Genomic DNA, 98,773 nt, shown 5'->3' on the forward strand with positions numbered 1-98,773 from the left:
GGTCACGCGCGCCTTCGAGAACGTCGCCGCGCTTATTCGCGACAGCGAAGAATCGATGAAGGAAGCGCTCCGTACCTTCGGCGGAAGGTAAGCGGGCGCATCGGCAGGAGGCATGATGGAAGGACACATTCCCGAAGGCGGGCGCATGCTGAACGCCCTTGCAGGACTGGTGCGGCGCTATTCCTCGCCGGAATTCTCGGTCACCCATGGCGGCCATGTCCAGACGATCGCGGCCGGCAACTACACGGTCAGCGGCCTGTCGCGGCATGTGCGGCTCGGCGAGTTCGTGGCCCACAAGAGCGCCACCGGCATCCATCTCGGCGAGGTCGTGCGCGTCGAGCAGGAGACGGTGGTCGTCTGCCCGATCGAGCCGGGCGAACCGATCGGCATCCACGACACGGTCATCCGCAAGGGCGCCTTCCGCATCGCGCCGACTGGCTCCTGGTGCGGCCGCACGATCAACGCGCTCGGCGAGCCGATTGACGGCCTCGGCCCGCTCGCCCAGGGCGAGGAGCGCCGGTCCATTTCCAACACCGCCCCGCCCTCGATGACGCGCCGACGCATCGAGGAGGGCTTCAGCACGGGCGTGCGCGCCATCGATATCTTCGCCCCGCTCTGCCTCGGCCAGCGCCTCGGCATCTTCGCCGGCTCCGGTGTCGGCAAGTCGACGCTGCTCTCGATGCTGGCGCGGGCGGATGCCTTCGACAAGGTGGTGATCGCCCTCGTCGGCGAGCGCGGCCGCGAAGTGCGCGAATTCATCGAGGATACGCTGGGCGACAACCTCGCCAAGTCCGTCGCGGTCGTGGCGACCAGCGACGAGAGCCCGATGCTGCGCAAGATGGCGCCGCTGACCGCCGTGACGATTGCCGAGCACTACCGCGACCAGGGCGACAACGTCCTGCTCATCATCGACAGCGTGACGCGTTTCGCCCATGCGATCCGCGAGGTGGCGACCGCGTCGGGTGAGCCGCCGATCGCCCGCGGCTATCCGGCCTCCGTCTTCACCGAACTGCCGCGCCTTCTGGAGCGGGCAGGGCCGGGCGCGGAAGGGGCGGGCACCATCACGGCGATCATCTCGATTCTCGTCGATGGCGACAACCACAACGACCCGATCGCCGATTCGACGCGCGGCATCCTCGACGGCCACATCGTGATGGAGCGCAGCCTTGCGGAAGAGGGGCGCTATCCGCCGATCAACCCGCTCGCCTCGATCTCGCGCCTTGCCCGCAAGGCCTGGACGCCGGATCAGGAAAAACTCGTGTCGCGGCTGAAATCGCTCGTCCACCGCTTCGAGGAAACGCGGGACCTGCGCCTCATCGGCGGCTATCGCCCCGGCGGCGATCCCGACCTCGACATGGCGATCAAGCAGGTGCCGATCATCTATGAGGTTCTGAAACAGACACCAGGCGAGGACCCTGCCGCCGATGCCTTCGCCGATCTTGCGATCGCACTGCGCAATGCGGCCACGCAGGGCGGCGCGCCGGCAACGCGAAGGGGATGACAGTGACGGATTTCGACGCAGACGAGACCATCCAGCCGCTCAGGCGGCCGGAACGGGGACGCTACAGCCTGGGTGACAAGGTGCTTGTCGGCGCCGGCGTGATGCTTGCCGCCGGCGCGGCCTTCTTTCCCTGGTACGTCTTCCTGAACCCGGAAAAATTCTCGGTGCCGACCCTCTGGGAGGGCGCGACCCGCGATCTACCGGAAACGGCGGGCAGGGAGGTGGTGAGCGTTTCGCCCGCCGCCATGGTCGACGACGACAACGAACCGGCGCTCGAAAGCGTCGATCCGGTCGCCACGGCCACCACGTCGGGCCTCGGCGCGGAAAAGAAGCTCGGCGCGCCGGTGGAAACCGGCCTCGACCAGCCGCTGCCGGCCAGTTCCGGCTTCCGCCTGATGCATGTGGCCAATGGCCGGGCGCTGATCGAGGATGCCCGCGGCATGTATATCGTTCGCGTCGGCTCGATCCTGCCTGATAACAGCCGCCTTGCGACCCTCGAACAGCGCGACGGCGCCTGGGTGATCGTCACCTCGAGCGGCACGGTCATCAAGCGCAACTGACGTGCGGCGGGCCTCGGCCCGCCCTCGATTCGGCCCGCCCGCCTTGTGGCGTGCCGCCGGCGGCTCGCTGCCGCATGAGCAGCTTGAGCACTTTATTTCTCCGGGAATTCAGGGACTTGCCGATGCACCGCCATCGGTGCAAGTCTGACGCAAGATTCGCTCCCTAGGTTCGCCGTGAACAAGGATGGAGCTTGTCATGCAACCGATACAACTGTTTGAACTGGCATCGAAGCAGGCCGAATGGCTCTCAATTCGCCAGAGCGTGGTTGCAGGCAACATCGCCAACGCCAACACCCCCGGGTTCAAGGCGAAGGACGTGACCCCCTTCCAGTCCGTGCTCGAAACGACGGGCATGCGCATGGCGGCGACGCAGCGAGGCCATTTCACCGAAACCGAAATGGCAAGCCGCGTCATCGAGACCACACCCACCGAAGAGATCGGCGTGCAGGAATCCGGCAACACGGTCGGCCTTGCCGAGGAACTCATGAAGGAGGGCCAGGTCAAGCGTGAGTTCGACTTGAATGCCGGCCTCGTAAAGGCCTTTCATCGCATGATGCTGATGACAGTCAGAAGGTAAAAAATGGATCCGCTCGTAGCTTCAATGAAAGTCGCGGCCTCGGGACTTGAGGCGCAGTCCACCCGCATTCGCATTGTTTCGGAAAACCTGGCGAACGCCCGCTCGACGGGCGACACGCCCGGCGCGGACCCCTTCCGCCGCAAGACCGTGACCTTCGCCGCCGAACTCGACCGCGCGACCAATGCCTCGCTCGTCGAAGTCGAGCGCCTCGGTGTCGACGAGGGCGAATTCTCGACCGAATACGACCCCGGCAATCCGGCCGCCGACGAGAAGGGCTTCGTCAAGATGCCGAACGTCAACGTGCTGATCGAAATGGCCGACATGCGCGAAGCCAACCGCTCCTATGAAGCCAACCTGCAGAGCATCAAGCAGTCGCGCGACCTGATCAGCGCGACGATCGACCTTCTGAGGGCATCGCAATGATCGAGAGCATCAAGGGCGTAAACGGCCTCTTCTCCAACGGCGCCCTCACCGGCGTGGAGACCGGCACTTCCAATTCCGTGTCCGCTGCCGCCGCGCAGGGAACCGGCACCCAGATGTCCTTCGCCCAGGTGATGGGCGACATGGCCACCGAGATGGCCAATACGGTCAAGCTGGGTGAAACCAAGTCCTTCGAGGCCATCCAGGGCAAGGCGACGACCCGCGAAGTGGTCGACGCCGTCATGAACGCCGAGCAGACGCTGCAGACCGCCATCGCCATTCGCGACAAGGTCGTCACCGCCTATCTCGAAATCGCCAGAATGCAGATCTGAGGACCGGACATGAAAGCCCTTGCCATCGCCGCCACCGGCATGAACGCGCAGCAGACCAACCTTGAGGTCATCGCGAACAACATCGCGAACATCAACACGACCGGCTTCAAGCGCGCCCGCGCCGAATTCTCGGACCTGCTCTACCAGACCGAGCGCGCCGCCGGCGTGCCGAACCGCGCCAACCAGGCCGTGGTGCCGGAAGGTGCCATCATCGGCCTCGGCGTCAAGACCGCCGCCGTGCGCAACCTGCACCTCCAGGGCGGCCTCGTCTCTACCGGCAATTCCTTCGACATGGCGCTGATCGGCCGCGGCTGGTTCCAGATCGAGGCGGCGGACGGCTCCACGCTCTATACCCGCGCCGGCGCCTTCAACACCAATGCCGAGGGCCAGCTCGTCACGCTCGACGGCTATACCGTCGTCCCCGGCATCAACGTTCCGATCGACGCGACGGAAGTCACCGTCAGCAAGTCCGGCCAGGTCTATGCCACCGTTGGCGGCCAGCAGCAGGAACTCGGCCAGATCACGCTGGCGAACTTCGTCAACGAGGCGGGTCTCGAGCCGCTCGGCGAAAACCTCTACCGCGAGACCGCCGCTTCGGGCCCGGCCAATGTCGGCGCGCCGGACGAAGCGGGCTTTGCCTATATCCAGCAGAACTACCTCGAAGCCTCCAACGTCGATCCGGTCAAGGAAATCACCGACCTGATCTCGGCCCAGCGCGCTTACGAGATGAACTCCAAGATCATCCAGGCTGCGGACGAAATGGCGGCGGTGGTCAGCAAGAACCTGAGATAGCAAACCGGACAAGCGGGGAACATGATGTTTCGCCTGATAGCAGCTCTTCGTACGGGAAAGGTCCTTTCGGCCCTGCGGCGCTTGGCCCTTGCCGCGCCCGCCGTGCTTGTCGGCCTTCTCCTTGCCGATGCGGCGCTCGCCGACGCGCGCACCGCCGTCGTGCCCAAGCGCATCATCTATCCCGGCGAGGAGATAGACGCGGGCTTTCTCGAAGAGGTTGAGGTCACCAACCCGAACATCGTGAAGGGTTATGCCGAGAACATCGCCGCCGTCAGCGGCATGATCTCCAAGCGCACGCTGCTTCCGGGCCGGGTCATCCTCGTCTCCGCGCTGCGCGAGCCCTTCGCCGTTTCCCGCGGCACCACCGTGCAGCTCGTCTTCGACGGTGGCTCGCTCGTGCTGCGCGCCGCCGGGACGCCCTTGCAGGACGCGGCGGTCGGCGACCTCATCAAGGTCCGCAACAAGGATTCGGGCGTGATCGTCTCCGGGACGGTCATGGCGGACGGAACCGTACATGTGGTGGCGAAATGATGCAGTCCCTCCTTGCCCGTCTCGCCGCCTTCGTCGCCTGCCTGCTGCTTGCGGCGGGACCGGCGCTGCCAGCCGCCCGCATCAAGGACGTGGCCTCGCTGCAGGCCGGCCGTGAAAACCAGCTCATCGGCTACGGCCTCGTCGTCGGTCTCCAGGGCACCGGCGACAGCATGCGCTCCTCGCCCTTCACCGAGCAGTCCATGCGCGCGATGCTGCAGAACCTCGGCATCTCGATGGTCGGCACGCAGACACGCGCCAAGAACATCGCCGCCGTGCTCGTCACCGCCAACCTGCCGCCCTTCGCCAGCCCCGGCAGCCGCATCGACATCACGGTCGGCTCGCTCGGCGATGCGACGTCGCTGCGCGGCGGCACGCTCGTCATGACCTCGCTTTCCGGCGCCGACGGCGCCATCTACGCCGTCGCGCAGGGCTCCATCGTCGTCACCGGCGTCAGCGCCGGCGGTGATGCGGCGACCGTGCAGCAGGGCGTGACCACCGCCGGCCGGGTGCCGAACGGCGCGATCATTGAACGCGAACTCCCCTCGCGCTTCAAGGACGCCTCCGATCTCGTCCTGCAATTGCGCAACCCCGATTTCTCGACCGCCGTCGGCATGGCCGACGCGATAAACCGCTATGCGGCTGCCCAGTACGGCGCGCCGATCGCCGAATCGCGCGATTCGCAGTCCGTCTACATCGCCAAGCCGAAGATGGCGGACCTTGCCCGCCTGATGGCCGATATAGAGAACCTCGTCGTGGAGACCGATGCGCCGGCGCGCGTCGTGATCAACGAGCGAACGGGCACGATCGTCATCGGCCAGGACGTGCGCATCTCGCCCGTCGCCGTCAGCTACGGGACGCTGACCGTGCAGGTCAACGAGATGCCCGAGGTGATCCAGCCGGAACCCTTCTCCAGGGGCGTGACGGCCGTCCAGCCGCGCACGGATATCCTCGTGCAGGAAGATGGCGGCAATGTCGCCATGCTCGACGGCTCCAGCCTGCGATCGCTCGTCTCCGGCCTCAACAGCATCGGCGTCAAGCCGGATGGCATCATCTCCATCCTGCAAAGCATCAAGACGGCCGGTGCTCTCCAGGCAGAACTGGTGCTGCAATGATGAACATGACCCTTTCCACGCTTGCCCGCAGGCTCGCCCTTCCGCTCGCCGGCGTCGTCATGCTGGCCATTCCCGGCGCCTTCGCCGAGGAGCGGCCCGTCGTCACGACGACCACGGCGAGCGGCGACGAGGTCCGCGAATTCTGCACCAACATCGCCGATGCCGCGCGCGACCAGCGCTATCTCCTCCAGAAGCAGGAGCTCGAAACCCTGCAGAAGGACGTCGACGAGCGCATCAAGGTGCTGGAAACCCGCCGGGCCGAATACGAGGACTGGCTGAAGCGTCGCAACGAATTCCTGAAGTCCGCGGAAGCCGGCCTCGTCGAGATCTACCGCAAGATGAAGCCGGATGCGGCCGCCGGCCAGCTTGCCGAGCTCGACCCGGAGATCGCGTCCGCCATCGTCATGAAGCTGCCGCCGCGCCAGTCGAGCACCATCCTCGGCGAAATGCCGGCCGACAAGGCCGCCGCGCTCACCCGCATCATCGCCTCGGCGACCGATCCGAACACCTCGAAGGACCCGTCATGAAAAAGACCGCCTCCGCACTTGCCGTCGCGATGGCCTTGTCGGGCTGCGCCAGCCAGGCCGTGAAAGAGATCGGCAAGGCGCCCGCGATGAGTCCGATCGGCAGCGGGCTCAACTATGCCGAGACGCCACAGATGGCGATGTATCCCAAGCAGCCGCGCACGGCGGTTTCCGGCTATTCGATCTGGAGCGACCAGCAGTCGGCGCTCTTCAAGGATTCGCGCGCCTTCAAGGTCGGCGATATCCTCACCGTCAACATCCGCGTCAACGACAAGGCGAGCTTCGACAACAAGACCGACCGGTCCCGCACCAACAAGAGCGGCATGAACCTCGGCTTCGGCGGCTCGGGCAACAATTTCAGCGTCGACACCGAGGCCGACCTCTCCTTCGGTTCCTCGACCAGCACCAAGGGCGACGGCACGACGGAGCGTTCCGAGAAGCTGAACCTGCTCGTCGCGGCGGTCGTCACCGGCGTGATCGAGAACGGCAACCTCCTGATTTCAGGGTCGCAGGAGGTCCGCGTCAATCACGAGCTTCGCATCCTCAATGTCGCCGGCATCGTGCGGCCGCAGGATGTCGACGCCAACAACCAGATATCCTACGAGCGTATCGCGGAAGCGCGCATCTCCTACGGCGGCCGCGGCCGCCTGACCGAAGTGCAGCAGCCGCCATGGGGCCAGCAGGTCGTCGACCTGTTCTCGCCGCTCTGACGACCCCAACCCTGACGATACGGGAAGAAGACCATGGCGGACGAAGAACAGCCCGGCGAAAAGAAGAAGCCGTCGCTTGTGGTGACCATTGCGGCCATCGCCGTCCTGACGCTGCTGGCCGGCGGCGGCGGCTGGGTCGTCGGCAACATGCTCGCCCCTCCGCCCGCCGAAAAACCGGCGGAAGAGGTGGCGAAAGTGGAGCCTGCGGGCGGTCACGGCGGCGGCGAGAAGGCGGATGCGGGCGAAATCCCTCATATCTCCACCGAGGCGAACGGAGTCGTGCTGCTCGACCCGATCACCAGCAACCTTGCCTATCCCTCCGACAATCGCGTGCGCCTCGAAGTCGCGCTGATGTTCAAGGGCGCGCCGGACGTGGTTCTCGCCGAAGAGATCCACCAGGACATCATGGCCTATATGCGCACGGTCTCGCTTCAGCAGATGCAGGGGCCGCGCGGGTTTCAATATCTCCGGGAAGACCTGCAGGAGCGGGTTGACCTCAGGTCCGAAGGGCGCGTAACCAACGTCATGTTCCGCACCTTCGTGATCGAATGATTCGAGCCCTTCTGACCTTCGTCGCCATGATGGCGATGACCGGCGTGGCCTACGCCCAGCAGCAGTTGCAGCTGCCGGGCGATCTCCTCAACGCGCCCGTTGACGGCTCCGTCGCTTCCTGGATCATCCGGACCTTCGGGCTGCTGACGATCCTGTCGGTCGCGCCCGGCATCCTGATCATGGTGACGAGCTTCCCGCGTTTCGTCATCGCCTTCTCGATCCTGCGCTCGGGCATGGGGCTTGCGACCACGCCTTCCAACATGATCCTCGTCTCGCTCGCGCTGTTCATGACCTTCTACGTCATGGCGCCGACCTTTGACCGGGCCTGGCAGAACGGCGTCGAGCCGCTGATCGCCAACCAGATAGACGAGACGGAAGCGGCCAAGCGTATCGCCGAGCCGTTCCGCGAATTCATGGTGGCCAACACGCGCGACAAGGATATCGAGCTTTTCATCTCGCTTGCGGAAGAACGCGGCCAGACGGTGGTCGAGGGCAATGTCGCGGACCTGCGTGTCGTCATCCCGGCCTTCATGATCTCGGAAATCCGCCGCGGCTTCGAGATCGGCTTCCTCGTCGTGCTGCCCTTCCTCGTCATCGACATGATCGTCGCCACCATCACCATGGCCATGGGCATGATGATGCTGCCGCCGACATCGATCTCGCTGCCCTTCAAGATCCTGTTCTTCGTGCTCATCGACGGCTGGAACCTGCTCGTCGGCAGCCTGGTGCGGTCCTTTAGCTAGAGCAATTCCAGCAAAAGTGCGTAGCGGTTTTGCGTCCGGAATTGCGTGGAAGCAAATGAACTGAGCATTTCGCTGTTCGAAGAAAAGCGGAATGCTCCGGACCTTTCACACCCCCTTAACCATCCCGTCTTACCCGCCGTTAACCGTGACTTCCGGTCGGTCGAAAGCGCCCGGCCGATTTAAGAAGTTGGCAAGGAATGGCTGCGACTTTGGGCTCCACACGACGGGTTTGGTCGCCTTCAGTTCTCTGGAGAAACCGAGTTGGCATGATGCCGAACCGCCGTAACCGGTAAGTATTCAGTCCGGTATGTCCCCCATCAGTATTTCGTTCAAAGGGACAACTTGAATGTCGAGCATTCTCACCAACACGTCTGCAATGGCAGCTCTCCAGACGCTGCGTTCCATCAACAGCGACATGGAAACGACGCAGGGACGCATCTCCTCCGGCCAGCGTGTCGGTACGGCTTCCGACAACGCCGCCTACTGGTCGATCGCCACCACCATGCGTTCGGACAACGCCGCCCTTTCCTCCGTCCAGGACGCGATGGGCCTCGGCGCTGCGAAGGTTGATACGGCCTATGCGGGCCTTGAATCGACCATCGACGTCATCAAGGAAATCAAGAACAAGCTCATCACTGCCCAGGAATCGACGGCTGACAAGTCCAAGATTCAGCAGGAAATCAAGCAGCTTCAGGGCCAGCTGAAGTCGATCAGCTCGTCTGCTTCGTTCTCCGGCGAAAACTGGCTGAAGGCTGCCGTCGGCGAGGCTGGTGCGGCCGCTGGCGATCTGGCGACGTCCGCCACCGTAACCAAGCAGGTCGTCGGCTCGTTTACCCGCGATGCTTCCGGCAACGTCAAGGTTCAGTCGATCGACGTCGATTTGAAGTCCAGCAACGTTCTGTTCGACACCACCGGCAACCAGATGGGCATCCTCGACCAGGACGCACTTCGCGCCAACATCGCCAAGGTCGGCGACAGCTACTATGCGGCCGTAGATTCGGGCACCGTCGACAGCACCTACTCTGAAGGCGCAGGCGGCGTTTGGACGGACGCAGCGAACACGGCCTTCTACATCAAGGCCGATGAGAACAAGTGGGTCGAAGTTACCGACGCGACCGGCGCGACGATCACGCCGACGGCGGAAACGACCATCGCCGCCGTGTTTGCGACCGGTACGTCGGTTGCCGAGCTGGACATCTCCGACATGGCTGCTGCCAAGTCTGCCTTCGGCCTGGCTGCCACGGCAAGCGACGAAGACGTCATCGACGTCATGATCTCGCATGTCGACCGCCAGCTGGAAGCCGTCAACAGCGCGGCCGCCGACATGGGCTCCGTTGCCATGCGTCTCGATCTTCAGAACGAGTTCGTCTCCAAGCTCTCCGACTCGATCGAAGCCGGCGTCGGCCGCCTCGTCGATGCGGACATGAACGAAGAGTCCACGCGCCTCAAGGCCCTGCAGACCCAGCAGCAGCTGGCAATCCAGTCGCTGTCGATCGCCAACTCCAACTCGCAGAACATCCTCTCGCTGTTCCGCTAATCGGGAGACGGCGCGAAGGCTGACCGCGCCCATCCCGTAAAAAGAGCCGCGTCCGAAAGGGCGCGGTTTTTTTCGTTTTTCTTTTCCTCTTCAGAATTAATTAACGTTATTGCGGTTTTCTAGCGTCATCGAAACGACGGGTTAACCAAGAAACTTAACCGGTTGGCAGGCATGAGGCTGACCGTCGTTTACCGGGTTCAATCCGGAATGTCCCTTTCCCAGTCAGCCATTCGAGGGGCACTCATATCATGACGAGCATTCTGACCAACAACGCGGCAATGGCCGCCCTCCAGACCCTGCGTTCCATCGGCTCCGGCATGGAAGAGACGCAGGCACGTGTTTCCTCGGGCCTGCGTGTCGGTGAAGCTGCGGACAACGCCGCCTACTGGTCGATCGCGACCACGATGCGTTCGGACAACGGCGCCCTTTCCGCCGTCCAGGACGCCCTCGGTCTCGGCGCCGCGAAGGTCGACACGGCTTATGCAGGCCTTGAGTCGTCCATCGAAGTCGTCAAGGAAATCAAGAACAAGCTGGTCGCCGCGCGTGAAGCCGGTGTCGACCGCACCAAGATCCAGCAGGAAATCGAGCAGCTTCAGGGCCAGCTGAAGTCGATCGCTTCGTCTGCTTCCTTCTCTGGTGAAAACTGGCTGCAGGCCTCCGTCAGCACGCCGAACGCGACTGCCGGCGACGTTGCAGATGCTGCGACCGTCACGAAGCAGGTCGTCGGTTCGTTTACCCGCGATTCCTCCGGCAACGTCAAGGTCCAATCCATCGACGTCGAGCTGACCTCCAGCAACGTCCTGTTCGACACCAGTGGCAACAAGATGGCCATCCTCGATCAGGAAGCGCTCCGGGCGAATGTCGCCAAGGTTGACGGCGTATACTACGATGCGGTGGACTCTTCCGTCGTGGACAGCACCTACGCCGAAAGCGCGAACGGCGTCTGGACGGACGCAGCCAACACCGCCTTCTACATCAAGGCCGACGAGAACAAATGGGTGGAAGTCACCGACGCGACCGGCGCACCGATCACCGCAGGCACGCAGACAGCCATCGCCAGCGTTTTTGCTGATGGCACGTCGGTTACCGAACTCGATATCTCCGATCTCGGCACGGCAAAGACCAACCTTGGTCTGGCTGCCACCGCAAGCGACGAGGAAGTCATCGACCTGCTGATCTCGCATGTCGACCGCCAGCTCGAAGCCGCCACCGGCGCTGCCGCCGACATGGGTTCCGTGGCCATGCGCCTCGACCTCCAGGAAGACTTCGTCAACAAGCTTTCCGACTCCATCGACTCGGGCATCGGCCGTCTTGTCGACGCCGACATGAACGAAGAATCCACCCGCCTCAAGGCCCTGCAGACTCAGCAGCAGCTCGGCATCCAGTCGCTGTCGATCGCCAACTCGGCCTCGGAAAACATCCTCACGCTCTTCCGTTAATCGGAAGGAAGAGGGTAAAGCCTTCCAGTTCTGGAGGCCCCGGTTCTACCGGGGCCTTCGTCGTTTGATCGGTCCGTCAAAGCGGCGGGTTGAGGAAGGTCGACATGGCGGCATTCTCTGCCTTGCGGGCGAGATAGAGCCTTGCGGTGTCGAGCGCCTCGCGGATCGTCACGTCCATGTCGAGGTAGCGGTAGGTGCCGAGCCGCCCGACGAAGGTGACGCCTGCCTCCCGTTCGGCAAGCGCGACATAGTCGGCAAGCTGCGCCTTCTCTTCCACGAGACGGATCGGGTAGTAGGGAATGTCCCCCGGCTCGCAGGCCCGCGAGAATTCGCGGTAGCAAACCGAGTCCTTGTGCTCCTCCCAGGGAGAGAAGTGCTTGTGCTCGGTGATGCGCGTATAGGGCACCGCGACGTCGCCGTAGTTCATCACCGCGCAGCCCTGGTAATCGCCGTCATAGGTGAAGCGCTCGAAATCCAGCGTGCGGTAGCCGAGCCGGCCGAGCTCGTAGTCGAAGTAGCCGTCGAGCGGGCCGGAATAGAAGACGTGGTCGAAACCATCCGCCTCTTCGCGGCGGAAGTCGGTCGCGAGCTTCACGGTGATGTTCGGATGGTCGAGGATGCGCCCGATCATCTCGGTATAGCCGTTTTCCGGCATGCCCTGGTATTTGTGGAAGAAGTAGTTGTCGTCGTAGTTGAAGCGCACCGGCAGCCGCTTCAGGATCGAGGCCGGCAGCTCGGTCGGCGAGCAGCCCCACTGCTTCTGCGTATAGCCCTTGAAGAAGGCCTCGTAGAGGTCGCGCCCGACGAAGCGCAGCGCCTGTTCCTCGAAGGTCTGCGGATCCGCGATGGTCTTGTCCGCCTGCTCCTCGATGAAGGCGCGGGCCTCGTCCGGGCGAAACGTCTTGCCGAAGAACTGGTTGATCGTGTGCAGGTTGACGGGCAGCGAATAAACCTTGCCGCCGCTCGTCGTCTTCACGCGATTCTTGTAGGGCAGGAAGGTCGTGAAGCCGTTCACATAGTCCCAGACTTCCGCGTCATCCGTGTGGAAGATGTGCGGGCCGTAGACATGCACCATCACGCCCGTCGAAGCATCCCGCTCCGTATGGCAATTGCCGCCGATATGTTCGCGCGAATCGACGATCTCGACCTTATGGCCTTGCAGCGCGAGTTCGCGGCCGATGACGGCGCCGGAAAGCCCGGCGCCGACGATGAGAATGCGTTCTTCCGTCATGGCGTCCCGTCCCCGCTCACTGCCCGGCCGGCCAGAGGCGCGCATCGGGCGAAAGCGGTGCGAAATCGTCGAGCGCCGCAAGTTGGGCGCGGTAGCGGGCACGATAGGCCGTGTCGTCCTCGATCTCGATACCGCTGGCGGCAAGCTCGGCGCCGATCTCATAGTATATGTCGAGATTGCGCAGATCCGGCACAGGCGTCTCGCCGCGTTCCGCATCGCCCTGCATCTGCCAGAACAGTTCCTCGAGCCGGCGGGCAAGGCCCGGCATGTCGCGCAGCGCAGAGGTCTCGCGTTGGCGCTGGAGCGATTCGCGCACGGCCGCCAGGCTCTTCGGATCGTGGGCGAACGCGACGGCCTTGCGCACATATTCGTCCGGTCCTGTGCAGATCATTTCCGGAATGCCGGCCGCCGTCACGATGCTGGCGCAGAAGCGCGAGGCGAAGCTCTTGCCGGCAATGGTGAGGACGGGCAGCCCCTGCGTGATGGCGTCGGCCGCGGTGGAATGCGCGCCGTAGGGGAAGGTGTCGAGGAAGAGGTCGGCAAGGCCGATGCGCGCGAGATGGTCGGGGTTCAGCGTCTTGCCGGCGAAGATGAGTCGTTCCGGCGCGATGCCTGCGTCTTCCGCCATCTTGCGCAGGCGGTCGTTGACGCTGTCGTCGCCGACCAGCAGCCAGAGCACGCTTCCCGGCGTCGCGGTCAGGATCGCCAGCCAGCGGGCAAAGCACGGAGCGGTGATCTTCTGCATGCCGTTGAAGCTGGCGAAGACGAAGGCGTCTTCCGGAAGGCCGGCATCGGCGCGGCTGGGCCGCGGGCTCACCGCACGCTTGCGGTCCACCGGCTGGTTGCAGGCGATGCGCAGGACCTTTTCCGTGTAGTAGATCTCGTTTTCCGGCGGCACGATCGTCGCGTCGGCGATCATATACTGGTGGTAGGGGCTGGCCATCGTGCCGGGATAGCCGCAGAAGTTCACGATCACAGGCGCGGGCCGGTAGGCGAAGATCTTCGTGCGGGCATGTTTCGTATAGCCGTTGACATCGACGAGCACGTCGATCTCGTCGGCGGCGATCTGCCGGGCAGCGTCGATGTCGCTGAGCCCGGCAATGTCGCGCCAATGATCGACCGCTTCCTTGATGCGCGCCTGCGTCGGATCGATCGGGGCCGGATCGCCGCAATAATAGGCGAAGATCTCGACATTGGCCTTGTCATGCAGTTCGAGCACTTCGCTGAGCGCGAAGCCGACCGCGTGCTGTCGCAGGTCCGAGGAGACATAGCCGACGCGCAGGCGCTCGCCGCTGCCCGTCTTCTGGCGCACCGGCCTGCGCTCGAAAGCCGCAAGGTCGTCGGGCCGGCCGACGGTCTGCCGGCAGTAGCGATAGGCCTTTGCCATGTGGAACAGCGGATCGTCGGCGTAGCAGGCGATCGTCATGGAGGACATGGCGTCCATGAAGTGGCGCGCCGTCAAGTGCGTGGAGGGCGTGACGACGGGCCACTTGCACTGGCGCATGCGCAGCGAGATCCAGTGCTGGGCGGCCTCGGTGCGCGAGGGCTGCAATTCCATGGCCTGCCAGAGGGCCGCCTCGGCCTCCTCGAGCTGGCCGGTGCCTTCCAGCACGCGGCCGATATGCTGGAGGCTGAGCAGCCGGTTGTTTATCCGGTCCGGCGAGAGCTCTGCCGTCGCATCGACGAAGGTGCGCCATTGCTGCACCGCCTGGCCGATCAGCCCGCAATCCTCCAGCGTCCGGCCGAGATTGATATGCGCCTGCCCGAAGAGCGGGTTCAGCCGCACGGCCGCGCGCAGGGCATGCAGCGTCGCGGCGACGTCGCCTGCCTTGGAGAGCGAGACGGCATAGTTGAAATAGGCAAGATGCAGCAGCGGATTGGCGTCGTTGAAGGCGATCCAGGTCTTGTAGAGTTCGACCGCCGCCGGCGTCTGGCCGGCCGCCGACAGGGTTTCCGCCGTCTGGAACAGGTCCGCGAGCGAGAGCTGCTGGGTGCGGGCGCGAAGCAGGAGGTGGAGAAGCGGCGCGTTCGGATCGGGAACGGTGGAAGGGCTGACAGTCATGGACATCCTGCGGCAAGGGGGCCTGCTGGCCGGGCTGTTGAACGACTCGAGATGAGCTCGTCTGCCTTGCTATCGGAGTTGACTTGCGTCGGGCTGATCGTTTTTTCGGGGGAGGGGTGCTGCCGTGAGCGGGCAAAAAAATAGCGGCGCGGCCTGAAGCCGCGCCGCCGAATGTCTGGTCCCGGTTATCAGACCGAGGTGTAGGCCTTGATGATGGCCTCGACTTGCGAGGTGTTCATCGTGGCGATCTGGTCGGCCGTCAGGGCCCGGACCTGAGTAGAGCTCAGGGCCGCGATGTCCTCGGTGGCAAGGCCTGCGATCGCCTTTGCGCTGATGGCAGCGAGTTCGGCCGTCGTGAAGGTCTTGATCTCGTCGGAGCTCATCGCCTGCAGGGCGGCAGCGCTGAGGGCTGCGATCTGCGAGCTGTTGAGCGCCTCGATCTGGGCGGAGTTCAGGGCTGCGATCTGGTTGGTGGAGAGCGCAGTGATCTGCTTGGAGTCGAGGGCTGCGACCTGGCCGGTGCCCAGAGCCACGACCTGGTTGGTACCGAGGCCGGAGAGCTGCTTGGCGGTCAGGGCCTTGATCTTGTCGGTGCCGAGCGATGCCACCTGGGTGGTGGTCAGCGCGCCGAGCTGTTCGCTGGAGAGCGCGGCGATCTGCTTGGTGGTCAGAGCGGCGAGCTTGTCCGTGGCGAGACCGGCAAGGGCAGCCGTGTCGAGACCGGCAATGGCCTTGTCGTTGATGGCAGCCAGTTCACTGGAGGTGAACAGAGCCAGTTCCGCGGAGTTGAAGGTCTTGAGAACCGGGGCGCCGAGAGCTGCGATCTGTGCGCTGCCGAGCGCTTCCACCTGGGCCGTCGTGAAGGCGGCGGCCTGGCTGCTGGTCAGCGCACCGATCTGCTTGGCGTCGAGGGCTGCGATCTGGTTGGTACCCATCGCCGCGACCTGGCCGGAGCCGAGCGCGGAGAGCTGCTTGGCGTTCAGCGAGGCGATCTTGTCCGTGCCGAGTGCCGCAAGCTGACCGGTGGAGAGCGCGCTGAGCTGTGCACTGGTGAGTGCAGCAACCTGCTTCGTGGTCAGGGCGTTGATGTTGGCCGTCGTGATGCCGGCAAGAGCAGCGCTGTCGAGACCGCTGATCGCCTTGTCGCTGATGGCTGCCAGTTCGCCGGAGGTGAACAGGGCCAGTTCCGCGGAGCTGATCGTCTTGAGCGTCGTGGCACCGAGGGCTGCGACCTGTGCGCTGCCCAGGGCGTCGATCTGGGCGGTGGACAGGGCCGCGGCCTGGTTGCTCGTCAGGGCCGTGACCTGCTTGGCGTCGAGCGCAGCGATCTGGCTGGTGCCGAGGGCTGCGATCTGGCCCGTGCCGAGAGCGGAAACCTGCTTGGCGGTAAGAGCCTTGATCTTGTCGGTGCCGAGCGATGCGACCTGACCGGTGGAGAGCGCATTGAGCTGTGCACTGGAGAGTGCGGCAACCTGCTTCGTGGTCAGGGCGGCGAGCCCGTCCGTGCCGAGGCCGGCAAGGGCAGCCGTTTCAAGGCCGGAGATTGCCTTGTCGCTGATGGCGGCCACTTCACTGGCGGTGAAGAGGGCGATTTCGGCGGAGCTGAAGGTCTTGAGGACCGCCGCGCCGAGAGCCGCGATCTGCGCGCTGCCGAGGGCTTCCACCTGCGACGTCGTGAAGGCCGTCGCCTGGCTGCTGGTCAGAGCGGCGATCTGCTTTGCGTCGAGGGCCGCAATCTGGCCGGTGGCCATGGCAGCGATCTGGCCGGTGCCGAGGCCGGAAATCTGCTTGGCGGTCAGGGCCTTGATCTGGCCGGTGCCGAGAGCCGCAACCTGTCCCGTGGAGAGGGCATTGAGCTGCGTGCTGGAGAGCGCGGCGATCTGCTTGCTGGTCAGGGCCGACAGCTTGTCGGTGCCGAGGCCGGCAAGGGCAGCCGTTTCGAGGCCGGCAATCGCCTTGTCGCTGATGGCGGCCACTTCACCGGAGCTGAACAGGGCAAGTTCCGCAGAGCTGATGGTCTTCAGCGCTGCTACGCCGAGCGCCGCGATCTGCGTGCTGTTCAGGGCTTCGATCTGGGCGGTATTCAGCGCTGCGGCCTGATTGCTCGTCAGGGCCGTGACCTGCTTTGCGTCAAGGGCAGCGATCTGGCTGGTGCCGAGGGCTGCGATCTGGCCGGTGCCGAGCGCGGAAACCTGCTTGGCGGTCAGGGCCTTGATCTGGGCGCTGCCGAGGGCGGCGACCTGGCCGGTGCTGAGAGCGCCGAGCTGCGTGCTGGAAAGAGCCGCGATCTGCTTGCTGGTCAGGGCCGACAGCTTGTCCGTGCCGAGGCCGGCGAGGGCAGCCGTTTCGAGGCCGGCAATCGCCTTGTCGCTGATAGCGGCGATTTCGCCGGAGGTGAACAGGGCCAGCTCTGCAGAGCTGACGGTCTTCAGTACCGCTGCGCCGAGCGCCGCGACCTGCGTGCTGTTCAGCGCCTCGATCTGCGTGGTCGTCAGAGCGGCGGCCTGGGTGCCCGTCAGGGCGGTGACCTGCTTGGCGTCAAGGGCGGCGATCTGGCCGGTGCCGAGGGCTGCGATCTGGCCGGTGCCGAGGGCAGAGACCTGCTTGGCCGTCAGAGCCTTGATCTGGGCGCTGCCGAGGGCGGCGACCTGACCGGTGCTGAGAGCGCCGAGCTGCGTGCTGGAAAGAGCGGCGATCTGCTTGCTGGTCAGGGCGGACAGCTTGTCGGTGCCGAGGCCGGCAAGAGCGGCGGTTTCGAGGCCGGCAATAGCCTTGTCGCTGATGGCAGCCACTTCACCCGACGTGAAGAGGGCGAGCTCGGCGGAGCTGATGGTCTTCATTGCTGCTGAGCCGAGGGCTGCGACCTGTGTGCTGTTCAGGGCGTCGATTTGGGCCGTGTTCAGCGCGGCGGCCTGGGTGCTCGTCAGGGCGGTGACCTGCTTTGCGTCGAGGGCAGCGATCTGGCCGGTGCCGAGGGCGGCAATCTGGCCGGTGCCGAGGGCAGAGACCTGCTTGGCCGTCAGGGCCTTGATCTGGGCGCTGCCGAGGGCTGCGACCTGACCCGTGGAGAGGGCGTTGAGCTGCGTGCTGGAGAGCGCCGCGATCTGCTTGCTGGTCAGGGCCGACAGCTTGTCCGTACCGAGGCCGGCAAGGGCAGCTGTTTCGAGGCTCGCGATCGCCTTGTCGCTGATGGCAGCGACTTCACCCGATGTGAACAGGGCGAGTTCCGCGGAGCTGATGGTCTTCAGTGCTGCTGCGCCGAGGGCCGCGACCTGCGTGCTGTTCAGCGCTTCTACCTGGGCCGTCGTCAGGACAGCGGCCTGGCTGCTGGTGAGAGCCGAAACCTGCTTTGCGTCGAGGGCAGCGATCTGGCCGGTGCCCATGGCAGCGATCTGGCCGGTGCCGAGAGCCGAAACCTGCTTTGCCGTCAGGGCCTTGATCTGGCCGGAGCCGAGCGAAGCGATCTGGCCGGTGCTGAGGGCGCCGAGCTGGGTGGTGGAGAGAGCGGCGATCTGCTTGCTGGTCAGGGCGGACAGCTTGTCCGTGCCGAGGCCGGCAAGAGCGGCGCTGTCGAGGCCGGCAATCGCCTTGTCGCTGATGGCGGCGACTTCGCCCGACGTGAAGAGGGCAAGTTCCGCGGAGTTGATGGTCTTCAGCGCGGCGGCGCCGAGGGCTGCAACCTGCGTGCTGTTCAGCGCTTCGACTTGTGCGGTCGTGAGGGCGGCGGCCTGGCCGCTGGTCAGGGCGGTGACCTGCTTGGCGTCGAGGGCAGCGATCTGACCGGTGCCGAGGGCGGCGATCTGACCGGTGCCGAGGGCCGAAACCTGCTTGGCCGTCAGGGCCTTGATCTGGCCGGTACCGAGGGCGGCGACCTGGCCGGTGCTGAGAGCGCCGAGCTGCGAAGTGGAGAGGGCGGCGATCTGCTTGCTGGTCAGGGCCGACAGCTTGTCGGTGCCGAGGCCGGCGAGGGCAGCCGTGTCGAGGCTCGCGATCGCCTTGTCGCTGATGGCGGCTACTTCATTGGAGGTGAAGAGGGCGAGTTCTGCGGAGCTGATGGTCTTCAGCGCTGCGGCGCCGAGGGCGGCGATCTGCGCGCTGCCCAGGGCTTCGACCTGCGCGGTCGTGAGGGCGGCGGCCTGGCCGCTGGTCAGGGCGGTAACCTGCTTGGCGTCGAGGGCGGCGATCTGGCCGGTGCCGAGCGCGGCGATTTGGCCGGTGCCGAGGGCGGTGACCTGCTTGGCGGTCAGGGCCTTGATCTGGCCGGTGCCGAGCGAAGCGATCTGGCCGGTGCCGAGGGCGCCGAGCTGTGCGGTGGAGAGAGCGGCGATCTGCTTCGTGGTCAGGGCCGCGAGCTTGTCCGTCGAAAGGCTGGCGACCGTGGCGGTGGCTAGGCCGGCAATCGCCTTGTCGCTGATGGCGGCGACTTCAGCCGTGGTGAACAGCGCGATTTCAGCGGAATCGAAGGTCGTGAAGACCTCATAGCCGAGAGCGGCGACCTGCGTGGCGGAAAGCGCCTGGACCTCGCCCGTCGTGAACGTGGCGACCTGGGCGCTGGTGAGCGAGCCCGCCTGCGTCGCGGTGAGGCCGACGATATGGCCGGAGTCCAGTGCTGCGATCTGGCTGGCGTTCAGGCCGCGCAGGGCCGTCGCCGTGATGGCGCTGATCTGGCTGGAATTGAAGGAGACGAAGCTGGTGCTGGTGAAGGCGTTCAGCTGCGAGGCGTTCAGCGCAGCGACCTTGTCGGCGGTGAAGGCCGCGACATCCGCCGTACCGAGCGACTGGATCGCGGCGGTGGAAAGGGTCTTGATCTGGCTGACAGTCAGATTGGAAATGATTGAGGTCATGGACGCGCGCCCTTGTTCTAGCTGATCTGGTCGACGTCGTCTTCGTGCCACCGACCGTGCGGGAAGAGGTTCGATCTTCTCCTCGGGTCTGCAAGCGCATGCGCCAGCCGTATCACCGCTCGGTCGGGCGCCGCTTTGGGCGCTACGGTCCGGACGTCCGGTTGGACGAAAACAATGTCATTTGAAACATGGCTCGAACGAGCCGCGCATCGGAGGGGCATCATGCGTCGAAGCGTAACAGCTTCGATCCCTACGCCATTTGGTCGCAAATGCCTTGCATTGGCAATGCTGTTCCGGGGAGGGTCGCACAGGGCAGAAAATTACCCCAGTACCCCCCTTTTCGACCTGTGCCAGTTCTAAACCGGCAGCTTTTAATTTTGGGTTAACAATCCTCGTAACGGTTGCAGTGTCTTTCTCAAGCCCCGGCGCCTGTTTCAACGCATTTTCCGGGGAGTCGGCCGGCCGGCAACGCGCGTTTGGCGTGTGCCTCTGCGAGGCAGATGTCAGGCCGGTGGAAAAAAATGGGATAGTTGCCTCCATGCCGACGGACTGCGAAATGTGGCCCCGAAAATTTTACACTTTCTTCAGCTTCCTTTCCAAAGTCTTAACGCCGTTAACCATTTGTTAACCATTAATCGTTAACCAATCGTTAAGAACGATGGACTGGCGCCCAGGGCAAACGAGCGGCGCCGGATGCATGAAGCCCTCCGTCGTTACCGGTCCCGCCTTACTCCGGCATGTCCCCGACAATCTCCTTTTCAGGGCAACTGCCAAATGACCAGCATATTGACCAACTCCGCCGCCATGGCGGCGCTGCAGACCCTCCGTTCCATCGACAACGGTCTTGAGACGACCCAGGCGCGCGTTTCCTCGGGCCTGCGGGTCGAGAACGCCTCCGACAACGCCGCCTACTGGTCGATCGCGACCACCATGCGTTCCGACAACCGTGCGATCTCCACCGTGGCCGACGCGCTCGGCCTGGGCGCCGCCAAGGTCGACACCGCCTATGCGGCGCTCGAGAACGTCGTCGAGGTGATGAGCGAGATCAAGGCGAAGCTGGTCGCGGCCCGCGAGCCCGGCGTCGACAAGAACAAGATCAACGACGAAATCACCGAACTGAAGAACCAGCTCATCTCGGCGGCCCAGTCGGCGTCCTTCTCCGGCGAGAACTGGCTTTACAATTCCGGCCCCAACGAGCTCGGCGTCAAATCCGTCGTCGCCTCCTTCGTGCGCAGTGCCAGCGGCAACGTCAAGGTCGCCACGCTCGACTTCGACACCAAGAACTCCGTGCTGATCGATATTTCCGACGCCGAACGCGGCTACCTCACCAAGGCGGTGGATGCCGACGCGCTGATGGATACGCCGACCGGCACAGCGCGCGAATACTACCTCATCGACATGGGGGCAGCGTCCGCAAGCGCAAGGCCGATCGAGATCCTGGACGACCCGAACGATCCGGCCGCCACCACCTATCAGGATCTCGACGACATGATCAGCGTCGTCGACAATATCCTCAAGGACCTGACGAACGCCGCCTCCACGCTCGGCGCCATCACCAAGCGCATCGAGATGCAGGAGAGCTTCGTCGCCAGCCTCGGCGACGTGATCGACAAGGGTATCGGCCGTCTGGTCGACGCCGACATGAACGAGGAATCGACCCGGCTGAAGGCGCTGCAGACCCAGCAGCAGCTCGGCATTCAGTCGCTGTCGATCGCCAATTCGAGCGCCGAGAACATCCTCCAGCTCTTCCGCCAGTAAGGCCAGCGATCCGCCCGGCCGTTGGTCATCGGTCGAGGCGGGCGGTTGGGCCGCGCTATTGCCCTGGCGCGGCCCAACACCCTTCATCTTCATCCTCGCACAAGTTTGAACCCCTAGGTTCGCTGGCACGATCAGGAAGATTGTGCGCCTTTCGCCTCCCGGAAGGCGCGGTGCCCGGGGAGACAGGTCAGCGGTGTTGTCAGGTAAGAGTGTTTTCATGAGCGAACATCGAAGCGGCCCGCGGCTATCCCGCCGGGCCTTGCCTCTGTTCGTTCGAAACGCGCCACGGCCGGAGGGCGCCGCATGAGCACCCATCTCGCCCGCTACCTCAAGGATTTCGGCGCGCCGGCGCGTGTGCAGGCGCCGGTCTTCCAGCCGCCGAGCTTTTCGCACGAAGAGGGAGAGGTCGTCGTCGCCGAGTCTTTCGCGCCGCCGTCGCTGCCCGTTGTGGATGTGGAGGCGGAACGCGCCGAGGCCTTCGCGCAGGGCCGTTCCGAAGCGGAGGCGGAGCTGAACGCCAGGCACGAAGCGGACCTCGCCGCCTTGAAGGAGGCGCACAAGGCCGAGATCGACGCGCTGAAGATACGCTATGAGCGCGATTATGCGGTGACGCTCGCCCACCGGTTTTCCACGCTGACCGGCGAGGTCTCCGACGCTGTCGCCGCGCAGGCCGCTCAGGTTCTGGCGCCGATCATGAGCCAGGTCCTGACGAAAGGGGCGGTCGCCGATCTCGCGCGCATGATTGCCGAGGGCCTCAACGATGGCGACGGCATCACGATTACGGTGAAGGGGCCGTCGAGCCTCTTCGAGGAACTGAAGTCGCACTTCAAGGAGCCCATGCCGGTCTTCCGGCATGTCGAGGTGCAGGATGTCGATCTGACGGTAGAATTCGGTGACGCCGTCCTGGTAACGCGGATGTCGGCCTGGGCTGACACCGTACGCAAGGTGCTTGCATGAGCGAAGGCGAAAATCACCACCACGGCAAGAACGAGATCATCATCGTCAAGCGCCATGGCGATCACGACGGCGACCATCATTCGGCCGCCTGGAAGATCGCCTATGCCGACTTCATGACGGCGATGATGGCGTTCTTCCTTGTCATGTGGCTCGTCAATGCCGCCAACGAGGAGACCAAGGCCTCCGTCGCCTCCTATTTCAACCCGATCAAGCTGACCGACGACAAGCCGGCCGACAAGTCCGTGAAGAAGCCCGCCAACAGCAAGGAAGGCGAAGCGACGCAGGACAAGTCCAAGGAGGAGGGCCAGCAGCAGGCCAGCGGCAACGGCGCGGAAAACGGCAAGGACCAGAGCACGACGGCCGGCGAGGAGACGAAGTATTCGCAGGCCGATTTCTTCGACAATCCCTATTCGGTTCTCTCCGAGATCGCGCAGGAAGTCGGCCAGCAGGCGAATGTCAGCGCCAAGGGCGAGGGCGGTGCGGCCAATTCCGGCCCGGCCACCGGCGCCAATGGTGGCGAGGCCTATCGCGACCCGTTCGACCCCGACTTCTGGACGCAGCAGGTGGAGATTTCTAAGGCTACCGACGCCGGCAGCGAGGCGCAGTCGAAGGGCGGCGAGGCCGGGCAGCAGATGGCGGCCGTCGATACCGACCGGACGGTGGAGGATGCGCTCGCCAAGGCGGATGCAGAAGAAGCGGTGAAGCAGGCGCAAGAGGACAAGGCCGCGGCCGACCAGGCGTCTGCCGACGCCGCCAAGGCCAGGAACGAAGAGCAGGCGGAGACGCTGAAGAAAGAGATCGCGCAGGAGATCGGCACGCTCGGCAAGCTTGCCGAGGGCCTGACGGTGACACCCGCCGAGGGTGGGCTGCTCGTGAGCCTCACCGATCAGCTCGATACGCCCATGTTCAACATCGGCTCGGCTGTGCCGCGGCAGGAAATGGTGCTGGCCATGGAGAAGATCGGCAAGATTCTCGAAGGCCGATCCGGCGCCATTGCCATCCGCGGCCATACGGACGCGCGCCCCTTCGCCGGCGGCAAGAACGACAACTGGCGTCTTTCCCTGGATCGCGCGCAGAGCGCCTACTACATGCTGGTGCGCGGCGGACTGGAGGAAAAGCGCGTAAGCCAGGTGACGGGCTTTGCCGACCGCCGCCTGAAGCTGCCGGACGATCCGATGGCGGATGCCAACCGCCGCATCGAAATCCTCATCCAGGCCGAGGGCGGCTGAGACGATGGGCTTCCTCCGGCGCCTCCTTCTGACGGGTTCGGTCTTGTGCGCGACGCTTGCGGTCGCCGCATCCGTGCGCGCCGAAAATTCTGACGATCTTGCGCCCTACAAGATGATCCGGTCGCTGCAGTTCGTGCAGGATACCGTGGTGCTCGGCGATCACTCCGCGATGGAGATGCAGCGCTTCCTGCTGACCACCATCGACGAGCGGCTGCGCACGGCCGATCCGGCTCTCTTCGACGATCCGCGCAACGTGGACGCGGCGCTCGTCTATGCGATGAGCGGCGGCAATCCCGAGACGCTGGACCTTCTCGTCGAGAAGGACATCGGCGGCCACTTCGATTCCCGCCTGACCGATACCTTGCGCAACTATCTCGGCGGACGCGGCAGCCAGAGCGTGAAGTCGCTGGCGGAAATCTTCCCGGAATACAAGCGCTCGCGCGTCGGCCCCTACCTGGCGCTTGTCTCGGCCAATTCGGTCATCCGCAAGGATCCGAAACTGGCGCTCAGCTATTTCGACTGGGCGCGTCTCGTCGCGCCCGGCACGATCATCGAAGAGGCGGCGCTGCGCCGGTCTCTCTATATTGCCAGCGAATCCGGCTGGATCGACAAGAGCATGGCCTATGCGAACCGCTATGCGCGCCGCTACCTGCGCTCGCCCTATGCAAGCCAGTTCGCCGATCTCTTCGTGAAGCTCGCCGTCGATCATTTCGATGCGCTGAAGGAAGAGGATATCCTCGGAATCCTCTCCTTCATGGACGTTCCCCGCCAGCGCGAGGTCTATCTGCGCATGGCGCGGCTTGCGGCTATCTCGGGCAAGAACAAGCTCGCCACGCTCGCTGCCGAGCGCGCCCAGATTCTGTCGGAGGACGGCGAAGGCATGCCGAAGGTGCTGGCGGACCTCTATTCCGGACTCGCCTCGGTACAGTCAGGCGACGTGGCCGCGGCGATGGATTCGATCGTCGCCATTCCGGACGACAAGCTCTCCGCCAAGGACCGCGCGCTGAAGGCGGCCGCCCGCGCCGTTGCCGAGGAGGTCCTGCGCACGCCGCAGGCTTCCGCGATGCAGGCGACGACGAAGGAAGCCGAGGTGCCGGTCGAAGCCGAGAACGCCTCTCACGAGGGGCTGGGCGAGGCTGAAATGGCGGATCGTGCCATGGACCCGCAGGCTGGCGCCGCGGAAATGCCGGTCGCTGCCGCTGATCCGGAAAAAGAAAAGACATCGCAGCAGGAGCCGCAGGAGAAGGCGGGCATCGATCCGGCATTCGACAGTTTCGTGTCGACCGGCCGGTCCAAGCTCGACGAGATCGACGCACTCTTGAAAGGAGAAGGCAGTTGAGCACCATAGCCAGCGGAGTTTTGGGGCCCCTGCAGGGGCAGGCGCCATCCAAGGGCAAGGCCGGGCATGGTAATGCCGGTACGTCCGAGAAGGGTGACTTCGCCCTCACGATCGCCAGTCTCAACGCCAAGGGCGGGGAGGGCGAACGCAAGGGCGGTCGCGTTTCGATCTCCGGCGGTGCTGAGAGTGAGGAAAAGGCCGAACATGCGAGCGACACGCGGGCATCCGCGGCACATCGCGACCTGCCGAGCCTCGCCGCATCGCTCCGCAAGACCGGTGCGGCAGCCGATGGCGACGGCAGCGCCTCCTTCGACGAAAAACTTGCCTCGCTTGCCGATGCCGCCGAGCGGCCGGACCGCAAGGCTCGTGCCGAGGGACGCGAAAGCGCCAAGGCTGCCGTGCTGAAAGCCGGGACAGACGAACCGGACGCCAAGGGCGAGGCTGCTGCCGACGCGTCGGCGCCAGGCGAAACGGATGTCGGCAATCTGTTGGAACTGCTGGCGGCACCGGTGGTCGTGCCTCACGGAGCGGTCGCCAATGCCGCTGCCGCCCGCGTTGCGGCGTCGGGCGCGGTACAGGATACCAAGGCGCAGGGTGGCCGTGCCTCCGCCAAGGCGGACCTGCCAGGCGACGGGGCGACCGGCATGAAGGCGTCGGATCTGCTCGATGCGGCGGACGCAGGCGACGTGCCGCAATCGGATACCGACAAGCTCTTTCGTCTGGTCCGGGCGGACGGCAAGGGACGCGACCTCGACATGAGCATCAGCGGTGCCGGCGACCGCGCGAGCTTGCGCGATGCCAATCCCATCGGGCCGAAGGGCGAGACGGTGACGGTCGTGGATGCGCGCCGTTATATCGCCCTGGCGCAGACCGGCAACGCCGCCGCGGTGACGAGCGCGATCACGCAGGATCCGGAATGGACGGCCTCGCTCAGCGCCACCGGCGGGCTGACCCATGCAGAAGCCGCGGCGACCGGCAAGGTCGTCAACACGCTGAAGATCCAGATGAACCCGATCGAGCTCGGCCTTGTGACGGCGACGCTGCGTCTTCATGGCGACGACCTCGTCGTCTCGCTGCAGGTGGAGACGGGCGAAGCCTACCGCCAGCTCAGGGACGATCAGGACGCTATCGTGCGGGCGTTGCGCGGCCAGGGCTTCAGCGTCGACCAGATCACCGTACAGCTTGCGCCGGCGGATCGCGGCGCGGGAACCCAGCAGGGCGATGGACAGAGCCAGCAGTCGCAGCAGCAGTTCTCCAACCAGCCGCAGGCGCGTGAGGGCGGCAATGGCCGTGAACAGCGCGGCGGCGAGGGGGCAGGCACATTTGGACGCGAGGGAAGGTCTCATGAGGGCAACACGTCGGACACCGCTTCTGGTCTCTCTGGCAGCCAGTCTGTGCGCTCTGGCGGTGTCTATCTCTGACGCGGCGGCCGCGGTCGGCAGCTGCGAGCGTGAAATCCTCGCGGCTGCGGCAAAGTACGATATTCCCGCCGGCATCCTCTATTCCGTCGGTCTTACCGAGACCGGCCGGAAGGGATCGCTCCAGCCCTATGCCATGAATATCGAGGGCAAGGCCTATTTCGGTGCCAACAGGGACGAGGCGCTTCAGACGTTCGAGGCGGCGCGTGCGCGCGGCGCCAAGCTGATCGACCTCGGCTGCATGCAGATCAACCACCACTTCCACGGCGGCGAGTTCGCCTCGCCCGCCGAGATGTTCGACCCGCGCAAGAACGTCGAATATGCGGCCGCGTTCCTGGCGCGCCTGCACGCCCGGCATGAGACCTGGACGATGGCCGTGGCGCGCTATCATGCCGGCCCGAACAATGACCCGGCGCAGAAGCGCTACGTCTGCCGGGTGATCGCCAACCTTGTGGCGACGGGCTATGGAAGCTGGACGCAGAACGCGAAGCAGTTCTGCCGGTAATTCGACTAAAAGTTGAATTTTCCACCTTCAAAGACCTGTGCCGTAATGTGGCAAGAATGCGCCTCGATTTGGACAGGCAAGACGCGGCGTTAACCTTTGTTAACTTTTCCACCGTAAAATTGTGGCAAAAGATCGAAGCGGCTACTATATGTAGACCAAATCGGCACGCAATTCTTAATCAACTATTAAAAGCAGCCAATTAGTTCCTCTAGTTGCCGGTGATTCGCCCGATTCGTACCACTGCCTGAACGAGGCACCACACTGATTCGGAGGCGGACGAATGATCGTAGTGGTTGATGAGCGCGAGCTCGTTAAAGACGGCTATACTTCTCTTTTTGGTCGCGAGGGCGTGCCCTCGACGGGATTCGATCCCCGCGAATTCGGCGAGTGGGTGAACACCGCGGCCGATTCGGACATCGATGCGGTTGAAGCGTTCCTGATCGGCCAGGGCCAGGTTTCGATGGAACTGCCGCGCGCGATCCGGGATCGCTCGCAGGCGCCGGTGATCGCGGTCAGCGACACCCCCTCGCTCGAAAACACCCTTGCGCTTTTCGACAGCGGCGTCGACGACGTCGTGCGCAAGCCGGTGCATCCCCGTGAAATCCTGGCCCGTGCGGCGGCCATCCGGCGGCGCCTCAAGGCGCTTGCCAACCACACAGATATCGGCCCGATCCGCGTCTTCTCCGACGGTCGCGATCCGGAGATCAACGACGAAGTTTTTCCGCTGCCGCGCCGCGAGCGCCGCATCCTGGAATATTTGGTCGCCAACCGCGGCCGCCGGCTTTCCAAGACCCAGATATTCAACGCGATCTACGGCATTTTCGACGAGGACGTCGAAGAAAACGTCGTTGAAAGCCACATCAGCAAGCTGCGCAAGAAGCTGCGCAAGAAGCTCGGTTTCGACCCGATCGATTCCAAGCGTTTCCTTGGCTACTGCATCGACTGGCAGAGCTGAAATCCGATTGCTGGCTGGCGGGGAGGGGTCCCCGGCAGCCAGCTTCACGCAAGGCCCGTCCCATAGGGTCGTGGTGACGAGACGAACGGGGAAATGACATGAGCCTTTACGGTACGATGAGAACGGGTGTTTCCGGCATGAATGCCCAGGCCAACCGCCTGAGCACGGTCGCCGACAACATCGCCAACGCGAACACGACGGGCTACAAGAAGGCCTCGACCCAGTTCTCCTCGCTGATCCTGCCCACCACCGGCGGCGCCTACAATTCGGGCGGCGTGAACACGGACGTGCGCTATTCCATTTCGGCGCAGGGCACCTTCACCTACACCAATTCCTCGACGGACCTCGCCATCAACGGCAAGGGCTTCTTCATCGTCCAGGGCTCGGACGGCCAGGAATACATGACCCGCGCCGGCGCCTTCACGCCGATGGATGACGGAACGCTGCGCAACTCCGCCGGCTTCACGCTGATGGGCTATCCCTATTCCTCGACCGAGGACCCGACGATCGTCATCAACGGCTTTGCCGGCCTGGAGGAGATCAACCTTGCCTCGGGCGAGCTGAATGTAGAGGCTTCCAACAGCGGCTACCTGCATGTGAACCTGCCGTCGAACGAGGCGCATCCCTACACGAAGTCGACCTCGCTGGTCGCCTATGACAGCCTCGGCAACACCCGCAAGCTCGACTTCAACTATTCGACGACGGCGACGCCGGGCCAGTGGGAACTCAGCGTGACCTACACGGATCCCGATAGCGGCAACATCTACGACATGCTCGACACCCCGCCGAGCGTCGTCGCGTCCGCAGCCGCGGCCACGACCGAGGCGCTGAGCTTCGATACCACCGGCAAGCTCGTCTCGCCGACGGACATCAACACGTCCGGCATGACGATTGGCGGCGGCGTGCTCAATCCGCTGGAGATTTCCATCGGCGGCGCGTCCGGCGGCTCGACGCAGCTTGCGGCTTCCTTCGCGGCCAAGGGCGACATCGACGGCATCGGCCCGAGCGGTGTGACCGGCTACGAGATCAGCGACGACGGCATCGTCTTCCTCAAATACGAGAACGGCGACATGGCGCCGAAGTACCGTATCGCGATGGCGAACGTCCAGAGCCCGGACAACCTCAAGCCGCTCGCCGGCAACGTCTATGCGCAGAGCCCGGATTCGGGCGTGGTGGTCATGGGCTACGCCGGCAACGGCGGCTACGGCACCATCATCTCCGGCGCGCTTGAGGATTCCAACGTCGATATCGCCGAAGAGCTGACGAGCATGATCGAGTCGCAGCGTAACTACACGGCGAACTCGAAGGTCTTCCAGACCGGCTCGGAACTCATGGAAGTTCTCGTCAATCTGAAGAGATAAAGGCGGCGCAAGCCGCGCGTGCATACGAGAGTTAGGTAGACCCGATGTCGCTTTCAGCAGCAATGAAGACTGCTCAGTCCAGCTTCTCCAACGTAGGCCTGCAATCGGCCGTCGCGTCGAAGAACATTGCCAATGCAAGCAACCCGGCCTACGCCCGTCGCGCGGCGATCCTCGCCACGGCGACCTCGGGTGCCACCGTGGTCGAAACGCAGCGTGCCCAGAACGAGGCCCTGCTGAAGCAGAACCTGCTCTCGATCTCGAAGGCTTCCGGCCAGGACACGCTGCTCGCCGGCCTCACGCAGATGAAGATGATGCTCGGCGGCGAGGACTACGAACTCGCCCCCTCCACCTACCTCGCCAAGCTGCGCGACAACCTCCAGACCTTCGCCGACAAGCCGAACGAGGTCTCGCTTGCCGAGACCGTTGTCTCCGATGCCATCGACGTCGCGAACTCGCTGAACAGCACCTCGCTCTCCCTGCAGAAGATGCGCGCCGAGGCGGATGCGGACATCAATACGGGCGTGGTGGAGCTCAACCGCCTGCTCAAGGAATTCCGCGCCTACAACGACAAGGTCAAGCAGAGCACTGCCGCTGGCGCGGTGGACAACGACGCGCTCGACCAGCGCGACAAGCTGCTGACGGAGATTTCCTCCATCGTGGGCGTGACGACGGTCACCCGCACGAACAACGACCTCGCGCTCTATACCAGCGACGGCACAGTGCTGTTCGAGACGGTGGAGCGCAGCGTCACCTTCGCGCCCACGACGACATATACGGCGACGGTCGACGGCAACCAGGTCCTGATCGACGGCGTGCCGGTGCAGGCCGGCGCGGGCGGCAACACCAGCGCCCGCGGTTCGCTCGCCGCGCTCCTACAGCTCCGCGACCACACGGCACCGACCTTCCAGGCCCAGCTCGACGAAATCTCCCGCGGCCTCATCAACATGTTCTCCGAGGACGTGGCGGGTACCAGCCTCGATGGTCTCTTCATGCGCAACGGCGTGGCGGTCGGCGACGATCTCGGCGTCGATGCCGTGGTCCCGGGCCTTGCGACCGTCATCAAGGTGAACCCGGCGGTGATCACCAGCCAGGGCGGCAACGCCATGTTGCTGCGCGACGGCATCAACGCCACCTTCAATATCGACGACAATGCCAGCTTCTCTGAACTGCTGAACAGCTACGCAACCGCCTTCGAGACGCCGGTGACCTTCGATCCGGCCGCGGCGATCGACACGGACGGCACGATCCTCGCCTTCTCGACCGGCTCGGTCGGCTGGCTGGAAGAAATCCGCAGCGCGGCCTCGACGGCGGGCGATGACAAGAATGCGCTGCTCGCCCGCACGCAGGAAGCGCTCCAGAACGTGACCGCCGTCAGCCTCGACGAGGAGCTGGCGCTGCTTCTCGATCTCGAGCAGTCCTACAAGGCGTCGGCGAAACTCGTGGCGGCGGTCGATGAGATGATCACCGCTCTTCTTCAAGCGGCGGGCTAAGTCATGAAGGCTTCTTTCGTTTCCAACGTCTCCCTGCAAAATGCGATGCGGATCACCGTGTCCAAGGCGCAGAAGGAGATGCTGCAGCTCCAGGAGGAGACGGTCACCGGCCGCCATGCGGATGTCGGCGCCGTCCTGGGCGCCAAGACGGCGCGCACGCTCAACCTGCACCGCGACCTCCAGCGCATGGAATCGCTGAAGAGCACGAACGCGCTGACGACCCAGCGGCTTGCGGCCTCGCAGCAGGCGCTCGGGCAGATGTCGACGGCGGCGAACAACGCGATGGAAGTGCTGATCGCGCTCTCCGGCATCACGTCCTCCGACCAGCTTTCGTTGGCGCAGAAGAATATCGGCAATGCCCTATCGACCTTCACGGCTGCGGCCAACACGTCCTTCAGCGGCGAATATCTCTTCGCCGGCATCAATTCCGACGTGATGCCGTTCAAGGACTATTTCCAGGAATCGCCGGCCTCCGACGCCAAGATCGCCTTCGACACAGAGTTTTCGAACTTCATGACGTCGAACGGCTATTCCTCGCCCGAGGAGATCACGCCGGCCGCCATGCAGGACTTCATCGACGGCCTCGAAGCGAATTTCACGGACGACCTCTACTGGGAGGCGAACTGGTCGAACGCCTCGGACGAGAACATGCAGAGCCGCGTCAGCGCCGCCGAGACCGTCCAGAGCTCGACCAATACCAACACGTCGGGCATGCGTTACATGGCGCTCGGCCTCGTGCTGGGCCAGGAACTGCTGGCGCTCGGCATTTCCGAGCAGACGCGCAAGACCGTCAGCGACGCGGCGATCGACTATATGGGCCGGGCGATCTCCGGCGTGGACGGCGAACGCTCGAAGCTCGGTATTTCCGAATCGCGCGTCACGCAGGCCAACGTCTCGCTCGACGCCCAGATCACGATCCTGAACACCAGCATCAAGGATATGGAAGGGATCGACACCTACGAGGCGGCAACGCGCGTGACGACGCTCGAGTCGCAGCTTTCGCTTTCCTACACGCTGACGTCGAGGATCCAGAATCTCAGTCTCTTGAATTACCTCTGATGAACCAGAGGGTACGGACACACATGAAGGATGTCTGAATGTACCAGTTTTCATACGCCGAGATCATGGAGGAAGGCGTTGCCGTCTCGAAGGATCGGGAACGGCAGGTCCTCGAAAGGTCGATTGCGCTTCTGAAGGCGGCAATGGCCCTGGAGGGCGGCTACGGCAAGGAGACGGTGGAAGCCGTGTATTTCACCCGCCGTGTCTGGATCCGTTTCGTCGAAGATCTCGGCAACCCGGAAAACCAGCTCGACGGCGAGCTTCGCGCCAATCTCATCTCGATCGCCATCTGGATCCTCAAGGAGATCGAAAAGATTCGCAAACGCGAATCCACGAACTTCCAGGGCATCATCGACATCACCACCATCATCAAGGATGGCATCCAATGAAAAGTACCCTGCGTATATCGCTGAAGTCCGGTGAGCGCATTTTCGTCAACGGCGCCGTCCTCAGGGTCGACCGCAAGGTGGCGGTCGAATTCCTCAACGACGTGACCTTCCTTCTGGAAAACCACGTCCTGCAGCCGGAGCAGGCGACCACCCCGCTCCGCCAGCTCTATTTCATCGCGCAGATGTCGCTGATCAACCCGGAAGGCGCCGAGCAGTCGATCGCCATGTTCCGCAAGTCGGTCATCATGCTGCTGTCCTGCTTCAAGAACGAGGAAGTGCTGGCCGAACTCAAGCGCGTCGACGCGCTCGTGACGCAAGGCCGCGCCTTTGAAGCACTGAAGGCGATCCGCGGCCTCTACGCGATCGAGGACCGCATCCTCAACAACCAGGAAATGGCGCCGGCCACGATCGAGCAGATCCGCAGGGAGATTGCACCATGGTAAGCACGAACCCCGTCGGCTCTTCGACCTCTGCCGGCTACACGCCCACCGTCACGGGCGCCGATTCGGCCAAGGACACCAAGGATGCGACGCTGAACTACGAGAGCTTCCTGAAGCTGCTCGTGGCGCAGATGAAGAATCAGGATCCGACCGAGCCGATGGACGCGACCCAGCAGATGGCGCAGCTTGCGACCTTCTCGCAGGTCGAGCAGACCATCAAGACCAACAAGAACCTGGAAAGCCTGCTCCAGCGCACATCGCTGCAGGAAGCCAATTCCGTCATCGGCCGCACCGTCACCAGCGAAGACGGCAAGGTTTCTGGCGTCGTCAAGGAAGTGACGCTATACAATGACGGTATCGTCGCGACGCTTGATTCGGGCACGAAGCTCGTCATCGGCCCCGGCGTGAAGGTCAGCGAAACCAAGGCGAGCGAAACCTAGACGTGAATGAGGCAGACGCCCTCGACATAGCGCAGGCAGCCATCTGGACGGTCGTCGTGGCCTCCGGTCCGGCGGTGCTTGTCGCCATGCTGGTGGGCGTCGCCATCGCCTTCGTGCAGGCATTGACGCAGGTGCAGGAAATGACCCTGACCTTCGTGCCGAAAATCCTCGCGATCTTCATCACGATCGCCATCTCCGCGCCCTTCATCGGCTCGCAGATCTCCATCTTCACCAATCTCGTCTTCTCGCGGATAGAAACCGGGTTCTGACCTGCCCGATGCCACCCTCGCGCAAGCTTCGCCCTGTACCTCATGGGGTGAAATGGGCGGCGCGTGTGACGCGCCGCAGCCTCTCATGACGAGACGGGAAGCATTCAGATGGCGCAAGTACCGGCAATCAACCTTCCGAAGGTAAGCCCTCGCGGCCGCGACATCGCGTTCGCCGTGGGCATCCTGACGATCCTGTCGATCCTCTTCCTGCCGATCCCGCCCTTCATGATCGATATCGGGCTGGCTTTCTCCATCGCCTTCTCCGTGCTCATCCTGATGGTCGCGCTGTGGATCCAGCGCCCGCTCGACTTCTCGTCCTTCCCGACCGTCCTGCTGATCGCGACGATGATACGCCTGGCGCTCAACATCGCGACGACGCGCGTCATCCTGTCCCACGGCAACGAGGGTCACGACGCGGCGGGCGGGGTTATCGCGGGCTTCGCCAGCCTCGTCATGTCCGGCGATTTCGTCATCGGTATCATCGTCTTCATGATCCTGATCGTGGTGAACTTCATCGTCATCACCAAGGGCGCGACGCGTATCGCGGAAGTCGGCGCGCGCTTCACCCTCGATGCCATTCCCGGCAAGCAGATGTCGATCGACGCCGACCTCTCGGCCGGCCTCATCGACGAGAAGCAGGCGCAGCTTCGCCGCCGCGAGCTGGAAGAGGAAAGCTCCTTCTTCGGTTCGATGGACGGTGCCTCGAAATTCGTGCGCGGCGACGCCATCGCCGGTCTGCTCATCACCGCCATCAACGTCTTCGGCGGCATCATCATCGGCTATTTCCGCCACGGCATGGAGCTCGGCGAAGCCGCCGACGTCTTCGTCAAGCTGTCGGTCGGCGACGGCCTCGTCTCGCAGATCCCCGCCCTGATCGTCTCGCTCGCCGCCGGCCTCATCGTCTCGCGCGGCGGCACGGCTGGCTCCACCGACCAGGCGGTCATCAACCAGCTCTCCGGCTATCCGCGCGCGCTTCTCGTCGCCGCCGGCCTGATGATCCTGCTCGCAATCATGCCGGGCCTGCCCTTCGTTCCCTTCATGGCGCTCGGCGGCGTCATGGCATTCGGCGGCTGGATCATCCCGCGCCGCATCGAGGAGGAGAACCGCGTCAAGCGCGAGCAGGAGGCCCAGCAGGTCCAGCAGACCCGCGACCAGGAGAAGGATTCGGTCAAGTCGGTGCTGAAGACGGCCGAGATCGAGCTCCTGCTCGGCAAGCAGGTCTCCACGCGCCTGCTCGGCGCGCACCAGGAACTGGCTTTCCGCGTCGGCAAGATGCGCAAGAAGTTCGCCGGCCAGTACGGTTTCGTCGTGCCGGAGATCAAGGTCTCCGACGACATCACCATCCCGGACAAGTCCTACCACATCCGCATCCACGGCACGACGATCGCCTCCAACATCGTGCGCGTCGGCGAGGTGCTCGTCGTCACCGGCGGCGGCCGCAAGCCGAGCGTGCCGGGCGACGATATCCGCGAGCCCGCCTTCGGCATGCCGGCCGTCTCGATCCTCGAAACCTTTGCCGATGACCTGCGCCGCGAAGGCTTCCACCCGATCGACAACGTTTCCGTGGTGCTGACGCACCTGTCGGAAGTCATCCGCAACAACCTGCCGCAGCTTCTGTCCTACAAGGACGTCAAGGTGCTGATCGAGCGCCTTGATCCGGAATACCGCAAGCTGGCCGACGAGATCTGCTCGTCGCACATGTCCTATTCGGGCCTGCAGGCCGTGCTGAAGCTGCTGCTTGCCGAGCGCGTCTCCATCCGCAACCTGCATCTCATCCTCGAAGCGGTGGCCGAACTCGCGCCGCATGTGCGCAAGACCGAGCAGATCGTCGAGCATGTGCGCATCCGCATGGCGCAGCAGATCTGCGGTGACCTCACCGACAACGGTGTGCTGCCGGTGCTTCGCCTCGGCAACAAGTGGGACATGGTCTTCCACCAGGCCCTCAAGCGCGACTCGAAGGGCGAGATCGTCGAGTTCGACATCGATCCGCGCCAGCTCGAAGAGTTTTCCGAGCAGGCGACCCGGGTTATCCGCGAGTTTCTCGACCGCGGCACGCCCTTTGTACTGGTCACGTCGCCCGAATCCCGTTCTTATGTGCGCATGATCATCGAGCGCCTGTTCGCCACATTGCCGGTTCTCTCGCATGTCGAGCTCGCCAAGGGCATCGAGATCAAGATTCTCGGCTCCATTTCATGATAACGGACCCGCAGGGCACGGTGCTGGCGCTGTTCGCCGCCTTCTGCCGTGTCGGCGGGTGTTTCATGCTGCTGCCGGGGTTTTCCTCCGCGCGCCTTTCCATGCAGATCCGCCTGTTCCTCGCGGTGGCGATCTCCATGGCGATCCTGCCGATCCTCTGGGACACGATCTATCCGCGCACCTCCGGTTCGCTCGACGGCTATCTCAAGCTGATCGTCTTCGAAACGCTGACCGGGGCGGTGATCGGCCTCATCGCGCGCTACTATGTGCTCGGCCTGCAATTCGCCGGCACGGTGCTCACCATGATGATGGGCTTCAACGCGCCGCCGACGCCTGACGTCATCGAGGACACGGCCGAAAACCAGCTGACGAACCTTCTGTCCTTCGCCGGCCTGATGGTGCTTTTCATACTGGATTTCCACCACGTCATTCTGCGCGCGCTGGTGGATTCCTACAATGTCATGCCGCTCGGCGCAGGCTTCAACCCGCAGAGCGCGCTGATCACGCTCACCGACACGCTGAGCCAGACCTTCATGATCATGCTCAGGCTCGCCAGCCCCTTCATCCTCTACGGCCTGGTGTTCAACGTCTCCGTCGGCCTCGTCAACAAGCTCGCGCCGCAGATTCCGATCTACTTCGTCTCGCTGCCCTTCATCATCATGGGCGGCATGGTCCTGCTCTATTTCGGCATTTCCTCGATGCTGGAAATCTTCACGGCCGGCTTCCTGCCGGTGTTCCGCGGAGGCTGACATGGCGCAGAACCGCTCGGACAAGCTGAAGCGCCTCGTCACCGTCCAGCGCCACCTGGAGAAGATGGCGGAGATCGACCTTGCCAACACCACCCGCCAGCGGCAGGAGGTTGCGGAGACGATGGATGTGGTCGTCGAGGCGATCAATTCGCTCGATCCGGTGCACCGCAGCTTCTCGCATCACTATTCCGGCCAGTACAGCCGGCTGCAGCAGCAGGAGCAGATGCTGTCCAACGTGCAGCAGATGCACGAGATGCGCGTGGTGCGCGAACGCACCAAGGGCGACCGCATGGAAGACCGCATGAAGGAGGCCCGCAGCGCCGAGGAGCGCGAGGCTGCGGACGATTCGATCTACGACCTCATCGACCAGCACATCGCCTACAAGTCGGGCAACGACTAGGCCCTTCTTTCAAGCCTCTGGAAGAAAACACGTTTTACCGGCCCCTTATCAAGCTTGCGTCAAAGTGGATTTCGGAACCGGGGCCGTCACGGCTTCGTCATCCGCCACCAGCCTCCCGTAAGGTTGAGCAGCGATAGTCGCATCAGGACGATGACGAAGTTTGCCGAAGCGGCCACACGATGGCGCGGGCGGATTGGATGTCCGGAATTCGAGGCCGGCGGACCGCCATGAGGACGGGTCCGGTCGTTGAGGATCACCTGAAAGGCTCTGAGACGTGGCAATTTCTCCCCCCAGCGACCTGGTGCTCGATGTCGTGCGTGCTGCCGACCCGAGCCAGGTTCAGGAAGCGCAAGCCAAGCTGAAGTCGAATCGCGCCGCCTTCGAGGCCAACAGCCTCGCCGAAGCGGGCGCCGGTTTCCAGGCCGCCGTCGGCATCCTCAATCGCGATACCGTTGCCACTCAGGGCGCCGAAGGCGTCAAGGCGGTAGGCGCCAAGGCGATCCCGGAGCATCTGCGCAAATTCGAATCGATGGTGCTGCAGAATTTCGTGAAGTCGATGATGCCGACGGAGAGCGAAGAGCTCTACGGCAAGGGCACGGCGGGCGAGATGTGGCGCGGCATGATGGCCGACCAGCTCGGCGAAGCGCTCGCCAAGGGCGGCGGTATCGGCATTGCCGAGAGCCTTGCCGGAAAGAGCGGCATCACCACCAATCCGAAGGACAAGGACGCTGACCGTGTCGCCGCCGGCATGGTGCAGTCGTTGCAGCGCCAGGCCTTTGCCGACCTGACGCCCGGCATCAAGCAAGACGATAAAAAAGCATAAGCGGAGACCAACAAGATGGAACAGGCTAACAACGAACTGCGGATCCGCACTGTCCTCGGCCGGCTCGAAACGATCATCGATGCCGAGAACGACAATATCGGCAGCGATCCGAATTTCGACCTGCCGACCTCGAACGCCCACAAGAGCCGCTGCCTTTACGAACTGGCGATGCTGAGCCGCGACGTGCGCCCGGAAGAAGTCCCGCCGACCTTCTCGACCCAGCTGGCCCGCGTGCGCGAAAAGCTCGCCACCAACGCCCAGCGCGTCTCGGCCCATCTCGAAGCCGTGCGCGAGGTCGTCAGCATCCTGAAGAACGCCGTGCAGGACCTCGAGGCTGACGGCACCTATTCGCAGGAACAGTTCCGCGTGGGTTACGGTACATGATCAAGCTCATCGGCACCGGCGTCTGGATTCTCGCGATCACGCTTGCCTCGGTCTATTTCTCGCTGACGATGGCCTCGGCCCCCAAGGTCGATACCGCCGCCGCCGAGCGCGAGGCGGCCATGGAATTCGTCAGCGGCTATACGACCACCGTGCCCGTCATCGGGGAGGGCGGCGTCAACGGCTACCTCCTGACCAAGCTCGCCTACAAGGCGAACAAGGAATTGGCGTCCAAGCAGGTCGTGCCGCTGCCGCAGATGATCACCGACGAGCTTTACACCCTGCTCGTCGGCAAGAAGCTGATCGACGTGGAGGCCGCCGGCAGTTTCGACCTGGAGGCCTTCCGCGGCGTCGTGAAGGAGGGGCTGAACCGCCGCTTCGGCGCGGAGGTCATCGCCGAGGTCTATGTCGAGCAGATCGACTACCTCACCACCGCCTCGGTAGAACAGCCGCCGCAAAAGCGCGGCGTGACGCTGCTCAAGGGCGAGGTTCCGGCTGTCGAGCCGACTGACAAAAGCGGCGGGCACTGACACCCGCCTTTCGAGAAGAAATTCCGTCGAGGCCGGCCGCTAGAGCGTGCCGGCCTTTGCCGTTGCGACCATGCCGCGCGCCGGACGCATGCCGGAGAGCTTGTAGCGCAGGATGTGGTAGAGGAAGAGCGGATCGGTGCGGTTGGGTTTGCGCACGAACCGGCTGAGCCATTCATGGCGAGGCCTGCGCGCGGGAAGCGGCGCGCCGTCGTTCTCGTTCGCGAGGGCATCGAACAGGCCGGCGACGCTGAGCACCAGCCGCGCATGGCCGGGCCCGACATGGCGGTCGATCCATTTCTCCTGCGCCGGGCTGCCCATGTCGACGACGAGGATGTCCACATTCGCCATGCGCACGCGCTCCATTACGGTATCGGACTGGGCCGGGTCGAACGCGCCGTCGGCGATCGGCAGGATGTCGTGCCAGGGCGTGTGCCGGCGCAATGCTTCGGCAGCCCGCGTCAACGTCGCCTTCTCGCCGCCGATCAGCGCGATGCGCATCGGTCTGGAAAGGTAGGTCAGCAGCGCGGGAACGAAGGCCGTGCCGCTGAGATTTTCGGGGAAGGGCTTGCCGTGGAACAGCCGGGACGCGATGTCGATGCCCTGGCCGTCCGGTAGCACGATCTGGCGCTCCAGCACGGTACGGTATTCCGCGTCCTGCATCATCCGGTTGCCGTTCTCGGCATTGAGAAAGGCGATGACGCTCTGTCCGAAGGGCATGGTCGCAATCTCTTCGGCAAAGGCGAAGGCGTCGGCCCAGCCGAGATCGCAGACCGGCAGGCCGAGGATATCCCGTTGCGAGGCGACGATGTTGCCCGACACGAAGGCCATGACGCAGTTTCTCCCGTAGAGAATGCCGGCTTGCGGCAGGGTCTCATGGCCCGTCCGCCCGGAATGTTCGGCAATGTCTCTGGGGCCTGGCTTCATGCTGCTCCCGCAAGGCTTGCGTTGTCTCCCTCTAGCAGCCTCCGCTGAAAGGCCGTTTAAGGATTTCCCAAAAAGGCAGCTACGGAAGTTGTCTGTTCGTTAACCATGTGCTTAAATCATTGATATTTATTGTTTTATACCTCAGTCTCGTTGTCCGGCACCCGAAGAATTCTTGCAAGCTCATACTCTCTCTGGGTTGCATGCGTGGTTCCTTCATCGCTCGGCGGGCGCCTTTCACGGATGACAGGAAAGGATGTTTCTGCGGCCCTTCTCCTGCTTGCGGCTTGAAATTATGTGTTTTGGACAGCATAGGGCGTTAAGAGGCCATCCCGCCGAGCAGCCGCCCCACTAGAGTGGGCGCAATTCATTCAGGGAGAGAAATGTGACCACCATTATCGATGGGAAGCAGGTTGCCGCTTCCGTGATTGACGCTGTGAAGTCCGCCGCTGCCGCCCTGGAGAAGGATGCGGGCGTAAAGCCGGGCCTTGCCGTCGTCATCGTCGGCAATGATCCGGCAAGCCATGCCTATGTCTCTTCCAAGAGCCGCATGGCCAAGGAATGCGGCTTCACCTCCATCCAGCACACGTTGCCCGAGGAAACGACGCAGGAAGAGCTTGCCCGCCTCGTCGAGACGCTGAATGCCGACGAGAGCGTCCACGGCATCCTTGTCCAGCTTCCCTTGCCCAAGCACCTGGTTTCCGATCCCATCATCCAGTCGATCCGGCCGGAGAAGGACGTCGACGGCCTGCATGTGGTCAATGCGGGCAAGGTGGCGACGGGTGATCTCGACGGCGGCCTCGTCTCCTGCACGCCGGCCGGCGCCATGGTCTTCGTGCGTCGCACGCACGGCAACGACCTTTCCGGCCTCAACGCCGTCGTCATCGGCCGCTCCAACCTCTTCGGCAAGCCGATGTCCGCGCTGCTGCTTGCCGCCAATGCGACGGTGACGACGGCGCATTCGCGCACCAAGGACCTCGCCGCCGTCTGCCGCAACGCCGATATCCTGGTTGCGGCCGTCGGGCGCGCGGAAATGGTGAAGGCCGACTGGGTGAAGCCCGGCGCCACCGTCATCGACGTCGGCATCAACCGCATCACCACCGCCGAGGGCAAGTCCCGCCTCGTCGGCGACGTCGCCTTCGAGGATTGCGTGAAGGTCGCGGGTGTCATCACGCCTGTTCCGGGCGGTGTCGGCCCGATGACCATCGCCATGCTGATGGCCAACACCGTGATCGCCGCCTATCGCAAGGCCGGCAGGACGCCGCCGAAGTTCTGAGGACCAGCCGGCATTCAGGGCGCCCCGCGGGGCGCCTTTTCATTTCCGCGTCGGGGCGGGTCCGGTCGAGGCGCGCACGATGAGGTCGGTCTTCCACAGTTCCTGCTGCGGCAGGGTCTCCAGGTCGAGGATGTTGGCGATGAGCCGCCGGGCGATGCGCTGGCCGGCGGCGCGCAGCGACGAGCGCGTCGTTGTCAGCGGCACCATGAAATTCTCCGGCTTCAGCATCGGCAGCACGTCGTCATGGGCGATCAGCGAGACATCCGTGCCGAGCTTCAGCCCTGCCTGGTTGATCGCCCGCACGGCGCCGAGCGCCAGAACCGTGCTGGAACACAGGACGGCCGTCGGCGGCGTATCGAGTTGCAGGAAGCGCTCCATGGCGCGGAAGCCATGCTCGTCCGTCATCTGCGAGTGCTGCACGCACTCCGCCCGCAGCAGGAGGCCCTGCTCGGCAAGCGCCCGCACGGTGCCCTTCTCGCGACGGATCGCGAAGGCGAGGTGGTCCGGGCCGTTGATCAGGGCGAAGTGCCGGTGCCCGAGCTGCGTCAGCAGGCGCGCGGCATCGTAGAAGGCGCCGGTATTGTCGATGTCGAGGAAGGGATAATCGGTCGCGACGCCGATCGAGCGCCCATGCACGATAAAGGGCGTCTTCAACGATTTCAGCATGGCGATGCGCGGATCCTTCTCGCGCATATAGGCAAGAAACATCGCGTCCACATTGCCGCTCGCCACGAGCCGCCGGCAGGTCGCGGTCTCGTCCTCGGGGTGGCTCGGGTTGATGACGAAATGGAAATCGTGCTTGACCGCCTCGTCGCCGAGTCCGGCCAGGAATTCGCCGAAATGCACGTCGGACTCGATACCGTCGGCCGTCGGCATGACGAGGCCGATCGAGCCCGCCCGTCCGGTCGCAAGGCGCTGGGCGGCCCGGTTCGGCCGGTATCCGGTCTCCCGTACGGCATCGAGCACGCGCTGGCGCGTCTCGGCATTGACCTCCGGATAACCGTTCAGCGCTCTGCTCACGGTTGTCTGAGAGAGGCCCAGCAATTGCGATAACTGCTTGAGATTCACATGTTTAGCTTTCTTGAAAAATTCGAAGCGCTTTGGATGCCTGGGTCTCCTGTTGTCTGATCTGGTTCCAAAGCGTTTTGGCATCTAACATCAGCAAATCATGCAGGAAAAGTGGATTTGGCCGTTTTGCGCCGCAAAACTACGCTGCACTGCGTCACGCGCCGCGTTTTTGCGCTCAAATGATTGCGGGGTACTTGACGAGGGCGCGGGGGAAATGGAATGAAAGGAAATCCAAAGCGCTTTGAATTTTGGGGCATTTTAGTGGACGCCTGCCCCGGGAGAGGGCGGGTTTGCTATGGGAGGCAAATCAGGTGAAAAAGACATTTTTGATGACGGCCGCGCTCGCTCTCGTGATGGCGGGCGGCGCCGTTGCTGCCGACTTGAAGTTCAAGCCCGGCGAAGATGCGAAGTTCAACTGGCAGAGTTTCGAAGACTTCAAGAAGGGCCATGACCTCAAGGGTCAGTCGCTCACCATCTTCGGCCCCTGGCGCGGCGAGGACGAGGCGCTCTTCAAGGTCGTCTATGCCTATTTCACCGAGGCGACGGGCGCCGAGATCAAGTATTCCTCCTCGGAAAACTACGAGCAGCAGATCGTCATCGATACCCAGGCCGGCAGCCCGCCTGATGTCGCCATCCTCCCGCAGCCCGGCCTGATCGCCGACCTTGCCTCCAAGGGTTACCTGACGCCGCTCGGCGACGAGACCAAGCAATGGCTGCTCGACAATTATGCCGCCGGTCAGTCCTGGGTCGACCTGGCGACCTACAAGGACAAGGACGGCAATGCCGCGCTCTTCGGTTTCCCCTACAAGATCGACGTGAAATCGCTCGTCTGGTACGTGCCGGAGAATTTCGAGGATGCCGGCTACGAAGTGCCGAAGACCATGGAAGACCTGAAGGCGCTGACCGAGCAGATCGTCGCCGATGGCGGCACGCCATGGTGCATCGGCCTGGGTTCCGGCGGGGCCACTGGCTGGCCGGCGACCGACTGGGTCGAGGACCTGATGCTGCGCACCGCATCGCCGGAAACCTACGACAAGTGGGTGAAGAACGAGATCCCGTTCACGGACGCCGCCGTGGTCGGCGCGCTCGACGAGTTCGGCTGGTTCGCCAAGAACGACAAGTTCGTCGACGGCGGCGCGGCGGCGGTCGCATCCACTGACTTCCGCGACAGCCCGAAGGGCCTCTTCGCCTCCCCGCCGAAGTGCTACCTGCATCACCAGGCCTCGTTCATCCCGTCCTTCTTCCCGGAGGGCACGGTTGTCGGCGAGGACGCGGACTTCTTCTACATGCCGCCCTATGCCAGTAAGCCGGAACTCGGCAATCCCGTTCTCGGCGCCGGCACCCTTGCCATGATCACCAAGGACACGCCGGCCTCGCGCGCCTTCATCGAATTCCTCAAGACCCCGATCGCCCATGAGGTCTGGATGGCGCAGACCAGCTTCCTGACGCCCTACAAGAGCGCCAACAAGGAAGCCTATGCCAATGCGCCGATGAAGAAGCAGGGCGAGATCCTGTTGAACTCGACGACGTTTCGCTTCGACGGTTCCGACCTGATGCCGGGCAAGATCGGCGCGGGCGCGTTCTGGACCGGCATGGTCGATTTCGTCGGCGGCAAGTCCTCTGCCGACGTGGCTGATGGCGTCCAGAAGGCCTGGGACGCCATCAAGTAATCTCTGCGAACCGGCCGGCATCCGCCGGCCGGTTTTTCCACGCATGCGAAAGTGCAGCCGGACCATGCGGTGAAAGCCGCGTGAACGATCGCTTCGCTTCTGAGGGTCGTTGAGGGGCGCATTCCTGGGGAGGAACTGCCATGCAGCAATTGTTATTCGCCGTCTTCACGATGGTGGGGGGCGTTCTCGCCTGCGCCGCTTATTTCTTCGGAACCAATTGGCTGCTCGACAGGATGTTCCCCTCCAAGGGGCTCAGCGGCGCGCAGGCCTCACGGAACCTCAGGCTCACCAATGCCATCCGCCCCTGGCTGTTCATGGCGCCCGCGCTCTTCGCGCTGGCGATCTATCTCGTCTATCCCGTCTTCGAATCCGTGCGGCTTTCCTTCCTCGACCGCTCGGGCCAGCAGTTCGTCGGCGTCAGCAACTATGTCTGGATGCTCGGCGACGGCGAATTCCGCCAGTCGATCTTCAACAATTTCCTCTGGCTGCTGGTGGTTCCGGCGCTTTCCACCTTCTTCGGCCTCGTCATCGCCGCGCTCACCGACCGCATCTGGTGGGGCAATATCGCCAAGACGCTGATCTTCATGCCGATGGCGATCTCCTTCGTCGGCGCCGCCGTCATCTGGAAATTCGTCTACGACTACCGCTCGGAAGGCTCCGAGCAGATCGGCATCCTCAACGCCATCGTCGTCGCCTTCGGCGGCGCGCCCGAGGCATGGATGACCATTCCCTTCTGGAACAACTTCTTCCTGATGGTCATCCTGATCTGGATCCAGACCGGCTTTGCCATGGTGATCCTGTCGGCGGCGCTGCGCGGCATTCCGGAGGAGACCATCGAGGCCGCCGTCATCGACGGCGCTAACGGCTTCCAGATCTTCTTCAAGATCATGGTTCCGCAGATCTGGGGTACGATCGCCGTCGTCTGGACGACGATCACCATTCTCGTCCTCAAGGTCTTCGACATCGTGCTCGCCATGACCAACGGCCAGTGGCAGACGCAGGTTCTGGCGAACCTGATGTTCGACTGGATGTTCCGCGGCGGCGGCGATTTCGGGCGCGGCGCGGCCATCGCTGTCGTCATCATGATCCTGGTCGTGCCGATCATGATCTGGAACATCCGCAACGCCACCAAGGAAATGGAGCGCTGAGATGATTGCCACGTCCCGTTCGCCGCTTATCATCGTCGTCCACATTTCCGTCCTGCTGATCGTCGCGCTCTGGACCCTGCCCACCGCGGGCCTCTTGATCTCGTCGCTGCGCGACAAGGACCAGCTCGCCGTCTCGGGTTGGTGGACCGCGCTTTCCACCTCCTCGCAGAACCTCACCGGCCGCGCCGCCTCGCCGGAAGCGCAGGTCGAGCGCGATGGCAAGTTCGTCATTTCGGGCGATCTCGTGGAAGGCGGGGAGGCCAAGGTCTCGGCCTTCGGCTTCCGTCCCATGCAGCCCGCCGCCTTCGAGGCCGGCACGCCCGCCGATATCGGCGACGGCCAGACGCTCACCGTCAACGAGGACGGCAGCTACGAGCTCGTCTCGCCGACGCGGATGGAAGGCACGCGCGGCCAGCGCATCTTCTACACCGCCTCCGTGCCGCCGCGCTTCACGCTCGACAACTATCGCGAAGTGCTGAGCGCCGCCGGCATCGGCTCGTCCTTCATCAACTCGCTGACCGTGGCGATCCCCTCGACCATCATCCCGATCCTCGTCGCCGCCTTCTGCGCCTATGCGTTGGCCTGGATGCCGTTCCCCGGCCGGGCAATCCTGATCGCGGTCATCGTCGGCCTGCTCGTCGTGCCGCTGCAGATGTCGCTGATCCCGCTGCTGCGGCTCTACAACGGCGTCGGCGCCTTCTTCGGCGTGCCCGCCAAGACCTATGTCGGCATATGGCTCGCCCATATGGGCTTCGGCCTGCCGCTCGCGGTCTATCTGCTGCGCAACTACATGGCCGGCCTGCCGCGCGAGATCATGGAATCCGCCCGCGTCGACGGTGCCAGCGATTTCGACATCTTCGTGAAGATCATCCTGCCGCTCTCCTTCCCGGCGCTCGCCTCCTTCGCCATCTTCCAGTTCCTGTGGACGTGGAACGACCTGCTCGTCGCCATGGTCTTCCTCGGCACGGGCAATGACGAACTGGTGCTGACCGGACGCCTCGTGAACCTGCTCGGCTCGCGCGGCGGCAACTGGGAAATCCTCACGGCCTCCGCCTTCATCACCATCATCGTCCCCCTGATCGTCTTCTTCAGCCTGCAGCGCTATCTTGTGCGCGGCCTGCTGGCGGGTTCGGTCAAGGGCGGCTGACGGGACTTTTGCAACAGGAAACAAGAATGACGACGTTGGATTCCACTCTTCTCACGCCGGACAAGGACTGGTGGCGCGGCGCGGTGATCTACCAGATCTATCCGCGCTCCTTCCAGGACACCAACGGCGACGGGATCGGCGACCTCCGGGGCATTACCGAGCGCCTTGCCCATGTCGCCGCCCTCGGGGCGGATGCGATCTGGATTTCGCCGTTCTTCACCTCGCCGATGAAGGATTTCGGCTACGACGTTTCGGATTACCAGGACGTCGATCCGATCTTCGGCGTGCTGGCCGATTTCGATGCGCTGATCGCCGAGGCGCACAGGCTCAATATCCGCGTCATGATCGACCTCGTGCTGTCGCATACGTCCGACAAGCATCCCTGGTTCGTCGAAAGCCGCTCGCGCCGCACCAACCCGAAGGCCGACTGGTATGTCTGGGCCGATTCCAAGCCGGACGGCACGCCGCCGAACAACTGGCTGTCGATCTTCGGCGGTTCCGCCTGGCAGTGGGATCCGACCCGCCTGCAATATTACATGCACAACTTCCTGACCACGCAGCCGGACCTTAATCTTCACAACCCCGAGGTTCAGGACGCGCTGCTCTCGGTCGCCCGCTTCTGGCTGGAGCGCGGCGTCGACGGCTTCCGCCTCGACACGATCAATTTCTATTTCCACGACAAGGAGCTGCGCGACAACCCGTCGCTCGCCCCCGAGCGCCGCAACGCGCAGACCGCGCCGGCCGTGAATCCTTATAACTATCAGGAACATCTCTACGACAAGAACCAGCCGGAGAACCTCGAATTCCTGAAGCGCTTCCGCGCCGTCATGGAAGAGTTCCCGGCCATCGCCGCCGTCGGCGAGGTGGGCGACAGCCAGCGGGGCCTGGAGATCGCCGGAGAATACACCTCCGGCGGCGACAAGATGCATATGTGCTACGCCTTCGAGTTCCTGGCGCCCGATCCGCTGACGCCGGCCTTCGTCGCCGAGACGCAGAACGCGCTGGAAAAGGCCGCGCCCGAGGGCTGGGTCTGCTGGGCCTTCTCCAACCATGACGTGATGCGCCATGTCAGCCGCTGGGGCAATGCCGTCACGGACCACGACGCCCATGCCAAGCTGCTCGCCAGCATCCTCATGTCGCTGCGCGGCTCCGTCTGCATCTACCAGGGCGAGGAGCTTGCCCTGCCGGAGGCCGAGCTTGCCTACGAGGATTTGCAGGACCCGTACGGCATCCAGTTCTGGCCGGATTTCAAGGGCCGCGACGGCTGCCGCACGCCGATGGTCTGGGAAGGCGGCGACGAGGCGGGCGGGTTCAGTCTCGGCCGGCCGTGGCTGCCGGTGCCGGCGGTCCATCTGGAGCGCGCAGTCAGCGTGCAGGAAGGCGACGAGGCCTCGGTGCTCGCCCATTACCGCCGCTTCCTCGCCTTCCGCAAGCAGCATGCCGCGCTGGTCAAGGGCGAGATCGCGTTCCATTCGGCCGAAGGCGCCATCCTTTCCTTCGTGCGAACGCACGGCAACGAGAAGGTTTTCTGCGCCTTCAACATGAGCCCGATCGCCCGCCTTGCCGATCTGCCTTCCGCTACGCTGGAGGCGCTGGAGGGGCACGGCTTTGCAAGCGTAATGCATCAGGAAAACATAGAGCTGCCGGCCTGGAGTGGGTTCTTCGCCCGCTTCGCGTGACCGTTTATTGGGGAGACAGGAACATGACAGGACTGGTACTCAAGGATATCCGCAAGTCCTACGGCGCGGTGGACGTCATCCACGGCATCGATCTCGATATCAAGCAGGGTGAATTCATCGTCTTCGTCGGCCCGTCCGGCTGCGGCAAGTCGACCCTCCTGCGCATGATCGCGGGACTTGAGGAAATCACCGGCGGCGACATGCTGATCGACGGCGAGCGCGTCAACGACGTGCCGCCCTCCAAGCGCGGCATCGCCATGGTGTTCCAGTCCTATGCGCTCTATCCCCACATGACTGTCTACGACAACATGGCCTTCGGCATGCGGATCGCCGGGGAAAGCAAGGAGGAGATCGACCGGCGCGTGCGCGCCGCCGCCGATATCCTCCAGCTCACCAAATATCTCGACCGCCTGCCCAAGGCGCTCTCAGGCGGTCAGCGCCAGCGCGTCGCCATCGGCCGCGCCATCTGCCGCGACCCCAAGGTCTTCCTCTTCGACGAACCGCTGTCGAACCTCGACGCGGCGTTGCGCGTGGCGACCCGTATCGAGATCGCCAAGCTCAACGAGCAGATGGCCGACACGACCATGATCTACGTGACGCACGACCAGGTGGAGGCGATGACGCTCGCCGATCGCATCGTCGTGCTCTCGGCCGGCCATATCGAGCAGGTCGGCCCGCCGCTCGAACTCTACGAGCGTCCGCAAAACCTCTTCGTCGCCCGCTTCATCGGCTCGCCGGCCATGAACATCATCCCGGCGAAGATCACCACTGCAGGGGAAACGACGGCGCTGGAGCTGACCGGCGGGCGCATCTGCGGCGTCGATATCCCGACCGCGGCCTCGGAAACCGGCAAGACGGCAAGTTTCGGCGTGCGGCCGGAAGACCTCCAGATCACGACGGGCGAAGACTTCCTCTTCGAAGGCACGGTGTCGATCGTCGAGGCGCTGGGCGAGGTGACGCTGCTCTATATCGACGGTCTCGTGCAGGGCGAGCCGATCATCGCCAAGATCCCCGGCATCCTCGACGTCAAGCGCGGCGACAAGGTCCGCTTCACGGCCGACAAGGCGAAGCTGCACCTCTTCGATACGGCCGGAAAAAGCTACCGCGCCGTTTGAAATCCGATCCGGGCGGCAGGATTTAGCCCTGCCGCTCAACCCGATGTTAAACCTTGCTGCCTAGGCTTTTTTCCGGAAAACAGCAGGGCTAGGGACAGCAGGCAGATGGGTATCCAGGATACGGCGCGCAACAACTACCTGAACAAGGAAGAGTCCTTCATGTACGATCGGGAGAAGAGCTTCCCGATGGAGGACACCTGCAACGAGGCGCGCATCGAGTTCACCGAGAACGGCGGCCTCATGAACCTCGTTTCCCGTCGCGGCGTGATCGTCAAGCTGTCGCGCAGCGGCGCCGTCATCACCATGACGTCGAAGTTCCAGCTCCCGCGCAATTTCTACCTCGATATCGTCAGCGCCCGCCTGCCGATGATCGGCTGCCTGACGCAGCGCGTCTATCCCAACGACGTGGTCGAGGCGCGCTTCCTGCGCCTGCTATCCGACAAGGATCTGCAGCGCATCTTCGTCTATTCGACGCACCGGAACCACCAGGGCCGGACGCTGAACATCTATTCCTAGAGATCGCCTTCTCCCGGGAGAGCAGTTGTCGGCCGGATGAATGAAGCCAGCCCGGATGCTTCCGCGCTGGCTTGGACACTCAAAAAATCTTTGATCTTAGTAGACGTAACGGCCGTTGTGCGTCTTGCGGTAGATGTTGCGCGACGCACGGTCCTGCATGCGTTCGAGCTTGCGGCGTTCTGCCCGCGTCACATAACCGTCCCGCGCCGCGCGCCTCTGGGCGCGGTCGATGCGATGCTGCTGCCGCTTGATCTGGCGCAGTTCGCGAGGCGTCAACTCACCGTGGTGATAGCCGCGAACGATGCGGTTTTCCTGGCGATATTCGCGCGCTTCCGTCCGGTAGGTCTGCGCAAGGCCGGGAACCGTCGAGGCCATCACAAGTGCCATAGCGGCGACAATGATCTTCTTCATAAAATAGTCCTTTCATTGCTCGTTCTGCTTTCCGAACACGCGTATCGTGCCAGGGAAACGATGAACCGGCCCTGAAGGTTTCGTTCATGAAGACGGGTCACGTCGCGACGGCGATCACGCGAACAGCACGCTCGCCCCGTGATCCGCCGGCCCCGCGATGGCGCGGAAGGGTGCGAAGAGTTCGCGGCCCATGCCGAATTCGTTGCCCGACAGGTCGGCCACGGCCTGCGAACGGGCGGCGAACTCGGCGGCGTCCACCAGAACCTCGATCGTGCCGTGGGTGGCATCGAGCCGGATGATGTCGCCGTTGCGGATGCGGCCGATCGGGCCGTTGTCGACCGCTTCTGGCGTCACATGGATGGCGGCGGGAACCTTGCCGGAGGCGCCGGACATGCGCCCGTCGGTGAGCAGCGCCACGCGCTGGCCGCGATCCTGCAGGATGCCGAGCACGGTGGTCAGCTTGTGCAGTTCCGGCATGCCGTTCGACTTCGGCCCCTGGAAACGCACGACGGCGATGAAATCGCCCGTCAGCTCGCCGTTCTTGAAGGCGACGTTGAGTTCCTGCTGGTCGTGGAAGACCTTGGCCGGCGCCTCGATGACATGACGCTCCGGCTTCACGGCGGAAATCTTGATGACGGCGCTTCCGATATTGCCCGCCAGCATCTTCAGGCCGCCCGTCGGCTGGAAGGGCGTCTCGATATTGGCGAGGATCTTCGGATCGTGGCTGACCTTCGGCGCCGGCTCCCGATGCACGGCGCCGTTTTCGCCGAGCTTCGGATCGATCGCATAGGCCTTCAGGCCCTGGCCGTAGACCGTGCGCACGTCGTCATGCAGCATGCCGGTCTTCAGGAGTTCCTGGATCAGGAAGCCCATGCCGCCGGCCGCGTGGAAATGGTTAACGTCGGCAAGCCCGTTCGGATAGACGCGGGCGAGCAGCGGCACGACGTCGGAGAGCTCTGAAATATCCTTCCAGGTCAGCACGATACCGGCGGCGCGCGCCATGGCGAGGAGGTGCAGCGTGTGGTTGGTCGAGCCGCCGGTGGCATGCAGGCCTACCACGCCGTTGACGATGGAGCGCTCGTCGATCATCTCGCCGGCGGGCGTGAATTCGTTGCCCTGCGCGGTGATGGCGAGCGCACGCTTGGCCGCTTCCTTCGTCAAGGCGTCGCGCAGCGGCGTGCCGGGATTGATGAAGGAGGCGCCGGGCATGTGGAAGCCCATGATCTCCATCAGCATCTGGTTGGAATTGGCGGTGCCGTAGAAGGTGCAGGTGCCGGGGCCGTGATAGGACTTGGATTCGGCTTCGAGCAGTTCCGCGCGCCCGGCCTTGCCCTCGGCATAGAGCTGGCGCACGCGCGCCTTCTCGTCGTTCGGCAGGCCCGAGGTCATAGGGCCGGCGGGAATGAAGATGGCGGGCAGGTGACCGAAGGTCAGGGCCGCGATGGTGAGGCCCGGCACGATCTTGTCGCAGACGCCGAGATAGACAACCGAATCGAACATGTTGTGCGACAGGCCGACGCCGGCCGCCATGGCGATCAGGTCGCGCGAGAAGAGCGACAGCTCCATGCCCGGCTGGCCCTGCGTGACACCATCGCACATGGCCGGCACGCCCCCGGCGACCTGCGCCACGCCGCCCGCTTCCCGCGCGGCCTCGCGGATGAGCGCCGGATAGGTCTCGAACGGTTGGTGGGCCGAGAGCATGTCGTTGTAGGAGGTGATGATGCCGAGATTGGGAACGCGGTCGCCGGCGAGCGCGTCCTTCTCGGCGGGGGAACAGACGGCAAAGCCGTGCGCGAGGTTGCCGCAGGAGAGCACGGCGCGGTGCACGCCCTTGGAGGCGGCCGCGCGCACGCGGTCGAGATAGGGCTCGCGCAACGGCTTCGAGCGTTCGACGATGCGGGCTGTGATGGCTTCGATGCGTTTGTCTGCGGACATGGGAGCTATCCTGACTTTCTCGATTGCGTTCTTTCACGGCAAGGCGAGCGAAAGAGCTGCGCCATCCGCGGGGTAGGGCGTCCTTGCGACGCCAGTCATGTTCGGCTTCAGCCGGCTGGGCGCTCTAGGGCGCCCAGTAGATATCGACGGGCGTTTGCGCCCGGCGGAGAATGGCACGGATCGGCATGTCTTCCTCCGGGCCATCGCTCTCGGCGGCGGCAAGGACGTCCTTCTTGCCCTGTCCCTCGATATGCAGCACCAGCAGGCGCGCATCCTGGAGGCTGGCAAAGGTGAAGGTAAGGCGGGGTTCGCCCGCGCCTTCCGCCTCCATGGTGATGACGCCGCGCGGCGTTTGCGCCGAGATCGCCTCGGCCAGCTTGCTGCCGCCCGGGAAGAACGAGGCCGTATGGCCATCCGTTCCCATGCCGAGGACGGCGACGTCGAAGGGGTGGCCGAGCGCGCCCGTATCTTCGGAGACGAGCTTTGCGGCTTCCTCCGCGCTGCCGGCGTCCCGGTAGAGCGGCAGGAAGTTCGCCGCCTTCGCCTTGTCCTGCAAAAGGTTTTCGGCAACGAGAAGGTGGTTGGAACGCGGATTGTCCGCCGGCACGAAGCGCTCGTCGACGAGCGTGACCGTCACTTTGGACCAGTCGATGTCGCGGGCGGACAGCGCCTTGAAGAAGGCCTTCGGCGTGGAGCCGCCGGACACCGCGATCGTCGCCTTGCCGCGGGTGGCGACGGCGTCCGCAAGCACGGCGGCGACCCTGTCCGCCAGCCCTTCGGCCAGCGCCGCGCCGTCCTTGAATTCATGCAGTCTCGCGCTCATCGGCTTTTCCTACGTTTCATGCCAGGTGCGGCCGTCGCGCTCGATGAGGGCGATGGCCTGGCTCGGACCCCAGGTGCCGGCCGTATAGCCTTGCGCCTGCTGGCCGGTCGCTTCCCAGGCCTTGAGTATCGGATCGATCCAGCGCCATGCGGCCTCGACCTCGTCGCGGCGCATGAAGAGCGTCTGGTTGGCGCGGATGACGTCGAGCAGCAGGCGCTCGTAGGCGTCCGCATTGCGCGCGTCGAAGGCCTCGGCAAAGCTCATGTCGAGCGAGACGTTGCGCAGGCGCATGCCGCCCGGGCCGGGATCCTTGATCATCAGCGACTGCTTGACGCCTTCGTCCGGCTGCAGGCGGATGATGAGCTGGTTCTGCTCGATGCGGCCGGCCGAGGGGTCGAAGATCGAATGCGGGATCGGCTTGAAGGTGATGACGATTTCCGACATGCGCGCGGCAAGGCGCTTGCCCGTGCGGATGTAGAAGGGCACGCCCGCCCAGCGCCAGTTGCCGATCTCCGCCTTGATGCCGACGAAGGTCTCCGTGTTGGAGACGCCGCCTTCCAGCTCTTCCAGATAGCCCTTGACCGGGCCGCCCGCCGAAGCGCCGGCGCGGTACTGGCCGCGCACCGTCAGCCGCTCGACATTGTACTGGTCGATCGGCTTCAGCGCGCGCAGCACCTTCAGTTTCTCGTCGCGCACGGCTTCCGCGTCCATCGAGGAGGGCACTTCCATCGCCACGAGGCAGAGGAGCTGGAGAATGTGATTCTGCACCATGTCGCGCAGCGCGCCGGCCTTGTCGTAGTAGCCGGCGCGGCTTTCGAGGCCGACCGATTCGGCCACCGTGATCTGCACATGGTCGATATGGGCGGAGTTCCACAGCGGCTCGTAGAGCGCATTGGCAAAGCGCAGCGCCATGAGGTTCTGCACCGTCTCCTTGCCGAGATAGTGGTCGATGCGGAAGATCTGCTCTTCGCGGAAGACCTTGCCGATCGTGTTGTTCAGCGCGTCGGCGGAGGCAAGGTCCCGGCCGATCGGCTTTTCCACGACGATGCGGGTCTGCTTGGTGATCAGCTTGTGGTCGCGGATCTTCTCCGAGATGTCGCCGAAGATGGCCGGGGCGACGGCGAGGTAGAAGGCGCGCACGCGCTCCTTACCCTCGTCCAGAAGGTCTTTCAATTTGTCCCAGCCCTGATCGGACTTGGCATCGACGGCGACGTAGAACAGCCGGTCGCAGAAGATCCTGACCTGCTCGTCCTCGAATTCGCCGGGCTTGAGGTGTTCCTTCAGCGCATCGATGGCGAACTTGCGGTAGTCCGCATCCGTATAGGCGGTGCGCGACGCGCCGATGATGCGCGTCGGGTCGGAAAGCTGGCCCGCGAGCTGGCGGTGATAGAGGGCCGGAAGGAGCTTGCGCTCCGCAAGGTCGCCGGTTCCGCCGAAGACGACATAGTCGAAGGGTTCAACAGGAATGATCTGGCTGCTCATCGGATATCTCGATCTTGTTCTATTGCCGGGTGTTATAATCTAATCGATTTAAAAACGCCAGCGTGCATCGCAACAAAATCGAGCTTTCCAACGGGATCAGAGCCTGTCGCGCATCGCGTACCACGTCATGGCGAGGAACAGCAGCGGCGAACGGAACCGGGCTCCGCCGGGAAATGCCGGGATTTTCAAGGCCTTCAACTGGTCGAGTTCGGCGCTGCCGTCCGTCACGTCGTCGGCATAAAGCTTGCCGCAATAGTTCGACAGCATGACGCCATGGCCGGAATAACCGCCGATCGTCGTGATACCGGGCATGACCTCGCGCACATAGGGCTTGCGCGGCATGGTGATGCCGACCGAGCCGCCCCAGGCATGGGTGATCTCGATGCCCTTGAGTTCGGGGTAAACCTCCTCGATCTGCCGGCGGATGGGCGGGGTCATGTCGTCGAGGTTTTCGGAATAGGCCTCGCGCCCTCCGAAGAGCAGCCGCCCGTCGCGGGTCTTGCGGAAGTAGCGCACGACGAATCGCGTGTCGGCGATCGCCTCGCCGCCGGGAATGACCGACGGGAATTTGTCGAGCGGCACCGTCGCGCCGATGAAGGAGCGGATCGGCATGACATGCGCCGCCGTCTTCGGCTCCAGATCGCCGATATAGGCATTGCAGGCGACCAGCGCCTTGTCGGCGCGGATCGTGCCGCGCGCCGTGGTGATCACCGCCTTGCCGCCGGCCCGTTCGATCTTCAGGGCAGGGGTCTTCTCGTAGAGGCCGGCGCCCGCGGCCTGTGCCGCGCGGGCGATGCCGACGAGCAGCTTCATCGGGTGGATATGCCCGGTGCCGGTGTCGCGAATGCCGAAATGGAAGCGTTTCGAGCCGACGCGCTGCTCGGTTTCCGCCCGGTCCATGTAATGCATGTGCGGATAGCCGTAGCGGGTCGCCGCGATCTCGATATGCTCGCGAAAATCCTTCTCGTAGCTTGTCTTGTGGCTGACATTGAGCTGGCCGGGAACATAGTCGATATCGAGGTTTTGCGCGGCCGCGAAGTCGTGGATATGGCGCTTGGCGTTTTCCGCAAGGTCGAACAGCGCCTTGGCGCGCTCGAAGCCGATTTCGGCCTCCAGCACCTCCGCCTCGGCGCGCTGGCCGGTGCCAAGCTGGCCGCCGTTGCGGCCGGACGCGCCGTCGCCGAAGCGGTGCGCCTCGATGAGCGTGACGCGGACGCCCTTCTTCGCGAGGTTGTAGGCCGCTTGGAGGCCGGTGAAGCCGCCGCCGACAATGGCGACGTCGGTCTCGACGGAACCGTCGAGGGGGGCATATTCGGGGCGTTCTCCGACACTGGCTTCATACCAGGAGATGCCGGGGGAAATCGGGCTTTGCCAGGGCATTGCACACACTCATGGGTCAAGAGGATGCGGCGGCGCGCCGGGGCGCCGGCCGCTCTCGTGGGACTGATCTCTTCGGCGGCCCGGACCGCCTGATAGCTCAGACGTTGAGCAGCAGGAACTCGCGCTCCCAGGGACTGATCACCTGCATGAAGGTCTCGAACTCGCCGCGCTTGACGCCGGCATAGAGGCCGATGAACTCCGCGCTCAGCACATCCGCCAACGCCGGGTCCGATTCAAGCAGCGACACGGCCTCCAAAAGGCCGCGCGGCAGGTCGATCGTGCCCTCGTTGGCGGTGTCGCCCGTCGGTTCGCTCGGTTCGATGCCATTCATGATGCCGAGCAGGCCGCAGCCGAGCGAGGCCGCGAGCGCCAGGTACGGATTGGCATCCGACCCCGGCAGGCGGTTCTCGACGCGCCGCGCCGCCGCGTCCGAAACCGGCACGCGAAACGCCGTCGTGCGGTTGTCGTAGCCCCAGGCATTGTTGACCGGCGCGGACATGTCCGGCGTCAGGCGGCGGTAGGAGTTCACGTAGGGCGCCATCATCACCAGCGTCTTCGGCACATAGGCCTGCATGCCGCCGATGAAGTGGAAGAACTCCTTGGAGGCAGAACCGTCCGGATTGGAGAAGACGTTCTTGCCGGTCTCGATCTCGACCACGGACTGGTGGATGTGCATGGCCGAGCCCGCCTGGCCCTGCATGGGCTTGGCCATGAAGGTGGCGTAGATGCCGTGCTTCAGCGCCGCCTCGCGGATCGTGCGTTTGAACAGGAAGACCTGGTCGGCCAGCTCGATAGGATCGCCGTGGCGCAGGTTGATCTCGAGCTGCGCCGGTCCCTCCTCGTGGATCAGGGTATCGATCTCGAGACCCTGCTTTTCGGAGAAATGGTAGATGTCGTCGATCAGTTCGTCGAACTCGTTGATCCCCGCTATGGAATAGCCCTGGCCGCCGAGAATGGCGCGGCCGGACCGGCCCTTCGGCGGATGCAGCGGATAGTCCGGGTCCTCGTTCATGGCGACGAGGTAGAACTCGATCTCGGGCGCGACGACCGGCCGCCAGCCGCGGTCGCGATACATCTTGACGACGTTCTTCAGGACGTTGCGGGGCGTATAGGGCACGTTCTCGCCGGTCGAGCCGACGATGTCGCAGATGACCTGCGCTGTCGGATCGGTCTCCCACGGCACGACGGAGAGCGTGGAGAGATCCGGCAGGAGCTTCAGGTCGCTGTCGCGCGGCTCATAGCGGAAATTGCCGGTCTCTTCGGGATAGTCGCCGGAAATCGTGTGACGGTAGAGCGCGGAAGGCAGGGCCAGCGACGTGTTCGAGGTGAACTTCGACGACGGCATCATCTTCCCGCGCGGCACGCCGGCAAGGTCCGGCGTGATGCATTCGATGTCCTCGATACCGCGGGCGCGAAGCCAATCTGCGGCGTCCTTCCAGGTCTTTACCCCACGCGGCACGCTGATGGCGGGAGGGATTTTGGTGGAGCGTGCGTCTTTCTCGATGGTGGGCGTAACGACTTTCTTCTTGGACGGCATGAGGCACCGGTTTTGTTGACGATGGCGCCATCATACCGAGAGTTTGACCCTTTACTAGCTCCCCCCAGGGGGTAGAAAACGCGATTTTTCAGGATTTTATGCGCACGCCGTCGGTTGACATTCGCCCGCGATCACCGAAAGGAAGGCATCGAACAGGGGCTGGATACGTGGCAGAGCGGCGGGACGTCGTCATTATCGGAGCAGGCGCGGCAGGCATGATGTGCGCCATCGAGGCGGGCCGGCGCGGGCGCCGCGTGCTCGTCATCGACCATGCCCGCGCGCCCGGTGAGAAAATCCGCATTTCCGGCGGTGGGCGCTGCAACTTCACCAATATTCATGCTGGGCCGAAGAATTTCCTCTCCGCCAATCCGCACTTCTGCAAGTCGGCGCTCGCGCGCTACACGCCGCGCGATTTCCTCGATCTCGTCGAGCGTCACCGCATCCCCTGGCATGAGAAGACGCTAGGGCAGCTCTTCTGCGACAATTCGGCGAAGGACATCATCGCCATGCTGCTGGCCGAGATGAAGGCGGCGGGCGCGGAGTTGCGGCTTTCGACGACGATCGATGCCGTCGAGCATGACGGCAATGCCTTCCGCATCGTCACGGAGAGCGGCATCGTGGAAGCCGCATCGCTCGTCGTGGCGACGGGCGGCAAGTCCATCCCGAAGATGGGCGCGACGGGTTTTGCCTATCGCATCGCCGAGCAGTTCGGCCTGCCGGTCGTCGAGACCCGCGCCGGCCTCGTGCCGCTGATGCTCGATCCCGCGACGCTGGCCGCCCATGAGGGGCTGCCGGGCGTCGCCGTCGACGTCATCGCCCGCCACGGCAAGACGGAGTTCCGGGAGGCCGCGCTCTTCACGCATCGCGGCCTCAGCGGCCCCGCCATCCTCCAGATCTCCTCCTACTGGCGGGATGGCGAGGAGATTTCCCTCGCCATCCGCCCGGATGTGGATTTTGCCGCCGTCATCGCCGCCGCCCGGCGCGCGAACGGCCGGCAGGCGTTGCAGACCGTGCTCGCCGAGCACATGCCGAAGAAGCTCGCGCAGCTCCTTGTCACCGAACTTGGCATCGACGGGCCGCTTGCCGAGCAGCCGGGGCGGCGCATCGATGCGCTGGTCCAGCGGCTCGGCGACTGGCGCCTGCGCCCGCCGGGCTCGGAAGGCTACCGCACGGCGGAAGTCACCCTCGGCGGCGTCGATACGGCCGCGCTCGATTCCCGCAGCATGGCGGCAAGGGCCGTGCCCGGGCTTTACTTTATCGGCGAGGCGGTGGACGTCACCGGCTGGCTCGGCGGCTACAATTTCCAATGGGCCTGGGCTTCGGGCCATGCGGCGGGCCAGGACGTATGAGTTCCCAGCGATCTTTACCGTCCATTAAGGCCTTGGGGCGGATGCTCCCGAAAGGTCGGCCTTCCGGAACGCCGGAAGCAGCATGATGTGGGCCGGCTGGCCGGATCGTCTCCGGATTGCCTGTATTTCGTAACGGAGTATCGCCGCATGCCCGCCAGAAACCGTCCTGCCCGTGCCGTTGCCATTGCCGTTGCCGAGGAAAGCCGCCGCAGGCTGCTGGCGATCGGCGTCAATTGCACGTTGGCCGCGATCCTCCTTGCCAGTCTCGCCTTTGCCGTGCTCTAGCGCTGTCTGACCGTCATAAATCGGTTTAAGCGGTGATGGAATTTTAAAGATTGCCGCCGATGATCCGCGCATAGGGTTCCGGATGCCGCGTCCCCATGACGGACGCTGACGTGGCGCGCAATGATTGCTCCCCCGGATTAGCGGCATTGCGGCCGCATGAAAGTCGGTAATCCGGCGTCCGAATCCTGGGGAGGCCCGAAAAGGGCAGGGGTGGAGCACGCCGACAACGGATGTTCCGCCATGTTCATTGACAAGATTCTCGCCCGTTTCAAGATCCAGACGAAGGTTCTGGTTTTCATCCTGCCCTTCGTGCTCAGCATCTGCGCCGTGGGCTTTACCGGGCTTTACGCCTCCGGCCTGCTGCAAGGCCGCATGGAGATTTCCAACAGCGTCCTCCAGTCGCTCAGCGGCTTCAAGGACGTCTATGCCGGCATGAACCGGTTCCTTCAGAATACCAGCGAGGAAAGCCGCAATGCCGTGCACGAGCGCCTGACGGCGCAGGTCGGCGTGCTCCAGGCGACGATGGACGGTCTGGCGCCTGATGCCGACAAGTCCAAGCTGGTCGATGCCGAGGCGCAGACCAAGGGTATCGAGGCCCGCATGGATGGTCTCTGGGCGCTCTATGTGAGTGAGATCGGCCTGCACGACACGATGACCGGCAACCTCAACACCCTCTCCAGCGAGCAGGTGAAGATCCTCGACGAGGCGACCAAGCTCCAGCGCACGGTGCGGCAGAACGAGAACGCAGCCAAGAGCATGCTGCGCGAGGCCGAGCGCCTGACCAATGCCAGCAAGTTCTTCGGCGAGTTCCTGTCCGAGTTCAGCCGGGGCGCGACGCCCGAAGACCAGATGAAGCTGGTCAAGGAGCGCTATCCCTTCTTCACGAAGACCGAGCGCTCGATCGCGATGATCCTGCCGAAGAACCAGAAGGTCGTCTCGATCACCATTCGCAACACGATCGAAGAATTGAGCGGTCTGCTCTCCTCGTCGGATCCGGCGAGCGTCACCGTGCCGGAGATCGGCCGCCGGGTGAACCGCTTCCGCCAGGTCACCATTCAGCTTCAGGGCGCTGCCGCCGAAAAGATGCGCGAGGCGACCCGCATCTTCAACGAGCTCGACGCGCCGATCATCAAGTCCGAAGCGGTGCTCGGTTCCACGCGCAAGCTGGTCTCCTCGATCGACGATATCGAGGTTGCCGCCGCGCGCTTCCTTGGCCAGACTTCGGAAAAGAACCGCGTCAAGCTGCTCGGCAACCTCTCCATCCTGCGCATCGACATGAACGGCCTGCGCGGCGCGGCAAGCGGTCTTCCCTTCTTCGACAAGGTGGACGAGACGCTGCGCCCGGTGCTGGAGCGCATCGAGGCCGACAGCGCCGCCCTGGTGAAGATCAGCACCGAGCGCGCCGCCGATTTCGAGGCCGCGGGCCAGTCGATCGACACGATCTGGAACCTCCTGAGCCAGTTCGCCGAAGAACAGAAGACCAGCGCCGGCACCGAGCGTGAGAAGGCCAACCAGGTGTCGGTGCTCGCCACCGTCGCCGGTGCTGCGATCGCCATCCTTGCTGGCATCGCGCTGGTGCTGACGCTGAAGGGGCCGATCGGCCAGATCACCGGCGCCATGCGGCGCCTGGCCGACGGCTTCCTCGATACCGGCATTTCCGGCGAGGGCCGCGCCGACGAGATCGGCGACATGGCTCGCGCGCTGGGCGTCTTCAAGGAGAACGCCCTGTCGAAAATCCGCATCGAGGAGGAGAGCGAGCAGCAGCGCGCCGCGGCGGAAGCCGAGCGCGCCCGCAACGACGCGGAAAAGCAGAGCCTCGACCGCGAGATCGACTTTGCCGTCAACGCGCTCGCCGCCGGCCTCGGCCGCCTCGCGCAGGGCGACCTGTCGCGCCAGATCGAGACGCCGTTCAACGGCCGCCTCGAACAACTCCGCCAGGACTTCAACGTCTCGCTCACCCGCCTGCAGGACACGCTCGGCCAGATCCGCAACAATGCGCTGTCGATCCAGCGCAGCGGCGCCGAAATGCTGCAATCGGGCGATGCGCTCGCCAAGCGCACCGAATCCCAGGCGTCCTCACTGGAGGAAACGGCCGCCGCCGTCGAGGAGATCACGGCGACCGTGCGCTCCTCCGCCGAGCGGGCGCACGAGGCCAACCTCGTCGTCGGCACGACCAAGCGTAGCGCCGACAGCTCCGCCGCGGTCGTCAACAACGCGATCGCCGCCATGGGCCGTATCGAGGGGGCCTCGCGCCAGATCGAGCAGATCATCGAGGTCATCGACGACATCGCCTTCCAGACCAATCTGCTGGCGCTGAACGCCGGTATCGAGGCGGCGCGCGCCGGCGAGGCCGGCAAGGGCTTCGCGGTCGTGGCGCAGGAAGTACGCGAACTCGCCCAGCGCTCCGCGCAGGCCGCCAAGGAGATCAAGGGTCTTATCGAGAAATCGACGAGCGAGGTCAGTGCCGGCTCGCACCTCGTGCAGGAGACGGGTGCGGTGCTGGCCGCGATCAGCCAGCAGATCGTCACCGTCAGCCAGCATGTCGACATGATGGCGACGGCGAGCCGCGACCAGGCGGCGGCACTGCAGGAGGTCAACGGCTCCGTCAACCAGATGGACCAGATGACACAGCAGAACGCCTCGATGGTCGATCTCACCACCGCCGCCAGCCGCAAGCTCGCGGGCGACGCCGACACGCTGATGATGCTGGTCGAGCAGTTCCGCCTGGAAGCGGACGAGACGGCGGTCTACCGCGCGGCGTGAAGGACGACCCCCAAGCAATAGATGGCCTGGCTCTGCCGGGCCATTCTATTTCCACGGATGCAGGGACGGAATGAAGAGGGATAGCCACAGGCGGAAAGGTCCTTTCTCGCGGAGGTGGTCGAATTCCAGTTTGCGGCGGCGGGGTTTCTGCGAGAGCTCGAAGAGCATGGCAAAGCCGAGCATGTCGTGCATGTCTGTCTCCTGTCGAAAAGCAACGCCACGCCGTGGCGCGGGAAGGCGCGTTGGGCGGGTCTGGAATGGATCGCGTCGGCTGCGTTAGGCGAACAAAGGAAAACTACCCTTCAAATTCGCATTCCCGTAGGGAAGAAAGCGCACTATGTTTTTCATCCATGAAAGACATATCGTGGGAATCCTATCGCATCTTCCTGGAGGTCGCCCGGCAGGGCGGGCTTACCGCCGCCGCCGAGGTATCGGGCTTCAGCCCCGCAACCGTAGGGCGGCGCGTCTTGCAGGTAGAGGAGGCCATAGGCCGTCCGCTCTTTTTACGCAGCCAGACGGGATACCGGCTGACGGGCGACGGGCAGGCACTGTTCGACAAGCTGCTCGCCATGGAATCGGTCGCGCGCGGCGTCGAGAGCTGGCGCCAGGAAGGACAAGGCGCCAGCTTCGTGCGGGTGATGGCCGGAACCTGGGTGGCGTGGCTGATCTGCGAGAATATCTCTGCAGTCTGCACCGCGCGCGACCCCTTCCGTCTGGGTATCTCGATTTCCGAGCGCCGTGCCACGCTTGCGCATCGCGAAGTGGATGTCGGCATACGCGCGGTGGAACCGGCGGAGCCGAGCCTGATCAGCCGGCATGCGGGTGAGGTGGCATACGCGGCCTATCGCCGGAAGAATGCCGGGGAAGCGCTCGCCGGCCGCTGGCTGGCGATATCTGAGCAGGATGCGGTGTCGCCTTATCTGCGCTGGCCGCACGAGCGGCAACATGGCGCGATCGCCATCCTCGTCAGTCGTCCGCGGTCACTGCTCGATCTCGTGCGTGCGGGCGCGGGACTGGCCGTCTTGCCCTGTTTTGTCGGAGATCTCGATCCCGAGCTGGAACGGGCGGGCGAGGAGATCCGCGACCTTCGCCATCACCAGTGGATCGTCGCCAACAGCGAGGACCGGCACCGGCGCGACATCCGCACCGTTTCCGACCGGTTGTTCAAGCTCCTGAAAAGTCACGCCGATCTTTTCGCCGGCAAGCGCCCGAGCCGGACATGAAAATCCCCGGCGCAGGGAACGCCGGGGATCGTTCTTCGACTGGAGATGCTTTTGTCAGCCGCGGCCCTGCGTCACGATGACCGGGATCAGGAGGTCGCCCCAGTTGCCCTCTCCGCCGTGGTGGCGGGCGGAGCGGACGAGTTCGACCGAGACGCCGGCCTCGACCGCCTTCATGACGGACTGGTTGAGGCGGTGCAGGTCGTTGGCGACCATGCGGATCATGGCCTGCTGGTCGGCGGTCATGGCGGAAGCCTGTTCTTCGGCTCGTTCCTTGACGCGGGTCTGGACTGTCATGGCATTTCTCCTCTTCTGAGCATTTTGCAGGTAGGCGGTAGGCCTGCCGTCGCAGGAAATGCGGCTCTATGGGGTTCTTGAAGATTGATGTTCGGGGTTACTCGGCGGCCGGGCGGAACTGTTCGTGCTCGGTCGATTCATGCATGGCGGTGGTCGAGGACTGGCCGCCGGTGATAGCCATGGAGACGGCATCGAAATAGCCGGTGCCGACTTCACGCTGGTGCTTGGTCGCGGTGTAGCCGTTAACCTCGGCGGCGAATTCCGCCTCCTGCAGCTCGGAATAGGCGGCCATCTGGCGCTCCTTGTAGCCGCGGGCGAGCTCGAACATGCCGAAGTTCAACTGGTGGAAGCCGGCGAGCGTGATGAACTGGAACTTGTAGCCCATCGCGCCCAGCTCGCGCTGGAACTTGGCGATCGTCGCGTCGTCGAGGTTCTTCTTCCAGTTGAACGAGGGCGAGCAATTGTAGGCGAGCAGCTTGCCGGGATGGGCCTTGTGCACCGCTTCTGCGAATTTTCTCGCCTGTTCGAGGTCCGGCTTGCCGGTCTCCATCCAGATCAGGTCGCAATGCGGAGCATAGGAGATGGCGCGGGCGATGCACGGCTCGATGCCGTTCTTGACCTGGTAGAAACCCTCGACCGTGCGGCCCTTGTCCTTGTCGACGAAGGGCTGGTCGCGCTCGTCGATGTCGGAGGTGAGCAGTTTTGCCGCCTCGGCGTCCGTGCGGGCGACGATGAGGGTCGGCACGCCCATGACGTCGGCGGCAAGGCGCGCGGCGTCGAGGTTGCGGATATGGGCCGCAGTCGGGATCAGGACCTTGCCGCCGAGATGGCCGCACTTCTTTTCCGATGCGAGCTGGTCCTCGAAGTGGACGCCGGCAGCACCCGCCTCGATGAAGGCCTTCATGATCTCGAAGGCGTTGAGCGGGCCGCCGAAGCCGGCTTCCGCGTCGGCGACGATCGGCGCGAACCAGGTGTCGACCGAGAGGCCATTGCCTTCCGCCGTCTCGATCTGGTCGGCGCGCTGGAGCGTGCGATTGATGCGCTTGGCAAGCTCCGGCGCGGCGTTTGCCGGATAGAGCGACTGGTCGGGATACATGGCGGACGCCGTGTTGGCGTCGGCGGCGACCTGCCAGCCGGACAGGTAGATCGCCTTCAGGCCGGCGCGGACCATCTGCATGGCCTGGTTGCCGGAGAGCGCGCCGAGCGCGTTGACGAAGTCTTCCTCATGGATGAGCTTCCACAGCCGGTTCGCACCGTTTTCGGCGAGCGTGTGCCGGATCTGGACCGAGCCGCGCAGCTTCTCGACCGTCTCGGCCGTATAGGGGCGCTCGATGCCGTCGAACCGGCCCTTGGGCGCGCTCGGGACGAGGTTGTAAAAGTCAGTCATGGTGTCCTCCGGTATGATATGTCGGGATCGGGTGCCGGTCTCTTCGCTGTCCGATTTCATGTGACATTATTTACATCGCAGCGCACAATAGATCGAGAAAAATCCGGAAAATCAGCGATGCAATCGGGTAATGATGTATTGCCTTTGACAGGATCGCTCTGTAAAAAAGTAAATCCTGTAAAAGATGTACCCGGCGCGATCGTGTAAAGGATTTGACATATGGTGGAGAACAAGATCTTTGCCGGCCCGAAAGTCCGGCGCATCCGCAATGTGCTCGGCCTGACCCAGACGGCGATGGCCGAGGGACTGTCGATCTCGCCCTCCTACCTCAACCTCATCGAGCGCAATCAGCGGCCGCTGACGGTGCAGCTCCTGCTGCGGCTCGCCTCCGTCTATAAGGTGGACCTCGACGAGCTCCAGGGCGAAAGCGCCGGCAATGCGCGCCAGCTTCGCGAAGTCTTCGCCGATCCGCTGCTCGCCGGCGAACTACCGGGCGATCACGAACTGGTGGAGATCGCCGATGCCGCGCCGAACGTGGCGAGCGGCATCCTGAAGCTCTACCGTGCCTATCGTGAGCAGGCCGCGCGCCTCACCGACCTTGCCGAGGTGCTCGCCCGGGAAGGCCATGCGACCATGCTCTCGGGCGCCTTGCTGCCGATGGACGAGGTGCGCGACAAGCTGGAGAACCGCCCGAACTATTTCGGCGCCATCGACGAGGCGGCCGAACGGTTCCATGCGGCGCTCGCGCCGGGCGATGACCTTGCGTCGGCGCTCAAGGGCTGGCTGCGCAAGGAGCATGGGGTCGTCGTGCGCCTTTTGCCGGTCCATACCATGCCGAACCTGCGCCGCCGCTTCGATCGGCACTCCATGCGCCTCTTCCTGTCCGAGCGCCTGTCGCCCTTCGACCAGTTGCGCGAGATCGCCATGGAAACGGTGCAGCTTGCGCTACAGGACGAGATCTTCGCCGAACTCGACCTCCTCGCCTTCACGACGGCGGAGGCCAGGCGCATCGCCCGCTTCGAGCTGGCGCGTTACGCCGCCCATGCGCTGATGATGCCCTATGAGGCCTTTCATTCGACGGCGCAGCGTGCGCGTTACGATATCGACGTGCTGCGCTCGCGCTTCGGCGTCTCCTACGAGCAGGCGGCGAACCGGCTCACCATGCTGCAGCGGCCGGGCAAGGCGGGCGTGCCCTTCTTCATGCTGGAGATGGACAATGCCGGCAACCGCTTCCGCCGTGCCGGCGCGCAGGGCTTCCCGCAGGCCCGGTTCGGCGGGGGCTGTCCGAAGCTCGGCGTGCATTCCGCCTTTTCCCAGCCGGGCCAGATTCTCGTCGATCGTGTGGAAATGCCCGATGGCGCCGCGTTCCTGACGGTCTCCCGCACCCTGGAGGGCCCGCAGGGCGTCTTTGCCGAACGCGTGCGTCGCACGGCGCTTCTCCTCGGCTGCGATGCGGCGCATGCGGAGGAGACCGTGTACGGGGAAGCGGTGCGGCGCGAGGGTGCCGTTGCCGTCGGCACGGCATGCCGGCTGTGCGAGCGGCAAGGCTGTCTGGCGCGGGCCGAACCGCCCGTCACGCGACCGCTGGGGCTGGACGAGATGGTGGCGGGCCTCAGCCTTTTCGACTTCCAGTAAAATTCCGCTTGCTTTCCGGCGGCGATAGCGCTTCAAATATGATAGCAATGGGAACAATGTGATACAAAAATTCGACCTTTGTTTGCGTAGAATGCAGCTTGTCGCCTCTCGAAAAACAACCATAATCGGCGACTGTTCTTCATACCAACGCATAGGCCCGTGAAAGAAACTGGGAGAAAAATCAATGATAAGACGTACTCTTTTGGCGACTGCCGCTGCTGTCGCGCTGTTTGGCGCCGGCGGTGCCCTCGCACAGGAAAAAGTCGTAAACGTCTACAACTGGTCGGATTATATCGACTCGTCGATCATCGACGATTTTACCAAGGAAACCGGTATCAAGGTCGTCTACGACGTCTATGATTCCAACGAAATTCTCGAAACCAAGCTGCTTGCCGGCGGCACGGGCTATGACGTGGTGGTGCCCACCAATACCTTCCTCCAGCGCCAGATTTCCGCGGGCGTCTACCAGAAGCTCGACAAGTCCAAGCTGCCGAACCTCAAGAACATGTGGGACATGGTGAGCGAACGCATGCAGCCGTTCGATCCCGGCAACGAATATTCGATCAACTACATGTGGGGCACGATCGGCATCGGCTACAACAAGGCCAAGATCAAGGAAGCCTTCGGCACGGACCAGATCGATAGCTGGAACGTGATCTTCGATCCGGCGAACGCCGAAAAGCTCAAGGATTGCGGCATCAATCTGCTCGATTCCCCGACCGACATCATCCCGGTCACGCTCGCCTATCTCGGCCTCAACCCGGACAGCCATGAGCCGGCGGACATCGCCAAGGCCGAGGAAGCGCTGCAGAAGATCCGTCCCTTCGTGCGCAAGTTCCACTCGTCGGAATTCATCAACGGCCTTGCGAACGGCGACATCTGCATCGCCGTCGGCTGGTCCGGCGATATCTTCCAGGGCCGCGACCGCGCGGAAGAGGCCGGCAACGGCGTCGAGGTCGGCTACGTGATCCCCAAGGAAGGCACGCAGATGTGGTTCGATCAGATGGCCATCCCCGCCGATGCGCCGCATCCCGAGGAGGCCCATGCCTTCCTCGACTACATCATGCGCCCGGAAGTCATCGCCAAGGCATCGACCTACATCCACTACGCCAACGGCAACAAGGCGTCCCAGGCCGCGCTTCCGGAAGAAATCCTGAAGGATACGACCATCTATCCGGATGACGAGACCCTGAAGAAGCTCTTCACCAACACGACGCTGGACGCAAAAACGCAGCGTCTGTTCACGCGGACGTGGACCAAGATCGTGACCGGCCAGTAAGCGGCCAAGAGACGAATTGCCCGGAAGCATCTTCCGGGCAATTTCATTAGAGCTGCCAGAAAAAGAGAGTTGGGGACAGGCAATGAAATCTCTCGGCAATATCCGTCGCTCCTTCGCGCCGTGGACGGATCCGGACGCAAAGCCATTCATCACGTTCCGCAATGTCACGAAGCGGTTCGGCGATTTCACCGCCGTCGACAATCTCACCCTCGACATCTACCACCGCGAGTTCTTCGCCCTGCTCGGCGCGTCCGGCTGCGGCAAGTCCACGCTGCTGCGCATGCTTGCCGGCTTCGAGCGGCCGACCTCGGGCGAGATCATCCTCGACGGCCAGGACATTGCCGGCATCCCGCCCTACAAGCGGCCGGTCAACATGATGTTCCAGTCCTACGCGCTCTTCCCGCACATGACGGTGGAGAGCAATATCGGCTTCGGCCTGCGCCAGGACGGCATGCCCAAGAACGAGATCGCCGAGCGCGTCGCCCAGATGCTGAAGCTGGTGAAGCTCGAGAAATTCGCCAAGCGCAAGCCGCACCAGCTCTCCGGCGGCCAGCGCCAGCGCGTGGCGCTGGCCCGCTCGCTCGCCAAGCGGCCCAAGGTGCTGCTGCTCGACGAACCGCTCGGCGCGCTCGACAAGAAGCTGCGCGAGGAAACCCAGTTCGAACTGATGGACCTGCAGCAGGAGCTCGGCCTTACCTTCGTGGTCGTCACGCACGACCAGGAGGAGGCGATGACCATGGCCGACCGGATCGCGGTGATGAGCCACGGCAAGGTCATCCAGGTCGCCACCCCGGCAGAAATCTACGAGGCGCCGAATTCCCGCTTCGTCGCCGACTTCATCGGCGACGTGAACATTCTCGATGGCAAGGTCTCGGCGAGCGGCAACGGCCGGATCGAGCTTGCCTCGAACGACGGCTTCACCATCCGCACCGCGGCCGCCGAGGCCCCGGCGGCGGGCAATGCGGCCGGCTTCGCCATCCGGCCGGAAAAGCTGAAAGTGTCGCGCGCAGCGCCCGCGGATGCTTCCGTCAACGCGGCCCAGGGCGAAATCTGGGATATCGGCTATCTCGGCGACATGACCGTCTTCTACGTCAAGCTGGACAGCGGCAAGGTCGTCAAGGCCTCCATGCTGAATGCCCAGCGCGAGGTGGAGAACCCGATTTCCTATGACGAGAAGGTCTGGGTCTCCTTCGGGGAAACGGCCGGCGTCGTGCTGAAGGATTGACCGATGAACAAGCTCGGCTCCGCCATCTTCAGCCGCCTTGTCATCATCATTCCCTATGCCTGGCTGCTGTTCTTCTTCCTCATCCCCTTCTTCATCGTCTTCCGCATCTCGCTTTCCACCACCGCGATCGCCCAGCCGCCCTATGAGCCGGTCTTCGCACTGGCGGACGGCCTTGCCGGCCTGTGGGAAAAGATCGGCCAGTTCAGCTTCGACAATTTCGTCTGGCTCACCGAGGACGCGCTCTATCTCAACGCCTATCTGTCGAGCCTGTGGATCGCCGGCGTCTCGACGCTCATCACGCTGCTCATCGGCTATCCCATCGCCTATGGCATGGCGCAGGCGCCGCGCACGCTGCGCCCGACGCTCCTGATGCTGGTCATCCTGCCGTTCTGGACGAGCTTCCTGATCCGCGTCTATGCCTGGATCGCGATCCTCAAGCCGGAAGGCCTGCTCAACCAGTTCCTCATCGGCATAGGCGTCATCGATACGCCGCTGATCATCATGAACACCAACTGGGCGATCTATATCGGCATCGTCTATTCGTACCTGCCGTTCATGGTGCTGCCGCTCTATTCGGCGCTGGAGAAGATGGACAACACGCTGATCGAGGCCGCGCAGGACCTCGGTTGCCCGCAGATCTCCGCCTTCTGGAAGGTGACGTTCCCACTCTCCATTCCCGGCGTCGTCGCGGGCTGCATGCTCGTCTTCATCCCCGCCGTCGGCGAATTCGTCATCCCCGACCTGCTCGGCGGATCGCAGACGCTGATGATCGGCAAGACGCTCTGGAACGAATTCAACGCGAACCGCGACTGGCCCGTCTCTGCCGCCGTCGCGACCATCCTGCTCCTCATCCTGGTCGTGCCCATCGTGTTCTTCCAGAATGCGCAGGCCAAGGCCGAAGAGCAGGGGAAATAAGCCATGAACACCTGGTCCCGTTTCAACATCATGTCCGTCGTTCTCGGCTTCGCGTTCCTCTACTTGCCGATCGTGCTGCTGGTCATCTTCTCCTTCAACGAGTCCAAGCTCGTGACGGTCTGGGGCGGCTTCTCGACGCGCTGGTACGTGTCGCTCTTCAACAACCAGGGGCTCATGGATGCCGCCTGGGTGACGATCCGCGTGGCGCTGCTTTCGGCAACGATCGCAACCGCGCTCGGCACCATGGCGGCGCTGGCGCTCACGCGCTACACGCGCTTCCGCGGCCGGCTGCTCTTTTCCGGCATGGTCTATGCGCCGCTCGTCATGCCCGAGGTCATCACCGGCCTGTCGCTGCTCCTGCTCTTCGTCGCCATCGGCTTCGATCGCGGGTTCGTGACGGTGACGCTGGCGCACATCACCTTCTCGATGTGCTTCGTGACGGTGGTGGTACAGTCGCGGCTGCTCTCCTTCGACCGTTCGGTCGAGGAGGCGGCGCTCGATCTCGGGGCGACGCCGGTCCGTACCTTCCTGGAAGTGACCCTGCCGATCATCGCGCCCGCCGTGCTCTCGGGCTGGATGCTGGCGCTGACGCTCTCGCTCGACGACCTCGTCATCGCGAGCTTCACGTCGGGTCCGGGCGCCACGACCCTTCCGATGAAGATCTACAGCCAGGTGCGCCTCGGCGTGACGCCGGAGATCAACGCCGCCTGCACGCTGCTCATCGGCCTCGTCGCCATCGGCGTCGTCATCGCGTCGATCATGACGAAGCGGCGCGAGGTGCAGCGCCTGCGCGACGAGCAGGCGGCCTTCGCCGGCCGCTGAGGCGAGGGCTCTACTGGCGGGGCTGCTGCCCCGTCAGGATGGAGATCGGCGAGATGACCGGCTCCGGCCAGGACCCGCCGACGAAGAAGCTGATGGGCGGCTTGACGGCCGTCGCCCCTGCCTGCGGCCGGTCGGCGAGCGTGCCGGCCAGGGCGACGCTGCCGGTGCGGTAGGGAATCATGCCCGACAGCGTCAGCAGCTTCTCGTTGCCTTCGATTTCCGCCTTGGTGAGTTCGGCAAGCCCGCGGTCGAGCCGCGCCTCCACGTCCGCGCGCGTGAAGTCGAAGGAGCCGTTGGCGGTCTCCGAGATGTTGAAGAAGGCGTTGCGCGCCGCGCGTTCCTCGAAGGCCTGGCGGTTGAAATGGGTGAGCGTGCCCGTTCCCATGCGCAGCCGAAACCGGCCGGACATGTCGGAGGCCGTCGTTGCCCAGAGCGGGCGGTCCGTCGAAAGCTCGAAATCGGCCGAGCCGATGCCGCTCGGCAGCGGGCCCGGCAAGGCCAGCGCGCCGACGATGGCGCCGATATCCACATTGCTCACCGACATCTGCAACTGGCCGCCGCCGCGAAAGCCGTTCTCCGAAAGTGCGATGCGCCCGGTCATGCGGCCGTCGAGGAAGGTGCTGTCGCCGATGTCGAACGAGGCGCGTCCGTTTTCGATGCGCATGCCGGCGGCAAGGTTCTGCAGCGAGAAAGGCGAAAAATCGGCCGTCTTGGCCGAAAGGCGCAGGTCCATGCCGAACTGGTGGATGAAGGCCGTATCGATGGTCGGCGCATTCTCGTCGGTGCCGGATAGCGGCGAAAAGGCCGTCAGGAACGCACGCAGGTTCATCCGGTCGAAGGCGAGCGTGCCGCCCACCTGCGGCACGCCTTCCGGCGGCATGGCGATGTCGAGCACGCCGGTCGCCTGCGCGTTGTCGAGCGTGAGTTTCACATTCTCCAGCTTGGCCGAATAGCCCGACGTCGCGATGTTCGCCTCGACATTCAACTGGCCGATATTGCCGACTGCCGGAATGTCCTTGCCCTGCCAGGCGAGCATGCGGCTCAGCGACGGGGTGGCGAGTTGCAGGGCGCCGGAAACGAAGGCATTGCCGGAAAGATTGGCCGTGCCTTCGAAATTGACCGTCGTCGGATCGGCCGAAATGTTGGTGCGCACCGGGGCGTCTCGTCCGGCAAGCAAAGCGAGCGGCTGGTCGCTGGCGAAGGTCCAGCGGGTCATCTCGCCATTGAGGACGCCGGAAAGGGAAAGGTCGAGGCGCTGGCGCAAGGCGGGCCAGGTCAGGCTGCCGTTGATGTCGGTGATGCGGTACGGACCGCCTTCGGCACGCGCGACATCGAGAATGCCGTCGCGAATGGAAATCGTGCCGATGCGTTCGTCCGTCAGCTCCGCCGCCTGCCCCTTGGGCGTGGAGGCGGTCGCGTCGATCGCCTGCATCATCCAGCCGCTGTGCCGCCAGTTGAACACGCCGTCGGCGTTCCAGCCGACATGGATGGCCGGCCGGACGAGCTCGAAATCGCTGAATTCCGGTTCGCCGCGCACCGCGCCGAGAAGGTCGAAGGTCGCGGACATGGTTTCGATCGAGGCCAGCTCGCCGCCCGCATCGCCCTTGCCGCCGACGATGCGCACATTGCCCAGCGTCACGCGCGGATAGGGCCAGAACACGAATTCGGCGCTCTTGCCGACATGCACCTCTGCACCCGTCCAGTTCTCCAGCGTCTGCTCGATGCCCTGCGCCACGGTCTCCGTCTGCACGAGGAAGGGAAATGCGATGCGCAGCGCCGCGGCGACGACGATGACACCGAGAATCCCCCGCACCAGGAGCTTCGATCGGAGAAAACGGGACAGGGTCATTCGGCGCGGTTCCTATGCCGGGGCATTCGTATCTCAAGCAAGACGGGGATAGGCGCTCGTGCGGAAGAAATCAAATGCCGGTGAAATGGAATAGCCTTCGATTATCGTGCAAGGGCGCCCGAAAACGGCGAACGAAAGCCGGACGTCCGCCTCTTGCCGGGATTAACGATTTCCGTCTCCCGCATTAACCAAACGCGCGAAGTTGTGAACGAAAGGTTCGTGCCGGAACCGTTCAGGTAAGGATTTGTTAAACCGGAACGGCGCAAGGTCGTGCCAACTTGAGCGCGCCCGATGACGGGCGTTCCGGTCGCACCCGGCCCGATGGCATGAGGCCGTTCACCTTCGCTTTCGTTGGACAGCATTCAACTATCGGGGCGGCTTTTGCCGCCCTCTTTTTTAGCCGTTCTTGCCGTCGAGCGAACGCGAGACGAGGAAGACGGGTATGAGCCCGACCGCGACGATGATGAGCGCCGGCACGCCGGCATCCTCCACCTTCGCCCGCGAGGCATCTTCATAGACGAGCGTCGCCAGCGTGTTGAAGTTGAACGGGCGCAGCATGATCGTCGCCGACAGTTCCTTCATCGTTTCGATGAAGACGAGCAGCGCCGCCGTCAGCGTCGCCGGCCGCATCATGGGCAGCAGCACGCTGAAGAGCGTCTGGCTGCTGGTGCGCCCCAAGGTGCGCGAGGCCATGTCGAGATGCGGGGAGAGCTTGTGAAAGCCAGCGTCGATCGTGCCCTCCGCCATCATCAGGAACCGCACCGTGCACGCATAGATGATGGCAAAGCCTGTGCCCGAGAGAAGAAGGCCGGTCGAGATGCCGAACTGCGCGCGCAGGAAGGCATCGACCGCATTGTCGAAATTGGCGAGCGGGATCAGCACGCCCATGGCCAGCACCGTCCCCGGCACGCCGTAGCCGAACGAGGCGAAGCGCCCGGCGACCGCGTTCAACCGCGAACGCGTCGTGCGCGCTGCATAGGCGAGCAGGAAGGCGATGAGAACGGCGATCAGCGCCGTCGAGCCGGATACGAGCACGCTGTTCCAGAGCGCGGAAAGAAGCCGCGTCGAGACGAACTGGTCGAGGCGCCGCGCGGCATAGCCGCCGAGCACGAAGACCGGAATGGCAAAGCCGATCACCGGCGGCAGGAGGCAGGCGAGGCTTGCCGCCCATTTCTTCCAGCCCTTGAGCCTGAGCCGCACGGAATCGTGCACGGCGGCGGTGGTCTTCTGGCTGGCGAAACGCTGGCGGCGGCGCGCGGCGCGTTCGACCATCATGAGGCAGACGACGAAGACGAGCATGACGCAGGCGATCTGTGCCGCGCCGGCAAGGCTGCCGCGGTTGAGCCAGGTATCGAAGATCGAGAAGGTGAGCGTCTGCACGCCGAGATATTCGACCGCGCCGATATCGTTCAGCGTCTCCATGGCCACGAGCGTCAGCCCCACCATGATCGCCGGCCGCGCCATGGGGATCTGGATCCGCGCGAACACTTTCAGCGGCCCGGCGCCGAGCGTGCGGGCCACATCCGCCGCCGCCCGCCCCTGCATCAGGAACATCGAGCGGGCGGCAAGATAGATATAGGGATAGAGCACGCTGGACAGCACCAGCATCGCCCCGCCGGTCGTGCGGACCTCGGGAAACCAGTAGTCCCGGCTCGTCTGAAAGCCGAAGAGCGCGCGCCAACCCGTCTGCACCGGCCCGGTGAACGAGAAGAACTCGGCAAAGGCATAGGCGCCGAGATAGGCGGGAATGGCGAGCGGCAGGACGAGCAGGCCGGACAGCACGCGGCGCCCCGGAAAGTCGCAGCTCGCCACCAGCCAGGCCGTGACGACGCCGACGACCGTCGTGATCGCGCCGACCCCGGCGAGCAGGATCAGCGTGCGCAGCGTCGCGCGCGGAATGACATTGCTGAGGAGATGCGGCCAGTTGTCGGTGCCGCCCGTCGCGGCGATGACGAGGATGGCGATGGCCGGCATCAGCACGATGGCCGCCGCGAGCACGGCGGAGGCCGAAAGGAGCGGGTGGCGGGCTGCACCGGAAAGGCGGCGCCGGCGGCGCGCCGCTACGCTTTCAGAAAGGACCTGCAAGGCTTCACCTCGACGACGGGCGTTTCGCCCGGTCTAGACCAACCCGGTCAATCTGCCAACACGCGGGGCGAGGGAAAGATCACTTCGACCAGCGTGCCTTCGTTCGGCGTGGAATTGATGACGAAATTCGCCCGGTTGGCGTCCACCATCGCCTTGGTCAGCGGCAGGCCGAGGCCGGTGCCGTCGCCGCGCTTGCGCGCGCCCGTCGTCACCTGCCGGAAGGGCTTCATCGCCTGTTCCAGCTCGCTGCGCGTCATGCCGACGCCGGTATCGCGGATGCGCAGCACGACGCTGCCGTTCGGCTCATAGGCCGTGGAGACGACGATCTGCCCGCCCGACGGCGTGAAGCGGATGGCGTTCGACAGGATGTTGAGCGCGATCTGCTTGATCGAGCGCAGATCCGCCACGATCTGCGGCACATTGGCCGAGAGCGAGGTGCGGATGATGACCCGCTGGGCGTTCGCCTGCGGCTGCACCAGCGAGACGGCCTCCGCGATGGTCTCGTTGAGGCCGACCGCCGTGAATTCCAGCTCCATCTCGCCTGCCTCGATCTTCGAGATGTCGAGCAGGTCGTTGACGATGTCGAGCACATGGCGGCCGGAGCGGCCGATGTCGTTGGCATATTCGATGTAGCGCGGGTGCCCGATGGGGCCGAAGCGCTCCGTGGCCATCATGTCGGAAAAGCCGATAATGGCATTGAGCGGCGTGCGGATCTCATGGCTGACGCGGGCGAGGAAGTCGCTCTTGTGGGCATTGGCCGTCTCGGCCGCGCGCTTGGCGTTGCGCAGCTCCTCTTCCGTGCGCTTCCACTGCGTGATGTCGCGGATGACGGCGCAGAAACCGGAGGACGAGGAGAGGCGGCCCATCGTCATGAAGAGTGGGATGAAGCCGCCGGACGCCTCGCGGCCGATGACCTCGCGCCCGTCGTTGAGCACGCTCGCCACGCCGTGGCCGGAAAGGCCGGCGAGATAATCCAGCACCGCCTTCTGGCTTTCATGGGCGAACAGCATCGCGAACGGCCGGCCGCGCGTCTCGTCCTCGTCATAGTTGAAGAGGGCGCTTGCCGAACGGTTCATCGAGCGGATGTCGCCGTCCTGGCCGACGACCACGACGCCATCCGTCGCGGTTTCGAGGATCGAGCGCAGTTCGCTGACCTCGATGCGAAGGGCTGACGCGGCGGCCTGGTCGCTGGCTCTCTCCTCCGATTCCGCCGGGGTGGCGGGCGTATCGACCAGCGTCAGCACCGGCTTTTCATGCGCCGGCGTCAGCGCCAGCATGAGCGCTGTGCCGTCCTCCCAGCGAATCGACTGGAGGCGGGCGCGAACGGCGCTTGTGCTCTCGCCGTCGGCATGGCGCAGCGCCATGGTGCCGTCGCCGTCCTCGGCGTCTTCGTCGGGGCCAGCGAGCAGGATATCGAGCCCGCCCGAGGCTTCGAGATCTTCGAGGCCCGCATAGCCGGTCAGGCGGAAGAATTCCGGATTGGCATGGATGAGCCGGTCGCCGACATGCACGAGCAGGGCGACGGGCAGCACATCCACCACGGCCGCGGTCAGGCCATAATCCATCTGCCGGCGCGAGGGCGCGAAGCCGCGCTCCGCATGGTCGTCATGCAGAAGATCGTCGGCATGCGGGCCGATTTCGAGCCCCGGCATCTCCGTCGCGCTCTCGCCGGCGGCGGGTTCCTTGACCGGTTCTTCGGCGGCCGGCTCGTTGTCGATGCGTGCTTCGGGATCGGCCGGGCTGTCTTCTGGCACGGCCTCGACAGGCGGCCGGTCCTCGGGCTTGCGCTTGCCGAAGGTCTCGCCGAGCTGGCGGGCGATCTCGCGGAATGCCGCCTGTTCGCCCGTCGAAAGACCGTCGAAAAGGCCGCCACGGTTGCGCCGGGTTTCGAGCTGCACGATCTTGTCGGAATGGCGGCGGGCCGGATTTTCGACGAGGCGCAGCGCCGGGCGCTCGCCGCGGAAGGCGTCCTGCTCGTCGTCGGGCGTCGCCTGCGTGTCATCCGCCTCGGGCAGGGTGGGCTCATCCGTCGCTTCGGCGACGTCGGCATCCGCGATCTCGTCCTCAGCCGCGATAGACATGTCATCGAGTGTTTTGAGCGCTTCGTCTGCCATCTCCGACGTAGTTTCTAACGTCTCCTCGGCGGCGCTCTCCAGGAGGGTGCCCGTTTCCTCGGCAAGAGTTTCCTCGATCAGGGCCGCCTGGACATCCGGTTCTCCGGCGGCTTCGCCGAGCGAAAGGCCGCGTGCATGCGGGTCGGGCGCTGCATCCGCGATGCGCACGATACCGAATCCGCGGAAGCCATCGAATTCGCGGTTGCGCGAATAGGTCGGCAGGGCCGCGAGATCGACAGGAACGACGAGGTTGGTGCCCTCGGCCGGCCAGAGGATCGTCTTGCCGGACCAGGTGTCGCGGCGGCCGAGCAGGTCGCCGATCTTGCCGTCTGGATCGAGGTCGAAGCGGGCGGCGACGTCGCCGAAGCGCGCGCCGGAGATGGCCGCGGCATGCGGGCCGACGGCAGCGGCGAATTCTTCCGAAATCTCGCTGAACCGACCCTCGGCATCGATCTTCCACACGAAGCGGATCGGCCGGCCCTGCGGGTTGAAGACGAAACCGGCCTTCTCCTCGGCAGGCTCGCTTACCGCCGGGGTTTCGTCTGAAACGGTCTCTTCCGTCACGGCTTCAGGCGAGGCGGCATCTTCCAATGCCGATTCCGCCGGCTCTTCGATCCCGGATGAAACGTCTTCGACTGGTTCGCCGATGGCGTCCTCGACCGAGCTCTCCGGCTGGTCTTCTTCTACGGTGCTGTCATCATGGACTGCGTCTTCTTCGGCGTTCGCCTGTTCGGAAGCCGCGTCTTGTTCTTCTACTGCTGTTTCGGCCTGGGTTTCTGGCAGGTCGGCGAGCGGGGAGACCAGTTCGGCTGCCGGTTCAGCCCCGGCTATGGTCTCAGCGGCGGGCTGCGCATCGTCCTCATCGGGGTCGAGATGCCCAAGGATGGTCTCGACGGCGAAGAGCAGGTGCAGCGCCGGATCGTTGGAGATGCGGCCGATGGCGGCCGGCAGGTGGCCGCGGCCGGTGGCGATGGGGCGCTTGACGAGGTGTTCCGCGCTGCGGCCGGCGGCCTCGACGAGCACGCGGCGCGTTTCCGGGCCTATGGCAAGGCTATCGAAACCATCAGAGGCGGCGACGACGGCGCCCTGGCCGTCGAGCACGGCCATGTGCGTGTCCGGATCGTCGAAGCCGGCCAGCATGGCGGCGGCGGCTTCCTCCTGGCTCTGCCGGGCGCCGGCAACCGGCGCGCTGAAAAGGATCGCCTCTTCGCCGGGGCGGATGGTGACGCCCTCGACCGTGGCGCTCACCGGCACGCTGCGAAAGCCGTTGCCGATGCGCATGAGGAAACTGCGGCGCTCGCCCGGCGCCTGCACTTGCCGCGCGGTTGCCGCGAGCTGGCGAAAGGCGACGTCGGCGCGGTCGGGGCCGGCATCGAGGAAGTCGTAGATATTGTCCTGCCCGAAGAGGGCCGCGCCCCGGCCGTTCGACCAGAGCACGCGGGCCATGTCCTTCGAAAACAGCACGACCGCCTCGCCCCGGGAAAAGGGCAGGCGCACCCGCTCGTGGACGGCGACGTCGATAAAGGGATACTGCTTTGCGGACATGTTCAGGCCTGCATCTCGATCCGGCGTCCCGGCTTTCCATTAACGCTTTATTAATAGCGGCGCAGGTGCGGAGGGTCCAGCGCCAGCCCCTCGCGCGCCCGGGGTTTCGACTGGAAGGGTTAACGCCCTGCCTGATTTATTGTGCAGCGCACAAAATTGTTGCAATGCGAAATAGGATCGACTATATAGACGCCATCCAAGAACACGGCGCCTCTGTAGAGGGCCAAACCAAGGAGCGCAGACAATGGCTACCAAGAAGACCGACGACGTATTCTCCATCGCATCCATCGACCCGGCCAAGCTTTCCGAAAGCTTCCGCGACTTCGCCGAAAAGGGCGCAGCGCAGACCAAGGAAGCCTATGCCAAGATGAAGGAAGCCGCCGAAGACGCAACGAAGACCGTTGAAGCGACGCTCGAAAACGCGCAGGCCGGCTCCGTCGAACTCGGCCTCAAGGCCATCGAAGCGCTCCGCACCAATGCCGAGAACTCGCTTTCGCACATGGAAGCCCTGCTCGGCGTGAAGTCCGTTTCCGAGCTCTTCGAACTGCAGACGGCCTTCCTGCGCAAGCAGGCCGAAGTCGTCGTCGAGCAGGCGAAGTCCCTTCAGGAAACCTCCAAGAAGGTTGCCGAAAAGGTCGCAGCGCCCGGCAAGTCGGCCGCTGAAAAGGCCACGAAGTCCTTCAAGACCGTCTGAACCGTCGCATAGCGTAGGTTTAGACCATGTGTTAGAATGGCCGGGCGATTGTCCGGCCATTTTCGTTTGCGGCGTTGCAGAAAACGCTTGAAAAATGGTGCGGCTGCCCGTATGTGACGCACCAAGCGCGTCGGACGCGCCTTGTGCGGTTGTAGCTCAGTTGGTTAGAGCGCAGGTTTGTGGCACCTGAGGTCGGTGGTTCGACCCCACTCAACCGTACCATTCCTCTCTCCTGATAAGTCTCCGGTCTACCAAGGACTTATTGGGAGAGAGGAATACTCTCCTCTCCCTCTTTCGACATGGCATTATCGCGGACCGGGCAGATACACCCGACGTCCATAATGTCTCTGGCACGCAAACTTCGAAAATCCGCATCTCCTCTCTTCTGACGCCACGCACTTGCTTCAAGCTCGGCGGGCGCCTCCCTTGACAAACGAAGAAAATAGGTAGATCGGTCTATATAATTATCGAGGATGCGTGATGAGCGAACGAGTGCCGGCGCGGGAGCGGTTGCTGAAGGCGGCTGCGGAATTGTTTTATCGGGACGGGGTAGGGGCGACGGGGATCGACACGATCACGGCCCATGCCGGCGTCGCGAAGATGAGCCTCTACAACAATTTCTCCTCCAAGTCCGATCTGGTGAAGGCCTATCTCGATGCGCGGCTGCAGGAGTGGCATGGCCTTTACCGTGGGCGGCTGGCCGAGGCCATGACGCCGCGCGAGCGCCTGCTTGCCGTGTTCGATTCCTATGTCGATCACGCCGACCTCGCCTATGGCTGGGGTTTCCGCGGCTGCGGCCTGCTCAATGCCGCCGCCGAACTCCCCGTCGGCGATGCCGGCCGGGCGACGGTCGCGTTGCAAAAGGAAGAGGCCGAGCAGCTCTTCAGGGAATGCCTGCGCGACATGAAGCCGGATGCCGGCGCCGCCGCGATCGACGAGACGGCCGAGCATCTCTCCTTCGTGCTGGAGGGCGCCATGGCCCGCGCGGGTCTCGACGGGCATGACGGGCGGCTGAAGGCAGCCCGCAAGATCGCCATCTCGATCATGGACCGGCTATGACATCCATGGATATCGCGGCGCTGCCGCATCGCCGGCCCGGTCGGTTCCTGGCGCTTGCCGTCCTCGTCCTCCTTGAGGCGGCGCTGGTGGTGAGCTGGAGCGCCGGCTTCATCGGCGTGCGCTTTGCCAGCGATCACGCGCCGATCTTCCTGATCCTGCTCTGGCGAAGCCTGGTTTCCGGCCTGGTGCTGCTGCCCTTCGCCCTCACGATGGGCCCGAGGATGCGCGTGAGGGACATCGCCTTCCAGATCCTGCTCGGTGCGCTGGCCATGGCCGGCTATCTCTCGGGTTTCGCGCTGGCGATCTCGTTCGGCGTGCCGACCGGCCTCGTCGCGCTGATCACCGACATGCTGCCGCTCGCCGTTGCGTTCCTCTCCTGGCCCATTCTGGGGCAGGCCCTGACGGGTCGCCAGTGGATCGGCTCCTTCATCGGCCTTGCGGGCGTGATCATCGCCTCCGGCTGGTCGCTGGATTTCGGCAACGTGCCGCTGTGGGCCTACGGCCTTCCCGTACTGGGCACCCTGTCGCTGGCGCTGGCGACCCTGTTGCAGAAGCGCAGCCCGGTCAATGCCATGCCGGTCTACCAGAGCCTGTGCATCCAGTGCCTGTCCGCCGCGGCGATCTTCACTGTACCGGCCTGGCACGAGGGCGGCGTGCTGCCGGTCATGGATGTGCGCTTCGTCGGCGGCATCCTCTGGCTGGTCTTCGTCGCCACCTTCGCGGCCTGGAGCCTCTATTATCTGGCGCTGCGCAAATCCTCGCCGGCCCGCGTCACCGCCATCCTCTATCTCAGCCCGCCGGTGACGATGATCTGGGCCTTCCTGATGTTCGGCGAGCCGCTGTCCTGGGCCATGGCGGTAGGGCTGCTCGTCTCCCTCGCGGGCATTCTCATCGTGGCGAGAGGGCAGCCGCCCATTCATGCCTGAGCGGCGTCAGAGGAACATGGCGTGTTCCTGCCGCACGAGTTCCTGCACGAACTCGGCGACGGTGCGCACGCGTACCAGGTCGCGCGCGCTTTCGTGCCAGGTCGTCCAGTAGGCGCGGCGGATCGACGTGGCCGGCAGCAGCCGTACGAGCTCGCCATACTGCCGGGCGATGTAGTCGTGGAGGATGCCGACGCCGGCGCCGGAGCGCACCGCCTCCGTCTGGCCGGTTGCGCTGGAAATCTCGAAGCTCGCGTCCCAGCTGCGCATGATCTCGCCGGTGAAATTGAGCGAGGCGGTGAAGATGAGGTCTTCCACATAGCCGACCCGCCGGTGCGCCTTGAGGTCCTCGACGGTCTCCGGCGTGCCGTTTTCCTCAAGATAGTCGCGCGAGGCATAGAGGCCGAGCGTGTAATCCGTGAGCTTCGAAGAGACGAGCCGGCCCTGTTCCGGCCGCTCCAGCGTGATGGCGATATCCGCCTCGCGCTGCGAGAGCGAGAAGGAGCGCGGCACGGGCACGAGCTGGATCTTCAGTTCCGGGTGCCGCGCCGTCAGCCGGCCGAGGCGCGGGGCGAGGAAGGAGACGCCGAAACCATCCGGCGCGCCGACGCGCACCGTGCCGGCGACCGCCGTGTCGATGCGCCCGATGCTCGCCTGTACGGCCAGCATCTCCGTTTCCATCCGCTCGGCCGCGCGCAGGAACGCCTCGCCCTCGGCGGTGAGTTCGCAGCCGTTGGTGCGGCGGATGAGGAGGCGGGTCTTCAGCGCCTCTTCCAGGGCGCTGACCCGGCGGCTCAGGGTCGCATGGTTGACGCCGAGGCGGCGGGAGGCGGCGAGCAACTGCCCGGTGCGGGCAACGGCGAGGAACAGGCGGGCGTCGTCCCAGTTCATGGATGGCCTCCGGCTTTAATTTTTGCACAACGGTTCCTTATCCAAGGTGATTGAGTTGTGCAAATTGAAGTGCGATGATCTCGCCATAACCACGGAGGACTCCCCCATGTACGAGATCGGCCATTTCATCAACGGCAAGCAGGTTCCCGGCACCAGCGGCCGCACCGCGAACGTCTACAATCCGGCGACGGGCGAGGTTCAGGCGACGGTCGCGCTTGCGAGCGAGGCGGATCTCCAGGCCGCCGTCGACAGCGCCCTTGCCGCGCAGCCGAAGTGGGCCGCCACCAATCCGCAGCGCCGCGCCCGCGTCTTCATGAAGTTCGTCGAGCTCCTGAACAAGCACATGGACGAACTGGCCGTTCTGGTGTCGCGTGAACACGGCAAGACGGTGGAAGACTCCAAGGGCGACGTCATTCGCGGCCTTGAAGTCTGCGAATTCGTCATCGGCATTCCGCATCTTGCCAAGAGCGAGTTCACGGAAGGCGCCGGCCCGGGCATCGACATGTACTCGATCCGCCAGCCGCTCGGCATCGGCGCCGGCATCACGCCGTTCAACTTCCCGGGCATGATCCCGATGTGGATGTTCGCCCCGGCCATCGCCTGCGGCAACGCCTTCATCCTGAAGCCCTCCGAGCGCGATCCGTCCCTGCCGATCCGCCTTGCCGAACTGATGATCGAGGCCGGCCTGCCGGCGGGCATCCTCAACGTCGTCAACGGCGACAAAGGCGCGGTCGATGCGATCCTCGCCCATCCTGATATTGCCGGCGTTTCCTTCGTCGGTTCCACGCCGATCGCCCGCTATGTCTATGGCGAGGCTGCTGCCAACGGCAAGCGCGCCCAGTGCTTCGGCGGCGCAAAGAACCACATGATCATCATGCCCGACGCCGACCTCGACCAGGCCTGCAACGCCCTGATGGGCGCCGGCTACGGTTCTGCCGGCGAGCGCTGCATGGCGATCTCGGTCGCCGTTCCGGTCGGCGAGGAAACCGCCAACCGCCTCGTCGAGAAGCTGACGCCGATGATCGAGAGCCTGCGCATCGGTCCCTACACCGACGAAAAGGCCGACATGGGCCCGGTCGTCACCAAGGAAGCCCAGACCCGCATCCTCAGCCTGATCGACAAGGGCGTGGAAGAAGGCGCCAACCTCGTCGTCGACGGCCGCGGCTTCAAGCTCCAGGGCTATGAGGACGGCTACTTCGTCGGCGGCTGCCTGTTCGACAACGTCACGCCGGACATGGAAATCTACAAGACCGAGATCTTCGGCCCGGTCCTCTCCGTCGTGCGCGCCAAGAACTACGAGGAAGCCCTCGACCTGCCGATGAAGCACGAATACGGCAACGGCGTCGCCATCTATACCCGCGACGGCGATGCCGCGCGCGACTTCGCCAGCCGCATCAACATCGGCATGGTCGGCGTCAACGTTCCGATCCCGGTTCCGCTCGCCTACCATTCCTTCGGCGGCTGGAAGTCCTCGTCCTTCGGCGACCTCAACCAGCACGGCACGGACTCGATCAAGTTCTGGACCCGCACCAAGACCGTGACGAGCCGCTGGCCGTCCGGCATCAAGGACGGTGCCGAGTTCTCCATCCCGACGATGAAGTGATCCTCCCGACAATTGAAAGGGCTCCCGCGAGGGGGCCCTTTTTGCATTGCCACTTTTTTGTGCTTTGCGAAGAATAGCGGCGAAGCCCGGTCCGTTTACCCCTCGTGTTCTATGCATTCGGAAGGGGCGAACATGTCATTTGCAGCATCTGCTGCGCCCGCGGGACAGGCGGGCGGCTTTCATCGCATCACATTTACCGGCAAGGCGTCGGAATATTTCGGTATCTGGATCGTCAACGTGCTGCTGACGATCATCACGCTCGGCATCTACTCGGCCTGGGCCAAGGTTCGGCGCAACCGCTACTTCTATGGCAATACCGTGCTGCTCGGCCGGTCCTTCGAATACCACGCCAAGGGGCTGCAGATACTCATCGGCCGCCTCATCGTCCTCGGCGCCTTCGTCGTGCTCAACGTCATCGCGACGCTGGTGCCCATCCTCGTTCTGCTGCCGACGCTCGCGGTGCTGATCGCGCTGCCGTGGCTCGTTGCCAAGGGCCTGCGCTTCAGCGCGCGGGTGACCAGCTATCGTAACGTGCGCTTCGATTTCGTCGGCGGCGCGGGCGGCGCGTTCAAGGCCTTCATCCTCGGCAGCCTGCTTGCCGTCATCACCCTGGGCATCCTGACGCCGCTCGCCAGCCGCTGGGTCGCGCGCTATGTCGGCTCGAACCTGCGCTACGGCGGCAAGGCGTTCGATACGGATCCGAAGCTCGGCCCGCTCTACAAGTCGTGGCTTCTGTCCTTCCTCATCGCCCTCGTCGGCCTCGGCATCATCGCGCTTCTCGTGCTCATGAACCTCTCGCTCATCCTGCCGATGATCGAGACGCCCGGCCTGCTGACGCCGGAACAGCAGATCCCGCTCATCGTCAGCGCGGTCATCGGCTATATCGTGCTCTTCGCGAGCTTCGGCATTGCCGGCCTGTTCTACCGGGCGGGCGTGCGCAACGTCACCTGGTCGGCGACGACCTTCGACGGCCAGCATCGCCTGATGAGCGACGTCTCGCGCACCCGCTACACCTGGATCGCCATTTCAAACGTCATCGTGACGCTCCTGACCTTCGGCCTGATGCGGCCCTGGGCGGCGGTGCGCATGGCGCGCTATACCTGGGAGCATACCGGCGTTACCTTTACCGGCGACATCGGCGAGCTGTTCAGCCGGATCGAGGCACAGGGCTCCGCCGTCGGCTCCGAATTCATGGACTTCGAAGGGTTCGATTTTGGCTTCTGACAAAGCCGCCATTGCCGGCGGGGAATGGCACCCCTCCGGCTCCAGCCGCTCGGTGGAGGCCCGGCTCGTCGAACGGAACGGCGAGATCGTGGCCATGCCGGCGGGCGGCGACAAGCCCCTTGCCGGCGCGGGCCTCTCCTGGGTGGAGATATCCGGCCGCGTCGGCTCCATCCCCCGCCGGGTGACGTTTCCCGACGGTTCCATCTTCGAGACCTGGGACAATGACGGCATCGACCGCTACCTGGCCGCGCGGGGCAGGGGCGGTGCCGGGCTCGTGCACTGGCTGGAACAGTTCCGCCTGCGCCTCATCGTCATCGTGCTGCTGGCCTTCGCGCTCGGCGGTGCGGTCTACCGCTGGGGCGTGCCGGCCCTCGTCGAGGTCGCCATCCTGACGACGCCGCCGATCGTGCCCGAGCTCATGTCGCAGGGCACGCTCGAGGCGCTCGACAAGGCCGCCTTCTCGCCGTCCAAGCTGCCGGAGGCGCGCCGCAAGGAGATTGCCGACGGCTTCGCGCGCATCGCCGCGCAGTCGCCGCGCGGAGCGAGCGCCTACAATCTCAATTTCCGCGACGGCGGCGTGATCGGGCCGAACGCCTTCGCCCTGCCGGACGGCACGCTCGTCGTCACTGACCAGCTTGTCGAGATGGCGGGCAACGACACAGAGATGATTGTCGGCGTTCTGGCCCATGAGATCGGCCATGTCGAGCTGGAGCACAGCCTTCGGCAGCTCTACCGCGCGGCCGGCATGACCGGTCTCATCATGCTGATCGCCGGCGATGTCGGGTCGAGCGTCGAGGACGTGCTGGTGCAGGGCGGCGGCCTGCTGGCGCTCTCCTATTCGCGCTCGGCGGAGGCGGAGGCCGACCGTCGTTCGGTCGAGCTGATGGCCAAGGCGGGCTACGATCCGACGGCGATCGCCCGCTTCTTCAGCCTGCTGGAAGAAAAGCTCGGCGACAAGTCGGATACCAACATCCTTTCCACCCATCCGGGCACGCCGCAGCGCAAGAAGGACATCATCGACTACGCCCGGATCATTTCCGGCCAGTCGGATCCGGACCTGCAATAACGAAAACGGCGGCCGAGGCCGCCGTTTCCTGTTCGCCTTGAGGCGGAACCTTACTGCGACGGACCGTCGTTGTAGCCGACCTTGTCGACCAGCTCGGAGGCTTTCTTGCGGTTCGCCGCGATGTCGACGAGCGGCAGCGCATCGGGCTTCAGCGTGCCGAAGGACTTCACGACGTCGGAAGGTTCGGCGCCCGGCAGGACCGGATATTCGTAGACCTGCTCGGCATAGATCTTCTGCGCGGTGCCAGCAGACAGGAATTCCATCAGCTTCAGCGCATTGTCCTTGTTCGGCGCGTTCTTGGCCATGGCCATGCCGGAGACGTTGACATGCGAGCCGCGGTCGCCGGCATTCGGGAAGAGCACCTTGATGGCGGCTGCCCATTCCTTCTGCTCCGGCTCCTTCTCGTTGGTCTGCATGAGGCCGACATAGTAGGAATTGCCGAGCGCCAGGTCGCATTCGCCGGCCAGGATCGCCTTCGCCTGGTCGCGGTCGCCGCCGTCAGGCTTGCGGGCGAGGTTGTTCTTGAGGCCGGTCAGCCACTTCTCGGCCTCGGCCTCGCCGTGATGGGCGATCATCGCGGCGGTCAGGCCGATATTGTAGGAATGCTGGCCGTCGCGCGTGCAGATCTTGCCCTTCCACTTCGGGTCGGCAAGCTCTTCATAGGTGATGTCGTTCTGCGCGACGCGGTCCTTCGAGGCGTAGACGACGCGCGAGCGGGTGGTCAGGCCGAACCAGTCGCCATCAGGATCGCGGTACTGCGCCGGGATGTCCTTGTTGATGACGTCGCTCGTGACCGGCTGCGTGACGCCGCCTTCCTTGGCTTCCGTCAGGCGGGCGATGTCGACCGTCAGGATGACGTCGGCCGGCGAGTTCGCGCCTTCCGCCTGGATGCGCTCGACAAGGCCCTTGTCGAGAAACAGCACGTTGGTGGTGATGCCGGTCTCCTTGGTGAATTCGTCGAGCAGCGGCTTGATCAGGTCCGGCTGACGGTAGGAGTAGATGTTGACTTCGCCGTCTGCGAAAGCGGGTGCGGCAAGCGCCAGACCGGCGGTCGAGAGGGCAAGGGCGGCGAGGGACGTCTTGAGCAGCTGCATCGGGTCCTCCTGGGTGCATTTATTCTTAACTGCTAAAGTCGTGTTTAACGGCTTGCCCCCCGCAGTCAATCATGCGACCACTCGCATAACATGAATGTGATTTTCCGCTTTTTGGAATTGTTCTAAACGGCGATCTGCCCTATATGTGATCCGACTTGAAAACCGGATTCGGAGTTTCCCATGCGCCTCACGAAGCAAACCAACTATGCCGTGCGCATGTTGATGTACTGCGCCGCAAACGGCGACAAGCTCAGCCGCATTCCGGAAATCGCCAAGGCCTACGGCGTTTCGGAACTGTTCCTGTTCAAGATCCTCCAGCCGCTGACGCGTGGCGGCATCATCGAGACCGTGCGCGGCCGCAACGGCGGCGTGCGCCTGCCCAAGCCGGCAACGGAGATCACGCTGTTCGACGTGGTGCGGGTGACGGAAGATTCCTTCGCCATGGCGGAATGTTTCGAGGCGGGCGAGATCGAATGCCCGCTCGTCGACAGCTGCGGCCTGAACGCGGCGCTGCGCAAGGCGCTGAACGCCTTCTTCGAGGTGCTCCAGCAGTACACGATCGACGATCTCGTCAAGGCACGCCCGCAGATCGGCATGCTGCTCGGTCTCGAAAACGCGACGATGGCCCAGAAGCCGGCGGCCTGACGCCGGTTTCCCTTCAGATCCCGGCGCCGACGTCGCGCTTCACATATTCCTGCAGGATGAATTCGATGGCCGTCGGGTCGAGTTCGGCCTTGTCGATGCGGAAATCGACGCCGTAGTCGTCGATCTTCTGGAAATACGCGTCGCTGATCGACGACGAGATGACGCCGACCGGGCCGATATAGCCGGCGCGGCGCAGTTCCGGCACGGTTTGCCGGAAATCCGCCTGCGGCTGGAGCCGGTTGTCCATCAGGATCATGTCCAGCCGCACGCCGGACGAGCGGATGAAATCCAGCGCACCGTCCACCGTTTCCACATAGTTCAGGCTGATCGCATAGCTTGCGACCTTGCGCATCAGCGCACTGAGAATGACGTTTTCCGCGGGATCGTCATCGACGAGCAGGATGTGCACTTGGGCTGTCATGGTGGCAGGTGAACCTGGTTGCGTCCGTGGGGCGAAAGGCCCCGTAAACCGCGGCTACTCTCATCCAGTCCGCGAATATTAACAAGTCCCTAACTCTGCTATCGGTAACGTCACGGACCCGTTTTATGACGTTACTGGATGATCTGCTCGCGGATCGCCTTGGCGACCATCTGGGTGCGGTTGACGACGTCGAGCTTCTTCAGGATCGTCGCCGTGTGCGAGTTCACCGTATGCTCGGAGACGGACACGATGAGCGCGATCTCGCTCGCCGTCTTGCCATAGGAGATCCAGCGCAGGATTTCGGTCTCGCGCGGCGTCAGGCCCATGCCCGCCTTGTTGGCGAGGACCTGCCGGTGGAAATAGTCGAAGGCGCAGTTCGCCTCGTAGCAGATCTCGAAATGTTCGTTGCGGCCGATATCCTCGCCATCGCCGAGGAAGAGCACGACGTAGCGCGTGCCGGTCACCGAATGCACCGGAATGCACAACGCCATGTCGAAGCCGATCTGGTCGAGGAAGTCGGAGCCCTCCGCCGAGCCGTTCTCCGCCATGTCCGATGCCTGCCAGACCGTCGGGATCGTCGACTTGTAGAAACTCTTGAAGAGGGCGGAATCGTTGAGGCGGTGGCGCTTGTCGTAGGTTTCGGCGAGGCCGGCGGGAAGGTCGTGCAGCATCAGGCGGCTGGCGAGCAGGCTTGTCTCGTGCTCGTTGGTCAGTTGAAGGATGCCGAAATGCTCGAAGCCGTAACGCAGGGCCATGGTATGAAAGATGCGAAAGAAGTCGACGCGATTGAGAGCCTTCTCAAGATCGCCTTCGAAATCGTACCGCCTGAAATGTCTGCTCAATACGGCCACGTGGCCTCCAACCCCCAGATTCCACGCGATGCAATCTAGCGCCGCAATCTCTGGCGGCAAAGGGTTTTACGGGACAATTTCGCGAGGGTGCGGCGTTTTCTTGGCCGACGTCCCGCCAAGTGGCTGATCGGTAAGGGAAAACGAGGCAGGGTCGCCTTTCGCTTTGTCGTCGCGCGCCGCCGCCACGGTGCGAAACAGCGAAGGGCGACCCCTCCCGCCTCGTCGCGCCTCTATGGCACGGCCTCCGCCGCGCAGCTATCCGGCCGGCTGGGGATTGACCGCGCCGAAAACGCGATTCGCGCGAGTTTTTAGAGCGATTTCTAATGCTGTGGAGAATAATGTTCCGTGGTTTTTTCCGTTTGGACAAATTTGTTCGCGGACTTATTGCAATCCTGCGGCAAATGTCGTTCCATCCGCGCACGGACGGGGCTGGACGTGCACCCGTGCCTGCACAAGAGAACAAAAAAGCAAATCTGGGAAGCTCACTATGAAAAAGCTGACTACTCTCATCGCTGCGACGGCGCTTGCCTCGCTGATGGCCTCCGCTGCCTGGTCGAAGACCTTCGTCTATTGCTCGGAAGCCTCCCCCGAAGGCTTCGACCCCGGTCTCTACACGGGCGGTCAGACCTTCGACGCGGCAGCGCACACGGTCTACAACCGTCTGGTGGAATTCAAGCGCGGTACGACGGAAATCGAGCCTGCGCTGGCCGAGAGCTGGGAAATTTCGGCTGACGGCAAGGAATACACCTTTAAGCTCCGCAAGGGCGTCAAGTTCCAGACGACCGAATACTTCACGCCGACGCGCGAGCTGAACGCCGACGACGTGATCTTCTCCTTCGAGCGCCAGTACAAGGAAGACAATGCCTGGAACAAGTACGTCCCGGGCGCTTCCTGGGAATACTTCGCCGGCATGGGCCTGCCTGACGTGCTCGACAAGATCGAGAAGGTCGACGACCTGACGGTCAAGATCACGCTGAAGCGTCCCGAAGCGCCGCTGCTGGCGAACCTCGGCATGCCCTTCATCTCGATCGTGTCGAAGGAATATGCCGACAAGCTGCAGGCTGACGGCAAGATGGAGCTGATGAACCAGCAGCCGCTCGGCACCGGTCCGTTCACCTTCGTCGCCTACCAGCCGGACGCCGCGATCCGCTACAAGGCCAACCCCGACTACTGGGGCGGCAAGCAGGCGATCGACGACCTCGTCTTCGCGATCACCACGGATGCTGCCGTTCGCGCGCAGAAGCTGAAGGCCGGCGAATGCCACCTGATGTCCTATCCGAACGCGGCCGACGTCGCCGAACTGAAGGCCGATCCGAACCTGCACGTCTCCGAGCAGGCCGGCCTCAACATCGCCTACCTCGCCTACAACACGCTCGTTCCGCCGTTCGACAAGGTGGAGGTCCGCAAGGCCCTCAACATGGCGATCAATCGCCAGGCCATCGTTGATGCGGTCTTCCAGGGCGCGGCTACCGTGGCGAAGAACCCGATCCCGCCGACCATGTGGTCGTACAACGATGCCGTCGAAGACGACAAGTTCGATCCGGAAGCCGCCAAGAAGATGCTTGAAGAAGCAGGCGTCAAGGATCTCAAGATGAAGATCTGGGCAATGCCGGTCGCCCGTCCGTACATGCTGAACGCCCGCCGTGCGGCTGAACTGATGCAGGCCGACCTCGCCAAGATCGGCGTCACGGCCGAGATCGTCTCCTACGAATGGGCCGAATACCTGAAGCTCTCCTCCGCCAAGGACCGCGACGGCGCGGCCATCCTCGGCTGGACGGGCGACAACGGCGACCCGGACAACTTCCTTGATACCCTGCTCGGTTGCGACGCCGTCGGCGGCAACAACCGCGCGCAGTGGTGCAACAAGGAGTTCGACGACCTGATGACGAAGGCGAAGGAAACCGCCGACGTCGCAGAGCGCACCAAGCTCTATGAAGAGGCCCAGGTCATCTTCAAGCGCGAAGCGCCGTGGAACACGCTCGACCATTCGCTCGCCGTCGTTCCGATGAGCAAGAAGGTTTCTGGCTTCGTCCAGTCCCCGCTCGGCGACTTCGTCTTCGAAGGCGTGGACATCGCCGAGTAATATCGGCTACGAGAAAGGCACGCCGCAAAGAGCGTGCAATGGCCGGCGGCTCGAAGACATTCGGGCCGCCGGTTTTTCAAGAAAGAAGGGATTGGCTCCCATGTTGCGCTTTATCTTCGGACGGCTCGCCGTCCTGATACCCACGTTCATCGGGGTATCGCTCATCGCGTTCTCCTTCATTCGACTTCTGCCGGGCGATCCGGTCATGCTGATGTCGGGTGAACGCGTCATGTCTCCGGAACGACATACCGAGCTCATGCACCAGCTCGGCCTCGACCGGCCGATGTACATTCAATATTTCGACTACCTGACCGGCCTTCTGACGGGTGACTTCGGTTCGTCCATCGTCACCAAGCGGCCGGTGCTGGACGACTTCCTCAGCCTGTTCCCGGCAACGCTGGAACTTGCGCTGTGCGCCATCATCGTCGCGGTGCTGCTCGGCATTCCGGCCGGCGTGCTGGCTGCGGTCAAGCGGGGCACCTGGCTCGACCAGTCGATCATGGGCGTCGCCCTCGTCGGCTATTCGATGCCGATCTTCTGGTGGGGCCTGCTGCTCATCATCTTCTTCTCCGGCTATCTCGGCTGGACACCGGTCTCGGGACGCATCTCGCTGATGTACTTCTTCCCACAGGTCACCGGCTTCATGCTGATCGACAGCCTGATCTCGGGGCAGGCGGGTGCCTTCAAGTCGGCGGTGACCTACCTGATCTTGCCGACCGTCGTGCTCGCGACGATCCCGCTCGCGGTCATCGCGCGCCAGACGCGCTCGGCCATGCTCGAAGTGCTGGGCGACGACTATGTCCGCACCGCCCGCGCCAAGGGCCTTTCGCCCTTCCGCGTCATTGGCGTGCATGCGTTGCGCAATGCGATGATCCCCGTCATCACCACGATCGGCCTGCAGGTCGGCGTGCTCTTGGCGGGCGCCATCCTCACCGAGACGATCTTCTCCTGGCCGGGCATCGGCAAGTGGATGGTCGACAGCGTCTTCAAGCGCGACTATGCCGTGGTGCAGGGCGGGCTGATGCTGATCGCCGCCGTCATCATGATCGTCAATCTCGTGGTCGACCTGCTTTACGGCTGGGTCAACCCGCGTATCCGGCACTAGGAGGCGATCCATGAGCGCTGTTCAAACCGCGGCCGACACCAAGACGGGCGGCACGCCGCCTTCCGGCCTTTCCGAATTCTGGTTCTACTTCTCGCGCAACAAGGGCGCCGTCATCGGCCTCTTCGTGTTCCTGATCATCCTGTTCGTCGCGATCTTCGCGCCCTTTGTCGCGCCGCACAATCCGAGCGCCCAGAACCGCGAACTTCTCCTCATGCCGACGGTCTTCCAGGAAGGCGGCGGTTGGGGTCATGTTCTCGGCACCGACGCCGTCGGTCGTGACATCCTTTCGCGCCTCATCTACGGCGCACGCTTCTCGCTGTTCATCGGCCTCGTCGTCGTGACGCTGTCGGTGGTCTCGGGCGTGCTCATCGGTGTCGTCGCCGGCTATTTCCGCGGCAAGGTCGATACCTTCATCATGCGCATCATGGACATCATCCTGGCGTTCCCCTCGTTGCTGCTCGCCCTCGTGCTGGTGGCGGTTCTTGGACCGGGCCTGCTCAATGCCATGATCGCCATCTCGCTCGTCAACCAGCCGCACTTCGTGCGCCTGACGCGCGCGGCCGTGATGGCGGAGAAGTCGAAGGACTACGTCGTCGGCTCGCAGGTCGCGGGCGCCGGCACCCTCCGCCTGATGTTCCTGACGATCCTGCCGAACTGCCTGGCACCGCTCATCGTCCAGGCGACGCTCGCCTTCTCGGCGGCGATCCTCGATGCGGCCGCCCTCGGCTTCCTCGGCATGGGCGCCCAGCCGCCGACGCCGGAATGGGGCACGATGCTCGCCGAAGCGCGCGAATTCATCCAGCGCGCCTGGTGGGTCGTTACTTTCCCGGGCCTTGCCATCCTCGTCACCGTGCTTGCCATCAACCTCATGGGTGACGGCCTGCGCGACGCCCTCGATCCCAAGCTGAAGAGGTCGTGATGTCGCTTCTCGAAATCAAAAACCTCACCGTCGAATTCCAGACGGCATCCGGCCCCTTCCGCGCCGTGGACGGCGTTTCGCTGAAAGTCGACGAGGGCGAGGTTCTCGCCATCGTCGGCGAATCCGGTTCGGGCAAGTCGGTCTCCATGCTCGCCGCCATGGGGCTTCTGCCCTGGACGGCGAAGGTGACGGCGGACGTGCTTACCTTCAATGGCCGCGACATGAAGGCGATGTCCGACAGCGAGCGGCGCAAGATCATCGGCAAGGACATCGCCATGATCTTCCAGGAGCCGATCGCCAGTCTCAATCCGTGCTTCACGGTCGGCTACCAGATCGAGGAGGTGCTGCGCATCCACACCGATCTTTCCCGCAAGGCACGCCGCAACCGGGCCATCGAGCTGTTCCAGCTGGTCGGCATCCCGAACCCGGAAGAACGGCTCGGCCACTTTCCGCACCAGATGTCGGGCGGCCAGTGCCAGCGCGTGATGATCGCGACCGCGCTTGCCTGCAATCCGAAGCTCCTGATCGCCGACGAGCCGACCACCGCGCTCGACGTGACGATCCAGAAGCAGATCCTCGATCTCCTGATGAAGCTGCAGGCCGAGCACGGCATGGGCCTCATCATCATCACCCATGACATGGGTGTCGTCGCCGAGACCGCGGACCGCGTCATCGTGCAGTACAAGGGACGCCAGATCGAATCGGCGGATGTCCTGTCGCTCTTCGAAAGCCCCAAGAGCGTCTACACCAAGGCCCTTCTGTCGGCCCTTCCGGAAAATGCCGTCGGCGGACGCCTGCCGACCATCACGGAAAAGCTGACCGACGCCGAGATTTTCGCGGGAGCCGTCCGATGACCCCTGTCCTCGAAGCAAAGAACCTCAAGCGCGACTACCATATCCCCGGCAGCCTGTTCAAAGCGGGCAAGACCGTTCACGCCGTCAAGGGCGTGAGCTTCAAGGTCGAGGAAGGCAAGACGCTCGCCATCGTCGGCGAAAGCGGCTGCGGCAAGTCCACCCTTGCCCGCATGGTCACGATGATCGACCCGATCACCGATGGCGAAATGCTGATCGACGGCCGCAAGGTCGACATCGCCAGCGAGCCGCTGACGTCGGAAATGCGCAGCAAGGTGCAGATCGTCTTCCAGAACCCCTATGGTTCGCTCAACCCGCGCAAGAAGATCGGCGACATCCTGACGGAACCGCTGGTCATCAACACCAAGATCCCCGCCGACGAGCGGCGCGACCGCGCCATGGCCATCCTGAAGAAGGTGGGGCTGGAGGAGAAGCATTACGGGCGCTACCCGCACATGTTCTCCGGCGGCCAGCGCCAGCGCGTGGCGATCGCCCGTGCGCTGATGCTCAATCCGCGTCTTCTGGTGCTCGACGAACCAGTCTCGGCGCTCGACCTTTCGGTGCAGGCCCAGGTACTCAACCTGCTCGCCGACCTGCAGGACGAGTTCCACCTGACCTACGTCTTCATCAGCCACGACCTCTCCGTCGTGCGCCACATCGCCGATGACGTGATGGTGATGTATTTCGGCGAGGCGGTGGAATATGGCAGCCGCGACCAGGTCTTCGACGACCCGCAGCACAGCTACACCAAGACGCTGTTCGCCGCGACGCCCCGCGTCGATGTCGATGCCATCCGCGCCCGCGTCGAACGGCGCAAGCGCGTGGCCTGATGGCAAGCGCCATGACGGACGCCCGCGCGATCGTCGTCATGGGTGTTTCCGGCTGCGGCAAGACCTCGGTCGCCGAGGGCCTTGCCGCAGCCCTTCCTGCCGCCTTTATAGAAGGCGACAGCCTGCATCCGGCCGCCAATGTCGAGAAGATGTCCAGGGGCATCCCGCTGGCCGACGAGGACCGCCGGTCCTGGCTCGACACGATCGGCCGCGCGCTCTCGGCGGCGCTTGCCGACGGCAACAGCATCGTCGTTTCCTGCTCTGCCCTGAAGAAGGCCTATCGCGACCGCCTGCGGGAAGCGGCCGGCGGGTCGCTCGCCTTCGTCTTCCTGAAGGGCAGTCGCGCGCTCCTGATGTCCCGCATGGCCGCGCGGCAAGGGCACTTCATGCCCGTCAGCCTGCTCGACAGCCAGCTCGCCACACTGGAAGACCCCTCCGCCGAACCCGGTGTCGTAACGGTTGACATCGACGCCGCCATCGAGAGGATCGTCGCGGCCGCGCTTTCGGGATTGGCGGCGAAACCATAGGAGGCCGCCATGAAACATTTCCTCAACCGCCGCGAAGACATCGTCACCGAGGCGCTCGACGGCCTGCTGATGACCGCGCCGGAAGGCGAACTTGCACGGCTCGACACTTATCCCGACATCAAGATCATCCTGCGGGCGGACTGGAAGAAGGATCGCGTCGCGGTCGTCTCCGGAGGCGGCGCCGGGCATGAGCCCTCCCACGCCGGCTTCGTCGGCCGGGGCATGCTGACCGCCGCGGTCTCTGGCGAGATCTTCGCCTCGCCGAGCGTCGATGCCGTGCTCACGGCCATCCGCGCGGTGACGGGGGAGGCGGGCTGCCTGCTCATCGTCAAGAACTACACCGGCGACCGGCTGAACTTCGGCCTTGCCGCCGAGCGTGCCCGCGCGGAAGGCTTCAAGGTCGAGATGGCCATCGTCGCCGACGATATCGCGCTGCCCGACCTCGCGCAGCCGCGCGGTGTCGCCGGCACGCTTTTCGTGCACAAGATCGCCGGGCATTTGGCGGAAACGGGCGAAAGCCTCGAGGCGGTTGCGGCCGGTGCCCGCGCTGCCGCCGGCGACACCGTTTCCCTCGGCATGTCGCTTTCCTCCTGCTCCATTCCCGGTCAGGCCCATGAGGAACGGCTCGGCCCCGGTGAAGGGGAACTCGGTCTCGGCATCCACGGTGAGCCCGGCGTCGAACGCATCGCCGTCGAAGCGGCCGGCACGCTGGTCGCGACCATGGCGGACCGGCTTGCCGCGCATCTTGCGGCGGACGGCAGCTACGCGCTGCTCATCAACAATCTCGGCGCCGTGCCGCCATTGGAAATGGGCGTTGTCGCTAACGCGGTCCTGTCCTCATCGATTGCGGCGCGCGTCCGTCTCGTCATCGGCCCGGCACCCCTGATGACAGCGCTCAACATGAACGGTTTCTCGCTTTCCCTCATCAAGCTCGATCCGGCACGCGAGCTGGCGCTGCGCTCTGCCGTCTCGCCGCGCGCCTGGGTCGCGCCGGTGGGGCGCAAGCCGATTGCCATCCTCGCGGCCCCGGCTTCCATCGGAATGCAGGAGATTGCCGCGAGCGCCGATGCCGGCGTGGAGAAGATCATCCGGACGGTTTGCGAAAAGCTCGTCTCGCTGGAAGCGGAGCTCAACCGGCTGGACGCCCGCGCCGGTGATGGCGACACGGGCTCGACCGCCGCGGCCGGTGCGCGCAGCATCGAAAGCCGTATCGCCGATATGCCGCTCGCCGACCTCGCCGCCACCTTCGGCAGGATCGGCGCGACACTCGGCACCAGCATGGGCGGTTCCAGCGGCGTCTTGCTGTCGATCTTCTTCACCGCCGCCGGGCAGGCCGTCTCCGGCGGCAAGCCGGTTGCTGATGCCTTGCTCGCCGGCCTCGAGCGCATGTCCTTTTACGGCGGCGCCGGGCCCGGCGACCGCACCATGGTCGATGCGCTCGACCCGGCGCTGCGCGCGCTTGCCATAGGCTCCCTTGCGGAAGCGGCAAGATCGGCCCGCGCCGGGGCGGATGCCACGAAGACGATGACGAAAGCCAAGGCCGGCCGCGCCGCCTATGTCGGGGAACGCGATCTCGACGGGGTGCCGGATCCCGGTGCTGAAGCGGTGGCCGCGGTCTTCGAGGCGCTGGCGGCGGTCCGGTAGCCGGAAAATCCGTTGCCTGCCACTGGCGCGGTGTCGTGCGGATTCGTATAGACGGAGTACCGCGCTTCCGCGGTAGATTTTTCGCGACCTGACAGGAACGAGACATGGATATCAAACGCTTTGAAACCGGCCCGCGCATGAGCCAGGCCGTCGTGCACAACGGCACCGTCTATCTGGCCGGCCAGGTCGGCGAGGCGGGGTCCGACGTGACCGAGCAGACGAAGCAGGCGCTGGCCGAGGTCGACCGCCTGCTGGCGCTCGCCGGCACGGACAAGACCCGCATCCTCTCCGCCCAGATCTGGCTTGCCGACATGGCCGACTTTTCGAAGATGAACGCGGTCTGGGACGGCTGGGCGCCGCAGGGCCACACGCCCGCCCGCGCGACCGGCGAATCCAAGCTGGCGACCCCGGACTATCTGGTCGAGGTCATCGTCGTCGCCGCCCTCTGAGGCCGCGCTCGACCCAAACGGAAAAGGCCCGCTCGCGCGGGCCTTTCTGCTTTTGGGGTACTGCCTGCGTCAGGCCGATTTCGCCAGCCGTGCCTGCTCGTCGAAGAACAGCGCCTGGCTGATCAGCGCCTTCACCATATCCGGGTTGAACGGCTTGGTGACGAGGAAGGCCGGCTCCGGCTTTTCGCCCGTCAGCAGTCGCTCCGGGAAGGCGGTGATGAAGATCACCGGGATCGTGCTGTTCTTCAGGATGTCGTTGACGGCATCGATGCCCGAGCTGCCGTCGGCAAGCTGGATGTCGGCCAGCACCATGCGCGGGGAGGTGCGGTGGTAGAGCTCGACGGCTTCCGCGTGGGTGCGCGCGATGCCGGTCACGTTGTGGCCGAGGCCCTTCACCATGTCCTCAATGTCCATGGCGATCAGCGGCTCGTCCTCGATGATCATGATATCAGTCGCGACCTGACTGGAAATGTCGCGCGAGGCTTCATCGAGCAGTTCGCTGAAGCGCTCTTCCGAAACGTCGAGAATATCGGCGCCTTCCGCGATGTCGAAGCCTTCGACGGCGACCAGAAGGAACGCCTTGCGTTCTGCCGGCGGCAGGTTGGCGAGGTTGGCGGCCGCCTGGCGTTCCCAGCCGAACGGCGAGGTGTTTTCCGGCAGCGTCACGTCGAGATTCTCGAAGAGCGTGCAGTAGAGACGGTAGAGCGCGTTGCGGTCGTTGCGACCCTGGGGATAGAGCGTGATATCGGCGACGAGCGCTTCCAGCATGGCGGCGACATAGGCGTCGCCGGACGTCTGGGAACCCGTCACGGCACGAGAAAACCGCCTCAGATAGGCGAGATGCGGTGCGATACGGGTGGATAGTGACATTTCGTTCTCCCTGAATATGTTCCGTATCGGAACCGTTTCCGCTAGAGTTCATCTTGCGGAAACCTATTGGTAGCATGCTAAGTCTGACTTGCTATTTGGAATCTTGGGCAAAAGGAAGATAGCGGGCGGCACGCGATGGAAACAAGACCATGATCGAGCCCAGCAAAGACAAGAGACGCGGCAGCGGCGCCCCCGCCAAGGCTGCGTTCGACCCGAACGGTCCGGTCGGCCGCAAGCTGAAATCCTTCTACGACGTGATCGAGACGGAGCCGGTGCCCGATCGCCTGCTCGATCTCTTGGAAAAGCTTGACGAAGCCGAGCGCAAAGCCGGCGGCGGTCTCTGAGAACATCCATTTTCCCCTGCAAGACGCCAAGAAACGGGCCCGAGGGCCCGTTTCCTGTTTCGAACGGTTGCCGCGATTAGCGGCAGCGTGCTTCGTAGCGGCGGCCATAACGGTCGCGATAGATGCAGTAGCCGCTGCGGTCGGACCGGGCGATGAGATAGCCCGCCGCGCCGCCGACAGCCGCGCCGACAAGCGCGCCGCCCGCCCGGCCGGTGACCACGCCGCCGATGATGGCGCCGGACGCTGCGCCGATCGCGGTGCCGCGCTCGGTCTGGGTGCAGGCGGTCAGCGTCACGGTGGAGGCGACAAGCGCAAGCGCGATGATGGTGTTCTTCATGGTTCCGGCTCCAGGGCTGGTTTGGGGGTTAGATGCGTCCCATGAGGACGAGGATCAGAAGGATGACGACGATGAGGCCCAGCCCGCCGGACGGGCCATAGCCCCAGCTGCGGCTATATCCCCAGTTTGGCAGAGCGCCGATCAGAAGCAGGATAAGAATGATGAGGAGGATGGTGCTGAGCATCTACGCGTCCTTTCACGTCCGGTTCGCCATCGAGCGATGGGCCGACAACGGTTCGGCACGGATTTTGTTCCCGAAAATGTGACAGGCGCGGCAGGATGCGAGCCTGGAACTTTCCGCCGCATGGCGCCGTTGCTTGGCCAAACCCGCCGGGTGAAGGAGAGTGAAATGGAACACATAGCCGCTATCATGCTTCTGGTCGGCTGCAGCCATGGCAGCCTCGCCTGTGAAGAACTGCAAGCGCCCCAGGTGGCCTACGAATCCATGGAAGAATGCGTCGGCGCTCTGCCTTCCGCCCTCGGCGGTGCTGGCGCGGGCAATCAGATCGTGCATGCCCGCTGCGCTTCGATCGATCCCGCCTGGATGGAGGAGGATGTCGAAATCAGCTGGCGTATGACGAAGGAGCGCGGCCTTGAGGTCGATGTCCGGCAGGTGACGCCGGCAGAGGGTCTGGTGGTCGCCGAAAACAGCCGTCCGGCAGACGCCCTGGCGCGGCTCCACTGAGGATTGCGCGGAACTTTTCGCGTATCGGAAGATTTTCCTTTGGTCGACGCCGCGGCGTTCAACGGAACAGAAAGGACAGCGACATGAATTGGGACATCATCGAAGGCAAGTGGAACGAGTATAAGGGCAAGGCCCAGGCGCAGTGGGGCAAGCTCACCGAAGACGACCTCGATGTCATCCAGGGCCGCCGCGTGGAACTGTCCGGCAAGATCCAGCAGCGCTACGGCCTCGCCAAGGAGGAGGCCGAGCGGCAGATCGACGACTGGGCGCACCGTCACTGAGACGGTCGCAGCCCCTTTGATCTGCGCTCATGCCGCCGCGGCCGAAAGGCTGCGGCGGCATTGCCTTGTGAAGAAGAGTTCCTGTCTTGATTCCCTTTTATTCGAGAAAACCCGCGGGAACCTTTTCCGTCAGCCTCCGTTCTCCTTGCGATACAAGGAAGGAGTTCAAAATGCTCTATTATGCTGTAGTCTTTCTCGTGATTGCTCTTGTTGCCGGCCTGCTCGGCTTTGGCGGCATTGCCGGCGCATCCGCCGGTATCGCGCAGATCCTGTTCTTCGTCTTCCTGGCCCTTCTGGTCCTGTCGCTCATCGCGGGCTTTTTCCGCAGGGCATGAGGATGAAGC

95 protein-coding genes and 1 tRNA gene (1 of these 96 only partly in view) are annotated in these 98,773 nt (G+C 64.2%); 72 read left to right on the forward strand and 24 right to left on the reverse strand.

Going from position 1 to position 98,773, the window contains the following annotated elements; translation table 11 throughout:
* From flgF to Q9316_RS02680, 15 genes are all read left to right on the forward strand, one after another.
* On the forward strand, nucleotides 1–91 hold the end of the coding sequence (gene flgF, locus Q9316_RS02610) for a flagellar basal-body rod protein FlgF (protein WP_306033705.1). Its footprint begins 632 nt before the window's first position; 91 of the gene's 723 nt are visible here — the last part of the coding sequence; the start codon falls outside the window, past its left edge; the stop codon is at nucleotides 89–91.
* Nucleotides 92–112: 21 nt separating this feature from the next.
* Nucleotides 113–1,501 carry a flagellar protein export ATPase FliI gene (fliI, locus tag Q9316_RS02615; RefSeq protein WP_306033706.1) on the forward strand — a complete coding sequence of 463 codons (1,389 nt, stop codon included), beginning with the start codon at nucleotides 113–115 and terminating at the stop codon, nucleotides 1,499–1,501.
* Nucleotides 1,498–2,061, forward strand: a complete 564-nt coding sequence (locus Q9316_RS02620; RefSeq protein WP_306033707.1) for a flagellar protein — start codon at nucleotides 1,498–1,500, stop codon at nucleotides 2,059–2,061. The genes fliI and Q9316_RS02620 overlap by 4 nt, the downstream gene beginning before the upstream one ends.
* Nucleotides 2,062–2,257: 196 nt before the next feature.
* Entirely contained in the window at nucleotides 2,258–2,638 is a 381-nt protein-coding gene (flgB, locus tag Q9316_RS02625) for a flagellar basal body rod protein FlgB (protein ID WP_306033708.1), read from the forward strand.
* A gap of 3 nt (nucleotides 2,639–2,641) precedes the next feature.
* Nucleotides 2,642–3,061, forward strand: a complete 420-nt coding sequence (flgC, locus tag Q9316_RS02630; protein WP_306033709.1) for a flagellar basal body rod protein FlgC — start codon at nucleotides 2,642–2,644, stop codon at nucleotides 3,059–3,061.
* Nucleotides 3,058–3,390, forward strand: a complete 333-nt coding sequence (locus tag Q9316_RS02635) for a flagellar hook-basal body complex protein FliE (RefSeq protein WP_306033710.1) — start codon at nucleotides 3,058–3,060, stop codon at nucleotides 3,388–3,390. The genes flgC and Q9316_RS02635 overlap by 4 nt, the downstream gene beginning before the upstream one ends.
* A 9-nt stretch (nucleotides 3,391–3,399) precedes the next feature.
* Nucleotides 3,400–4,182, forward strand: coding sequence for a flagellar basal-body rod protein FlgG (flgG, locus tag Q9316_RS02640; RefSeq protein ID WP_306033711.1), 783 nt, complete (start codon nucleotides 3,400–3,402; stop codon nucleotides 4,180–4,182).
* 21 nt (nucleotides 4,183–4,203) lie between these two features.
* Nucleotides 4,204–4,713, forward strand: coding sequence for a flagellar basal body P-ring formation chaperone FlgA (gene flgA / locus Q9316_RS02645; protein WP_306033712.1), 510 nt, complete (start codon nucleotides 4,204–4,206; stop codon nucleotides 4,711–4,713).
* A complete protein-coding gene (locus Q9316_RS02650) occupies nucleotides 4,713–5,825 on the forward strand; it encodes a flagellar basal body P-ring protein FlgI (protein ID WP_306035188.1) in 1,113 nt (370 codons plus the stop codon). Before flgA ends, Q9316_RS02650 begins: the two co-directional genes overlap by 1 nt.
* Nucleotides 5,822–6,352 (forward strand): MotE family protein, encoded by a 531-nt coding sequence (locus Q9316_RS02655; protein ID WP_306033713.1) that lies wholly within the window; start codon nucleotides 5,822–5,824, stop codon nucleotides 6,350–6,352. The genes Q9316_RS02650 and Q9316_RS02655 overlap by 4 nt, the downstream gene beginning before the upstream one ends.
* Nucleotides 6,349–7,059: a flagellar basal body L-ring protein FlgH gene (gene flgH, locus Q9316_RS02660; protein WP_306033714.1), complete on the forward strand. Its 711-nt coding sequence runs from the start codon at nucleotides 6,349–6,351 to the stop codon at nucleotides 7,057–7,059. The genes Q9316_RS02655 and flgH overlap by 4 nt, the downstream gene beginning before the upstream one ends.
* 33 nt (nucleotides 7,060–7,092) lie before the next feature.
* Complete coding sequence (locus tag Q9316_RS02665; RefSeq protein WP_306033715.1) at nucleotides 7,093–7,611, forward strand: flagellar basal body-associated FliL family protein; 519 nt, start codon at nucleotides 7,093–7,095, stop codon at nucleotides 7,609–7,611.
* Nucleotides 7,608–8,354: a flagellar type III secretion system pore protein FliP gene (gene fliP / locus Q9316_RS02670; RefSeq protein WP_306033716.1), complete on the forward strand. Its 747-nt coding sequence runs from the start codon at nucleotides 7,608–7,610 to the stop codon at nucleotides 8,352–8,354. Before Q9316_RS02665 ends, fliP begins: the two co-directional genes overlap by 4 nt.
* Nucleotides 8,355–8,700: 346 nt before the next feature.
* Nucleotides 8,701–9,891, forward strand: coding sequence for a flagellin N-terminal helical domain-containing protein (locus Q9316_RS02675; protein WP_306033717.1), 1,191 nt, complete (start codon nucleotides 8,701–8,703; stop codon nucleotides 9,889–9,891).
* Between the two features lie 248 nt (nucleotides 9,892–10,139).
* The gene (locus tag Q9316_RS02680) at nucleotides 10,140–11,330 is read left to right on the forward strand and encodes a flagellin N-terminal helical domain-containing protein (RefSeq protein WP_306033718.1); all 1,191 of its coding nucleotides are present in this window, start codon (nucleotides 10,140–10,142) and stop codon (nucleotides 11,328–11,330) included.
* Between the two features lie 76 nt (nucleotides 11,331–11,406).
* Here Q9316_RS02680 and glf read toward each other — a convergent pair whose 3' ends face one another.
* The 3 genes from glf to Q9316_RS02695 all read right to left on the reverse strand — a co-directional run bounded on the left by glf (nucleotide 11,407) and on the right by Q9316_RS02695 (nucleotide 19,467).
* On the reverse strand, nucleotides 11,407–12,561 hold the full coding sequence (gene glf / locus Q9316_RS02685) for a UDP-galactopyranose mutase (protein ID WP_306033719.1): 1,155 nt from the start codon (nucleotides 12,559–12,561) through the stop codon (nucleotides 11,407–11,409).
* A gap of 16 nt (nucleotides 12,562–12,577) precedes the next feature.
* Nucleotides 12,578–14,623 (reverse strand): O-linked N-acetylglucosamine transferase, SPINDLY family protein, encoded by a 2,046-nt coding sequence (locus Q9316_RS02690; RefSeq protein WP_306033720.1) that lies wholly within the window; start codon nucleotides 14,621–14,623, stop codon nucleotides 12,578–12,580.
* Nucleotides 14,624–14,811: 188 nt separating this feature from the next.
* On the reverse strand, nucleotides 14,812–19,467 hold the full coding sequence (locus Q9316_RS02695; RefSeq protein WP_306033721.1) for a beta strand repeat-containing protein: 4,656 nt from the start codon (nucleotides 19,465–19,467) through the stop codon (nucleotides 14,812–14,814).
* 774 nt (nucleotides 19,468–20,241) lie between these two features.
* Between Q9316_RS02695 and Q9316_RS02700 the strand changes: the two genes are divergently transcribed.
* The 20 genes from Q9316_RS02700 (at nucleotide 20,242) to Q9316_RS02795 (ending at nucleotide 38,155) form a co-directional block, all read left to right on the forward strand.
* Nucleotides 20,242–21,225 (forward strand): flagellin N-terminal helical domain-containing protein, encoded by a 984-nt coding sequence (locus Q9316_RS02700; RefSeq protein ID WP_306033722.1) that lies wholly within the window; start codon nucleotides 20,242–20,244, stop codon nucleotides 21,223–21,225.
* Nucleotides 21,226–21,528: 303 nt separating this feature from the next.
* Nucleotides 21,529–22,182: a hypothetical protein gene (locus tag Q9316_RS02705; protein WP_306033723.1), complete on the forward strand. Its 654-nt coding sequence runs from the start codon at nucleotides 21,529–21,531 to the stop codon at nucleotides 22,180–22,182.
* Nucleotides 22,179–23,411 (forward strand): MotB family protein, encoded by a 1,233-nt coding sequence (locus Q9316_RS02710; protein WP_306033724.1) that lies wholly within the window; start codon nucleotides 22,179–22,181, stop codon nucleotides 23,409–23,411. Before Q9316_RS02705 ends, Q9316_RS02710 begins: the two co-directional genes overlap by 4 nt.
* 4 nt (nucleotides 23,412–23,415) lie before the next feature.
* Nucleotides 23,416–24,750, forward strand: a complete 1,335-nt coding sequence (motC, locus tag Q9316_RS02715; RefSeq protein ID WP_306033725.1) for a chemotaxis protein MotC — start codon at nucleotides 23,416–23,418, stop codon at nucleotides 24,748–24,750.
* Nucleotides 24,747–26,171, forward strand: coding sequence for a flagellar hook-length control protein FliK (locus Q9316_RS02720; RefSeq protein ID WP_306033726.1), 1,425 nt, complete (start codon nucleotides 24,747–24,749; stop codon nucleotides 26,169–26,171). The genes motC and Q9316_RS02720 overlap by 4 nt, the downstream gene beginning before the upstream one ends.
* A complete protein-coding gene (locus tag Q9316_RS02725) occupies nucleotides 26,095–26,673 on the forward strand; it encodes a lytic transglycosylase domain-containing protein (protein ID WP_306033727.1) in 579 nt (192 codons plus the stop codon). The genes Q9316_RS02720 and Q9316_RS02725 overlap by 77 nt, the downstream gene beginning before the upstream one ends.
* 280 nt (nucleotides 26,674–26,953) lie before the next feature.
* Nucleotides 26,954–27,628 (forward strand): transcriptional activator Rem, encoded by a 675-nt coding sequence (gene rem / locus Q9316_RS02730; RefSeq protein ID WP_306033728.1) that lies wholly within the window; start codon nucleotides 26,954–26,956, stop codon nucleotides 27,626–27,628.
* 98 nt (nucleotides 27,629–27,726) lie between these two features.
* Nucleotides 27,727–28,989, forward strand: a complete 1,263-nt coding sequence (locus Q9316_RS02735) for a flagellar hook protein FlgE (protein ID WP_306033729.1) — start codon at nucleotides 27,727–27,729, stop codon at nucleotides 28,987–28,989.
* Nucleotides 28,990–29,033: 44 nt separating this feature from the next.
* Nucleotides 29,034–30,479 (forward strand): flagellar hook-associated protein FlgK, encoded by a 1,446-nt coding sequence (flgK, locus tag Q9316_RS02740; RefSeq protein WP_306033730.1) that lies wholly within the window; start codon nucleotides 29,034–29,036, stop codon nucleotides 30,477–30,479.
* A 3-nt stretch (nucleotides 30,480–30,482) separates the two neighbouring features.
* Nucleotides 30,483–31,538: a flagellar hook-associated family protein gene (locus tag Q9316_RS02745; RefSeq protein WP_306033731.1), complete on the forward strand. Its 1,056-nt coding sequence runs from the start codon at nucleotides 30,483–30,485 to the stop codon at nucleotides 31,536–31,538.
* Nucleotides 31,539–31,576: 38 nt separating this feature from the next.
* Entirely contained in the window at nucleotides 31,577–31,927 is a 351-nt protein-coding gene (gene flaF, locus Q9316_RS02750) for a flagellar biosynthesis regulator FlaF (protein ID WP_306033732.1), read from the forward strand.
* Nucleotides 31,924–32,370 (forward strand): flagellar biosynthesis repressor FlbT, encoded by a 447-nt coding sequence (gene flbT, locus Q9316_RS02755; RefSeq protein WP_306033733.1) that lies wholly within the window; start codon nucleotides 31,924–31,926, stop codon nucleotides 32,368–32,370. The genes flaF and flbT overlap by 4 nt, the downstream gene beginning before the upstream one ends.
* Nucleotides 32,364–32,807, forward strand: a complete 444-nt coding sequence (flgD, locus tag Q9316_RS02760; RefSeq protein ID WP_306033734.1) for a flagellar hook assembly protein FlgD — start codon at nucleotides 32,364–32,366, stop codon at nucleotides 32,805–32,807. The genes flbT and flgD overlap by 7 nt, the downstream gene beginning before the upstream one ends.
* A 2-nt stretch (nucleotides 32,808–32,809) precedes the next feature.
* Nucleotides 32,810–33,076, forward strand: coding sequence for a flagellar biosynthesis protein FliQ (gene fliQ, locus Q9316_RS02765; protein ID WP_306033735.1), 267 nt, complete (start codon nucleotides 32,810–32,812; stop codon nucleotides 33,074–33,076).
* Between the two features lie 108 nt (nucleotides 33,077–33,184).
* Complete coding sequence (gene flhA / locus Q9316_RS02770) at nucleotides 33,185–35,272, forward strand: flagellar biosynthesis protein FlhA (protein WP_306033736.1); 2,088 nt, start codon at nucleotides 33,185–33,187, stop codon at nucleotides 35,270–35,272.
* Complete coding sequence (fliR, locus tag Q9316_RS02775) at nucleotides 35,269–36,021, forward strand: flagellar biosynthetic protein FliR (RefSeq protein ID WP_306033737.1); 753 nt, start codon at nucleotides 35,269–35,271, stop codon at nucleotides 36,019–36,021. Before flhA ends, fliR begins: the two co-directional genes overlap by 4 nt.
* Nucleotide 36,022: 1 nt before the next feature.
* Nucleotides 36,023–36,421: a hypothetical protein gene (locus tag Q9316_RS02780; protein ID WP_306033738.1), complete on the forward strand. Its 399-nt coding sequence runs from the start codon at nucleotides 36,023–36,025 to the stop codon at nucleotides 36,419–36,421.
* A 274-nt stretch (nucleotides 36,422–36,695) separates the two neighbouring features.
* On the forward strand, nucleotides 36,696–37,244 hold the full coding sequence (locus Q9316_RS02785; RefSeq protein ID WP_306033739.1) for a rod-binding protein: 549 nt from the start codon (nucleotides 36,696–36,698) through the stop codon (nucleotides 37,242–37,244).
* Between the two features lie 15 nt (nucleotides 37,245–37,259).
* The gene (locus tag Q9316_RS02790) at nucleotides 37,260–37,628 is read left to right on the forward strand and encodes a hypothetical protein (protein ID WP_306033740.1); all 369 of its coding nucleotides are present in this window, start codon (nucleotides 37,260–37,262) and stop codon (nucleotides 37,626–37,628) included.
* Entirely contained in the window at nucleotides 37,625–38,155 is a 531-nt protein-coding gene (locus Q9316_RS02795; protein WP_306033741.1) for a hypothetical protein, read from the forward strand. Before Q9316_RS02790 ends, Q9316_RS02795 begins: the two co-directional genes overlap by 4 nt.
* Nucleotides 38,156–38,194: 39 nt before the next feature.
* On the opposite strand, the gene Q9316_RS02800 is transcribed toward Q9316_RS02795, so the two are convergent.
* Entirely contained in the window at nucleotides 38,195–38,983 is a 789-nt protein-coding gene (locus Q9316_RS02800) for a WecB/TagA/CpsF family glycosyltransferase (RefSeq protein ID WP_306033742.1), read from the reverse strand.
* Between the two features lie 478 nt (nucleotides 38,984–39,461).
* Between Q9316_RS02800 and folD the strand changes: the two genes are divergently transcribed.
* Nucleotides 39,462–40,352 (forward strand): bifunctional methylenetetrahydrofolate dehydrogenase/methenyltetrahydrofolate cyclohydrolase FolD, encoded by an 891-nt coding sequence (gene folD / locus Q9316_RS02805; RefSeq protein ID WP_306033743.1) that lies wholly within the window; start codon nucleotides 39,462–39,464, stop codon nucleotides 40,350–40,352.
* Nucleotides 40,353–40,391: 39 nt separating this feature from the next.
* Here the strand turns inward: folD and Q9316_RS02810 are convergent, their stop codons facing one another.
* Complete coding sequence (locus tag Q9316_RS02810) at nucleotides 40,392–41,420, reverse strand: substrate-binding domain-containing protein (RefSeq protein WP_306033744.1); 1,029 nt, start codon at nucleotides 41,418–41,420, stop codon at nucleotides 40,392–40,394.
* Between the two features lie 329 nt (nucleotides 41,421–41,749).
* On the opposite strand from Q9316_RS02810, the gene Q9316_RS02815 reads away from it, so the two are divergent.
* From Q9316_RS02815 to Q9316_RS02840, 6 genes are all read left to right on the forward strand, one after another.
* Nucleotides 41,750–43,090 (forward strand): ABC transporter substrate-binding protein, encoded by a 1,341-nt coding sequence (locus Q9316_RS02815; protein ID WP_371877986.1) that lies wholly within the window; start codon nucleotides 41,750–41,752, stop codon nucleotides 43,088–43,090.
* Nucleotides 43,091–43,230: 140 nt separating this feature from the next.
* Nucleotides 43,231–44,238 (forward strand): carbohydrate ABC transporter permease, encoded by a 1,008-nt coding sequence (locus Q9316_RS02820; protein ID WP_306033746.1) that lies wholly within the window; start codon nucleotides 43,231–43,233, stop codon nucleotides 44,236–44,238.
* 1 nt (nucleotide 44,239) lies between these two features.
* Nucleotides 44,240–45,385: a carbohydrate ABC transporter permease gene (locus tag Q9316_RS02825; RefSeq protein WP_306033747.1), complete on the forward strand. Its 1,146-nt coding sequence runs from the start codon at nucleotides 44,240–44,242 to the stop codon at nucleotides 45,383–45,385.
* Nucleotides 45,386–45,411: 26 nt separating this feature from the next.
* On the forward strand, nucleotides 45,412–47,064 hold the full coding sequence (gene bglA / locus Q9316_RS02830) for a beta-galactosidase BglA (protein WP_306033748.1): 1,653 nt from the start codon (nucleotides 45,412–45,414) through the stop codon (nucleotides 47,062–47,064).
* Between the two features lie 23 nt (nucleotides 47,065–47,087).
* Nucleotides 47,088–48,179, forward strand: coding sequence for an ABC transporter ATP-binding protein (locus Q9316_RS02835; RefSeq protein WP_306033749.1), 1,092 nt, complete (start codon nucleotides 47,088–47,090; stop codon nucleotides 48,177–48,179).
* Between the two features lie 105 nt (nucleotides 48,180–48,284).
* Nucleotides 48,285–48,695: a hypothetical protein gene (locus Q9316_RS02840; RefSeq protein WP_306033750.1), complete on the forward strand. Its 411-nt coding sequence runs from the start codon at nucleotides 48,285–48,287 to the stop codon at nucleotides 48,693–48,695.
* A gap of 96 nt (nucleotides 48,696–48,791) precedes the next feature.
* Here the strand turns inward: Q9316_RS02840 and Q9316_RS02845 are convergent, their stop codons facing one another.
* From Q9316_RS02845 to Q9316_RS02870, 6 genes are all read right to left on the reverse strand, one after another.
* A complete protein-coding gene (locus Q9316_RS02845; RefSeq protein ID WP_306033751.1) occupies nucleotides 48,792–49,106 on the reverse strand; it encodes a hypothetical protein in 315 nt (104 codons plus the stop codon).
* A 114-nt stretch (nucleotides 49,107–49,220) separates the two neighbouring features.
* Nucleotides 49,221–51,041 carry a phosphogluconate dehydratase gene (gene edd, locus Q9316_RS02850; RefSeq protein ID WP_306033752.1) on the reverse strand — a complete coding sequence of 607 codons (1,821 nt, stop codon included), beginning with the start codon at nucleotides 51,039–51,041 and terminating at the stop codon, nucleotides 49,221–49,223.
* Between the two features lie 124 nt (nucleotides 51,042–51,165).
* Nucleotides 51,166–51,864 (reverse strand): 6-phosphogluconolactonase, encoded by a 699-nt coding sequence (pgl, locus tag Q9316_RS02855; RefSeq protein WP_306033753.1) that lies wholly within the window; start codon nucleotides 51,862–51,864, stop codon nucleotides 51,166–51,168.
* A 9-nt stretch (nucleotides 51,865–51,873) separates the two neighbouring features.
* Nucleotides 51,874–53,346, reverse strand: coding sequence for a glucose-6-phosphate dehydrogenase (gene zwf, locus Q9316_RS02860; protein ID WP_306033754.1), 1,473 nt, complete (start codon nucleotides 53,344–53,346; stop codon nucleotides 51,874–51,876).
* Nucleotides 53,347–53,442: 96 nt separating this feature from the next.
* Nucleotides 53,443–54,726 (reverse strand): NAD(P)/FAD-dependent oxidoreductase, encoded by a 1,284-nt coding sequence (locus Q9316_RS02865; protein ID WP_306033755.1) that lies wholly within the window; start codon nucleotides 54,724–54,726, stop codon nucleotides 53,443–53,445.
* 97 nt (nucleotides 54,727–54,823) lie between these two features.
* Nucleotides 54,824–56,263: a glutamine synthetase family protein gene (locus Q9316_RS02870; protein WP_306033756.1), complete on the reverse strand. Its 1,440-nt coding sequence runs from the start codon at nucleotides 56,261–56,263 to the stop codon at nucleotides 54,824–54,826.
* Nucleotides 56,264–56,430: 167 nt separating this feature from the next.
* On the opposite strand from Q9316_RS02870, the gene Q9316_RS02875 reads away from it, so the two are divergent.
* From Q9316_RS02875 to Q9316_RS02885, 3 genes are all read left to right on the forward strand, one after another.
* Nucleotides 56,431–57,612 (forward strand): NAD(P)/FAD-dependent oxidoreductase, encoded by a 1,182-nt coding sequence (locus tag Q9316_RS02875; RefSeq protein ID WP_306033757.1) that lies wholly within the window; start codon nucleotides 56,431–56,433, stop codon nucleotides 57,610–57,612.
* Between the two features lie 147 nt (nucleotides 57,613–57,759).
* Nucleotides 57,760–57,897 carry a hypothetical protein gene (locus tag Q9316_RS02880; protein ID WP_306033758.1) on the forward strand — a complete coding sequence of 46 codons (138 nt, stop codon included), beginning with the start codon at nucleotides 57,760–57,762 and terminating at the stop codon, nucleotides 57,895–57,897.
* Between the two features lie 240 nt (nucleotides 57,898–58,137).
* Complete coding sequence (locus Q9316_RS02885) at nucleotides 58,138–60,660, forward strand: methyl-accepting chemotaxis protein (RefSeq protein ID WP_306033759.1); 2,523 nt, start codon at nucleotides 58,138–58,140, stop codon at nucleotides 60,658–60,660.
* A gap of 45 nt (nucleotides 60,661–60,705) precedes the next feature.
* Here Q9316_RS02885 and Q9316_RS02890 read toward each other — a convergent pair whose 3' ends face one another.
* A complete protein-coding gene (locus tag Q9316_RS02890; protein WP_306033760.1) occupies nucleotides 60,706–60,852 on the reverse strand; it encodes a hypothetical protein in 147 nt (48 codons plus the stop codon).
* Between the two features lie 158 nt (nucleotides 60,853–61,010).
* Between Q9316_RS02890 and Q9316_RS02895 the strand changes: the two genes are divergently transcribed.
* Nucleotides 61,011–61,883, forward strand: a complete 873-nt coding sequence (locus Q9316_RS02895) for a LysR family transcriptional regulator (protein WP_306033761.1) — start codon at nucleotides 61,011–61,013, stop codon at nucleotides 61,881–61,883.
* Between the two features lie 54 nt (nucleotides 61,884–61,937).
* Here Q9316_RS02895 and Q9316_RS02900 read toward each other — a convergent pair whose 3' ends face one another.
* Both Q9316_RS02900 and aceA read right to left on the reverse strand, forming a co-directional pair.
* Nucleotides 61,938–62,177 carry an SMc00767 family acetate metabolism repressor gene (locus tag Q9316_RS02900; RefSeq protein WP_226920376.1) on the reverse strand — a complete coding sequence of 80 codons (240 nt, stop codon included), beginning with the start codon at nucleotides 62,175–62,177 and terminating at the stop codon, nucleotides 61,938–61,940.
* Between the two features lie 97 nt (nucleotides 62,178–62,274).
* On the reverse strand, nucleotides 62,275–63,564 hold the full coding sequence (gene aceA, locus Q9316_RS02905) for an isocitrate lyase (RefSeq protein WP_306033762.1): 1,290 nt from the start codon (nucleotides 63,562–63,564) through the stop codon (nucleotides 62,275–62,277).
* A 219-nt stretch (nucleotides 63,565–63,783) separates the two neighbouring features.
* On the opposite strand from aceA, the gene Q9316_RS02910 reads away from it, so the two are divergent.
* The 5 genes from Q9316_RS02910 (at nucleotide 63,784) to Q9316_RS02930 (ending at nucleotide 69,440) form a co-directional block, all read left to right on the forward strand.
* A complete protein-coding gene (locus Q9316_RS02910; RefSeq protein WP_306033763.1) occupies nucleotides 63,784–65,199 on the forward strand; it encodes a helix-turn-helix domain-containing protein in 1,416 nt (471 codons plus the stop codon).
* Nucleotides 65,200–65,368: 169 nt separating this feature from the next.
* A complete protein-coding gene (locus Q9316_RS02915; protein ID WP_306035190.1) occupies nucleotides 65,369–66,478 on the forward strand; it encodes a polyamine ABC transporter substrate-binding protein in 1,110 nt (369 codons plus the stop codon).
* 82 nt (nucleotides 66,479–66,560) lie between these two features.
* Nucleotides 66,561–67,703, forward strand: coding sequence for an ABC transporter ATP-binding protein (locus Q9316_RS02920; protein WP_306033764.1), 1,143 nt, complete (start codon nucleotides 66,561–66,563; stop codon nucleotides 67,701–67,703).
* Between the two features lie 3 nt (nucleotides 67,704–67,706).
* Entirely contained in the window at nucleotides 67,707–68,618 is a 912-nt protein-coding gene (locus Q9316_RS02925; RefSeq protein WP_306033765.1) for an ABC transporter permease subunit, read from the forward strand.
* A gap of 3 nt (nucleotides 68,619–68,621) precedes the next feature.
* Nucleotides 68,622–69,440: an ABC transporter permease gene (locus Q9316_RS02930; RefSeq protein WP_306033766.1), complete on the forward strand. Its 819-nt coding sequence runs from the start codon at nucleotides 68,622–68,624 to the stop codon at nucleotides 69,438–69,440.
* Nucleotides 69,441–69,450: 10 nt separating this feature from the next.
* On the opposite strand, the gene Q9316_RS02935 is transcribed toward Q9316_RS02930, so the two are convergent.
* From Q9316_RS02935 to Q9316_RS02945, 3 genes are all read right to left on the reverse strand, one after another.
* The gene (locus Q9316_RS02935; protein WP_306033767.1) at nucleotides 69,451–71,289 is read right to left on the reverse strand and encodes an AsmA family protein; all 1,839 of its coding nucleotides are present in this window, start codon (nucleotides 71,287–71,289) and stop codon (nucleotides 69,451–69,453) included.
* A gap of 396 nt (nucleotides 71,290–71,685) precedes the next feature.
* Entirely contained in the window at nucleotides 71,686–73,263 is a 1,578-nt protein-coding gene (locus tag Q9316_RS02940) for an ABC transporter permease (protein ID WP_371877987.1), read from the reverse strand.
* A gap of 158 nt (nucleotides 73,264–73,421) precedes the next feature.
* Entirely contained in the window at nucleotides 73,422–77,033 is a 3,612-nt protein-coding gene (locus Q9316_RS02945) for an ATP-binding protein (RefSeq protein WP_306033769.1), read from the reverse strand.
* A 244-nt stretch (nucleotides 77,034–77,277) separates the two neighbouring features.
* Here Q9316_RS02945 and Q9316_RS02950 point away from each other — a divergent pair, with 244 nt between their 5' ends.
* From Q9316_RS02950 to Q9316_RS02965, 4 genes are all read left to right on the forward strand, one after another.
* Nucleotides 77,278–77,727 (forward strand): phasin, encoded by a 450-nt coding sequence (locus Q9316_RS02950; RefSeq protein WP_306033770.1) that lies wholly within the window; start codon nucleotides 77,278–77,280, stop codon nucleotides 77,725–77,727.
* Nucleotides 77,728–77,872: 145 nt separating this feature from the next.
* Nucleotides 77,873–77,949, forward strand: a tRNA-His gene (locus Q9316_RS02955).
* Nucleotides 77,950–78,207: 258 nt separating this feature from the next.
* Nucleotides 78,208–78,786 carry a TetR/AcrR family transcriptional regulator gene (locus Q9316_RS02960; RefSeq protein WP_306033771.1) on the forward strand — a complete coding sequence of 193 codons (579 nt, stop codon included), beginning with the start codon at nucleotides 78,208–78,210 and terminating at the stop codon, nucleotides 78,784–78,786.
* A complete protein-coding gene (locus Q9316_RS02965) occupies nucleotides 78,783–79,712 on the forward strand; it encodes a DMT family transporter (RefSeq protein WP_306033772.1) in 930 nt (309 codons plus the stop codon). Before Q9316_RS02960 ends, Q9316_RS02965 begins: the two co-directional genes overlap by 4 nt.
* 6 nt (nucleotides 79,713–79,718) lie before the next feature.
* Here Q9316_RS02965 and Q9316_RS02970 read toward each other — a convergent pair whose 3' ends face one another.
* Nucleotides 79,719–80,600 carry a LysR family transcriptional regulator gene (locus tag Q9316_RS02970; protein WP_306033773.1) on the reverse strand — a complete coding sequence of 294 codons (882 nt, stop codon included), beginning with the start codon at nucleotides 80,598–80,600 and terminating at the stop codon, nucleotides 79,719–79,721.
* 106 nt (nucleotides 80,601–80,706) lie between these two features.
* Between Q9316_RS02970 and Q9316_RS02975 the strand changes: the two genes are divergently transcribed.
* From Q9316_RS02975 to Q9316_RS02985, 3 genes are all read left to right on the forward strand, one after another.
* Nucleotides 80,707–82,203, forward strand: a complete 1,497-nt coding sequence (locus tag Q9316_RS02975; RefSeq protein ID WP_306033774.1) for a CoA-acylating methylmalonate-semialdehyde dehydrogenase — start codon at nucleotides 80,707–80,709, stop codon at nucleotides 82,201–82,203.
* Nucleotides 82,204–82,335: 132 nt separating this feature from the next.
* On the forward strand, nucleotides 82,336–83,427 hold the full coding sequence (locus tag Q9316_RS02980; protein ID WP_306033775.1) for a YjgN family protein: 1,092 nt from the start codon (nucleotides 82,336–82,338) through the stop codon (nucleotides 83,425–83,427).
* The gene (locus tag Q9316_RS02985; protein ID WP_306033776.1) at nucleotides 83,417–84,493 is read left to right on the forward strand and encodes a M48 family metallopeptidase; all 1,077 of its coding nucleotides are present in this window, start codon (nucleotides 83,417–83,419) and stop codon (nucleotides 84,491–84,493) included. The genes Q9316_RS02980 and Q9316_RS02985 overlap by 11 nt, the downstream gene beginning before the upstream one ends.
* 50 nt (nucleotides 84,494–84,543) lie before the next feature.
* On the opposite strand, the gene Q9316_RS02990 is transcribed toward Q9316_RS02985, so the two are convergent.
* On the reverse strand, nucleotides 84,544–85,587 hold the full coding sequence (locus Q9316_RS02990; RefSeq protein WP_306033777.1) for a Fe(3+) ABC transporter substrate-binding protein: 1,044 nt from the start codon (nucleotides 85,585–85,587) through the stop codon (nucleotides 84,544–84,546).
* Between the two features lie 180 nt (nucleotides 85,588–85,767).
* On the opposite strand from Q9316_RS02990, the gene rirA reads away from it, so the two are divergent.
* Nucleotides 85,768–86,232: an iron-responsive transcriptional regulator RirA gene (gene rirA / locus Q9316_RS02995; protein ID WP_306033778.1), complete on the forward strand. Its 465-nt coding sequence runs from the start codon at nucleotides 85,768–85,770 to the stop codon at nucleotides 86,230–86,232.
* 13 nt (nucleotides 86,233–86,245) lie between these two features.
* Here rirA and Q9316_RS03000 read toward each other — a convergent pair whose 3' ends face one another.
* Both Q9316_RS03000 and Q9316_RS03005 read right to left on the reverse strand, forming a co-directional pair.
* Nucleotides 86,246–86,653, reverse strand: a complete 408-nt coding sequence (locus tag Q9316_RS03000; protein ID WP_306033779.1) for a response regulator — start codon at nucleotides 86,651–86,653, stop codon at nucleotides 86,246–86,248.
* A gap of 131 nt (nucleotides 86,654–86,784) precedes the next feature.
* Nucleotides 86,785–87,408, reverse strand: a complete 624-nt coding sequence (locus Q9316_RS03005; RefSeq protein WP_306033780.1) for a helix-turn-helix transcriptional regulator — start codon at nucleotides 87,406–87,408, stop codon at nucleotides 86,785–86,787.
* Here Q9316_RS03005 and Q9316_RS03010 point away from each other — a divergent pair.
* From Q9316_RS03010 to Q9316_RS03050, 9 genes are all read left to right on the forward strand, one after another.
* Nucleotides 87,382–87,543: a hypothetical protein gene (locus Q9316_RS03010; RefSeq protein WP_306033781.1), complete on the forward strand. Its 162-nt coding sequence runs from the start codon at nucleotides 87,382–87,384 to the stop codon at nucleotides 87,541–87,543. The two genes, Q9316_RS03005 and Q9316_RS03010, sit on opposite strands and share 27 nt — an antisense overlap.
* A gap of 448 nt (nucleotides 87,544–87,991) precedes the next feature.
* Nucleotides 87,992–89,587, forward strand: coding sequence for an ABC transporter substrate-binding protein (locus tag Q9316_RS03015; RefSeq protein WP_306033782.1), 1,596 nt, complete (start codon nucleotides 87,992–87,994; stop codon nucleotides 89,585–89,587).
* A 100-nt stretch (nucleotides 89,588–89,687) separates the two neighbouring features.
* Nucleotides 89,688–90,692, forward strand: coding sequence for an ABC transporter permease subunit (locus tag Q9316_RS03020; RefSeq protein ID WP_306033783.1), 1,005 nt, complete (start codon nucleotides 89,688–89,690; stop codon nucleotides 90,690–90,692).
* Nucleotides 90,693–90,702: 10 nt separating this feature from the next.
* Nucleotides 90,703–91,611, forward strand: a complete 909-nt coding sequence (locus Q9316_RS03025) for an ABC transporter permease subunit (protein ID WP_306033784.1) — start codon at nucleotides 90,703–90,705, stop codon at nucleotides 91,609–91,611.
* Nucleotides 91,611–92,465, forward strand: a complete 855-nt coding sequence (locus tag Q9316_RS03030) for an ABC transporter ATP-binding protein (RefSeq protein ID WP_306033785.1) — start codon at nucleotides 91,611–91,613, stop codon at nucleotides 92,463–92,465. The genes Q9316_RS03025 and Q9316_RS03030 overlap by 1 nt, the downstream gene beginning before the upstream one ends.
* Nucleotides 92,462–93,292 carry a dipeptide ABC transporter ATP-binding protein gene (locus Q9316_RS03035; RefSeq protein WP_306033786.1) on the forward strand — a complete coding sequence of 277 codons (831 nt, stop codon included), beginning with the start codon at nucleotides 92,462–92,464 and terminating at the stop codon, nucleotides 93,290–93,292. The genes Q9316_RS03030 and Q9316_RS03035 overlap by 4 nt, the downstream gene beginning before the upstream one ends.
* An 11-nt stretch (nucleotides 93,293–93,303) precedes the next feature.
* On the forward strand, nucleotides 93,304–93,819 hold the full coding sequence (locus tag Q9316_RS03040) for a gluconokinase (protein WP_306033787.1): 516 nt from the start codon (nucleotides 93,304–93,306) through the stop codon (nucleotides 93,817–93,819).
* Nucleotides 93,820–93,828: 9 nt separating this feature from the next.
* Nucleotides 93,829–95,463 (forward strand): dihydroxyacetone kinase subunit DhaK, encoded by a 1,635-nt coding sequence (locus Q9316_RS03045; protein WP_306033788.1) that lies wholly within the window; start codon nucleotides 93,829–93,831, stop codon nucleotides 95,461–95,463.
* A gap of 104 nt (nucleotides 95,464–95,567) precedes the next feature.
* Nucleotides 95,568–95,912: a RidA family protein gene (locus Q9316_RS03050; protein WP_306033789.1), complete on the forward strand. Its 345-nt coding sequence runs from the start codon at nucleotides 95,568–95,570 to the stop codon at nucleotides 95,910–95,912.
* Between the two features lie 69 nt (nucleotides 95,913–95,981).
* On the opposite strand, the gene Q9316_RS03055 is transcribed toward Q9316_RS03050, so the two are convergent.
* The gene (locus tag Q9316_RS03055) at nucleotides 95,982–96,782 is read right to left on the reverse strand and encodes a response regulator (RefSeq protein ID WP_306033790.1); all 801 of its coding nucleotides are present in this window, start codon (nucleotides 96,780–96,782) and stop codon (nucleotides 95,982–95,984) included.
* Between the two features lie 149 nt (nucleotides 96,783–96,931).
* On the opposite strand from Q9316_RS03055, the gene Q9316_RS03060 reads away from it, so the two are divergent.
* Nucleotides 96,932–97,126 (forward strand): NepR family anti-sigma factor, encoded by a 195-nt coding sequence (locus tag Q9316_RS03060; protein ID WP_306033791.1) that lies wholly within the window; start codon nucleotides 96,932–96,934, stop codon nucleotides 97,124–97,126.
* Nucleotides 97,127–97,202: 76 nt separating this feature from the next.
* Here Q9316_RS03060 and Q9316_RS03065 read toward each other — a convergent pair whose 3' ends face one another.
* Together Q9316_RS03065 and Q9316_RS03070 are read right to left on the reverse strand one after the other, a co-directional pair.
* Nucleotides 97,203–97,463, reverse strand: coding sequence for a YMGG-like glycine zipper-containing protein (locus Q9316_RS03065; protein WP_306033792.1), 261 nt, complete (start codon nucleotides 97,461–97,463; stop codon nucleotides 97,203–97,205).
* 28 nt (nucleotides 97,464–97,491) lie between these two features.
* Nucleotides 97,492–97,647, reverse strand: a complete 156-nt coding sequence (locus Q9316_RS03070; protein ID WP_306033793.1) for a DUF3309 family protein — start codon at nucleotides 97,645–97,647, stop codon at nucleotides 97,492–97,494.
* A gap of 165 nt (nucleotides 97,648–97,812) precedes the next feature.
* Between Q9316_RS03070 and Q9316_RS03075 the strand changes: the two genes are divergently transcribed.
* From Q9316_RS03075 to Q9316_RS03085, 3 genes are all read left to right on the forward strand, one after another.
* The gene (locus tag Q9316_RS03075; RefSeq protein WP_306033794.1) at nucleotides 97,813–98,148 is read left to right on the forward strand and encodes a hypothetical protein; all 336 of its coding nucleotides are present in this window, start codon (nucleotides 97,813–97,815) and stop codon (nucleotides 98,146–98,148) included.
* An 83-nt stretch (nucleotides 98,149–98,231) separates the two neighbouring features.
* Complete coding sequence (locus Q9316_RS03080) at nucleotides 98,232–98,429, forward strand: CsbD family protein (protein ID WP_306033795.1); 198 nt, start codon at nucleotides 98,232–98,234, stop codon at nucleotides 98,427–98,429.
* 170 nt (nucleotides 98,430–98,599) lie between these two features.
* Nucleotides 98,600–98,764: a DUF1328 domain-containing protein gene (locus Q9316_RS03085; protein WP_306033796.1), complete on the forward strand. Its 165-nt coding sequence runs from the start codon at nucleotides 98,600–98,602 to the stop codon at nucleotides 98,762–98,764.
* Nucleotides 98,765–98,773 lie beyond the last annotated feature (9 nt).

Origin of the sequence: Shinella zoogloeoides, assembly GCF_030733845.1 — a bacterium.
In the GTDB taxonomy this organism is placed as follows: domain Bacteria; phylum Pseudomonadota; class Alphaproteobacteria; order Rhizobiales; family Rhizobiaceae; genus Shinella; species Shinella zoogloeoides_C.

Bases quoted from the DNA above. Each gene is read 5' to 3' on its own strand.
- Q9316_RS02655 (WP_306033713.1), top strand. From the start codon at position 5,822: ATGATGAACATGACCCTTTCCACGCTTGCCCGCAGGCTCGCCCTTCCG.
- Q9316_RS02680 (WP_306033718.1), top strand. From the start codon at position 10,140: ATGACGAGCATTCTGACCAACAACGCGGCAATGGCCGCCCTCCAGACC.
- Q9316_RS02820 (WP_306033746.1), top strand. From the start codon at position 43,231: ATGCAGCAATTGTTATTCGCCGTCTTCACGATGGTGGGGGGCGTTCTC.
- Q9316_RS02920 (WP_306033764.1), top strand. From the start codon at position 66,561: ATGAAATCTCTCGGCAATATCCGTCGCTCCTTCGCGCCGTGGACGGAT.
- Q9316_RS02835 (WP_306033749.1), top strand. From the start codon at position 47,088: ATGACAGGACTGGTACTCAAGGATATCCGCAAGTCCTACGGCGCGGTG.
- Q9316_RS02845 (WP_306033751.1), bottom strand. From the start codon at position 49,106: ATGAAGAAGATCATTGTCGCCGCTATGGCACTTGTGATGGCCTCGACG.
- Q9316_RS02675 (WP_306033717.1), top strand. From the start codon at position 8,701: ATGTCGAGCATTCTCACCAACACGTCTGCAATGGCAGCTCTCCAGACG.
- flgC (WP_306033709.1), top strand. From the start codon at position 2,642: ATGGATCCGCTCGTAGCTTCAATGAAAGTCGCGGCCTCGGGACTTGAG.
- flgA (WP_306033712.1), top strand. From the start codon at position 4,204: ATGATGTTTCGCCTGATAGCAGCTCTTCGTACGGGAAAGGTCCTTTCG.
- Q9316_RS03025 (WP_306033784.1), top strand. From the start codon at position 90,703: ATGAGCGCTGTTCAAACCGCGGCCGACACCAAGACGGGCGGCACGCCG.
- Q9316_RS03000 (WP_306033779.1), bottom strand. From the start codon at position 86,653: ATGACAGCCCAAGTGCACATCCTGCTCGTCGATGACGATCCCGCGGAA.
- glf (WP_306033719.1), bottom strand. From the start codon at position 12,561: ATGACGGAAGAACGCATTCTCATCGTCGGCGCCGGGCTTTCCGGCGCC.
- Q9316_RS02895 (WP_306033761.1), top strand. From the start codon at position 61,011: ATGAAAGACATATCGTGGGAATCCTATCGCATCTTCCTGGAGGTCGCC.
- Q9316_RS02925 (WP_306033765.1), top strand. From the start codon at position 67,707: ATGAACAAGCTCGGCTCCGCCATCTTCAGCCGCCTTGTCATCATCATT.
- Q9316_RS02935 (WP_306033767.1), bottom strand. From the start codon at position 71,289: ATGACCCTGTCCCGTTTTCTCCGATCGAAGCTCCTGGTGCGGGGGATT.
- Q9316_RS02945 (WP_306033769.1), bottom strand. From the start codon at position 77,033: ATGTCCGCAAAGCAGTATCCCTTTATCGACGTCGCCGTCCACGAGCGG.
- Q9316_RS02710 (WP_306033724.1), top strand. From the start codon at position 22,179: ATGAGCGAAGGCGAAAATCACCACCACGGCAAGAACGAGATCATCATC.
- pgl (WP_306033753.1), bottom strand. From the start codon at position 51,864: ATGAGCGCGAGACTGCATGAATTCAAGGACGGCGCGGCGCTGGCCGAA.
- Q9316_RS02815 (WP_371877986.1), top strand. From the start codon at position 41,750: ATGACGGCCGCGCTCGCTCTCGTGATGGCGGGCGGCGCCGTTGCTGCC.
- Q9316_RS02735 (WP_306033729.1), top strand. From the start codon at position 27,727: ATGAGCCTTTACGGTACGATGAGAACGGGTGTTTCCGGCATGAATGCC.
- Q9316_RS03085 (WP_306033796.1), top strand. From the start codon at position 98,600: ATGCTCTATTATGCTGTAGTCTTTCTCGTGATTGCTCTTGTTGCCGGC.
- Q9316_RS02990 (WP_306033777.1), bottom strand. From the start codon at position 85,587: ATGCAGCTGCTCAAGACGTCCCTCGCCGCCCTTGCCCTCTCGACCGCC.
- Q9316_RS02885 (WP_306033759.1), top strand. From the start codon at position 58,138: ATGTTCATTGACAAGATTCTCGCCCGTTTCAAGATCCAGACGAAGGTT.
- Q9316_RS02620 (WP_306033707.1), top strand. From the start codon at position 1,498: ATGACAGTGACGGATTTCGACGCAGACGAGACCATCCAGCCGCTCAGG.
- rem (WP_306033728.1), top strand. From the start codon at position 26,954: ATGATCGTAGTGGTTGATGAGCGCGAGCTCGTTAAAGACGGCTATACT.
- Q9316_RS02980 (WP_306033775.1), top strand. From the start codon at position 82,336: ATGTCATTTGCAGCATCTGCTGCGCCCGCGGGACAGGCGGGCGGCTTT.
- edd (WP_306033752.1), bottom strand. From the start codon at position 51,041: ATGTCCGCAGACAAACGCATCGAAGCCATCACAGCCCGCATCGTCGAA.
- Q9316_RS03070 (WP_306033793.1), bottom strand. From the start codon at position 97,647: ATGCTCAGCACCATCCTCCTCATCATTCTTATCCTGCTTCTGATCGGC.
- Q9316_RS03080 (WP_306033795.1), top strand. From the start codon at position 98,232: ATGAATTGGGACATCATCGAAGGCAAGTGGAACGAGTATAAGGGCAAG.
- Q9316_RS02705 (WP_306033723.1), top strand. From the start codon at position 21,529: ATGAGCACCCATCTCGCCCGCTACCTCAAGGATTTCGGCGCGCCGGCG.
- rirA (WP_306033778.1), top strand. From the start codon at position 85,768: ATGCGCCTCACGAAGCAAACCAACTATGCCGTGCGCATGTTGATGTAC.
- Q9316_RS02725 (WP_306033727.1), top strand. From the start codon at position 26,095: ATGAGGGCAACACGTCGGACACCGCTTCTGGTCTCTCTGGCAGCCAGT.
- aceA (WP_306033762.1), bottom strand. From the start codon at position 63,564: ATGACTGACTTTTACAACCTCGTCCCGAGCGCGCCCAAGGGCCGGTTC.
- Q9316_RS03015 (WP_306033782.1), top strand. From the start codon at position 87,992: ATGAAAAAGCTGACTACTCTCATCGCTGCGACGGCGCTTGCCTCGCTG.
- Q9316_RS02650 (WP_306035188.1), top strand. From the start codon at position 4,713: ATGCAGTCCCTCCTTGCCCGTCTCGCCGCCTTCGTCGCCTGCCTGCTG.
- Q9316_RS02910 (WP_306033763.1), top strand. From the start codon at position 63,784: ATGGTGGAGAACAAGATCTTTGCCGGCCCGAAAGTCCGGCGCATCCGC.
- fliI (WP_306033706.1), top strand. From the start codon at position 113: ATGATGGAAGGACACATTCCCGAAGGCGGGCGCATGCTGAACGCCCTT.
- fliP (WP_306033716.1), top strand. From the start codon at position 7,608: ATGATTCGAGCCCTTCTGACCTTCGTCGCCATGATGGCGATGACCGGC.
- Q9316_RS02965 (WP_306033772.1), top strand. From the start codon at position 78,783: ATGACATCCATGGATATCGCGGCGCTGCCGCATCGCCGGCCCGGTCGG.
- flgD (WP_306033734.1), top strand. From the start codon at position 32,364: ATGGTAAGCACGAACCCCGTCGGCTCTTCGACCTCTGCCGGCTACACG.
- Q9316_RS03010 (WP_306033781.1), top strand. From the start codon at position 87,382: ATGCTCGAAGCCGTAACGCAGGGCCATGGTATGAAAGATGCGAAAGAA.
- Q9316_RS02950 (WP_306033770.1), top strand. From the start codon at position 77,278: ATGGCTACCAAGAAGACCGACGACGTATTCTCCATCGCATCCATCGAC.
- Q9316_RS02780 (WP_306033738.1), top strand. From the start codon at position 36,023: ATGGCGCAGAACCGCTCGGACAAGCTGAAGCGCCTCGTCACCGTCCAG.
- Q9316_RS03030 (WP_306033785.1), top strand. From the start codon at position 91,611: ATGTCGCTTCTCGAAATCAAAAACCTCACCGTCGAATTCCAGACGGCA.
- Q9316_RS02665 (WP_306033715.1), top strand. From the start codon at position 7,093: ATGGCGGACGAAGAACAGCCCGGCGAAAAGAAGAAGCCGTCGCTTGTG.
- Q9316_RS02800 (WP_306033742.1), bottom strand. From the start codon at position 38,983: ATGGCCTTCGTGTCGGGCAACATCGTCGCCTCGCAACGGGATATCCTC.
- Q9316_RS03055 (WP_306033790.1), bottom strand. From the start codon at position 96,782: ATGTCACTATCCACCCGTATCGCACCGCATCTCGCCTATCTGAGGCGG.
- flaF (WP_306033732.1), top strand. From the start codon at position 31,577: ATGTACCAGTTTTCATACGCCGAGATCATGGAGGAAGGCGTTGCCGTC.
- Q9316_RS02795 (WP_306033741.1), top strand. From the start codon at position 37,625: ATGATCAAGCTCATCGGCACCGGCGTCTGGATTCTCGCGATCACGCTT.
- Q9316_RS02940 (WP_371877987.1), bottom strand. From the start codon at position 73,263: ATGCCGGCCATCGCCATCCTCGTCATCGCCGCGACGGGCGGCACCGAC.
- bglA (WP_306033748.1), top strand. From the start codon at position 45,412: ATGACGACGTTGGATTCCACTCTTCTCACGCCGGACAAGGACTGGTGG.
- Q9316_RS02975 (WP_306033774.1), top strand. From the start codon at position 80,707: ATGTACGAGATCGGCCATTTCATCAACGGCAAGCAGGTTCCCGGCACC.
- Q9316_RS03005 (WP_306033780.1), bottom strand. From the start codon at position 87,408: ATGGCCCTGCGTTACGGCTTCGAGCATTTCGGCATCCTTCAACTGACC.
- Q9316_RS02635 (WP_306033710.1), top strand. From the start codon at position 3,058: ATGATCGAGAGCATCAAGGGCGTAAACGGCCTCTTCTCCAACGGCGCC.
- Q9316_RS02890 (WP_306033760.1), bottom strand. From the start codon at position 60,852: ATGCACGACATGCTCGGCTTTGCCATGCTCTTCGAGCTCTCGCAGAAA.
- Q9316_RS02865 (WP_306033755.1), bottom strand. From the start codon at position 54,726: ATGCCCTGGCAAAGCCCGATTTCCCCCGGCATCTCCTGGTATGAAGCC.
- Q9316_RS02930 (WP_306033766.1), top strand. From the start codon at position 68,622: ATGAACACCTGGTCCCGTTTCAACATCATGTCCGTCGTTCTCGGCTTC.
- Q9316_RS02745 (WP_306033731.1), top strand. From the start codon at position 30,483: ATGAAGGCTTCTTTCGTTTCCAACGTCTCCCTGCAAAATGCGATGCGG.
- Q9316_RS02840 (WP_306033750.1), top strand. From the start codon at position 48,285: ATGGGTATCCAGGATACGGCGCGCAACAACTACCTGAACAAGGAAGAG.
- zwf (WP_306033754.1), bottom strand. From the start codon at position 53,346: ATGAGCAGCCAGATCATTCCTGTTGAACCCTTCGACTATGTCGTCTTC.
- Q9316_RS03050 (WP_306033789.1), top strand. From the start codon at position 95,568: ATGGATATCAAACGCTTTGAAACCGGCCCGCGCATGAGCCAGGCCGTC.
- Q9316_RS02970 (WP_306033773.1), bottom strand. From the start codon at position 80,600: ATGAACTGGGACGACGCCCGCCTGTTCCTCGCCGTTGCCCGCACCGGG.
- Q9316_RS02825 (WP_306033747.1), top strand. From the start codon at position 44,240: ATGATTGCCACGTCCCGTTCGCCGCTTATCATCGTCGTCCACATTTCC.
- Q9316_RS02690 (WP_306033720.1), bottom strand. From the start codon at position 14,623: ATGACTGTCAGCCCTTCCACCGTTCCCGATCCGAACGCGCCGCTTCTC.
- flhA (WP_306033736.1), top strand. From the start codon at position 33,185: ATGGCGCAAGTACCGGCAATCAACCTTCCGAAGGTAAGCCCTCGCGGC.
- flbT (WP_306033733.1), top strand. From the start codon at position 31,924: ATGAAAAGTACCCTGCGTATATCGCTGAAGTCCGGTGAGCGCATTTTC.
- Q9316_RS02790 (WP_306033740.1), top strand. From the start codon at position 37,260: ATGGAACAGGCTAACAACGAACTGCGGATCCGCACTGTCCTCGGCCGG.
- flgH (WP_306033714.1), top strand. From the start codon at position 6,349: ATGAAAAAGACCGCCTCCGCACTTGCCGTCGCGATGGCCTTGTCGGGC.
- motC (WP_306033725.1), top strand. From the start codon at position 23,416: ATGGGCTTCCTCCGGCGCCTCCTTCTGACGGGTTCGGTCTTGTGCGCG.
- Q9316_RS02695 (WP_306033721.1), bottom strand. From the start codon at position 19,467: ATGACCTCAATCATTTCCAATCTGACTGTCAGCCAGATCAAGACCCTT.
- Q9316_RS02960 (WP_306033771.1), top strand. From the start codon at position 78,208: ATGAGCGAACGAGTGCCGGCGCGGGAGCGGTTGCTGAAGGCGGCTGCG.
- Q9316_RS03075 (WP_306033794.1), top strand. From the start codon at position 97,813: ATGGAACACATAGCCGCTATCATGCTTCTGGTCGGCTGCAGCCATGGC.
- flgK (WP_306033730.1), top strand. From the start codon at position 29,034: ATGTCGCTTTCAGCAGCAATGAAGACTGCTCAGTCCAGCTTCTCCAAC.
- Q9316_RS03040 (WP_306033787.1), top strand. From the start codon at position 93,304: ATGACGGACGCCCGCGCGATCGTCGTCATGGGTGTTTCCGGCTGCGGC.
- Q9316_RS02870 (WP_306033756.1), bottom strand. From the start codon at position 56,263: ATGCCGTCCAAGAAGAAAGTCGTTACGCCCACCATCGAGAAAGACGCA.
- fliR (WP_306033737.1), top strand. From the start codon at position 35,269: ATGATAACGGACCCGCAGGGCACGGTGCTGGCGCTGTTCGCCGCCTTC.
- Q9316_RS03035 (WP_306033786.1), top strand. From the start codon at position 92,462: ATGACCCCTGTCCTCGAAGCAAAGAACCTCAAGCGCGACTACCATATC.
- Q9316_RS03060 (WP_306033791.1), top strand. From the start codon at position 96,932: ATGATCGAGCCCAGCAAAGACAAGAGACGCGGCAGCGGCGCCCCCGCC.
- Q9316_RS02900 (WP_226920376.1), bottom strand. From the start codon at position 62,177: ATGACAGTCCAGACCCGCGTCAAGGAACGAGCCGAAGAACAGGCTTCC.
- flgG (WP_306033711.1), top strand. From the start codon at position 3,400: ATGAAAGCCCTTGCCATCGCCGCCACCGGCATGAACGCGCAGCAGACC.
- flgB (WP_306033708.1), top strand. From the start codon at position 2,258: ATGCAACCGATACAACTGTTTGAACTGGCATCGAAGCAGGCCGAATGG.
- Q9316_RS02700 (WP_306033722.1), top strand. From the start codon at position 20,242: ATGACCAGCATATTGACCAACTCCGCCGCCATGGCGGCGCTGCAGACC.
- Q9316_RS03065 (WP_306033792.1), bottom strand. From the start codon at position 97,463: ATGAAGAACACCATCATCGCGCTTGCGCTTGTCGCCTCCACCGTGACG.
- Q9316_RS03020 (WP_306033783.1), top strand. From the start codon at position 89,688: ATGTTGCGCTTTATCTTCGGACGGCTCGCCGTCCTGATACCCACGTTC.
- Q9316_RS02880 (WP_306033758.1), top strand. From the start codon at position 57,760: ATGCCCGCCAGAAACCGTCCTGCCCGTGCCGTTGCCATTGCCGTTGCC.
- Q9316_RS03045 (WP_306033788.1), top strand. From the start codon at position 93,829: ATGAAACATTTCCTCAACCGCCGCGAAGACATCGTCACCGAGGCGCTC.